General features: G+C 42.2%; 122 protein-coding genes and 2 pseudogenes (1 of these 124 running past the window's edge). 39 read left to right on the top strand and 85 right to left on the bottom strand.

Annotated features, from left to right (window positions below; translation table 11 throughout):
* The coding region (locus RRG12_RS07250; RefSeq protein WP_420758835.1) for a HEAT repeat domain-containing protein at window positions 1-2874 on the bottom strand (2874 nt) is incomplete at its 3' end.
* A gap of 160 nt (window positions 2875-3034) precedes the next feature.
* Between RRG12_RS07250 and RRG12_RS07255 the strand changes: the two genes are divergently transcribed.
* The gene (locus RRG12_RS07255) at window positions 3035-3289 is read left to right on the top strand and encodes a hypothetical protein (protein ID WP_141699840.1); all 255 of its coding nucleotides are present in this window, start codon (window positions 3035-3037) and stop codon (window positions 3287-3289) included.
* 673 nt (window positions 3290-3962) lie between these two features.
* Window positions 3963-4355, top strand: a complete 393-nt coding sequence (locus RRG12_RS07260; RefSeq protein WP_420758836.1) for a hypothetical protein — start codon at window positions 3963-3965, stop codon at window positions 4353-4355.
* A gap of 53 nt (window positions 4356-4408) precedes the next feature.
* Here the strand turns inward: RRG12_RS07260 and RRG12_RS07265 are convergent, their stop codons facing one another.
* Complete coding sequence (locus RRG12_RS07265; RefSeq protein ID WP_420758837.1) at window positions 4409-4996, bottom strand: Uma2 family endonuclease; 588 nt, start codon at window positions 4994-4996, stop codon at window positions 4409-4411.
* Between the two features lie 153 nt (window positions 4997-5149).
* Between RRG12_RS07265 and fni the strand changes: the two genes are divergently transcribed.
* The 3 genes from fni to RRG12_RS07280 all read left to right on the top strand — a co-directional run bounded on the left by fni (window position 5150) and on the right by RRG12_RS07280 (window position 8582).
* Entirely contained in the window at window positions 5150-6199 is a 1050-nt protein-coding gene (fni, locus tag RRG12_RS07270; RefSeq protein WP_420758838.1) for a type 2 isopentenyl-diphosphate Delta-isomerase, read from the top strand.
* A 90-nt stretch (window positions 6200-6289) separates the two neighbouring features.
* The gene (sppA, locus tag RRG12_RS07275; RefSeq protein ID WP_420758839.1) at window positions 6290-8125 is read left to right on the top strand and encodes a signal peptide peptidase SppA; all 1836 of its coding nucleotides are present in this window, start codon (window positions 6290-6292) and stop codon (window positions 8123-8125) included.
* A 217-nt stretch (window positions 8126-8342) separates the two neighbouring features.
* Entirely contained in the window at window positions 8343-8582 is a 240-nt protein-coding gene (locus tag RRG12_RS07280) for a hypothetical protein (RefSeq protein ID WP_420758840.1), read from the top strand.
* Between the two features lie 116 nt (window positions 8583-8698).
* On the opposite strand, the gene RRG12_RS07285 is transcribed toward RRG12_RS07280, so the two are convergent.
* Both RRG12_RS07285 and RRG12_RS07290 read right to left on the bottom strand, forming a co-directional pair.
* Complete coding sequence (locus RRG12_RS07285) at window positions 8699-8893, bottom strand: hypothetical protein (RefSeq protein WP_420758841.1); 195 nt, start codon at window positions 8891-8893, stop codon at window positions 8699-8701.
* 282 nt (window positions 8894-9175) lie between these two features.
* Entirely contained in the window at window positions 9176-10408 is a 1233-nt protein-coding gene (locus tag RRG12_RS07290) for a CHAP domain-containing protein (protein WP_420758842.1), read from the bottom strand.
* Window positions 10409-11006: 598 nt separating this feature from the next.
* On the opposite strand from RRG12_RS07290, the gene RRG12_RS07295 reads away from it, so the two are divergent.
* A complete protein-coding gene (locus tag RRG12_RS07295) occupies window positions 11007-12605 on the top strand; it encodes an Hsp70 family protein (protein WP_420758843.1) in 1599 nt (532 codons plus the stop codon).
* Between the two features lie 320 nt (window positions 12606-12925).
* Here the strand turns inward: RRG12_RS07295 and RRG12_RS07300 are convergent, their stop codons facing one another.
* From RRG12_RS07300 to RRG12_RS07325, 6 genes are all read right to left on the bottom strand, one after another.
* The gene (locus RRG12_RS07300; protein WP_420758844.1) at window positions 12926-13510 is read right to left on the bottom strand and encodes a Uma2 family endonuclease; all 585 of its coding nucleotides are present in this window, start codon (window positions 13508-13510) and stop codon (window positions 12926-12928) included.
* 170 nt (window positions 13511-13680) lie between these two features.
* Window positions 13681-14220, bottom strand: a complete 540-nt coding sequence (locus RRG12_RS07305; protein ID WP_069070693.1) for a L,D-transpeptidase — start codon at window positions 14218-14220, stop codon at window positions 13681-13683.
* Between the two features lie 506 nt (window positions 14221-14726).
* Entirely contained in the window at window positions 14727-15242 is a 516-nt protein-coding gene (locus tag RRG12_RS07310) for a L,D-transpeptidase (RefSeq protein ID WP_069070694.1), read from the bottom strand.
* 113 nt (window positions 15243-15355) lie between these two features.
* Window positions 15356-15988 (bottom strand): bifunctional 4-hydroxy-2-oxoglutarate aldolase/2-dehydro-3-deoxy-phosphogluconate aldolase, encoded by a 633-nt coding sequence (locus tag RRG12_RS07315; RefSeq protein WP_420758845.1) that lies wholly within the window; start codon window positions 15986-15988, stop codon window positions 15356-15358.
* Between the two features lie 690 nt (window positions 15989-16678).
* Window positions 16679-17758 carry a hypothetical protein gene (locus tag RRG12_RS07320; RefSeq protein ID WP_420758846.1) on the bottom strand — a complete coding sequence of 360 codons (1080 nt, stop codon included), beginning with the start codon at window positions 17756-17758 and terminating at the stop codon, window positions 16679-16681.
* A gap of 53 nt (window positions 17759-17811) precedes the next feature.
* On the bottom strand, window positions 17812-18795 hold the full coding sequence (locus RRG12_RS07325; RefSeq protein ID WP_420758847.1) for a hypothetical protein: 984 nt from the start codon (window positions 18793-18795) through the stop codon (window positions 17812-17814).
* A 538-nt stretch (window positions 18796-19333) separates the two neighbouring features.
* Here RRG12_RS07325 and RRG12_RS07330 point away from each other — a divergent pair.
* The 4 genes from RRG12_RS07330 to RRG12_RS07345 all read left to right on the top strand — a co-directional run bounded on the left by RRG12_RS07330 (window position 19334) and on the right by RRG12_RS07345 (window position 24405).
* On the top strand, window positions 19334-20086 hold the full coding sequence (locus tag RRG12_RS07330) for a winged helix-turn-helix domain-containing protein (RefSeq protein WP_069070698.1): 753 nt from the start codon (window positions 19334-19336) through the stop codon (window positions 20084-20086).
* A gap of 53 nt (window positions 20087-20139) precedes the next feature.
* Entirely contained in the window at window positions 20140-21465 is a 1326-nt protein-coding gene (locus tag RRG12_RS07335; protein WP_069070699.1) for a sensor histidine kinase, read from the top strand.
* A 28-nt stretch (window positions 21466-21493) separates the two neighbouring features.
* Window positions 21494-22162: a phosphate signaling complex protein PhoU gene (phoU, locus tag RRG12_RS07340; RefSeq protein WP_069070700.1), complete on the top strand. Its 669-nt coding sequence runs from the start codon at window positions 21494-21496 to the stop codon at window positions 22160-22162.
* 623 nt (window positions 22163-22785) lie between these two features.
* Window positions 22786-24405, top strand: a complete 1620-nt coding sequence (locus RRG12_RS07345) for an iron uptake porin (RefSeq protein WP_069070701.1) — start codon at window positions 22786-22788, stop codon at window positions 24403-24405.
* A gap of 76 nt (window positions 24406-24481) precedes the next feature.
* Here the strand turns inward: RRG12_RS07345 and RRG12_RS07350 are convergent, their stop codons facing one another.
* A complete protein-coding gene (locus tag RRG12_RS07350) occupies window positions 24482-24733 on the bottom strand; it encodes a hypothetical protein (RefSeq protein WP_420758848.1) in 252 nt (83 codons plus the stop codon).
* Window positions 24734-24963: 230 nt separating this feature from the next.
* On the opposite strand from RRG12_RS07350, the gene RRG12_RS07355 reads away from it, so the two are divergent.
* The 3 genes from RRG12_RS07355 to RRG12_RS07365 all read left to right on the top strand — a co-directional run bounded on the left by RRG12_RS07355 (window position 24964) and on the right by RRG12_RS07365 (window position 28193).
* Window positions 24964-25566 carry a DUF3318 domain-containing protein gene (locus tag RRG12_RS07355; RefSeq protein ID WP_420758849.1) on the top strand — a complete coding sequence of 201 codons (603 nt, stop codon included), beginning with the start codon at window positions 24964-24966 and terminating at the stop codon, window positions 25564-25566.
* Window positions 25567-25878: 312 nt separating this feature from the next.
* A complete protein-coding gene (locus RRG12_RS07360) occupies window positions 25879-27423 on the top strand; it encodes a hypothetical protein (protein ID WP_420758850.1) in 1545 nt (514 codons plus the stop codon).
* Between the two features lie 578 nt (window positions 27424-28001).
* The gene (locus RRG12_RS07365; RefSeq protein WP_069070704.1) at window positions 28002-28193 is read left to right on the top strand and encodes a hypothetical protein; all 192 of its coding nucleotides are present in this window, start codon (window positions 28002-28004) and stop codon (window positions 28191-28193) included.
* A 188-nt stretch (window positions 28194-28381) separates the two neighbouring features.
* Here RRG12_RS07365 and RRG12_RS07370 read toward each other — a convergent pair whose 3' ends face one another.
* From RRG12_RS07370 to acpP, 8 genes and pseudogenes are all read right to left on the bottom strand, one after another.
* Window positions 28382-28786, bottom strand: coding sequence for a hypothetical protein (locus RRG12_RS07370; RefSeq protein WP_420758851.1), 405 nt, complete (start codon window positions 28784-28786; stop codon window positions 28382-28384).
* A gap of 365 nt (window positions 28787-29151) precedes the next feature.
* Window positions 29152-29331 (bottom strand): annotated as a pseudogene (locus RRG12_RS07375) (Uma2 family endonuclease); the annotation flags it as partial.
* Between the two features lie 9 nt (window positions 29332-29340).
* Window positions 29341-30645 carry a hypothetical protein gene (locus tag RRG12_RS07380; protein WP_420758852.1) on the bottom strand — a complete coding sequence of 435 codons (1305 nt, stop codon included), beginning with the start codon at window positions 30643-30645 and terminating at the stop codon, window positions 29341-29343.
* Window positions 30646-30749: 104 nt separating this feature from the next.
* A complete protein-coding gene (locus RRG12_RS07385) occupies window positions 30750-31043 on the bottom strand; it encodes a hypothetical protein (RefSeq protein ID WP_420758853.1) in 294 nt (97 codons plus the stop codon).
* A 122-nt stretch (window positions 31044-31165) separates the two neighbouring features.
* A complete protein-coding gene (gene tkt, locus RRG12_RS07390) occupies window positions 31166-33193 on the bottom strand; it encodes a transketolase (RefSeq protein WP_069070707.1) in 2028 nt (675 codons plus the stop codon).
* A 54-nt stretch (window positions 33194-33247) separates the two neighbouring features.
* Window positions 33248-33403, bottom strand: a complete 156-nt coding sequence (locus RRG12_RS07395) for a hypothetical protein (protein ID WP_420758854.1) — start codon at window positions 33401-33403, stop codon at window positions 33248-33250.
* Window positions 33404-33555: 152 nt separating this feature from the next.
* Window positions 33556-34806: a beta-ketoacyl-ACP synthase II gene (gene fabF, locus RRG12_RS07400; protein WP_069070708.1), complete on the bottom strand. Its 1251-nt coding sequence runs from the start codon at window positions 34804-34806 to the stop codon at window positions 33556-33558.
* Between the two features lie 265 nt (window positions 34807-35071).
* Window positions 35072-35326 (bottom strand): acyl carrier protein, encoded by a 255-nt coding sequence (acpP, locus tag RRG12_RS07405; protein WP_069070709.1) that lies wholly within the window; start codon window positions 35324-35326, stop codon window positions 35072-35074.
* Window positions 35327-35744: 418 nt separating this feature from the next.
* On the opposite strand from acpP, the gene RRG12_RS07410 reads away from it, so the two are divergent.
* Entirely contained in the window at window positions 35745-36650 is a 906-nt protein-coding gene (locus RRG12_RS07410) for a CoB--CoM heterodisulfide reductase iron-sulfur subunit B family protein (RefSeq protein ID WP_420758855.1), read from the top strand.
* Window positions 36651-37072: 422 nt separating this feature from the next.
* On the opposite strand, the gene RRG12_RS07415 is transcribed toward RRG12_RS07410, so the two are convergent.
* Together RRG12_RS07415 and RRG12_RS07420 are read right to left on the bottom strand one after the other, a co-directional pair.
* Window positions 37073-37717, bottom strand: coding sequence for a DUF3318 domain-containing protein (locus RRG12_RS07415; protein ID WP_069070711.1), 645 nt, complete (start codon window positions 37715-37717; stop codon window positions 37073-37075).
* A 77-nt stretch (window positions 37718-37794) separates the two neighbouring features.
* On the bottom strand, window positions 37795-38352 hold the full coding sequence (locus RRG12_RS07420; RefSeq protein WP_420758856.1) for a hypothetical protein: 558 nt from the start codon (window positions 38350-38352) through the stop codon (window positions 37795-37797).
* 571 nt (window positions 38353-38923) lie between these two features.
* On the opposite strand from RRG12_RS07420, the gene RRG12_RS07425 reads away from it, so the two are divergent.
* The 4 genes from RRG12_RS07425 (at window position 38924) to RRG12_RS07440 (ending at window position 43144) form a co-directional block, all read left to right on the top strand.
* Window positions 38924-40003: an amino acid ABC transporter substrate-binding protein gene (locus RRG12_RS07425; RefSeq protein WP_420758901.1), complete on the top strand. Its 1080-nt coding sequence runs from the start codon at window positions 38924-38926 to the stop codon at window positions 40001-40003.
* A gap of 65 nt (window positions 40004-40068) precedes the next feature.
* Entirely contained in the window at window positions 40069-40995 is a 927-nt protein-coding gene (locus tag RRG12_RS07430) for an amino acid ABC transporter permease (protein WP_420758857.1), read from the top strand.
* 149 nt (window positions 40996-41144) lie between these two features.
* Window positions 41145-42320, top strand: a complete 1176-nt coding sequence (locus RRG12_RS07435; protein ID WP_420758858.1) for an amino acid ABC transporter permease — start codon at window positions 41145-41147, stop codon at window positions 42318-42320.
* A gap of 83 nt (window positions 42321-42403) precedes the next feature.
* Window positions 42404-43144: an amino acid ABC transporter ATP-binding protein gene (locus tag RRG12_RS07440; RefSeq protein ID WP_420758859.1), complete on the top strand. Its 741-nt coding sequence runs from the start codon at window positions 42404-42406 to the stop codon at window positions 43142-43144.
* Between the two features lie 36 nt (window positions 43145-43180).
* Here the strand turns inward: RRG12_RS07440 and RRG12_RS07445 are convergent, their stop codons facing one another.
* The 4 genes from RRG12_RS07445 to RRG12_RS07460 form a co-directional block, all read right to left on the bottom strand.
* A complete protein-coding gene (locus tag RRG12_RS07445; protein WP_069070715.1) occupies window positions 43181-43612 on the bottom strand; it encodes an HNH endonuclease in 432 nt (143 codons plus the stop codon).
* Window positions 43613-43617: 5 nt separating this feature from the next.
* Complete coding sequence (locus RRG12_RS07450) at window positions 43618-43980, bottom strand: hypothetical protein (protein ID WP_069070716.1); 363 nt, start codon at window positions 43978-43980, stop codon at window positions 43618-43620.
* Window positions 43981-44090: 110 nt separating this feature from the next.
* Window positions 44091-44354, bottom strand: a complete 264-nt coding sequence (locus RRG12_RS07455) for a Txe/YoeB family addiction module toxin (RefSeq protein WP_420758860.1) — start codon at window positions 44352-44354, stop codon at window positions 44091-44093.
* Window positions 44335-44586 carry a hypothetical protein gene (locus tag RRG12_RS07460; RefSeq protein WP_069070718.1) on the bottom strand — a complete coding sequence of 84 codons (252 nt, stop codon included), beginning with the start codon at window positions 44584-44586 and terminating at the stop codon, window positions 44335-44337. The genes RRG12_RS07455 and RRG12_RS07460 overlap by 20 nt, the downstream gene beginning before the upstream one ends.
* A gap of 238 nt (window positions 44587-44824) precedes the next feature.
* Between RRG12_RS07460 and RRG12_RS07465 the strand changes: the two genes are divergently transcribed.
* On the top strand, window positions 44825-46009 hold the full coding sequence (locus tag RRG12_RS07465) for a hypothetical protein (RefSeq protein ID WP_420758861.1): 1185 nt from the start codon (window positions 44825-44827) through the stop codon (window positions 46007-46009).
* Between the two features lie 85 nt (window positions 46010-46094).
* On the opposite strand, the gene RRG12_RS07470 is transcribed toward RRG12_RS07465, so the two are convergent.
* The 6 genes from RRG12_RS07470 to RRG12_RS07495 all read right to left on the bottom strand — a co-directional run bounded on the left by RRG12_RS07470 (window position 46095) and on the right by RRG12_RS07495 (window position 52080).
* Window positions 46095-47210, bottom strand: a complete 1116-nt coding sequence (locus tag RRG12_RS07470) for a hypothetical protein (RefSeq protein ID WP_141699726.1) — start codon at window positions 47208-47210, stop codon at window positions 46095-46097.
* 166 nt (window positions 47211-47376) lie between these two features.
* Window positions 47377-48780, bottom strand: coding sequence for a ferredoxin:protochlorophyllide reductase (ATP-dependent) subunit N (locus tag RRG12_RS07475; protein WP_069070721.1), 1404 nt, complete (start codon window positions 48778-48780; stop codon window positions 47377-47379).
* A 176-nt stretch (window positions 48781-48956) separates the two neighbouring features.
* Window positions 48957-49745, bottom strand: a complete 789-nt coding sequence (locus RRG12_RS07480) for a DUF5331 domain-containing protein (protein ID WP_069070722.1) — start codon at window positions 49743-49745, stop codon at window positions 48957-48959.
* Between the two features lie 32 nt (window positions 49746-49777).
* On the bottom strand, window positions 49778-50644 hold the full coding sequence (bchL, locus tag RRG12_RS07485; RefSeq protein WP_069070723.1) for a ferredoxin:protochlorophyllide reductase (ATP-dependent) iron-sulfur ATP-binding protein: 867 nt from the start codon (window positions 50642-50644) through the stop codon (window positions 49778-49780).
* Window positions 50645-51354: 710 nt separating this feature from the next.
* Entirely contained in the window at window positions 51355-51609 is a 255-nt protein-coding gene (locus tag RRG12_RS07490; protein ID WP_181928692.1) for a TIGR02450 family Trp-rich protein, read from the bottom strand.
* Window positions 51610-51705: 96 nt separating this feature from the next.
* Window positions 51706-52080 (bottom strand): hypothetical protein, encoded by a 375-nt coding sequence (locus tag RRG12_RS07495; protein ID WP_420758862.1) that lies wholly within the window; start codon window positions 52078-52080, stop codon window positions 51706-51708.
* 195 nt (window positions 52081-52275) lie between these two features.
* Between RRG12_RS07495 and RRG12_RS07500 the strand changes: the two genes are divergently transcribed.
* Window positions 52276-53118: a hypothetical protein gene (locus RRG12_RS07500; RefSeq protein WP_420758863.1), complete on the top strand. Its 843-nt coding sequence runs from the start codon at window positions 52276-52278 to the stop codon at window positions 53116-53118.
* Window positions 53119-53146: 28 nt separating this feature from the next.
* Here the strand turns inward: RRG12_RS07500 and RRG12_RS07505 are convergent, their stop codons facing one another.
* A complete protein-coding gene (locus tag RRG12_RS07505) occupies window positions 53147-53398 on the bottom strand; it encodes a hypothetical protein (RefSeq protein ID WP_420758864.1) in 252 nt (83 codons plus the stop codon).
* 604 nt (window positions 53399-54002) lie between these two features.
* Between RRG12_RS07505 and clpB the strand changes: the two genes are divergently transcribed.
* Window positions 54003-56621 (top strand): ATP-dependent chaperone ClpB, encoded by a 2619-nt coding sequence (gene clpB / locus RRG12_RS07510; RefSeq protein WP_069070728.1) that lies wholly within the window; start codon window positions 54003-54005, stop codon window positions 56619-56621.
* 245 nt (window positions 56622-56866) lie between these two features.
* On the opposite strand, the gene RRG12_RS07515 is transcribed toward clpB, so the two are convergent.
* A complete protein-coding gene (locus RRG12_RS07515; RefSeq protein ID WP_069070729.1) occupies window positions 56867-57421 on the bottom strand; it encodes an SRPBCC family protein in 555 nt (184 codons plus the stop codon).
* 421 nt (window positions 57422-57842) lie between these two features.
* Between RRG12_RS07515 and RRG12_RS07520 the strand changes: the two genes are divergently transcribed.
* The 5 genes from RRG12_RS07520 to lpxD all read left to right on the top strand — a co-directional run bounded on the left by RRG12_RS07520 (window position 57843) and on the right by lpxD (window position 62440).
* Window positions 57843-58037 (top strand): hypothetical protein, encoded by a 195-nt coding sequence (locus RRG12_RS07520; RefSeq protein ID WP_420758865.1) that lies wholly within the window; start codon window positions 57843-57845, stop codon window positions 58035-58037.
* 142 nt (window positions 58038-58179) lie between these two features.
* Window positions 58180-58344 carry a rubredoxin gene (rd, locus tag RRG12_RS07525; protein WP_420758866.1) on the top strand — a complete coding sequence of 55 codons (165 nt, stop codon included), beginning with the start codon at window positions 58180-58182 and terminating at the stop codon, window positions 58342-58344.
* Between the two features lie 198 nt (window positions 58345-58542).
* Window positions 58543-59781 (top strand): NAD(P)/FAD-dependent oxidoreductase, encoded by a 1239-nt coding sequence (locus tag RRG12_RS07530; protein WP_420758867.1) that lies wholly within the window; start codon window positions 58543-58545, stop codon window positions 59779-59781.
* 399 nt (window positions 59782-60180) lie between these two features.
* Window positions 60181-61254 (top strand): hypothetical protein, encoded by a 1074-nt coding sequence (locus RRG12_RS07535; RefSeq protein WP_420758868.1) that lies wholly within the window; start codon window positions 60181-60183, stop codon window positions 61252-61254.
* A 133-nt stretch (window positions 61255-61387) separates the two neighbouring features.
* Complete coding sequence (gene lpxD / locus RRG12_RS07540; protein ID WP_420758869.1) at window positions 61388-62440, top strand: UDP-3-O-(3-hydroxymyristoyl)glucosamine N-acyltransferase; 1053 nt, start codon at window positions 61388-61390, stop codon at window positions 62438-62440.
* Between the two features lie 315 nt (window positions 62441-62755).
* Here lpxD and RRG12_RS07545 read toward each other — a convergent pair whose 3' ends face one another.
* A complete protein-coding gene (locus RRG12_RS07545; RefSeq protein ID WP_420758870.1) occupies window positions 62756-63553 on the bottom strand; it encodes a 7-carboxy-7-deazaguanine synthase QueE in 798 nt (265 codons plus the stop codon).
* A 198-nt stretch (window positions 63554-63751) separates the two neighbouring features.
* Between RRG12_RS07545 and RRG12_RS07550 the strand changes: the two genes are divergently transcribed.
* A complete protein-coding gene (locus RRG12_RS07550; protein WP_069070736.1) occupies window positions 63752-64801 on the top strand; it encodes a sugar transferase in 1050 nt (349 codons plus the stop codon).
* Window positions 64802-65171: 370 nt separating this feature from the next.
* Window positions 65172-65582 (top strand): ParA family protein, encoded by a 411-nt coding sequence (locus RRG12_RS07555; protein ID WP_420758871.1) that lies wholly within the window; start codon window positions 65172-65174, stop codon window positions 65580-65582.
* On the opposite strand, the gene RRG12_RS07560 is transcribed toward RRG12_RS07555, so the two are convergent.
* Window positions 65548-66087, bottom strand: a complete 540-nt coding sequence (locus RRG12_RS07560) for an IS630 family transposase (protein WP_420758872.1) — start codon at window positions 66085-66087, stop codon at window positions 65548-65550. The genes RRG12_RS07555 and RRG12_RS07560 overlap by 35 nt on opposite strands.
* Before the next feature lie 23 nt (window positions 66088-66110).
* Window positions 66111-66506 carry a helix-turn-helix domain-containing protein gene (locus RRG12_RS07565; RefSeq protein WP_420758873.1) on the bottom strand — a complete coding sequence of 132 codons (396 nt, stop codon included), beginning with the start codon at window positions 66504-66506 and terminating at the stop codon, window positions 66111-66113.
* Between the two features lie 144 nt (window positions 66507-66650).
* Here RRG12_RS07565 and RRG12_RS07570 point away from each other — a divergent pair, with 144 nt between their 5' ends.
* Window positions 66651-67211: a hypothetical protein gene (locus tag RRG12_RS07570; RefSeq protein WP_420758874.1), complete on the top strand. Its 561-nt coding sequence runs from the start codon at window positions 66651-66653 to the stop codon at window positions 67209-67211.
* 69 nt (window positions 67212-67280) lie between these two features.
* Here the strand turns inward: RRG12_RS07570 and RRG12_RS07575 are convergent, their stop codons facing one another.
* The 6 genes from RRG12_RS07575 to RRG12_RS07600 all read right to left on the bottom strand — a co-directional run bounded on the left by RRG12_RS07575 (window position 67281) and on the right by RRG12_RS07600 (window position 73577).
* Window positions 67281-68738, bottom strand: a complete 1458-nt coding sequence (locus tag RRG12_RS07575) for a YcjF family protein (RefSeq protein ID WP_420758875.1) — start codon at window positions 68736-68738, stop codon at window positions 67281-67283.
* A 42-nt stretch (window positions 68739-68780) separates the two neighbouring features.
* Window positions 68781-69263 carry a group I intron-associated PD-(D/E)XK endonuclease gene (locus RRG12_RS07580; RefSeq protein WP_069070738.1) on the bottom strand — a complete coding sequence of 161 codons (483 nt, stop codon included), beginning with the start codon at window positions 69261-69263 and terminating at the stop codon, window positions 68781-68783.
* A gap of 438 nt (window positions 69264-69701) precedes the next feature.
* Window positions 69702-70655 carry an asparaginase gene (locus RRG12_RS07585; RefSeq protein WP_069070795.1) on the bottom strand — a complete coding sequence of 318 codons (954 nt, stop codon included), beginning with the start codon at window positions 70653-70655 and terminating at the stop codon, window positions 69702-69704.
* Window positions 70656-70743: 88 nt separating this feature from the next.
* Window positions 70744-71244, bottom strand: coding sequence for a CGLD27 family protein (locus RRG12_RS07590; protein ID WP_069070739.1), 501 nt, complete (start codon window positions 71242-71244; stop codon window positions 70744-70746).
* A complete protein-coding gene (rsfS, locus tag RRG12_RS07595) occupies window positions 71241-71699 on the bottom strand; it encodes a ribosome silencing factor (protein ID WP_069070740.1) in 459 nt (152 codons plus the stop codon). Before rsfS ends, RRG12_RS07590 begins: the two co-directional genes overlap by 4 nt.
* Window positions 71700-72302: 603 nt before the next feature.
* Window positions 72303-73577 (bottom strand): glycosyltransferase family 4 protein, encoded by a 1275-nt coding sequence (locus RRG12_RS07600; RefSeq protein ID WP_420758876.1) that lies wholly within the window; start codon window positions 73575-73577, stop codon window positions 72303-72305.
* A 371-nt stretch (window positions 73578-73948) separates the two neighbouring features.
* On the opposite strand from RRG12_RS07600, the gene RRG12_RS07605 reads away from it, so the two are divergent.
* The 5 genes from RRG12_RS07605 to RRG12_RS07625 all read left to right on the top strand — a co-directional run bounded on the left by RRG12_RS07605 (window position 73949) and on the right by RRG12_RS07625 (window position 80173).
* Window positions 73949-75127: a DNA cytosine methyltransferase gene (locus RRG12_RS07605; RefSeq protein WP_420758877.1), complete on the top strand. Its 1179-nt coding sequence runs from the start codon at window positions 73949-73951 to the stop codon at window positions 75125-75127.
* A gap of 170 nt (window positions 75128-75297) precedes the next feature.
* Complete coding sequence (gene deoC / locus RRG12_RS07610) at window positions 75298-75978, top strand: deoxyribose-phosphate aldolase (RefSeq protein WP_069070743.1); 681 nt, start codon at window positions 75298-75300, stop codon at window positions 75976-75978.
* A 104-nt stretch (window positions 75979-76082) separates the two neighbouring features.
* The gene (recO, locus tag RRG12_RS07615) at window positions 76083-77033 is read left to right on the top strand and encodes a DNA repair protein RecO (RefSeq protein ID WP_420758878.1); all 951 of its coding nucleotides are present in this window, start codon (window positions 76083-76085) and stop codon (window positions 77031-77033) included.
* Window positions 77020-78672, top strand: coding sequence for an MFS transporter (locus tag RRG12_RS07620; protein ID WP_420758902.1), 1653 nt, complete (start codon window positions 77020-77022; stop codon window positions 78670-78672). Before recO ends, RRG12_RS07620 begins: the two co-directional genes overlap by 14 nt.
* 352 nt (window positions 78673-79024) lie before the next feature.
* Window positions 79025-80173, top strand: coding sequence for a glycosyltransferase family 4 protein (locus tag RRG12_RS07625; RefSeq protein WP_420758879.1), 1149 nt, complete (start codon window positions 79025-79027; stop codon window positions 80171-80173).
* A gap of 73 nt (window positions 80174-80246) precedes the next feature.
* Here RRG12_RS07625 and RRG12_RS07630 read toward each other — a convergent pair whose 3' ends face one another.
* From RRG12_RS07630 to RRG12_RS07650, 5 genes and pseudogenes are all read right to left on the bottom strand, one after another.
* Entirely contained in the window at window positions 80247-81062 is an 816-nt protein-coding gene (locus RRG12_RS07630; protein WP_420758880.1) for a peptidase, read from the bottom strand.
* 10 nt (window positions 81063-81072) lie between these two features.
* Window positions 81073-81306 carry a preprotein translocase subunit SecG gene (secG, locus tag RRG12_RS07635; protein WP_012410686.1) on the bottom strand — a complete coding sequence of 78 codons (234 nt, stop codon included), beginning with the start codon at window positions 81304-81306 and terminating at the stop codon, window positions 81073-81075.
* A 178-nt stretch (window positions 81307-81484) separates the two neighbouring features.
* A complete protein-coding gene (gene gpmI, locus RRG12_RS07640) occupies window positions 81485-83083 on the bottom strand; it encodes a 2,3-bisphosphoglycerate-independent phosphoglycerate mutase (RefSeq protein WP_069070748.1) in 1599 nt (532 codons plus the stop codon).
* A gap of 221 nt (window positions 83084-83304) precedes the next feature.
* On the bottom strand, window positions 83305-84990 hold the full coding sequence (locus RRG12_RS07645; protein ID WP_420758881.1) for an ABC-F family ATP-binding cassette domain-containing protein: 1686 nt from the start codon (window positions 84988-84990) through the stop codon (window positions 83305-83307).
* A gap of 155 nt (window positions 84991-85145) precedes the next feature.
* Window positions 85146-85877: pseudogene (locus tag RRG12_RS07650) on the bottom strand (Rpn family recombination-promoting nuclease/putative transposase); the annotation flags it as partial.
* Between the two features lie 54 nt (window positions 85878-85931).
* On the opposite strand from RRG12_RS07650, the gene RRG12_RS07655 reads away from it, so the two are divergent.
* Genes RRG12_RS07655 through RRG12_RS07665 form a run of 3 tightly spaced genes read left to right on the top strand, consistent with a single transcriptional unit; the run spans window position 85932 to window position 86879 of the window.
* Window positions 85932-86318 (top strand): helix-turn-helix domain-containing protein, encoded by a 387-nt coding sequence (locus RRG12_RS07655; protein ID WP_420758882.1) that lies wholly within the window; start codon window positions 85932-85934, stop codon window positions 86316-86318.
* Between the two features lie 59 nt (window positions 86319-86377).
* On the top strand, window positions 86378-86623 hold the full coding sequence (locus tag RRG12_RS07660; RefSeq protein ID WP_420758883.1) for a transposase: 246 nt from the start codon (window positions 86378-86380) through the stop codon (window positions 86621-86623).
* The gene (locus tag RRG12_RS07665; RefSeq protein WP_420758903.1) at window positions 86619-86879 is read left to right on the top strand and encodes a transposase; all 261 of its coding nucleotides are present in this window, start codon (window positions 86619-86621) and stop codon (window positions 86877-86879) included. The genes RRG12_RS07660 and RRG12_RS07665 overlap by 5 nt, the downstream gene beginning before the upstream one ends.
* On the opposite strand, the gene RRG12_RS07670 is transcribed toward RRG12_RS07665, so the two are convergent.
* The 5 genes from RRG12_RS07670 to RRG12_RS07690 form a co-directional block, all read right to left on the bottom strand.
* Entirely contained in the window at window positions 86854-86958 is a 105-nt protein-coding gene (locus RRG12_RS07670; RefSeq protein WP_420758884.1) for a DUF2887 domain-containing protein, read from the bottom strand. The genes RRG12_RS07665 and RRG12_RS07670 overlap by 26 nt on opposite strands.
* A 46-nt stretch (window positions 86959-87004) precedes the next feature.
* Window positions 87005-87490 carry a hypothetical protein gene (locus tag RRG12_RS07675; RefSeq protein WP_420758885.1) on the bottom strand — a complete coding sequence of 162 codons (486 nt, stop codon included), beginning with the start codon at window positions 87488-87490 and terminating at the stop codon, window positions 87005-87007.
* 315 nt (window positions 87491-87805) lie between these two features.
* The gene (locus RRG12_RS07680) at window positions 87806-88210 is read right to left on the bottom strand and encodes a hypothetical protein (protein ID WP_420758886.1); all 405 of its coding nucleotides are present in this window, start codon (window positions 88208-88210) and stop codon (window positions 87806-87808) included.
* Window positions 88211-88326: 116 nt separating this feature from the next.
* Window positions 88327-88806, bottom strand: a complete 480-nt coding sequence (locus tag RRG12_RS07685; RefSeq protein WP_420758887.1) for a DUF29 domain-containing protein — start codon at window positions 88804-88806, stop codon at window positions 88327-88329.
* A gap of 95 nt (window positions 88807-88901) precedes the next feature.
* On the bottom strand, window positions 88902-89264 hold the full coding sequence (locus tag RRG12_RS07690; RefSeq protein WP_069070753.1) for a helix-turn-helix domain-containing protein: 363 nt from the start codon (window positions 89262-89264) through the stop codon (window positions 88902-88904).
* A 240-nt stretch (window positions 89265-89504) separates the two neighbouring features.
* Between RRG12_RS07690 and RRG12_RS07695 the strand changes: the two genes are divergently transcribed.
* Complete coding sequence (locus tag RRG12_RS07695) at window positions 89505-89951, top strand: hypothetical protein (RefSeq protein WP_420758888.1); 447 nt, start codon at window positions 89505-89507, stop codon at window positions 89949-89951.
* 88 nt (window positions 89952-90039) lie between these two features.
* On the opposite strand, the gene prfA is transcribed toward RRG12_RS07695, so the two are convergent.
* The 31 genes from prfA to rplC form a co-directional block, all read right to left on the bottom strand.
* Window positions 90040-91137: a peptide chain release factor 1 gene (gene prfA / locus RRG12_RS07700; protein WP_190891266.1), complete on the bottom strand. Its 1098-nt coding sequence runs from the start codon at window positions 91135-91137 to the stop codon at window positions 90040-90042.
* 104 nt (window positions 91138-91241) lie between these two features.
* Window positions 91242-91484, bottom strand: a complete 243-nt coding sequence (rpmE, locus tag RRG12_RS07705; protein WP_069070756.1) for a 50S ribosomal protein L31 — start codon at window positions 91482-91484, stop codon at window positions 91242-91244.
* A gap of 146 nt (window positions 91485-91630) precedes the next feature.
* Window positions 91631-92047, bottom strand: coding sequence for a 30S ribosomal protein S9 (gene rpsI, locus RRG12_RS07710; protein ID WP_012410698.1), 417 nt, complete (start codon window positions 92045-92047; stop codon window positions 91631-91633).
* Window positions 92047-92508, bottom strand: coding sequence for a 50S ribosomal protein L13 (gene rplM / locus RRG12_RS07715; RefSeq protein ID WP_012410699.1), 462 nt, complete (start codon window positions 92506-92508; stop codon window positions 92047-92049). The genes rpsI and rplM overlap by 1 nt, the downstream gene beginning before the upstream one ends.
* Window positions 92509-92573: 65 nt before the next feature.
* Window positions 92574-93422: a tRNA pseudouridine(38-40) synthase TruA gene (gene truA / locus RRG12_RS07720; protein WP_420758904.1), complete on the bottom strand. Its 849-nt coding sequence runs from the start codon at window positions 93420-93422 to the stop codon at window positions 92574-92576.
* Window positions 93423-93510: 88 nt separating this feature from the next.
* Complete coding sequence (gene rplQ, locus RRG12_RS07725) at window positions 93511-93861, bottom strand: 50S ribosomal protein L17 (RefSeq protein ID WP_094349105.1); 351 nt, start codon at window positions 93859-93861, stop codon at window positions 93511-93513.
* Between the two features lie 31 nt (window positions 93862-93892).
* Window positions 93893-94840, bottom strand: a complete 948-nt coding sequence (locus RRG12_RS07730) for a DNA-directed RNA polymerase subunit alpha (RefSeq protein ID WP_069070760.1) — start codon at window positions 94838-94840, stop codon at window positions 93893-93895.
* A 311-nt stretch (window positions 94841-95151) separates the two neighbouring features.
* Entirely contained in the window at window positions 95152-95547 is a 396-nt protein-coding gene (gene rpsK / locus RRG12_RS07735) for a 30S ribosomal protein S11 (protein ID WP_069070761.1), read from the bottom strand.
* 54 nt (window positions 95548-95601) lie between these two features.
* Window positions 95602-95982: a 30S ribosomal protein S13 gene (gene rpsM / locus RRG12_RS07740; RefSeq protein ID WP_069070762.1), complete on the bottom strand. Its 381-nt coding sequence runs from the start codon at window positions 95980-95982 to the stop codon at window positions 95602-95604.
* 115 nt (window positions 95983-96097) lie between these two features.
* Window positions 96098-96211 carry a 50S ribosomal protein L36 gene (rpmJ, locus tag RRG12_RS07745; protein ID WP_015129703.1) on the bottom strand — a complete coding sequence of 38 codons (114 nt, stop codon included), beginning with the start codon at window positions 96209-96211 and terminating at the stop codon, window positions 96098-96100.
* Between the two features lie 117 nt (window positions 96212-96328).
* The gene (gene infA / locus RRG12_RS07750; RefSeq protein ID WP_006276978.1) at window positions 96329-96553 is read right to left on the bottom strand and encodes a translation initiation factor IF-1; all 225 of its coding nucleotides are present in this window, start codon (window positions 96551-96553) and stop codon (window positions 96329-96331) included.
* 213 nt (window positions 96554-96766) lie between these two features.
* Window positions 96767-97321 (bottom strand): adenylate kinase, encoded by a 555-nt coding sequence (locus tag RRG12_RS07755; RefSeq protein WP_069070763.1) that lies wholly within the window; start codon window positions 97319-97321, stop codon window positions 96767-96769.
* A 2-nt stretch (window positions 97322-97323) separates the two neighbouring features.
* Window positions 97324-98634 (bottom strand): preprotein translocase subunit SecY, encoded by a 1311-nt coding sequence (secY, locus tag RRG12_RS07760; protein WP_420758889.1) that lies wholly within the window; start codon window positions 98632-98634, stop codon window positions 97324-97326.
* Between the two features lie 74 nt (window positions 98635-98708).
* Entirely contained in the window at window positions 98709-99152 is a 444-nt protein-coding gene (gene rplO / locus RRG12_RS07765) for a 50S ribosomal protein L15 (RefSeq protein ID WP_069070765.1), read from the bottom strand.
* Between the two features lie 99 nt (window positions 99153-99251).
* Window positions 99252-99779 carry a 30S ribosomal protein S5 gene (gene rpsE / locus RRG12_RS07770; protein WP_069070766.1) on the bottom strand — a complete coding sequence of 176 codons (528 nt, stop codon included), beginning with the start codon at window positions 99777-99779 and terminating at the stop codon, window positions 99252-99254.
* A 129-nt stretch (window positions 99780-99908) separates the two neighbouring features.
* A complete protein-coding gene (gene rplR, locus RRG12_RS07775; RefSeq protein ID WP_069070767.1) occupies window positions 99909-100271 on the bottom strand; it encodes a 50S ribosomal protein L18 in 363 nt (120 codons plus the stop codon).
* 2 nt (window positions 100272-100273) lie between these two features.
* Complete coding sequence (rplF, locus tag RRG12_RS07780) at window positions 100274-100822, bottom strand: 50S ribosomal protein L6 (protein WP_420758890.1); 549 nt, start codon at window positions 100820-100822, stop codon at window positions 100274-100276.
* A gap of 129 nt (window positions 100823-100951) precedes the next feature.
* The gene (gene rpsH / locus RRG12_RS07785; protein WP_069070769.1) at window positions 100952-101353 is read right to left on the bottom strand and encodes a 30S ribosomal protein S8; all 402 of its coding nucleotides are present in this window, start codon (window positions 101351-101353) and stop codon (window positions 100952-100954) included.
* 20 nt (window positions 101354-101373) lie between these two features.
* Window positions 101374-101922 carry a 50S ribosomal protein L5 gene (rplE, locus tag RRG12_RS07790; RefSeq protein WP_069070770.1) on the bottom strand — a complete coding sequence of 183 codons (549 nt, stop codon included), beginning with the start codon at window positions 101920-101922 and terminating at the stop codon, window positions 101374-101376.
* 116 nt (window positions 101923-102038) lie between these two features.
* Complete coding sequence (gene rplX / locus RRG12_RS07795; RefSeq protein ID WP_069070771.1) at window positions 102039-102392, bottom strand: 50S ribosomal protein L24; 354 nt, start codon at window positions 102390-102392, stop codon at window positions 102039-102041.
* Window positions 102392-102760, bottom strand: a complete 369-nt coding sequence (gene rplN / locus RRG12_RS07800; protein WP_069070772.1) for a 50S ribosomal protein L14 — start codon at window positions 102758-102760, stop codon at window positions 102392-102394. Before rplN ends, rplX begins: the two co-directional genes overlap by 1 nt.
* Before the next feature lie 46 nt (window positions 102761-102806).
* Window positions 102807-103055 carry a 30S ribosomal protein S17 gene (gene rpsQ, locus RRG12_RS07805; protein ID WP_069070773.1) on the bottom strand — a complete coding sequence of 83 codons (249 nt, stop codon included), beginning with the start codon at window positions 103053-103055 and terminating at the stop codon, window positions 102807-102809.
* 6 nt (window positions 103056-103061) lie between these two features.
* Window positions 103062-103289, bottom strand: coding sequence for a 50S ribosomal protein L29 (gene rpmC, locus RRG12_RS07810; RefSeq protein WP_069070774.1), 228 nt, complete (start codon window positions 103287-103289; stop codon window positions 103062-103064).
* 3 nt (window positions 103290-103292) lie between these two features.
* On the bottom strand, window positions 103293-103718 hold the full coding sequence (gene rplP, locus RRG12_RS07815; protein WP_069070775.1) for a 50S ribosomal protein L16: 426 nt from the start codon (window positions 103716-103718) through the stop codon (window positions 103293-103295).
* A gap of 87 nt (window positions 103719-103805) precedes the next feature.
* On the bottom strand, window positions 103806-104588 hold the full coding sequence (gene rpsC, locus RRG12_RS07820) for a 30S ribosomal protein S3 (RefSeq protein WP_069070776.1): 783 nt from the start codon (window positions 104586-104588) through the stop codon (window positions 103806-103808).
* A 53-nt stretch (window positions 104589-104641) separates the two neighbouring features.
* Entirely contained in the window at window positions 104642-104998 is a 357-nt protein-coding gene (rplV, locus tag RRG12_RS07825) for a 50S ribosomal protein L22 (protein ID WP_069070777.1), read from the bottom strand.
* Between the two features lie 108 nt (window positions 104999-105106).
* Window positions 105107-105385: a 30S ribosomal protein S19 gene (gene rpsS / locus RRG12_RS07830; RefSeq protein WP_012410721.1), complete on the bottom strand. Its 279-nt coding sequence runs from the start codon at window positions 105383-105385 to the stop codon at window positions 105107-105109.
* A gap of 107 nt (window positions 105386-105492) precedes the next feature.
* Complete coding sequence (gene rplB / locus RRG12_RS07835) at window positions 105493-106356, bottom strand: 50S ribosomal protein L2 (RefSeq protein WP_069070778.1); 864 nt, start codon at window positions 106354-106356, stop codon at window positions 105493-105495.
* A 100-nt stretch (window positions 106357-106456) separates the two neighbouring features.
* Window positions 106457-106771 carry a 50S ribosomal protein L23 gene (locus RRG12_RS07840; protein WP_069070779.1) on the bottom strand — a complete coding sequence of 105 codons (315 nt, stop codon included), beginning with the start codon at window positions 106769-106771 and terminating at the stop codon, window positions 106457-106459.
* Window positions 106764-107402, bottom strand: coding sequence for a 50S ribosomal protein L4 (gene rplD / locus RRG12_RS07845; protein WP_069070797.1), 639 nt, complete (start codon window positions 107400-107402; stop codon window positions 106764-106766). Before rplD ends, RRG12_RS07840 begins: the two co-directional genes overlap by 8 nt.
* 103 nt (window positions 107403-107505) lie before the next feature.
* Entirely contained in the window at window positions 107506-108138 is a 633-nt protein-coding gene (gene rplC / locus RRG12_RS07850; protein ID WP_069070780.1) for a 50S ribosomal protein L3, read from the bottom strand.
* A gap of 950 nt (window positions 108139-109088) precedes the next feature.
* Between rplC and RRG12_RS07855 the strand changes: the two genes are divergently transcribed.
* A complete protein-coding gene (locus tag RRG12_RS07855) occupies window positions 109089-109565 on the top strand; it encodes an NAD(P)H-quinone oxidoreductase subunit N (protein WP_289799259.1) in 477 nt (158 codons plus the stop codon).
* A gap of 109 nt (window positions 109566-109674) precedes the next feature.
* On the opposite strand, the gene RRG12_RS07860 is transcribed toward RRG12_RS07855, so the two are convergent.
* Together RRG12_RS07860 and RRG12_RS07865 are read right to left on the bottom strand one after the other, a co-directional pair.
* Window positions 109675-112941: an efflux RND transporter permease subunit gene (locus RRG12_RS07860; protein WP_420758891.1), complete on the bottom strand. Its 3267-nt coding sequence runs from the start codon at window positions 112939-112941 to the stop codon at window positions 109675-109677.
* 62 nt (window positions 112942-113003) lie between these two features.
* Window positions 113004-114455, bottom strand: partial view of an efflux RND transporter periplasmic adaptor subunit gene (locus RRG12_RS07865; protein ID WP_420758892.1) — the 3' portion only. It continues 78 nt past the right edge of the window; the window shows 1452 of its 1530 coding nt (coding positions 79-1530); its start codon lies off the right edge, out of view; its stop codon occupies window positions 113004-113006.

Below are 114455 nucleotides of genomic sequence, written 5' to 3' on the forward strand. Positions count from 1 at the left end.
GCGTTCTGCCGCTTGCCTTCGGGTAGAATTATCCAGTTGTGGATTGTCGATTAACTCCACCAAAGCATCAATCGCTTTTTCGTTGCCAGAGTCAATTTGCCCTAAGCTTTCTGCTGCTAGCCTTCGGATAGAATCATCCAGTTGTGGTTTGCCGATTAACTCTACCAAAGCATCAATCGCTTTTTGGTTGCCAGAGCCAATTTCTCTTAAGCTAGATCCCGCTAGGATTCGGTTAAAATTATCCAGTTGTGGTTTGCCAATTAACTCTACCAAAGCATCAATCGCTTTTTGGTTGCCAGAGCCAATTTGCTCTAAGCTTTCTGCCACTTTTATTTGGCTAAAATAATTCAGTTGTGATTTGCCAATTAACTCCACCAAAGCATCAATCGCTTTTTGGTTGCCTGGGTCAATTTCCCCTAAGCTTTCTGCCACTTGCCATCGGATATAATCATCCAGTTGTGGTTTGCCGATTAACTCGATTAAGGCAGCGATCGCTTTTTGGTTCCCAGGGTCAATTTGCTCTAAGCTTTCTGACGCTTGCAATTGGGTAGAATCATCCAGTTGTGGTTTGCCGATTAACTCGATTAAGGCAGCGATCGCTTTTTGGTTGCCAGAGCCAATTTGCCCTAAGCTAGATGCCGCTTGCCTTCGGTTAGAATCATCCAGTTGTAGTTTGCTGATTAACTTCACCAAGATATCAATCGCTTTTTGGTTCTCAGAGCCAATTTTCCCTAAGCTATATGCCACTTGCCATTGGGTACGATCATCCAGTAGTGGTTGATCGATTAACTCCACCAAAACATCAATCGCTTTTATGCGATTTGTCTGAGACAGTGCTGTTATTGCTCCCTCTGCGATTGGTTCGAGAAATCTTACCCACTTGTTTTGTTCAACCTTAAACTCGCCAAAGCGCCATTGAACTATTTCCGCCACAATAGCATCTGCGTTGCAAGAATTTTTCCACTCATCAATTCCCGCAGCAGCGAGAAAATAAGCGCGAAACTCGTAAAATCCCCTTGTGACTCTATCAATAGCTCTGTATTCTCCGCACCCATCATCAAATTCCACCAACGCCTGAATAAACTCTTCCTTCTCCTCCCTCCTCACATCCTCACGTCCCAACCACAGCAAAATCACCTCTTTCCACTGCGGGGCAAAAATGCGATAAACACCTAGCGCAGGGTTGTCGGGAACATGATTCAGAAACTCGTGCCAATCATCAACTGCCAACGCTGCAAAATATTCCTCAAATGTGGGATGGTAGAAAGCGTAAACTTTCTCTTTTGGTGATTCCGCAGCCAGTCCAACTTTATTTAGCCATCCCAACTTTAACGCTAACCAAAATAAAGAATTTTGCTGTTTTGCATCACCTAATACCTCACGCACAAATTTATGTCGTAGCCGAAACCGTGACGTTTCTTCATCAATTGCCCGTTTTGCCAAACGTCCCAAGGCTGCGTTTAATTCCTCTTGCTGCTGTTCGGTGGTAGGGAAGCGCTTTTCCCACTTGTAAAACTCTTCCACAAAATGCTGATAAAGTTCAGCTTTAGTTTCCGGTAAACCTTTATCGGAACTTTGCCAAGTGCTACACAACAGCGCCAACCGCAAAGGATTTTTAACTAAATCTTGGATGCGCTGACGTTCAGGTTTATCTAATTCCTGCCATAATTTTTCCCCTTTGTCTGCATCTTTGTTGTGAAACCAACGCCCAACAAACTCTTGCACTTGTTGCGGATATTCAAAATTGAGTAACTGATACTTCTCAAAATTTTCTAAAGCGTTAGCGTTTGCTTCCCAAACATTCACCCGACAAGTCAGCACAACCCGCGCATTTTTCACCCATCCCGTCAACTGCTGGGAAATCTCAGTTAATGGTTGGAGTGAAGACATTTCATCTGCTGCATCCAACAACAACCACACACGATTATTTTTGAATAAATCTGCGAAAGCGTTTTCCTGTTCTTCTTTTACACGCACCACTGCTAAAGCATTCTTCAGCCAATCTTGCAGTAGATAATTTTCTACACTCTTTCCTTGCAAGTCTGCCAAAGAAATCCAAATTGGTAAACCCAGATTGTTGTTTAATATCCAAAAAGCTATAGTTTGCAACTGAGTAGTTTTTCCCGCACCCGGTTCCCCAATTAAAGCGATGCGGTGTCCTTGAGTTTTACCAACACCATCACCGATAATTTGCTCTAAAAAAGCCTCATGTTCAAATCGCTGCTTCTCTTCATAACTAGGTTCATAAAGCCGCGAACCTTGTTCTGCGGAAATATCCTCGCTGCACTTCTTCGGTTTGTTACGCTCTACCAATGCTAAAGGGACATGAATTGCCTCTAGCTCAAATTTCATCTCATCATCAGCAAACAGCAACTCATTTGTGGTAAGACGCTTGTGCTTTTCCAGCATAGCGCCGCAGATGTCTTGCCAGTAAGACTCGTCTGATTTCTGGGAATTCGCTTGTAAAGCTTTAGATTTTTCTGGTCTACTAACTTCCCATGCTTGGTCAAATTGCTTCAGGTTCTTTTCCTTATCTTTTGACCACAGTTTCAGGGTGAAGTGCCAACTATCAACACCCTTAGTTTGGGTGCGGTTATCTTCCAGAATCTTCAAAAAGTCTTTCAGCAGAACCAGCGCTTCTCGAATTTGCGGTTTGGTAAACTTGCCTAGATGTTTATCTTTTTCTGTGAGATATTCCAAAGCTACCAGAGTTGTCTCGATTATCAGCTTCGGGTTGGCACTGTCTTCTGCTTCCCACTTGAACTTAATATCAAACTTACTGTTTTCAAATTCCCAATTGGCGAAATCAACTAAAGCCTCTAAAAGGCGCTTCACCCGTGCTTTTACCTCAGAACCGTAAGTCTTTCTTGGCATGACAGTCAAAGACAAATCCCAAAAAGTTTGGGGCTACCCCTAATTGAATTTACCACCCCAAACCCATGTATTCCTGATTTGAACGAGATTTTATCCGCCTTGATTGCGTTCACCACCCCAAAGAGATGCTGTATTCAACAACTCATTCAGGCGGTACGAAATGAAAAACAAGGGTCAAAGTGCAAGCCAAAGAGCGATGTCTACGACGGGCTACGCCTACGCTTTCTTGCTAATTCTGCAAACAATATTAATTGGTGTAAATGCCGAAAACCGCATTCAGCAAGGAGACTCACCAATCGAGGTTTTAATCTGGATGATTAATCAATGTATTCCAGTCCTAAAAGAAGCCAGCAGTTTGCAAGAAAAACAGAAAAAGAGCTTGTTACCTAAACATCGCCGTTCTGAGGATCAATAATATCACAAGCCCCTCTTTGCTTGCAGAGATGGGCTGTGGCTATATTGGTTGATTTATATAGGAATCCAGTTTAATTGCGTGAAAAAATCTAATAACAATTTAATTAATGATTGCAACACATCCTTGGTTTAAGACGCGATGAATTGTGGGATGAAGAAGACGCGATGAATCGCGTCTCTACAAGATGTATGGTCTATTTGTTACGTTTCTCGATTGCGTGCAATCCGGTTCGGATAGGGTTTTTTGATAAAAATTATAATAGATGACAAAAACGCCTTGTAGAGACGGCGATTTATCGCGTCTCTCTTGCTCGTTCAGAACACAACCCCATTCGTTCAGAACACAACCCCATTCGTTCAGAACACAACCCCATTCGTTCAGAACACAACCCCATTCGTTCAGAACACAACCCCATTTGTCCAGAACACAACCCCATTCGTTCACAACACCACCCCATTCGTCCAGAACACAACCCTATTCGTTCACAACACAAGCCCATTCGTTCAGAACACAACCCTATTCGTTCACAACACAAGTTTTTTGTCGTGTAATTACTGAACCAGCAATCCAATCTTATTACAAAAAACACCTTATTTTGCAAGTTTTACTGAACCACTATACTGTCCCATTGAGACACTCTAGAAAGATAAAGTTTAGTAAAAAGTCTGCATTGATGCCACGACAAAAAAGAAGCTCTACCGTGCTAGAAAAAACCGAACAGAGAGTAATCGGATTTAAATCGATTGATTCCAGCCTCGACTTTGGTGATTCGATCAGCTTAAACCATTTAACCGAGTTAACCGGGCAACTCCGCAACCAGATTGACCAGTATAATATGATGCTAACTGCCATTGACACAGCAAAGGAACAAATAGAAACCCTTGAAAAGACCATTCGCGAAACTTCAGAACGCTTAGTCAGTGGTGTAGTGTTAAAGTATGGCAAAGACAGCCGGGAATATGAAATGACAGGCGGAGTACGCAAGAGCGATCGCATTCGTAAAGCCACAATTACCCGGTTAAAATCCACCGCAGACTCAAAAGTGGCTTCTACACAGACGGCGTAATGAGCAAAAAATAGGCATCATTCACGGTGAATGATGCCCATGTTATCGGAGTTTTATTCCTCAATCAACTCAAAATCAACCCGTTCATAAATATCACGCAAGGTAATTTGAAATTCAATAGAATCTAAGACTAAAACTGCCTCTTCACCTTCATATTCCTTAAAAATCCATTGACCTTCTGCTTGCTTTGTAAATTGTTCCACAGCAAAACTATACTGGTCAATCATGATATATTCCTGAAAACCAGAAATTGAACGATAATATTTAAACTTATCTGTTTTGTCATAATTTTTAGTTGAATTTGATAATACTTCAACAATTAATAAGGGATTAGTGATAATTGTTTTACCTGTTCCCTCATAGATAGGCTTACCTTTGATGACCATAACATCAGGATAAGTATAAATGCGATGACGAGGTATTGATAATTTTACATCGCCTATGTAAATATCATAATCTTGCCCTTGCACTGTCAGAGGAAACTTGCGACAAAAATTAAGTGCAATTTTGTTGTGGTTAGTTGTTCCCCCAGTCATGGGTATAATTTCTCCATCTCTGTATTCATTTTTATATTCAGCCTTCTCTTCTAATTCCAAATATTCTTCTGGGGTGTAGTAGCGCTTTTCTGTTTGTAAAACCATATTAATTAACTCATAAAATGGGGAAATGGTTCTGTTATCAATAGCGTAACGTACCCGAAAGATAGCGAAAATAAATATTTTTGTTATACAAATACGGTTGCAGACAATGTAACAATAGCGATCGCAAGCCAATACTTTTAGCCATACCCACCAGTGAACGCCCCTACCAACATCTCTGCACAAACTCAGAATCGCAAAGCGGATCACATTCGGATCTGCTTAGAGGAAGATGTTCAGTCTCATCAAATCACCAATGGACTGGAACGTTATCGTTTCACCCATTCTTGCTTACCCGAACTAAACCACAACGATATTGATGTCAGCACAACTTTCCTGGGGAAACACCTTGGCGCACCCTTATTAATTTCTTCCATGACTGGCGGAACAGAACAAGCCGCAATGATTAACCAACGTTTGGCCCAAGTCGCGCAACACTACAAAATTGCAATGGGTGTTGGTTCCCAGCGAGTAGCGGTAGAAAAACCCCAAGTAGCTGATACTTTTGCTGTCCGCAAGTATGCGCCCGATGTTCTGTTATTTGCCAACTTAGGCGCTGTGCAACTTAACTACAAGTATGGCTTAGATGAATGTTTGCGCGTAGTTGATATCCTAGAGGCTGATGCCCTGATTTTACATATCAACCCTCTACAAGAGTGCATTCAACCCAAAGGTGATACTAATTTTCGGGGCTTGATTGACAAAATATCTGATTTATGCAGTAAACTACCAGTGCCAGTGATTGCGAAGGAAGTAGGTAACGGCATTTCAGCAGCGATTGCACAGAAACTAATTGCCGCTGGAGTAGCAGCCATTGATGTGGCGGGTGCGGGAGGTACTTCTTGGGCAAAAGTAGAAAGTGAAAGGGCAGAAAATCCTTTGCAACGTCGCTTAGGGATGACATTTGCCGATTGGGGTTTACCGACAGCAGAGTGCATTACAACTATTAGAGCGCTCGCACCAGATGTCCCCTTAATTGCTTCAGGAGGTTTGCGTCATGGATTGGATGTTGCAGTTGCGATCGCCTTGGGAGCAGATATAGCTGGTTTAGCAATGCCTTTTTTGCAAGCAGCAGCAACATCAGAGACAGCAGTTGCGGAACTTGCTGAAGTATTAATCGCCGAAATCACCACAGTCTTATTCTGCACTGGCAACACCACCTTGTATCAGTTAAAGCACTCTGGAAGTTTACAGCGCATAGAATAAATTAAGTAGGTCATTAGTCATTAGTCATTTGTCCTTTGTGAATGACCAATGCCCAATGCCCCATGCCCAATGCCCCATGCCCAATGACTAATGACTAACTTTATTAAACAAACTTTTGCTAGTTTAGTTGGCACTTTACTAGGACTAATTATTTTCAGTGGTTTGGGAACTACTGGACTGTTTCTCCTGATATTGGCTGCTACCTCCTCTAAAGATACTGGGCCAAATGTGAAAGATAAGTCAGTGCTGGTTTTTGACTTGTCAATGAAAATTACTGATGGCGAACCTAGTTCAGACCAACTGTTTCAAAACACAATATCAGGTGTGGATGAAGAAAGAATAACACTCCGCAAAGTTGTGGAAACTTTGGAAAAGGCTCGACGCGATCCGCGAATTATCGGGATCTACCTGGATGCGACAAGCGCAAGCCAAGCTAGTGATGTCGGCTACGCTTCCCTGAAAGAAATTCGGAAAGCACTGGAAGAGTTTCGCGCTGCTGGAAAAAAAATTGTCGCCTATGGCAGTGATTGGAGTGAAAAAGGATATTACGTTAGTTCAGTGGCAGATTCCATTGTACTTAATCCTCTAGGAATGATGGAAGTCAACGGTTTGAGTTCACAACCAGTATTCTTAGCGGGAGCATTGCAGAAATATGGCATTGGTATTCAAGTCGTGCGAGTGGGGAAATTTAAGGGAGCAGTTGAACCGTTTCTCTTGACAAAGTTAAGTCCAGAAAACCGCGAACAAACTCAGAAATTGTTAGATGATGTTTGGGGAGAGTGGCGCACTGCTGTAGGCGCAAGTCGGAAAATTGAACCTCAACAGTTGCAAGCGATCGCAGATAATCAGGCGCTACTAGAAGCCACACAAGCCAAAACCAGCCGTTTAATTGATCAAGTACAATACCCCGATGAAGTGGTAACTGACCTCAAAAAGTTGACAGATAGCGATAAAGAAGACAAAACATTTCGTCAAATTAGCCTGAATAGCTACGCCCAAGTTTCCGGAAAATCTTTGGGTGTAGAACGTAGCTCAAAAAATCAAATTGCTATTGTTTATGCTGAAGGCGAGATTGTCGATGGTAAAGGAGAAACTGGGCAAGTAGGAGGCGATCGCTTTGCCAAAATCTTCAACAGACTGCGACAAGATCAGGATGTGAAGGCGGTTGTATTACGAATTAATAGTCCTGGTGGTAGCGCTACCGCATCTGAAGTCATGCAGCGAGAAGTGAAATTAACTCGTGAGGCAAAACCAGTTGTAGTCTCAATGGGTGATATTGCCGCCTCTGGTGGTTATTGGATTGCTAGCGACTCAAATCGCATTTTTGCCGAACCAAATACCATCACAGGCTCAATAGGTGTGTTTGGAGTGCTATTTAATGGGCAAAAACTGGCTAATGATAATGGCATTACCTGGGATTCGGTGAAAACCGCACGCTATGCTGATAGTCAAACAGTTTCGCGTCCGAAATCGCCTCAAGAGTTGGCACTTTATCAGCGCAGTGTTAACCGCATTTATAATATGTTTCTGAATAAAGTTTCTCAAGGTCGCAAACTCCCAGAACAAAAAGTGGCAGAAATTGCCCAAGGAAGGGTTTGGTCAGGTGTGGCGGCCAAAGAAATTGGTTTGGTGGATGAAATTGGTGGTTTGAATACTGCGATCGCTTATGCTGCCAAGCAGGCGAAACTAGGAGAAGACTGGGAAGTGCAAGAATATCCCCGCACTAGCAGCTTCGGAGAACGCTTTTTCGGGCGTGTAACAGAAGAAGCGCAGACTGCTTTAGGAATTGAGGCGGCGCAACCCAAATCAGCCAATCCTCTCACCACTGAATTCCAGAAATTGCAACAAGAAGTAGAGATTCTGCAAAGGATGAACGATCCACAGGGAATTTACGCCCGCTTACCTTTCAACTTGAAGATTGAGTAGATGCTTTTTTGAGCATCATGAGGCAAGAACTCAGGGTTTGTAGTAAGCACTTTAGTGCTTAGAAAATTAAGGACTCAAGTGCTTACTACTAACTGGCTTACCCACTATCGCAAGGCGAATAGCTTGGACTCGCCAGCCATAAACCAGCTGACATTTGCTGCATGGATGTGTAAAGTAGTTGAGAGAAACTACTATCTTCCTTCTGACACATCTATCTATGGCTAGAAAAACACAACGTCTTTTGCTGCTAATTATTTCCTGTAGTATGACTGGTGTAATTTTAGGAGGTACTGCTGGTTGGGCAGAAAGTAATCTCTGCTTGGGAGACAGTAAAGTTACCAGTGAATGCCTAACCCAAGATCCAACTCAAAAAACTATCCAAGGAATGAGTACCGGATTGGTAGCTGGGGCTGGGGCCGCTTTCGGTGCAGTATGGCAGTTACGGCATAAAGATTGAGCATGAACTACCACTAACCCGAAATTTCGGGTTAGATTGGGTTTCTGTACTAATTAGCCAGTGCCTCCACTTTTACTTTCGCCGAGTATAAAGTCATGTGGGCCAATAATCCTGATTTATGTGGCTTTGGAAGAATACCGATCTATTAATGCACGAGCAAATTTCTGGTGTTGTTCAGCTAGATATTGAGGAGAGATAAACTGAGCATTGTCCATGAAGCGGTACACCCAGCGGCAAAACTCCTCCAGCGATCGCTTAGGAAGTTTAACAATATAATCTATGTAAGTAGATTTGCTATGTGTCTTATTCATAAGTCTGGGTTAATCGCCTGGATTGGTGAACGAAATAATCAGCTTTTTGGTCACTTACGTTGTTTTATTGACATTTTGCAACGCAGTCACAGCGCGTTGAGTAGTGACTCAATAATAAGCAGAGCGTCAATGGCCTTAGTTCTGGATATAATCCTTATCTAATAAGACTTTCAAGCTTATCCCGGTTTTCGGTTCACCTGCTACTCAAGCCCTATAGAATTGGTATAAACCTATGAGAATAGAAAAGTGATCGCTCTCTATCTCAGCCCTAATCTTTAAGCATTAAGCTCTAGGTACTCTAATATATCTGTCAGGGTTATCCGCACGATACTCAAAAATTCGATGTAGTGTACCTTCTCCTCCGCCATCATAATTTGTTCTATAGTGAGACTCTGAAACTACAACTTTTTTAACACCAGAGCTATCAATATAAACACGCTCAACCACAGCCACATGATTCATACCATTCCTTGTCCATTGTGCAATATCACCAAATTGCACATCATTACTATCTACAATGGTCGCTCCATTGGAAAGCTGATTATGCCACTGATTAGCATTACCAGACATTGAATTAAGCGCAGCAGCATTACCACCCAGTTCTTTTAAACGACCATGAGCGTACCAAGTACAATTTCCTTCTGTCCCTGTGTTATCAGGATTTTGCAGCCCTATAGGTGCGTAATTGTTCTTCCAAAATATATTACCTGTTGTGTAGAACTCAGGGCGAGTTTTAAAGTAGTCCAATCCTACTGGCTGCGTCAGTAAAGCAGTAGTATTATCTACACCGTTCGTTCCTTGGATCTGCCACTCCTGACCCACTGGGTTCCCAATATTTGCACCAGCCTTAACAGAAGAACCATTGATCAACCAAGTTCCTATCTGCCCATTGCTATTGCGCCAAAGAATATCTGACTTACCATCTCCATCAAAATCGGAGTTAGACATTTCAATTGATAAACTCTTGCCATCTATAACAATAGTTGAATGATCATTCTCAGTCTTCAACAGAAACAGATTATCCGCATTCAAAGACTCATTATGCACTATCTTTTGGAACAGTTCACCCTCATCCCCTAATGCATCAAAAGTATTAATTTTGGAGTCGAGCCAATGACCGAACTCTTCATGAAAAACAGCAGTAATTGCTTCAGTATTACTGGCGTTATTTAATAAGAAGTCTTCAGAAAAATAAATAGTATTTGTTTCTTGAGCAAAACTAGCATTTGCACCATTCAACTGTATTCCTGTCAGCACATCAATTTCAACAAGATTCCTGAAACCGCTTTGCTTGACATCTTGAACTACCTTTTGAAATGCTTGTCGATCCCAGTTATTATCAAAAACCAGATTCATGTTGTAATCAAGGTCAGGACTAGCAATAAATTGGCTGAACTGTTCATGAGCTAAGTCTACAGCCTCTAACAAATATCCTGGTAAAGCTGATCCAGTTCCTGCTTTTGAACTAGACACTAAGGACATCAGAGATAATCCCGCATCCTCAGATGGAATCATTACATTTGAATAATTATGTACCCCTATTTCCGGAGTGGAAGATGCAACTTTTTCAAGATTCATTTTGATTTATCGAGAATTACAGCAAAATTCAAATACATCTCAGTTATATCCGCGACATTTTGGAAAAGACAATTGGCTAATAATTTTTTTACGAAGAAAATATAATATTTTAATACCTATGTAAAAACACTGTATCTGCTCGTTAAAATATGTTTTATACCGCTTTATTTAAGCAACCAATTGAGATATTAGAGAAGTCGCTGTTGCATAACGGGCAACAGCCATACTACATATACCCCTTATGAGAATATTGAAGGTTTGATTTCTTTTATTTTTCCTTCGTTATCTAGAATGACTTGAATTCCTGGATTTTTTGGATCTATAGGTAGGGCTAAATCAAAGGTAATAACTGCTTCTACATCGTTGTATTTGGTTCTAACTGTGCTAACACTTAGCTGCAACAGACTGAATCGATATCTGGGTTGGGATGCAAAGAAGTATGCCTATGGGCGCATTTGCTTTCTTGGTAGCTTATAGAGAATAATCACAGATAAAGCAGCTTTGGCATCTTCATGCGAGAGAATAAATATAAAATATGGCGATCGCAATCGATTTTGGTACTAGCAACACAGTCATTGCTCGTTGGAACCCTGTCACCCAGCAGCCAGAAACCCTGACTCTACCAGGCTTATCAATTAAACAAAGTCTCAATCCGCCACTGATTCCCAGCTTGGTTTATGTTGAAGACGCAACCCAAAATAAAGTCTTAGTTGGGCAACAAGTACGCGATCGCGGTCTTGATCTCAAAGGCGAAACGCGATTTTTCCGCAGCTTCAAACGCGGTATTGGTGCAAATATTCAAGGTTTCTTACCCGAACTAGATGGGCAAATTGTCACTTTTGAACAAGTCGGGCAATGGTTTCTCACCAAAGTAATTGAGGAACTAGCACCCCTGCAAGGTGGCTTAGATTCTCTGGTGTTAACCGTACCCGTAGACAGTTTTGAAGCCTATCGCTATTGGTTGGGAAACGTTTGTCAATCCCTTCCCGTCGAACAGGTGCGAATGCTAGATGAACCCACAGCCGCCGCCTTGGGTTATGGCTTGGCAGATCAAGAAATTCTCTTGGTAATTGACTTTGGTGGCGGTACTTTGGATTTGTCCCTTGTGCGGTTAGATCAAGGCGTGCAAGCAACCACCAAGCCGTTGGGATTTATCCTCAAGTGGGGTAATAAGTCCCTGGCTGAAGATTCAAAACAAAAAGTTAAAACCGCCCGTGTCCTGGCGAAAGCTGGGCAAAATCTGGGCGGTACTGATATTGATAATTGGTTAGTAGATTACTTTGCCAAAACTCAAGAGTTGGCGGTAAGTCCCTTGACAACACGATTGGCAGAACGGGTAAAAATTCAGCTATCAACTCAAAATCAAGCGAGTGAAGTTTATTTTGATGATGAGACATTTGAAAGCTATGAACTAGAATTAAACCGCGATACTTTTGAAGATATTCTCAAAGAACACGCATTTTTTGAGTTACTAGATGAGTCGATGACGACACTGTTGCAACAAGCAAAACGCCAAGGGATAGAACTTCCAGATATTAATGCAGTTTTGTTAGTTGGTGGAACTGTGCAATTGCCGGCAGTGCAGACATGGATTAAACAGTATTTTGAGCCAGAAAAAATCCGTTGCGAACGTCCCTTTGAAGCGATCGCTCAAGGTGCATTACAGTTAGCCCAAGGGATACAAATCAAAGACTTTCTCTACCATAGTTATGGTATCCGCTACTGGGATCGCCGCAACCAGCGTCACAAATGGCATTCTTTAATTAAAGCTGGACAGGCATACCCAATGAGTCAGCCAGTGGAATTAGTCTTAGGCGCTTCTGTAGAAAATCAACCCAGCATTGAGTTAATTATGGGAGAATTGGGAGCAGATACAGGTAACACCGAAGTTTATTTTGATGGCGATCGCTTAATTACTCGTCGTCTAGATGGTAATGAAACCAGTGTCAAACCCCTCAACGATCAAGAAGGCGCGAGGACAATTGCCCAACTAACACCAGCCGGATATCCTGGAAGCGATCGCATCAAAATCCTCTTTCAAGTTGATGAACAACGCTTTTTGCGAATCACCGTTGAAGACTTGTTAACAAATGACACACTTTTGGAGAATCAACTTGTGGCACAGTTGAGCTAAAGGTTATTTTTGAAGGAGGCAGGAGGCAGGAGGTTTTTTCACTTATAGGATTCAAACCCCTCCTGAAAAAGAGCCACAAAACTAGAATTTTTGGAGTTCTTGTCTTAAACCCTTGCTCCATTAGGTTGCGGGCTGTTACAGATAGCGCAGCGGTAGCTCAGGAGAGGAGCGTCGGGCAGTTTTCCTCTACTCTTGACTGCCCGACGCTCGCGGACTCGCTAACGCTGCGCTATCTGTCTCCAACATCCTCGATAAAGTAAAAATCAAATTTTTGTAGGTATGTTATGCCGTAACTCCTTCTAATTCCAGTCGAGTTATTTCTAGCCACCCATCTTTAACCATCCAAAAACTTGATTGACGGTTAGTGCAAGTTCAATTTCTGGTAATACAGGCAAAAAGTCTTCTCCTTGAAGTAGCACTGGCTGCTGCCGTGGTAGAAATACCAAGATACTGAAATCATCAGGGTCAAGAAACCATCCAAGGCGGGTGCCATACTTTAGACAGTAGAGAATGTTCCCAATTACTTTGTTAGGTTTTTGTTCTGGCGATAGAATCTCAATCGTCCAGTCTGGCGGAAGTTCAAAATTATCAGGTACTTCATCATCAACGGTGAAACGTATGCGTTCCCACTGAAAGACAGCTACATCAGGTACAATTGAGCGATACCTACGGCGGGCTACGCCTACGCCAAAAGTACACCGTAATTCAGGAAACGCATAGGCAATCTTCCGATTCTCCACGACTTCATTAACAACAGCACATAGTTTACCTTGTAAGCGGCTGTGTCTCCCTTTCGGCGTTGGCTTTTGGATAATCTCACCATTAATATATTCACTCGCAGGTTTTGATTCTGGGAGCTTCAGAAACTCCTCCAGGGTAAGTAGTTGAGTAGTTGAGTAGCTCATAGCTCCTAAATCCCTCGAAGATGTGTTTTTAGTCTAGCAGTGATGTAGAGTGCGTCACACTTGGCAATTCTTACCTGGATATATGGACAGGTAAGAATTGCCACAATGATTAATTCATCTTCACGATAATTCGTTATTAAAACTCTTAATTACGAATTACGAATTACGAATTATTTCCGCACCACTACTAAAGTTCCATTCCTAGCCCAGTTGTAAAGATTGCGAGCTTGCTGAACAGGTAAATTTACACAACCGTGGCTAACTGGAGTCCCAAAACGATTATGCCAGTAAGCGCCGTGGATGGCGTAGCCTCTGTAGAAATACATTGTGTAAGGAACGTCAGGAATATTATAGCCCCTGCCTCGCATTCGGTGAGTGCGATACTTAGAATTAATCCGAAATTTACCTATGGGTGTGGGAGTCGATCGCTTACCTCCAGAAATGCGGTATGAATAAACAAGTTTATTACCTTCCCATGCACGTAAGCGTTGCTCTGACAAGTCAATTTCAATCCAGCGAGGTTGGGATGTTTGCCTGATATTAGATGCAGTGATGCTGTTTTCATTCACTGGCGCAGCTGTTGCTGTAGTCAAGTTGGGTGTACCTGCTAAAGGTGATGACCAAGAAAATAGAGTTGCCACCATCAGCGCCACGCCTGTACAAAAATTCCCTGAGGAACGAATCTTACCACTGCGAATCCAAGATTGCATTATGCCTCACCTTCTAAACTACGCAAAAATTATGAAGTGAAGTAATTGTCTGGAAAACTACAAATTTCCAGAGTTATTACTCCTTTCTGTGGAGGATTTACGCAATTCATCCGCTAATGCTTCTTAAGACAATTCCTAAGCTAATCTGCGTCCAATTTGGTCATTAGTCATTTGTCACTTGTCCTTTGTCATTTGTCCTTGATAAATGATGAGTCCTAACTAATGACCAATGACCAATGACTAATAACCAATGACCAATGACCAATACCTAAATGCAAACTTTCCCCAAATTCATATTTGCATTTGTAATTTCACACAAGAATTGTCAGGATTTACGCTTATCTTTTGGGTAAATTCTTGAATACCCTCTTCTATATTTTATTTCAACTTCAGTAATTCCGACTCCGAAGATTCCCAGCATAAAATCTTGCTGGGAATCACTTAAATTATCTTGATTTGTTGTTATTTCTAGTTTTGCTTAAATTGCCTTCTGGCTGCTTCACTTACTATTTATGGATAACTACTGGTGTCCCTACTGATGCCCACTCAAATAGCCATTTAGCATGTTTAGGTGCAAGATTTACACACCCGTGGCTTACTGGAGTTCCAAATCTCTTATGCCAATAAGCTCCGTGAATACCGTAATTACCTTGATAAAACATCGCATGAGGAACGTTGGCAACATCGTAACCCCTTCCCCGCATCCGCGTAGTTTTGAACTTGGATTGAATATTAAAAGTACCAACAAGAGTAGGAGTGGATTTTTTACCAGAGGAAATAGCACTTCCATAAACAACTTTGTCACCTTGCCAAGCTATTAATCGTTGCTTTGAAAGATTAATTTGAATCCAGCGCCGATCCGATTGTTGCAATGTCTGGATTTTTTGTGCAATCACTTGATTTTTGGAATTCGCCCAAACTTCACTAGTTCCAGTAGTAGTAAAAACACTTAAGGACAATGCTGTACCAGTGAGGAGTATTTGTAAGCGACGCACCCAGTCAGAATAAATCAGTTTTTTCATTTTAGATACACTCACACTCAAATCATGAAGTCTTGAGAAACTTATCAGCTTTCACTTTTATTTCCCTATCTATTACTTTAATAGACGTTAAGTTTTGATGATTTGATTCTAAGTTAACTTAACTGTCGCATTAGTTTTTTTGCTCCAGATGCGATCGCTTCCCAATTTCTCTCTGTGACAAGCTTTTGAGGAAATAATTCACCGCTCAAACCTACAGCGATCGCTCCGGCTTGTAAAAATTCTTTAGCATTTTCGAGTGTGACGCCGCCAGTAGGAATTAAGGGAATCTGACTCAGCGGCCCTTGCAAACTTTTGATATACTCAGCCCCTCCTAATGCTTGCACGGGAAACACTTTTACACAACTAGCACCCTGACTCCAGGCGGTAACAATCTCTGTAGGAGTCATAGCTCCTGGTATAATAGGCACATTTTTTTCTACTGCTGCTTGAATCATTGCTGGATCAACGTGGGGTGTGAAGAGGAATTGCGCCCCAGATGCGATCGCTTCTTGTAGCTGCTGCACATTGAATAGCGTACCAGTGCCAATGATACAGGCTGGTAATTCCGAACGTAATTGACTGATCAATTCCCCAGCGCGATCGCTATTCCAGGTAATCTCAATTAGCTGCATTCCCCCAGATGCTACAGCCATTGCCATTTGCCGTCCCAATTCGATTTTAGGGGCGCGGATGACTGCGATCGCTCGGTGTTTTTGCAATTGTGATAACCAAACTTGATTAGGCATTTTTACTGGAGACTATGAACTAGGGACTAGGAACTGGGAACTAGAGAATAATTTTCACTCTAGTAAATACCTAATTTTCAATCCTAGTACCCAATCCCCAACCCCCTTAAAACTTTCTCAGCTATCGAGTCAACCCCTGAATTTTGATAAAACAGCCAAAACTCAGTTTTGATAAGCACTTCATGCTTTTTATCATTTATGGGGGGCGATCAAAGCGTTTAAACCCAAATATACTGAGCTTATTGCCATTATTGTCAATAAGTTTTGTTTGCTCGCTAGAACTGCGATTTAGCGATCGCATATAACTTGCAATGTTAAAAAACTTTACACTGCAAAAATTTTAGGTGTTTGTATTAAACGAAAATCGGCGGGAATTCCATCCCTTTGAAGAGTGGGAGGGATAGAACCACTTTTTTAGTTAAACATAAATTTTATGTGATATATTTCTGTAATCAACAATACCCGTGGTGTAGATAATACTGTAGTAAATTTTAAAATTTAGTATTATGTCTAGTCAAGAACAAAATTCCAATAAAGCATTCAAGCAAACACAAGCTAGCGCAACAAAGAAGAAGAAATTACAACCTCCCCCAGACATCAAAAAACCAAAGAAAACCGAATAGAAAGCTTTATAGTTTCTTGTAGAGACTTAAATTAAGTCTCTACAAGAAACATCAAAAATAAATCAGCTTATTTATTTTTTGCTTGAGTCTTTGCCTGTTCCAAAGCTATTTCTTTGATTGCCTGATATGAATTAACATTTGAAGTACCTTCAATAGCTTTAACTGCCAAATCCTGAACTTGTTTGAGAGCCGATTCAAGTTGTTTAGAAAGATTTTGAATCCGCGTCTCTTGATTAGTAATAGTTTGTTCTAGAGATTGTAGTCTTTGTTCATAAAAACGCTTTTGCCCTTCCACTTCTTTAGAACATAAATCAGATTTTACTTTAGCTTGGTAGTGGGCGATGCCTTTGCCTTCTTCTGTAGCTTTTTTTATAGCTGCTTCTTTATCTTTCGGAAAAGCCTCTACCTTGGCTTTTAACTCTTCAAATTGTTTTTCTCTCTCAGAAATTGCTTTCTCCCTTTCAGCCCACTGTTTTTCCGTTTCTTGTAATAATTCTTCCAGTTGCTTATATAGTGCTTTCTGCCCTTGTTCGTATTCGTCACTTTCTCGTTGCCGCTGGAGTTCTAAATTATACTTATACTCTGACGCATCACGTTGTCGAGTTTTATGCAAGTTTTCATTCCGTTCTTTTATCGCCCGTTGCTGTTCCTCTTGTTCTTTTCCCCAAGTATTCCTTTGCTCTAATATTTCTTGAAATAATACTTCAGAACGCTGGCTATATTCTTCCTGATAAGCTTTAGTATTATCTTCATAGGCTTGGATGAGAGTATCCAAGATATCATCAGAAACTTCTAAATTGTGCAACTGTGTTAGTTGTTGGATTTCTTCTTCTAAAGTTCGTCTGATTTCTTCCAATTTAGAGGCTTTTGTGGTTAGCTGTTCTGATAATTCATTAGCAGCACTGCCAAAACCTAATTGAATCTTCGCCAAGCTTTCAATTGTATTGTTCATCTTTTGTTGGACACTAGAAAGCTGATTCATAGGTGTTTTTTGCTCTAATTTAGGCTGTTCTTTAGTTCCAGATTGGTTTTCTTTGGCAACTTGATCGAGTTCTGATTTCAGCGCTGCTTTCTCTTTAGCTAACTCCTCATACGCCTGAAGAATTTCTACTTTAGTATTCTTATCAGTCGGTTTTTTTACCACCACAACAAACCTCCTCTTCAGGAATTAAAAATGGTTAAGATGCTACAGACTCAAAACTATTTAAGATTAGAACTACCAAAAGCCCTCATAGCTAAGTCTTGTGCTTGTTTTAGTGCAGTTTGCAATTGAGCAGAAATGCCTTCTATTTGCTCAGACTGTTTCTTAATTGTTTCTTCCAGAGATTGAATTTTCTGTTCATAACTCTGTTTGTTAGATTCCCATTCCTTCTCAAATAAATCAGCCTCAATTTTAGCTTTTTGGCTTGTTTCTTTAATTGCTTCTTCTCTAGCTTTCTTAACGGCTTCTTCTAGTTCATTAGGAAATGTACTTACCTTTTGTTCATAGTCTGCAAAGAGTGGTTGCCGTTCAGCAAATATCTTTTCTCGTTCTGCCCAATCTTTATCTTTCTTTTGAGAATTTTCTTGTATTTCTCTTTGTTGTTGGCGCTTTATTGCTTCGTAGCTGTCTGTATTTAGTTTACGAGTAGTTTCTAACTTATACTGAGATTCTTCTTGTTCTTGCTGACGATCTTTGGCTAATAAATTGTTATATTCTTGGAGCTTTTCCTCATACTCTGACTGCTCTTTTTGCCATTCTTTCCGCCTGATTGTAATTTCTTTTTCTAGTGCTTCTCTTTTGCTGATAGTATCTTGTTCAAGGATTTTTAATTTTTCTTGGTGTTCTTGGCTTAAAACGTCTAGAGTATCTGCTACAACTCTGATTTGTTGAAGCTCTTGTAGGCGTTGAGTTTCAATTTCTATAGCTCGGTTCAATTCATCTAACTTGGAATTTTCCTGAGCTAGTTTTTCAGATAATGCATTGAGAATACTGCCAAATTCCAATTGTAAATCAGCCAAACCTTTGACAATACTATCAACGGTATATGCAGAAGCCGCTTGCAGTATTTCTTGACTTTTTGCCTTTTCTGCTTCCTCTTGTTTGGTTGCTATTTTAGATTCCAGCTTTTTTCTTTGGATAATAATTTGTTGAAATGCTTGCATTAGTTGTTGTTTGCTGTCCTTGACTCCAACTGTAGTCATCTTCCAACTCCCTTCAATAGGCAAATGATTTATTGGGTAGCAAGCCATACCAAGGACTACCCTATGCAGACATCAGGGTAGCTTTTAAATCAACATTTTTAACGCGGTGGAAATACTGAAATGATCAACAGAGGACACTTAGGTGGTATACGAATTTTCCACATATATGTCCTTATGTTTTTTAGGTATATTTTTCCTTCAATTTATAGTACTTTTGTACTAAAATAAATATACCTAACTTAATCTGCTCTTGTCAAGACAACCATTCGTGCAATTCCGTCAGAAAATGCTTTCCCTATTTTTAGGACAGAATCGAGGCTATTTAGGAATTTGAAAATGCAAAGTCCCTAATTAAAAAACTATTACAAGCTTGCAGCCACACTGTTTGATACTTTATGAGTCCGTTGTGGTGTATGTTACTCTTTGTAAAGAAAATCTAAAAGAATTAACCCTAGTAGAAGCGCGGTTACAGTTAGGCGAGATAATAGACTCATCATCCTAATTGATACAAGCACAGTCCCAGACTTTTGTGATATCAATGTATACCACTGAATCGACCAAATATTCTGCTAGAACGGACATTGGGCAAACCAGCCGTATTCTAGTAGTAGAAGATGAAGAATTAATCCAGGAAATGCTAGCTGTAGCTCTGGAAGAAGAAGGTTATGGGGTGATAACTGCTCCCGATGGGCGGTCAGCTATAGAGTATCTCAAAAGTTTTGAAACCAATTCTGGGGAACCTCCCTTTGATCTGGTCATTCTTGATTTGATGCTGCCGCAAATCAATGGGCTAGATATTTGCCGTTTGCTGCGTCATCAAGGCAACCCAGTACCTATTTTAATGCTCAGTGCTAAGGGTAGTGAAACTGACCGAGTTCTGGGATTAGAGGTGGGAGCAGACGACTACCTGACTAAACCATTTAGTATGCGCGAGTTAGTGGCTCGTTGTCGGGCTTTACTCCGCCGCCAACGTTTAAGTAATTTACCACAACTACCAGTATTAAAATTCAAGGATGTCACTTTGAATCCCCAAGAATGCCGGGTGCTGGTTCGTGGTCAAGAGGTAAGTCTTTCCCCCAAAGAGTTCCGCCTGCTAGAACTGTTTATGAGTTACGCCCGACGGGTATGGTCACGGGAACAATTGCTCGATCAGGTTTGGGGCCCAGATTTCGTCGGCGATAGTAAAACTGTAGACGTTCATATTCGCTGGTTGCGCGAAAAATTAGAGCAAGATCCCAGTCATCCCGAATATATTGTGACTGTAAGAGGTTTTGGCTATAGGTTTGGATAATTAGTTTGGATAGTTGTTAGTTTTTAATAGTCACCAAAAAACTAACAACTCAAATGCTTTTATTGGGATTTTTTCTGGGTTTAGCGGTAGGCATTGGGTTTTGGATTTGGCAACAAGTTCAACTTAACCGCTACCTGGGGCGCTTAATCCGACCGTTAACCCCCCATTCTTATAAGATGGGACTGCTGCTGATTCCTGGGTTGCGGCAGGAAATAGCAATGGTGAAGCAGCAGCGGCAAGATTTGCAGCAGTCGTTGCAAACTTACCAAGACCTGCTAGATTTTGCGCCAGTGGGATATTTGCAGGTGGATGAGGAAAATCAACTGCTGTGGTGCAATCAACAGGCGCAGGAAATTTTGTATTTGCAAAGGTGGCAACCAGAACAGGTGCGCTTGTTACTAGAGTTGGTAAGGTCTTATGAACTTGACCATTTAATTGAGCAAACTCGTGATTGGCAAAAACCACAGACGGGAGAATGGATATTTCACCCATCTTGTGATGATGCGGCAGAGATGGCAGCAAGAAAATCTTTGGCTTTGCGGGCATCTAGCTTGCCTTTACCCAATGGACAAGTGGGAGTATTTTTAGAAAATCGTCAACCCCTATTGGATATAAATCAAGTACGCGATCGCTCTTTTTCTGATTTAGCACACGAACTCAGAACGCCACTGACTTCGATTCGCTTGGTTGCGGAAACTTTACAAACCCGCTTGGAACCACCTTTAAATCGTTGGGTTAACCGCTTGATGCAGGAAGTTGATCGGCTAATTAACTTAGTGCAAAGCTGGCTAGACCTCACTCAAATGGAAGCAAACCCAACGATGCAATTACAAACCAAAGTTGTAGAATTGCGATCGCTCATTGCATCTGTTTGGGAAACACTAGAACCCTTGGCAGGGCGCCAACATCTGTCTTTTTCTTATTCTGGCCCAGAAAATCTTTGGATTAAGGCAGATCAAGCCCGTATTTACCAAGTTTTTCTCAACTTGCTAGACAACAGCATTAAGTACAGTCTTCCTGGTACAAGCATTCACGTCGAAGCGAAAATCCAATCAACGAATAATAATGAGGGCGATGCTGCTTCCCCAATCTTGGAAATAAATCTTATTGATTCTGGAGTTGGGTTTTCTGAGGCCGATTTACCCCACGTTTTTGAGCGATTTTATCGAGGAGATAAAGCGCGAACCCATTCCCCACAAGATAGTAACTCCATAGGAGCGATCGTTGGAAATGGATTAGGATTAGCGATCGTTGAGCAAATTCTAATTGCCCACGGTGGTTCAATCAAAGCGATGAACCATCCCGAAACTGGCGGTGCATGGATGCAACTCCAATTTCCTGAAGTTATGGCAAACTCCTTAAGCCAAGACTATAGTTAATAATATCTTCACCTTTGAGACAACAAGTGTGAAAGCCGTCGATTATAGTCCCAATCCTCAAAGACCACAACTCGCACGCGCCATTAGGCGCTTAGAACGGGATGTATTACGTATGGGTGCTTTGGTAGAACAATCATTTCGCCTCAGCCACCAAGCGTTATTTGCTCGTAACTTAACAGCAGCTGAAGAACTTCCTCGATTAGATAAAAAGATTGATCGCTTTTATCGTCAAATTGAATCAGACTGTACGGCGATTATGACGCTACAAGCGCCTACAGCCCCAGATTTGCGCTGCTTAAGTGCCTTTATGCAGTTGGTGCGAGACTTAGAGCGCATTGGCGATTATGCTGAGGATTTAGCTGAGATTGCGATTAAAATTTTTCCTTATGAGCCTCATACGTCAATGCCCGACATTGAGGTTATGTCCCTTCACGCGCAGGCCATGCTAGCAACTAGCTTGAAGGCTTTGGGAGATTTAGATGAAGCAAGCGGACGCCGTTTAAAGCACCTAGATGATACTGTAGACGATGCTTACGATCGCGTTTATCAGACTTTAGCTCAACAACGAGATGTGCCTGGTGTGGTCGAGCCAATTGTACTATTAGCACTGGCAATTCGTTGTTTGGAACGCATGGCAGATCATGCCACTAATATCGGTCAGAGGGTAGCATATATTGTCACCGGTCAACGCTCTTAATTGATGTGCTGCTCAGATCCCCGACTTGTTAAATCAGTCAGGGATCTAAATCCAGCCAAAATAAGCGCATCGCAAACTGCTGTATTTTCTAATTATTTGCGCCTATTTACTTAGTCTTCAGAAAATACCAATTGAAAAAGAATTCAGGATTCAGCAATCTTTGAGTCAAGGATTCAGACCTGCCATTCTCTTGTTGACCACTCAATCTTAGATTTATTGTGGGACTTAGACCCGTTTATTCAAATGCTGGTGGACTCGCTACCAGTACGCTATCCAACAGTCGCACAGAATTCAGAATTGAATTCTGTCTTGTTAAAAATAAGTTAACTATATATTTTACTAAAAGCTTACCTATTCTTAAACTTGCACAATTAAGGTAACGGATAAACAAATAAAAAATTCCGTGTCTATCTGTTTTCGGTCACAAACGCCGCATTATTTTGCGCTTACCAAATAAATTAATTAAAAAACATAGTTCGGCAATATGCTAATTAACTTACTTGTAATAATCACAGGATAAAGGTATAATCATCACTGTGATTGTGTGTAAAATCCCCGAAAATAAAGTGTTATAAGCATTTTATAATCACTGGGTTTGTGTAGGTGTGAGTGAAAGGAAAAATATGACAAAACGATTCTGGAATCTTTTCAAGGTTAGTCCGGTTATTGTAGCTGCCACATTTTTCGCAGCGAATAGTGCCTTAGCAGCTGAAGTCAACGAGCAGTTAACAAATGTTGCCCAGTTATCTGAAGCTCAAGAGTCTAACAACATGAGCCAGGTAACATCAGTTTCGCAATTTTCGGATGTACAGCCCACAGATTGGGCATTCCAAGCTTTACAATCCTTAGTTGAGCGTTACGGCTGTATTGCAGGTTATCCCAACAGTACCTATCGTGGTAACCGTGCTTTGACCCGTTATGAATTTGCCGCAGGTTTGAATGCCTGTTTAGACCGGGTTAACGAGCTGATTGCTACAGCTACCGCCGATTTGGTCAGCAAACAAGACCTCGCTACCTTACAGCGTTTACAAGAAGAATTTTCTGCTGAACTAGCAACCCTGCGCGGTCGTGTGGATGCTTTAGAAGCACGCACTTCTGAGTTGGAAGCTAATCAATTCTCCACTACCACCAAGTTAGTTGGGGAAGCAATCTTTAATGTAACTCAGGCTTTTGGTGACACAGCGGCCGATCAAGACGCTGACTCTGGCAATAACCCTGATTTAGAAAGCAACACCACTTTCGCTAACCGTGTTCGTTTGAACTTGTACAGCAGTTTTACTGGTACAGACCAACTGCAAATCCGGTTGAATTCTGGGAATATCGTCAATAATAGTGGACAAACTGGTACTTTCATGACCCGCTTGGGTTTTGAAGAAGATACTGGCAACAGTGTTGAAATCGATAAAGTTAACTACGCTTTTAACTTTGGTGAAGCAATACGTGTAAAAGTTGATGCTACTGGCGCGGAGTTATACGAAAACGTTAATAACTTCAACCCTGACTTTGCTAGTTCTGGTAGGGGCGCTATCTCTCGCTATGGACGTTTCAGCCCCATCTATCGCCAAGGTGCTGGTGGTAGTGGTTTGACTGTTACATTCAATCCTAAAGGTGCTATTAGCTTGAGTGGTGCTTATTTAGCCGCCAATGCTAACGATCCTGCTATTAATAACGGGTTGTTCAATGGTGATAGCACCATCTTCGGTCAATTAACTTTCCAACCAAACAAAGCTTTCAATATTGGTCTGACCTACGCTCGCAGTTATCAAGATGGTGGTATAGATGATGCTCCAGACCTGTTTGGTGATACTGGCAGTATCCTAGCTAATAATGCATTTGATGCTCGGACTGAATCCAACCATTACGGTGTACAAGCTAACTTTAAACCTAGTTCTAAGTTCACTATTGGCGGTTGGGCAGGCTTCAGCGATATAGAAGCTAAAAATGGTGTTCAAGCAGGACAGAGTACAGATGTGTTCTACTGGGCTGCTACCCTTGGTGTTAAAGACCTTGGTAGAGAAGGTAGCTTGCTTGGTTTGATTTTTGGCCAATCACCCAAAGTGACTGAGAGTAATTTTGGGGTTGAAGATGCGAGCACTTCTTATCATGCAGAAGCTCTTTATCGCTTGCCTTTAACCGATAATATTGCCGTTACCCCTGGCTTGTTGGTGATCTTCAACCCTGATCACAACGATGCTAATGATACCATCTATGTAGGTACTCTGCGTACTACTTTCTCCTTCTAAAATCGGGGAATCGGAAATAACGCTCAAAATTAGATAAACAAAACCCCACCTCAAGGTGGGGTTTTGTTTGGATTTTTCAATCTATGGGAACCGTCGTAATATCTTTTGGGGGGCGATCGCTACTCCAAGCCCACCACACAGAACCACAGTGACAGTAATAAAACTCTTGCCATTTGCGACGACGGTTTTCTGTAAGTACAGGCGATCGCCGGTTTAGCCAAACTTTTTCAGCTTCCAGGCTACTGGAGCGGCAGTTAGGACAGCAAAACTCATAAGCGTGTGTTGCTTTATTCGTCCATTCAGGCGGGATAGGAACAAAAGCGTCCATGTCGTTAAAATTGTAGTCTCAATGATGATCCAAAACTTTGAGGTTTTGAATTTGGCGGCAAACGAATACGATAAAATCCCGCCACACTATCAAACTGCTTAATCAATATTTTTAGGTTGATCTAAATCTATTCAAGACTGCGAAAGCATCTCACAAATCAAAGGCTAACACGAAAAGTTTATTTTTTACACACCTAGTTACTATGCACATTATGACTAATAATTAAATTTATGGAGCCAAATGTTGAAATTCGCCGTTTGTTAGATGTGATGCCTGCTTCTGGTCGGATGACGACAAAACTTGTTAGTAAGCCGGAGCAGGCAAAAGTGATTGATGCCTCTTTTCCCCAACCCTGGAATCAAGCGCGACCAATATATATTAATTTCGATTTGTGGCGTCGCTTGACAAAGCCACAACGAGATTTGCTGTTGTTGCAGATGGTTAGCTGGTTGACGGGGGTGAAGTGGTTTAAACCCGATATTTATCAAGGTGTGGTGCTGGCCGGTCTGTTAGGCGGATTATTGGAAGCAGCGCAATCAGATGTGGTGGGTGTAGCCGTAGCTGGGGGATTAAGTGCGATCGCAGCTTTGCGGATCTGGCGCACGAATAAATCTCCAGAATCAGAGTTAAATGCCGATGCAGCAGCAATTAAAATAGCACAGCGGCGCGGTTATTCAGAAGCAGAAGCAGCGCAGCACCTATTATCTGCCATTGAAGCGGTAGCCAAAATTGAAGGGCGTTCCAGCTTAAATTTTACTGAGTTGATTCGTTGCCAAAACTTACGAGCGATCGCAGGTTTATCACCAGTAGGTATGCCAGAAAGTTATAAGTAGAAATGAGGGAAAATTCAGAAGTCAGAATACATCCGTCTGAATAGTCAAAGAATTAACAAAACATTTGATGAAGGAATAAGTTTTCCCTCAGAAGATGTTTGAAAAGTCCTCTTGTCAGTAACAAAATATTTTATATCTTCCTAAATTATCCGATGAATTGGGAGGCTTTGATTCGATTCCAGTTCCCACTCTTTTTAGAGGGAATCAATAAGTGCCAGGAATCAAAACGAACTACTTTTCAAACAAGCTCTCAGATTGTGATAGCACTCTTAGCAGCATTTTTGATCAAATAAAATTTCATTATAACTAACAATGCTAAACGAAAAAATTATCAAGTACACTTCAAAAATACCTTTTCATTCTCCTTGGTTTATTATCATTATTTTTTCTTTTCTTGGTTTAATAGGTATTCTCAACCATTCAATGTGGCGAGATGAACTAAATCCCTGGCTTATTGTCAGAGATAGTGGATCTTTTAGGAATTTAATTGCAAATATTCATTATGAAGGTCATCCTGTTCTATGGTATTTTTCTCTTGCAATTCTGAGAAAAATAATCGATAATCCTATTATTATGCAAATTTTTCATTTAGCAATTACTGTTATTTCGGTTACTATTTTTTGCCTATATAGCCCTTTTAAATATCAACAAAAGTTTCTGTTTTCATTTGGGTTCTTTCCTTTTTACGAATATCTTTTAATTTCTCGAAACTATGCTTTTAGTATGTTGTTTGTTTTCGCATTCTGTACAGTTTTTTCATCTAGAAAAATAACTTATGCTTATTTGGCAATCTTATTGGGTTTACTAGCAAATAGTAGTGCTTATGGTTTACTTGTATCATTTTCTTTATTATTGACTTTGCTAGCTGAATTTTGTTTTGATAATGAACATCGGCAGCAATATTTTAGTCAAAGCAAAAAATATGATTTATTTTTAAGTATTTTAATTGTTATCTTTTCTTTTATTTTATCCATTTATATTATTACTCCTCCAACAGATAGTTATCTTCATGGTGGGTTAAATAATGGTTGGCTAATACAATTAGATATCCGTCATCTTTTGAGAAGTATAGGTAGAATATTTGGTAGTTATTTATTAATTATTCCTGCACACAAAAACTGGCTAGATTTAATTGTTTGTGCAATAATTGCCCTATTCATTGTAATTTTAACCTTAATTAAATTATCTGAAAAGCCAGTTGCTTTCTTTTTCTATTTCATAGGTAGTTGTATAATATTTGCCTTTACATACTTGAGATTTATAGGAATGCCAAGGCATTTTGGACATTTATATTTAATTTTAATAGCGGCTTTATGGCTGGGAAGTTATTATCAAAAGTCTACAGTTTTACTCAGTAAAGCTTCTGTTCGCCCCGATTCAATTGCATTTGTTCAAAAATGGCATCATATAGCTTTGATGCTAATTCTTTATACCCAGTTTTTGGGAGGCATTTTTAGTTTTTCGAGAGATTTAGTTGTACCCTTTTCTGCTAGTCGGGAAACAGCCCAATATATTCAAAAAGCTGGGTTGGATAATGAGTTTATTGTTGCCAGTCGAGATGCAAACATGGCTCCTTTGTCGGGTTATCTCAATCGAAAATTTTACTATCCTGAGCTTCAAAAGATGGGGAGCTTTACTCTATTTAAAAAAGGTCGCCAAGATGTCGAACAGTCTGAGATATTAAGCCAAATTAATTATCTACTCAAAAATCAAGATGATCAAAAGAAAATTGTGCTGATTTTAAATAAAAAACTGGATGTTAACCGCAATGATTTGAAAATTGTTCCGATCAAAGATTTTCAGAGAGGATGGGTAGATAGTGAACGATATTATCTTTATTGGGTAGATGAGGCATAAGGATAATACACCACTGAATTTAGTAGTTCAATATGGGATAGACTTTTTTGTACTGGATGAATCAGCATTTACACCTGAATATATCACCATAAATCCTTGGTTTATCCAGTGGTAATCGATAGCAAAAGATATTTCATTAAAGCTAGGACTTACGCAAAACTACACGCGATAGGGGCAATTCATTAATTGCCCCTACCTTTAAAATCAGGGTTTCGGCTATTGCTTGCGTAAGTCCTAAAAACTACAGCAAGGAACTAATCCTGCTATATTTAGCCATTTTACAGCGTTGTTCTGTCTTAGAAACTAAGGGCTTAATTGTTATACAAGCAAAATGTGTCGCCAAAACACCCCAAAAATAACGCTTTTACATCCTTTAGCTAGCTTGCCAGCGCTGATAACTAGCTGCTATGCATGAGGCTAATCTACACTGGAATAAGAGAATGTGTGTTTAACTAACTTAGATGTCCGAGAGTGAGGAGTTTAGTCATACCTTCTCGGTGTTGGGTTATAAAGTGCTTACCTCGTGTGGTAAAACTTAACTTAAATTCTGTCAGTTACTAACGGAGTTGATAGGAATAATGGGTAACTTGATTATTTTCGCCTTGGTAGTGGTTTACGGAGGCGGCGTTTGGAAGTTTTGGAATGGGTTTGGGCGAACAAATTTTAATCCAACTTTGACCAATCGCATTGGTTTATCTTTGTTATGGCCAGCTTTGTTTATTACAAATCAATCCTATCGTCGAAACTTTAGAAAGGCACTGAAGGGCTAGAATTTACTATTAAGTCTAAGGTCATCTGAATCTTGACGGTGGTATATATCTCAAATAAATCTAACTCACCAACCTCCCTTCCCTACTAGGGAAGGGAGGCTGGGTTTGCTCCTTTTAGGAAGGAGAGGAATTAGGGAGGGATAATTTCGTTAACCGTTGGAAAATATTTCGGCTGATGAATTTACTAATTATTTGCCATTGGTTAATAGATGGATTGCTGCACCTACGGCTGCACCATCAACAGCATTTCCAAGGGTATCTTTGCCATCGCCAGTAATTACACCAGTTACTGCGCTAGCGCCTGCACCGACTCCGACATCTTGAACAACATTCCGGTTACGGCGATTGCGAGTGTTTCTCAGACCATTTGCACCATTGACAGCTGCACCAGTGACACCACCTTTAACAGCATTGTTTAATACACTACCATTTCCCCTAACTGCTCCGGTGACTACATTGGTAACAGCCCCAATACCTGCATCTCTTAGTACTTGGTCATCAGCAGCAGCCGGTTTCGCGGGAACTAGGGTGACACCAGCTAAACTTGCAGCCATGAGGCTGGGTAGAAGTGTGCGTTTTAGGATGTTATTCATTGTGTTACCTTCTCAAAACATCAAACAATTGGATAAAAACCAAAGTTACTGGAGTCAGAGAAAATCATATTTTTTCACTTGGACAACAGCAACTATTTATTGTTTGAGGACATATATATCATTGCATTTGCAAAGTCATAACTGCATCCACTGAAAGCATGAATATAGATTAAGTCCTGAGAAGGCCTTGCTGATTTATTAGACGATACTAGAGATTACACATTGACAAAATAAACTAAAAATGCACTATAGATTTTTAGATATGAAAGTTTTATTTTTTCAGTAGTAGCAAGCGATTTCTGATGATCAATCGCGTACTGTTTACCGTATCTATCTAAAGATAGTTGCCAAAATAACTAAACTCACTATTCAAAGTTAATATTTAATTCTCTTAGTTTAGCAGCCAAACGTTGCGATCGCGCTTCTGTTTGCTGCGATCGCTCCTATCCTGTTTGTAGCAAATCACCCTGATTATTCCACCAGCGCAACCAAGGTAATTCTAGATTCTGATATTGATCTTGCCAAATTCCTAATTCCACACCCATCGCTTCAGTTTATTTTTTAACCCAAGGAACAGCTTCGATATTTTCCTGATAAAATTCCTTATTTGCTATACGGTTGAAGTAGTCGCCTTTGTACTCAAAAAGATTTAACAGAATGAGTTCTAGATACCATAATCCAAGTTTATAAGTATCTATCTGTTCTGGAAAGGGTCGATTAAGATATTTTTGACGCTTTTTTGGATTAGGATGAACGATTGCATTACGTATCTCTGTTAAAGCCTGTGCGCCATCAACCCAATTTAATTCTTTTGAGGCTTTGAGCAATTCAGTTAAGCTGTCAGGTATTTTTAGCGGGACACCACACTGTGAAAGGAGACGTCTTAGTTGTTCAGCTGCTGGAAGTTTTTTAAATTCTTGTTGACTGATGATAGCTTTTTCTTCCACTAGAAGAGTCCAAGCAAGGATTTCAAAAGCAGCTTGCATCAAAACAATGGAACCTTGTACAGATCCGGCTTGAGCAATACTTTCCAAATACCAATGGATTGCAAACCTTATTGGCTGATTCCAAGTAGTACTTTGCCAGCGATTAAGGAAACCTGGAAAAAGTTTACCGAGACTGCAAGAATCTTGTGAATCTGCAAACCACGAATGCACACTTCGCCAGGGTGATATTGTATAAGAAGTACAGTTTTCCCACACCTTTTTCCCACTGTTGTCATAACTGACTAATAGAATGGGAGAAGTCCTAAAGCCTCTAGAAAAAGAGAGAAACCAATGCAAAGCTTCTAATATATCATCAGCTTCCTCTGTTGTAAAAGGCTTTTTATCGGAACGTTCAAGTTTCCCCACATGAGTTATGGCGTAGCCTCCTTTTGATTCAAGAGACTTTATAATATCTCCGAGGTTTTGCAGGCTGTCAATCGAAGCACTCCAACTCTCAGCTTTTAATATAAGCCTACCCCACCAAATTTGCCTTGGTGTTGATATAGCCATCCCGTGAAATTTATGAAAGTTGGTTAGGTGAAAGAGTATATGTGATAAATTATTTTCCGACCTTAATATTGCTGGTTTATTTAGAGTACCTGAAATATCCCCACTTTGATGCTCAAAGTCGATAGGAATACTAGAAATCCAAACTTCAGCAGAACTTTGGATTTCTGAAAAGTTTAGATTACCTTTACCAAGTTCAAGTTTAAGAAGGGACTCATTATTAGATTTTGAAAACAGGAACTTAACATCGGGAGATGGCAGCCATTCAAAGGAAACAGTACCATTTCCTTCATATACAGTTCCTTCTTGAGTAATTTTTAAGGAACCTTGATAAAGTTGGATAGGTTGATTAGGTTCTCCAGTCACTTCTTGTCCCGAACGATTAGCATCCCGTAGTTTCCTCGCAACAGTTGCATTTCTCCTCAAAATGTAACTAACAATATTTGTATCTAATAAATAAGTCACTTTGTCTATTTTCGCTTTACTGCATCATCGTACATTTTGATTTGCTCTGGGGACAAATCATTTAACGTACCAGAAAGTGCTTCTAAGACAAGAATCTTATCAATTCTGCGTGTCAGTTCATGCTCGGTTATAGCTCTCATTTCCTCTGGTGATAACTGTCCAAAGAGTTCTACTAACATTTCTATTATTTCCTGTTGGTTTAACTTAGTTTGATATAAGCTATTACCTTTAATGAGCTTTTCAACTATTGGTGATATGCGGTTACTCAGTTCTTGATGATAATTAGTAATTTCTGGCATAATTTCCTCCATTCATCCAATAATTATCTTAATTATAAACAATCTCCCTCAGCGCCCTTCTGTGTAAAAAAAAGGCGGGCAAGATGCCCACCCCACAATATTTTGAGAATATTCTGTTGCTATTAACCCAACAATTGTTTAGCCTTAGCTAACACATTATCAACGCTAAAACCAAACTTCTCTAAACAAACACCACCTGGAGCCGAAGCGCCAAAGCGATCAATACTAACGCAATCGCCTTCAGTACCGACATATTTGTGCCAACCGAAACTGCTACCAGCTTCCACAGACAAACGCTTGGTGACAGCTTTCGGCAGAACCGACTCTTTATAAGCCGCATCCTGTGCTTCAAACAGTTCCCATGAAGGTAGCGAGACAACACGGACTTTCTTGCCTTCAGCCTTGAGTTTTTCGGCTGCGCCGACGGCGAGGCTCAATTCTGAACCAGTGGCAATCAGGATGAGATCAGGTGTACCTTCGCTATCCACCACGGTGTATCCACCCTTGGCTACGCCCTCAATGGATGTACCTGCCAAGTTGGGAACATTTTGACGGGTGAACGCCAACAGAGACGGAGCATTTTCCTTCGCTTTCTCGATCGCTATTTTATAAGCACCAGAGGTTTCGTTACCATCTGCGGGACGGAACACGGTTAAATTAGGAATAGCTCGCAAGGAAGCGAGAGTTTCAATGGGTTGGTGTGTAGGGCCATCTTCACCTTGCCCAATGGAATCGTGAGTCATCACCCAAATCACGCCAGCTTGAGAAAGGGCGGATAAGCGGATGGCAGCACGCATATAATCTGTGAAGATTAAGAAGGTTGCACCGTAGGGAATTAATCCTGAAGTGTGCAGAGCTATACCATTACAGATTGCGCCCATAGCATGTTCCCGCACACCAAAGTGGATGTTGGGGTTTTGGTATTCTCCCTTTTGGAAGTCGCCTTTACCCTTAATTTCAGTCAAGTTGGAGTGGGTTAAGTCAGCTGAACCACCAATCAATTCAGGTAAAACTGCCGCTAATTTGTTGAGGCAAGTTTCTGAGTGTTTGCGGGTGGGTAGTCCTTTGTCTTCGGGGGTGTAGGTGGGTAGTACCTTGTCCCAACCATCGGGTAGTTTGCCGCTAATGTAGCGTTCAAATTCAGCCGCTTCTTGGGCATACTTAGCTTTGTAGTCGGCAAATGTTTTGTTCCATTCTTCTTCGTAACCTGCGCCACGTTCAACAGCTTTACGTGTGTGGTTGAGGGCTTCTTCTGGAATTACGAAAGGCTCGTATTCCCAACCCAAATTTTTCCGAGTTAATGCTATTTCGTCTCCACCCAAAGCAGCACCGTGAACGCCAGCAGTGTTTGCCTTATTGGGGGAACCATAACCGATGGTGGTTGTCACCTTAATCATTGATGGTTTATCGGTGACAGCTTTAGCTTCTTCAATTGCTTTGGCGATCGCTGCTAAATCTGTATTACCATCTTGGACATGTAGGACGTGCCAACCGTAAGCTTCAAAGCGCTTGGAAACATCTTCGGTGAATGCCACATCTGTAGAACCGTCGATGGAAATGTGGTTATCGTCGTACAGAGCGATGAGTTTGCCTAATCCCAAGTGTCCTGCAAAAGAAGCAGCTTCACCGGAAATCCCTTCCATGTTGCAACCGTCACCTAAAATTACGTAGGTGTAATGGTCAACAATCTTGGTATCGGGTTTGTTAAATTTAGCGGCAAGGTGTGCCTCAGCGATCGCTAAACCAACTCCATTGGCAATTCCTTGACCCAAGGGGCCAGTTGTGACTTCCACACCTGGGGTCATGAAGTTTTCGGGGTGTCCGGGGGTTTTGGATTCCCACTGCCGGAATTGTTTAATATCTTCGATGGTGACGCTATCGTAGCCTGCCAGGTACAGTAGGGCGTACTGCAACATTGAGCCATGACCGGCAGACAAGACAAAGCGATCGCGGTTAAACCATTTAGGATTTTTGGGATTAAACTTCAAAAAGCGATCCCAAAGGACAAAAGCCATCGGAGCCGCGCCCATTGGCAGTCCTGGGTGTCCCGATTTGGCCTTTTCTACGGCATCAACAGCCAAGAAGCGGATCGAGTTAATACAAAGTTCTTCGAGGGACAATTCTTTGAGGGATTGGGTTGCAACAGTCATAATCTCTTGTTTTTAACGACGGGTTAGCACTCTTCGTAGCTTCTCTTGCTGGGGTTATTTTAGATTCCCCACAGTATCCTCATCATCCCACTCCCGCTTGTCGATGGACAAGCGGGATCTCCTGAGTTTCTGGTGATAAATCAAGCTGATAATTGGGTCATGCTGAACGCTTAAATTATATCGGAATGTTATTTCTGATACTTTGGGCATTGGGCATGGGGCATTGGGCATTGGGCATGGGGCATTGGGAATTGGGCAAACGAGCAGAGTCGGATTAAACTACTGAATTCAGAATTCAGAATTCAGAATTCTGCCTTCTGCCTTCTGCCTCCTGCCTCCTGCTTTCTGCCTCCTGACTTCTTTTAAACGTATTTCTTAAAGGCCAGTGTGACATTATGACCGCCAAACCCAAAAGAATTGGATATTGCCACCTCGACTTTTTGAGCGCGGCTAAAGTTAGGCACGTAATCTAAGTCACACTCAGGATCAGGATTTTCCAGATTAATTGTCGGTGGAATTTGGTCATTAGCGATCGCCAGTACTGTTGCCACTGCTTCAATACCTCCAGAACCGCCCAATAAATGACCTGTCATCGATTTGGTGGAGCTAATTGCTACCTTATAGGCATATTCTCCCAAGGCTTTTTTGATTGCTGAGGTTTCAGTTGAATCATTAGCTGGGGTGCTAGTGCCGTGGGCATTAATGTAGCTGATTTGTTCGGGAGCTATTCCAGCATCTTTGAGCGCTAGTTCGATGGCTCTAGCAGCTCCGAATCCACCAGGTACGGGGGAGGTGATATGGTAAGCATCACAGGTCATCCCATAGCCGACCATTTCGGCATAAATGTGAGCGCCGCGACTGAGGGCGTGTTCCAGTTCTTCTAGAATTAAAATTCCTGAACCTTCACCCAAAACAAATCCGTTGCGATCGCGGTCAAAGGGACGGCAAGCTTTAGTTGGGTCATCATTGCTAAAAGAGAGTGCCTTGCAGGCGGCAAACCCAGCTACCGACAATGGTGTGACAGCTGCCTCCGTACCCCCGCAAATCATCGCCTGGGCATATCCCCCTTGAATGAGACGAAAAGCATCTCCAATGGCGTTAGAGCCAGCGGCGCAGGCAGTTACAGGACAGGAGTTTGGCCCTTTAGCACCCGTGTGAATTGCCGTTAATCCTGCCGCCATATTGGCGATCATCATCGGGATCATGAATGGACTACAGCGATCGGGGCCACGGTTGAGGTAGATAGTTTGCTGGTCTTCTAATACCTTAATGCCACCAACGCCAGAACCGATCATGACACCGACCTGTTCTGCATTCAGGTCATTGATCACTAACTCCGCGTTAGCTAGAGCCTGTTTTGCTGCCGCAACCCCAAATTGGGAAAATCGATCCATCCGCTTGGCCTCTTTGCGCTCCAAGTAATCATGTGGATCGAAGTTTTTCACCTCACCAGCAATCCGGCAATCATGGCGAGACGCATCAAAAAATGTGATGTAGTCAATGCCATTGCGTCCACTTAATAATCCATCCCAATATTCTGTTGCTGTGTTACCTATAGGTGTAATCGCGCCAACACCAGTTACAACAACGCGTTTACGTGTATGATCTGTCATGATTCAGTTAAAAATGGCGAAAAAGCTGCATGGCAAAAAATTCGGGGTTAGTGAGTAAGTAGCGTCAGCCAGCGTGGTGTTGGGGGCTTCCACCCCACTTGTTTCTCCTGTTCGGAGACGCTACGCGAATAGTTGAGGAAACCCCAATACCGCAGGGCTGCACCATGAGCGACTGGCGTTAGCTACGTTAGGAGCGTCACCTCCGGGTGGCTAGGTGCGGGGAAATAATCATTCCCAATCCCAATCCCCAATCCCCCATCTCCAATTAAGCTGATGCGGTAACTTTGTTATTGATGTAATCTACTGCGTCTTGAACCGATGTAATCTGTTCGGCAGCTTCGTCGGGAATTTCGATATCAAATTCTTCTTCTAAGGCCATCACCAATTCAACGGTATCCAGGGAATCTGCTCCCAGGTCTTCCATAAACTTGGATTGTGGTGTGACTTTATCAGGGGGGTCAACACTGAGTTGTTCGACGACGATTTTCTTGACCTTTTCAAAAAGTTCCGCTTGGCTCATAAATAAAAGTCCTTAACCACTTGCTACGATCTGCTCGTTAGAGGAGACATTGTTTTTAGCATATACATCTTATCGTCAAGCGCGATCACCCGGATACTGCCAAGGATTTTTCTGTTAGAAAACCTTTCTTCTTAAAATTTGAATTGGCAAGTTTTTTGGCAACACTTAGGCAGTGGGTGGTGCTACGCCATTGCCGACACCGTGTAAATGCTTTTGTTTTCCAATTATTGCTAATTTTTTTTACAACGTCTCTACCAGTATTTACAGCCTTGCTAGAAATAAAAATATGTAGATGCTGCGGCTTTGAACCTAGAGGGTTAAAGGGTCGCTAAACATCCAACATTAGAAATTCGGTGCTAACAAGGAATGATAAAACAGTTATTGTTTAGAGCGATCGCTCTAACCCAAACATACTTCTATGCTACCTCAGACACTCAAATACGCTTACTTCCCCGGTTGTGTTGCCCAAGGGGCCTGTCGGGAACTTTACCAGTCAACTCAAGCCCTTACCCAAGCACTAGGTATTGAACTGGTTGAACTTAAAAAAGCTGCTTGCTGCGGTTCTGGCACATTTAAAGAAGATTCCCAACTGCTAGAAGATACAGTCAATGCCAGAAATATTGCTTTAGCAGAAGAATTAAATCTGCCCTTACTTACCCATTGCAGTACTTGTCAAGGTGTTATCGGTCATGTCAACGAACACTTGAAAGAATGTCAGACTTCTAACCCTGTCTACATTGAACAGGTTAATGGCTTGTTGCATAAAGAAGGTTGTTCGCCTTATCGCGGTAGTACTGACGTTAAACATCTTCTCTACGCTTTGGTGACAGATTACGGTTTAGAGGAAATTACCAAACGTGTCACCCGAAAGTTAACTGGATTAAAATGTGCGGCTTTTTATGGCTGTTATCTCCTCCGCGCCCAAAAATCTATCCCTTATGACGATCCGTTCCAACCGGAAGCGATGGAGAATATGTTTCGGGCTGTGGGTGCAACACCAATTTATTACCGAGGTCGGACACAATGTTGTGGTTGGCCGCTTTCTAGTTATGCCACTACCCAATCTTTTAAGATGGCGGGGATGCATATTCAGGACGCTTTAGCATCTGGTGCTGATTGTATAGTTACACCTTGCCCTCTGTGCCACTTAAATTTAGATTCGCGTCAGCCAGAGGTAGAAAAGGTAATTGAACAAAAGCTAGGTTTACCAGTGTTGCATTTACCGCAGTTGATTGCTTTGGCACTTGGGGTTAGTCCCAAAGAATTGGGTTTAGAACGCCACATTGTTTCCACAAAGCCAGTGTTGGAAAAATTAGGATTTTAGGGGAAACAATGTTCACGACTATCAATAATTAAGCGAACACCTGCTTATACCGTTTCTTTGTGAAGCTGCATATAATTCACCCCCCGGCTATCGCCGTCCCCCCGATGCCTTGGGGAGACTACAGGGGGGTATTATGATGTGTATCTTCATAGAGAAATAGAAACTAGAAAACAGGGCATCGAACCCTGTTTTCTAGTAATGGATGATAAATTTCACTTGTTGAAGATACCTCAAGTCCCGTAATTTAGGTATTTTGTAGGGTGGACAATAACCACCCAACCCAATACTGCACGCTTTGTGCATTTTTAACTCTGAATAGGGTTTGGGAAAAGGTTAAAGGTTAAAGGTTAAAGGTTTTTTCTTTCCCCTTTCCTTTTCCCAAAAACCCGACAAGTATTGCCACCCAACCCAATTTCTGGTTTCTAGAGTGCACCTTCATCTGTAGTTTTTGATTTAGCTTTTGCCTTATTGGCACTGCGTTTGAGGGCAGAAAGTCTTGCTTCGTATCTCGATCGTTGGCGCTTACTAGGAGTATTGTCAATCAGGGTTTTTAAGGCGCTACCGAGACTCTTGTAAGCATTGGGGAGGCTATAACCAAAACGAGTTGCCAAAGCGATCGCTTTCTCATCAGCATTGAGCAATTCTTTTAGTTGCTTTTCCCCATTATTCTTTTGGTACAGTCGCCAGCCTGACACGCCACAAAGCGACAAAGCTAACACCAGCAGCAATCCATCTTGTACCCACAATTCGCCTACAGCACCACCTAAACCTATAGCTAGTGCTGCCATTTCCCAACCATCTTTGGGAATTGTGTCATTTTGAACGCGAGCAACTTCATGCCAGAACAGCAGATTACGCTGATCCATTGCGAGGGCATCCCATTTCACCAAGTCAATTTGGATTTCTACCTGGTCTTTACCAATTTCTTCGCAACGAACCAGGGGTGGATTGACCTCAGTTGTGCCTTCAACCGTGACCCAGCTCTGTAATTCTGGCGGTAATAAGCCTTTCAACCGCCGGAGTTCACTCATTTCCGCTTTGGCAGAGGAGGTTGCATAGGATGTCATAATATCCAGCCCCAGAAAATTTCAGTATATAGTGAGGGTATCACTTTGGAGTATAGCTATTTAAGTGATGATCCGTCTCACTCGCTGGGAAAACTTCCTCGCTTTTTTCGCGCTTCCATTGCTTTTTCCAGCAAATCTAACAATCCTGGAGCTTCTTCTTGGATACTGAGTAACAGTCTTTCACCAAGTTCTATATTCCCCGGATCAAGACCTGTCACCATCACTTCTTTCAGGCGAGGTATTGCTATACCATCCACAATCTGAATTAACCCACTCAGACAACGGTGAAATTGTTTTTCTGTCAAAATCGAGTCTTCTAGAGGGAACTCAATAATGGCACGGATTTCGCCATCGGATGGGTCATACTCCCATTGCAACATTTTGGTTTCCCAGGAAATGGCAAGCATTGTCTGTAGGATCACTCCCTTGTGAGGATGGTCTTGAATTCCTGTCAGAACTTGAGGGGCAAATACGCGAAAAAATTTTCCCTCTTCATCCAGCTGGACAACTATTAGGAAATCTTCTAGGTTATCAGCCTCCACACCTGTTATAATTCGGTCTTCTTCATCATCAAAACGGTAGTCCCAACCAAGGTTGTCTAAATAGTTGGCAATCTGTTCGAGGTTAGCTCCCATAAAAGCCTCATAAGGAACGTGGAGCAGTTGTTACCAGACCTAGTTTAACCTGCTAAGGGTAGTTGTTTGGGTTGGTGTGGATACTTCTAATCACATAGAAATATGCAATTAGGGCATGGGGCATGGGGAATGGGGCATGGAGAATGGGGCACTGGGCATGAAAATAGAAAAAACAGATAATCATTCTACGCTGTGAATGATGTTTCATTAAGGATTATTTCTCATTATTAAAAAAGTGATAATGACTTGTTTTTAAATCTTACGTGGCGAAGAATATAGCACTAACTCACTTAAATTTTAATATTTCCTTATGATTTTAATGAATATACTGCTAGAACAAGCATGGTAGCAGGAATTTAAATCAAAATTGAAAGCAGAAGTCAATTTTAAATAATTTCTATATAGCATCTGAGGCTTTTGAAAATATAAGTAAAAACGGTTTTTACCTTTTTAAAAGCGAATAAAAATAGCACATAGGCTGATAAAGTTTTATATTACAAGCAACAAATTGTTTTCACTGAATGATTGTAGTGAGCAATACATTATTTTTGGTCTAGTAATTATGAAGTTTATGCGTAAATCAGCTTTAATTCTAGCGATCGCACCTCTAGTTTTTGCGATCGCTGCTTGTAGTGGAGATTCAGGACAAACAGCAAGTACACCGGGCACTCCAGGCAGTAGTCCAGCAGCACCAGTAACTCGAAATCGTTGGGATAGCATTAAAAGCCGTGGTCAGTTAACTTGCGGTGTCAGTGGTGAAGTGCCAGGGTTTAGCTTTGTGGGAACTGATGGTAAATACAGTGGCATTGATGTAGATATTTGTCGTGCGATCGCCGCAGCTTTATTTGACAAACCAGATGCAGTAGAATTTCGTAACCTGAATTCCAAAGAGCGGTTTACAGCTTTGCAAACTGGCGAAGTAGACGTTCTCAGCCGCAACACTACCTGGACACTTAGCCGCGATACCTCTGTAGGTCTAGAATTTGCACCTGTGGTCTTTTACGACGGACAAGCCATAATGGTTCGCCAAAATAGCAACATTAAGTCCCTGGCAGACCTGAAGGATAAAGCAATCTGCGTTCAAACTGGTACAACCACCGAACAAAATTTAGCAGACCAAATGCGAAAAAGGGGCATTCCTTACAAACCCGTTGTTTTTGAAGACGTTAATGTTACCTTTGCTACCTATGCTCAAGGGCGTTGCGATGGCATTACAGCTGATCGTTCGGCATTGGTTTCTCGGCGCACAACTCTACCCAAACCAGAAGATAACGTAATTCTCGATGAAGTGATTTCTTCAGAACCTCTTGCACCAGCAGTTGCCAAAGGGGATGCTCGGTGGGGTGATGTTGTTAAATGGGTGGTTTATTCCCTAGTAAAAGCTGAAGAGTTGGGCATTAATTCTCAGAATGTGGGTCAGTTTGCTGCTAGTAATGACCCAGATATTAAACGCTTTTTGGGAACCGAGGGCAACCTTGGTGAAGGACTGGGCTTAACAAACGACTTTGCAGCCAGAATAATTAAACACGTTGGTAACTACGCCGAGATTTACGATCGCAACCTCGGCCCCAAAACAAAACTTAATCTAGTTCGCGGTCAAAATCAACTCTGGAGCAAAGGCGGACTACTTTATTCTCCGCCATTCCGGTAGAAGAGATTAGGGAGATGAGGAGAATAACTCATGCCAAATGACCAATGACAAATGACCAATGACAAATGACAAACTCAAAACCGTCTATATGGCGTGATGTCCGATTTTGGAGGATTGCCTTGCAATTAGCTGCCGTATTTTTAGCAGCAATTGTAGTAGTAATCCTGTGGGGCAATCTTCAGCGCAATTTGCAGCAATTAGGTATTCAGTTTGGATTTGATTTTCTTAAGCAACAAGCATCTTTTGATATTGGCGAGACGCTGATTAACTATAAACCCACTGACACCTACAGTCATGCTTTGTGGGTGGGGTTAATTAACTCCTTACGTGTGGCGGTTGCAGGGATTTTTCTTACAACAATTGTAGGGATAGGTGCTGGGATTGCCCGACTTTCTGACAACTGGCTAGTGCGGAATATCACGATGGTTTACGTGGAGATTTTCCGTAATACGCCCTTACTGCTGCAATTGCTGTTTTGGTACTTTGCTGTTTTTCTTAGTTTTCCCAAAACAGAAAATAAGATATCCCTTTGGGGTTTTATTGGTGTTAGTCAAAATGGCTTAGAACTCCCTTGGTTTACCTTATCACCAGAGTTTTCAGCTTTGCTGTTGGGATTAACTTTTTACACAGGTGCGTTTATTGCTGAGATTGTCCGAGGTGGGATTCAATCAGTACCGAAGGGACAATGGGAAGCAGCGCGATCGCTAGGATTAAAACCAGGGTTAGCAATGCGGTTAGTGATTTTTCCCCAAGCTTTGCGGGTAATCATTCCACCTTTAACGAGTCAGTATCTTAATTTGACCAAAAATACCAGTTTAGCGATCGCGATCGGCTACCCCGATATTTATTTTGTCGCCTCCACCACCTTTAACCTAACGGGGAAAGCCGTAGAAGTGATATTACTGATTATGCTCACCTATCTCACCCTAAGTTTAACCATCTCTGTAGTGATGAATTTATTCAATCGCAGTGTACAAATTAAAGAGAGATAAGACAATTTTAGATTTTAGATTTTAGATTTTGTTTCCAGTAACATCTCGTAGAGAAAGATTTAGTGGTAATTGCTTTTTGCTTTCAATCTGTCGCAATATTTTTTTTTAATTGGTCTAGCAGAGGTATGCAGGGAGAATAAATAATTAAGATGACAAGTAATCCAAAATCCAAAATCCAAAATCCAAAATTGTTGTGGTTGCATAAAAACCTGTTTAGTACTTGGTACAACAGCTTGTTAACTGTTACCTGTTTGGTGTTGCTATTTTGGGCAGTGCGAGGAATTCTCACTTGGGCAACTACTCAAGCACAATGGGCAGTAATTCAGATTAATTTACCTTTATTTTTAGTTGGTAGATTTCCGCAAACGCTATATTGGCGAATTTGGATTGTGGTAGCGATCGCTTCGATTTTAGCCGCCCTAACTGTAGGTGTATTCTTTGGCAAGCAACAATTAACAAAACGTGGAATTGCTTTGTTTGCTTTTATCATCGGCATTTTATTAGTTGTTTTACCACAAGACTTTATATCCCGCCTTTGGTTATTGTTAATTGCAGTTTTACTATTTGTAGGTTTTTGGCTTGGAGGAAAGTTTATTAAGATAGTAACTCCTTGGCTATCCCTATTATGGTTATTATCTTTCCCCATAATTCTTTGGCTAATTGGCGGTGGATTTGGATTGCAGCCAGTATCTACAAATTTGTGGAATGGTTTGCTACTTACCCTCCTGATGGCAGCAGTTAGTATTGTGCTTTCCTTTCCCATTGGGGTTTTACTGGCTTTAGGGCGCACAAGCAATTTACCTGTAGTGCGTTGGTTTTCTATCCTGTACATTGAAATTATTAGAGGATTACCACTGATTGGTATTTTGTTCTTAGCTCAGGTAATGCTTCCCTTGTTTCTATCAGCAGATGTGCGTCTAGATCGAGTATTGCGAGCAATTGCTGGATTGGTTTTATTTAGTGCTGCATACATGGCAGAAAATGTGCGTGGTGGACTCCAATCAGTTCCTCGCGGGCAAATTGAAGCTGCAAAAGCGCTAGGGTTAAATACAGCCTTAGTAATTTTGTTAATCGTCTTACCTCAAGCCTTACGTACCGTTATTCCTGCGATCGTTGGTCAGTTTATTGGCTTATTTAAAGACACTTCACTATTATCTTTGGTGGGATTAGTAGAACTAACAGGTATTGCCCGTTCCATATTGGCACAACCACAATTTCTTGGACGTTATGCAGAAGTTTATCTATTTATTGGATTTATTTACTGGGTATTTTGTTATTCCATGTCGTTAGCTTCTCGGCGCTTAGAGAGACAGTTGAGTAATTAGTTATTGGTCATTAGTCATTAGTCATTGATTATTGGTTATTGGTTGTTATAAAAATAATATTCATTATTAGGGCTTTGAATAATATGTCAGATATACAAAAAATAATTGTTGCTGAAGATGTTCATAAGTGGTATGGAAAATTCCACGTTCTTCAGGGTGTGAGCTTGACAGTCAATCGTGGAGAAGTCGTAGTGTTGATGGGGCCATCTGGTTCAGGAAAATCTACCTTCATCCGCACATTTAACGCTTTAGAAGAATATCAACAGGGAAAAATTGAAATCGACGGCATTACCCTCAGCCATGACTTGCGAAATATTGAAACGATTCGCAAAGAAGTGGGAATGGTGTTTCAGCAATTTAATTTATTTCCTCATTTGACAGTGCTGCAAAATATCTCTTTAGCACCAATTTGGGTACGGCGATCGCCAAAGGCAAAAGCTGAAGAATTGGCAATGCAACTATTAGAAAGAGTGGGAATTTTAGAACAGGCGCAGAAGTATCCCGGACAGCTATCTGGTGGACAACAGCAACGGGTTGCGATCGCACGTGCTTTAGCCATGCAACCCAAAATTATGCTGTTTGACGAACCCACCTCAGCCTTAGATCCAGAAATGGTACGCGAAGTTTTGGATGTAATGCGAGGTCTAGCTCGTGATGGGATGACAATGGTAGTAGTCACCCACGAAGTTGGATTTGCTCGTGAAGTCGCCGACCGAGTTATTTTAATGGATAGCGGTTCCCTCGTTGAGTCAGCCACCCCAGACACCTTTTTCAGCAACCCCAAAGAAGAAAGAACACGCAAATTTTTGTCGCAAATTCTCTAAAACCTTTGCGCTACTTTGCACCTCTCTGCGGTTTCTTCAATCTTCTGGAGGATGCCAACCCGCAAGTACCCAATAACTGCGAACTTCCAGTGCATCTGCATCATCACTCAAATGTAGAACTGCAACAGTTGCTCTACCAGTCGGCGTTTTGCCAACAATACGTAAACCATCTTCACTCCAGCCAAAATGCTCAAACCAGACTTGAGTACGAGGGTTAAATAGCCTTACTGTTTCGTTCGTTTCTGGATCAACCCCTGTAGTTTTATCACTTTTGTAGCGATTACATAGGGGACAAGCTAGCCACAAGTTGGATTCATCATTGCTACCACCTTTAGATATGGGAATAATGTGTTCAATTTCCAAACGTGCCATCACTAAACGCTGAGGACTCAAACAATAGCCACAGCGATTTCGAGCATCGGTACGAACACGACGTTCTATTTCTACAGGAATGTAAAATCGGGCCATTGCTGTTAATTAAGGGCTGGTTTCAAGCCACGTTCAACAGCCACTTTTAAGGCTCTTGCTTTACTTATTAAGCCACGTCGGTAGACTTGCATTAGTTCATCTAGTAGACGAACTTCTGCATCATTAAGCTGTCCCTCTCGGTAACGCGCTTGCAAGTCACTGAAAACCTCTTGCTGCTGAGTTTCCATCTGCATATCGCACATAGCCAAAACCTGCTCATCCGGTAATGACTCCACAGGTAGTTCGGTAATGGCGCGGTCAATCCATTCTAGTAATACATCTTCAAGCCGTCGATGTGTGAAAGCAGCGATTTCCTTTGCTTTTTGTGCCAGTGTTTCAGGGAGTTGAAGAGTGACAATTTCAGCCATTTTCTATCTGCTTGCCTTTTACTTCTGATTGTATCTGCGATCGCTCTGCATCTTCTCGTTAAAAAAGAGTGATCGCTTGAACTAAAACAATATCCCAGCCTTAATAATCTTTATTGCTCATAATGATATTTGCAAGTCAAAATAATCAATAAATCTTCTTGCACTTTATAAACTAATCTATGTTCATCTGTGATCCGCCTTGACCAGTAACCTTGTAGTTCATATTTTAATGGTTCTGGCTTCCCTATCCCCGCAAAAGGCTCTTTTTGTATATCTCTAATCAGTGCTAATATTTTTTTGAAAATTTTCTTGTCTTCTGTTGCCCACTGACCTAATTGTTCAAAAGCTTCTGGTTCAAAGGTAATTTTTTTCATATTCATCTAAATCTACATAAATTAGATTTCCTTTTTCTACATTTTCCAAAGCTTTGAGCAGATGTTTTTTGTTATTCTCTGATTTCAAAAGATAAGTAGTTTCATCCTCTTCAGTTGATGGTTCAACTAGCACAATAACTTCTACGATTGTTCCTTCTGGTAGTTCGGTTGCTGAGAGTTCAATCTTGCCATCTTTGCCTACAATAGCTTTTTGTTTAATTCCACTAAGCATAATTCATATTTCCTCCTATCTTTACTACCTTATTGTAACTATGTTTGACTGAGATGATATTTGAGCGATCGCTTTTCTTTGTTGGCGTGGATGGTTCGTTAAAAAGAGCGATCGTTATTAGACAGAATAGAACTCAAATTGGGAATACTAAGTGAAGCGCAGATATTTGCTGTGCAGAATCGAAGTGACTAGCTAGCAGACATCACGCTGTTGAAATTTTAGCAAATGAGAGAAAATTATGGAAACGGTTACAGCAACATTTTCAATTCCTGACTGGATTAATGAAGGCTTAAAAACTAAAGCCTACGAACGTGTTGGAGGTGTTATTCGTGATTTTCGGACAAAGCAGATAGTTGCTATGTTACGTGAAACAGTACCTTATTTAACTCAACCATTAACAATACTGTCTCAATTTGGTTCAGCAGCAAGTATTCTTAATTTGGGTGTTTCAGTAATAGGATTTGTCGTTGTAATTAAACGCTTAGGGGAAATTGAACAGCGCCTTAAAATTGTACAAGAAGACGTCAATAAACTCAATCTTAAATTTAACCTTTCCGTTTATGCTAACTTTCGTGCAGCCCTTGATTTAGCGCGTGATGCTTTTACAATGAATAAGCTTGAAAATCGTATCAATATGGCAAATTTAGCCATCAACCGATTTTTAGAAGCTCAACATATTTATGCTGGTTCTTTTGAGACTGTATTAGAAGAAAACATTGAAGTTGCTGATGAGTATCTAAAATCATTATTTTTAACTTATGTAGCTAGGGCACGTTGCTATTTAGAATTAGAAGAAATTGATACTGCACTACATTGTTTACAAGAAGGTGCAGAGTTTCTATCTCAAAGTGTAAAAAAGTTTATTTTATCAACATTCCAATATCTTAATCAAGAAGAAAAAGAGCAATTTTATAAAAATCATACAATATTAGTTCCTCCTACACATCTCGCTGTAAATAACGTGATTAGTGGTGTTATTGGAGGATGGACTACTTTAAGACCAAAAGTAGAACCATTTTTTCTTGAAGCATCTCTATTAGCAATAGAGCCAATAATACCAATACCAGGAGTATTATTAGCATTAACTACACAAATAGCACCAATAACAGCAGCGCCAGTAGCTTTATTCTCTGTAGCAGTATTACTAAAAACATTACTAGATCAAAAATCTAAACAGGAGGTAGAACCAAAATTAACTCAAAAATTAGAAAAAATTGAAGCGCAGATAGAAGCATATTATTGTTTTGAGGCATATCAGGCAGAAATTCAGGCAATGTCTAAGTTAAATATCAATTTCAAAGATTGGCTTACACTAACTCCATTATCTGATATGCAAACTGAAAAATTAGAAGTTTTATATATTATTCCATCTACACCTTTACAAGTTGAAGTATGCAATTATTCAATTTTTGATTATGAATAATATATAATATTTAGTTTTAGTTTAAAAAATTAAAATTTAAACTTGGATAAAGGTTTGTACAAGTAATTTTATAATGTTAAAATTTTCAATTTATTAATTCACTATCATCATCAAGGTCTTTATGAATATATACGCCATTGGTATGAAGAAATCTGAGTAATGCAAAACGTATTATTCTTTCTAAACCAATGTAAGTTGGTATTCTCTTGAGAACCTTTTTTAAATCTTTGTCATCCACATTAGGTTCAGGTATACCAACTTCATTTATACTTTGATACATTTGTTCTATATATGGTTTAAAAATTTGCCCTGTATGAAGATACTTACTTCTTATGTCATGAGCTGCTTTTATATTTATTTCAATACATTCCTCTTTAAGTTTCATACTTTCATCAGTACTTTCTGTTTTACTAAAAAATTTCTTATTAAGTAAACTTTTGAGAGTTAAACTAAACTTTTTCCTTACTTTATATGATCCACTTTTTAAGTGTTTAATATCACTTTCTTGAGCTACGCACGCTAATCTAATAAATATTTGTTTAGTTTCTTCATCATATAATTCATTATCAGTATATTCATAAAAATTTGACAGTATTTCTCCACAAGTAATTAAATCAAGATATGCTTTTTCTATATCCTGATCCATGATTTGAAGTGAATTCAAATAAAACTTGCCAGCGGCCAAGAAGTATCTATGTAGTTTTTCATATTGAGCATTGCGAGTTAAGATAAACTTGATTATTGCTTCACATTTATCAAATGTAAGTGGAATTTCAAGGTCTTTTCTGGGGAAATGATTATTAATACCAAAATAGTAGTTATAAATTGAAAATATTGGTTCATAATTTGGCATCCAAAAAATTCCATAGCTTTCTAATATTCCATGATTATCAAACCTTTTTCCATAATAAACAGCGAGAGCAATAGATATACTGTCACCAATATATGAATTATCAGGAATTACTATTTGTTGATCTGGTTCAGGTAGAAAATTAAAAGTGCAAACATAGTAATATATACTTATTTGACTTTCATTATATTCATTCTCTCTCTGTGTATTTTTTAAAGCTTGATTTCTCATACTTGGATGTGCTGGTGCAATAAGTAATTCATCATTTTCATAGTCACCATTGAATCTAGCTGGTGATGAAATTAAACATTTGTGAATATTAGGATGTGATCTTAACTTTGAATTATTCATAATTAAAATTGTGAGTTTAAAACGTGAAAAAAAAGAGTAATCTTAATCTCAGTCTACAAATCTAGCACAACTTTCACCTCTCCTCTGCGGTTCGTAAAAAAAAGGACGAACCCGAAAAGTTCGCCCGTAACATAGTATTATGCTGTTGCTAAATCTAAACCCAAATCTAAATCTTCGCTTCTTCTCTCACCAACTTATCCCAACCCAAATCTTTCAAATTATTATTCCGACGTAGCGGACGAGTCACCAACTCTAACATGTCACGCGCATTCGTAAAGCCGTGAATTTGAGCAAAAGTGAACTCCACAGACCACTTTGTATTAATACCGCGTGCTTCCAACGGATTAGCGTGCGCCATACCAGTAATTACCAAGTCTGGTTTCAACTCATAAATCCGTTGAAGTTGATTGTAATTATCTGGCTTCTCTACAATCCTTGGCAGAGGTGAATTCATTTCCTGGCAAGTTTTCTCCAGCAATGCCAACTCAGCAGCTTGATAGCGCTTATCCATGTAGGGAATGCCAATTTCGTGAACTGTCATCCCGCAACGGATTAAGAATCTGGCTTGGGAAACTTCCAGCAAGTTATCACCCATGAAGAATACAGACTTACCGCGAATCAGTTTCACGTAATCTTCCAACCCTGCCCAAATTTGTGCTTCCCGTTCATCCAAACCCTTGGGAGTAATACCGAACACCGAGCAGATTTTCTCAATCCAAGCGCGGGTACCATCGGGGCCAATGGGGAAGGGTGCGCCAATGAGTTTACACTTGCGGCGGCGCATTAAGGTGGTAGCTGTGCGGCTGAGGAAGGGGTTGACACCTGCGACATAATACCCTTCTTCCAATACTGGCAATTCTGTGAAGCGCTTCGCGGGTAGCCAGCCGGAAACTTTGATGCCTTGTTTCTTCAGTTCCAAGGTTAACTGAGTAACCACGGGGTCGGGAAGGGAGCCAAAGAGAACCAGTGGTGGATGATCTACATACTCAGATTCATCTTGGGCGACATCTTCTTTCTTTTTACCAAAGTTGAGCAATTTTGCGATCGCATTTCGTTCACTTTTTTCTGTTTCCGCCACCGGAGACTTATCAGGACAACGGTTAGCCATTGCTGCTAATACGGTGTCTTCCCCTTGGGTGAAGGCGTAATCTAGACCATTTGCACGTGCTACAACGATGGGAATCCCGATTTCGGATTCTAGCTTTGGTGCCAAACCTTCCAAATCTGTTTTGATAATTTCGGTGGTGCAAGTGCCAATCCAGACAATTACACTAGGATTGCGATCGCGTTTAATCTGCAAGCACAACCGCTTTAACTCTTCATAATCACTCAGTTGTGCCGAAATATCACCCTCTTCCAACTCTGCCATTGCATAGCGGGGTTCAGCAAAAATCATCACCCCCATCGCATTTTGCAGGAAGTAACCACAAGTTTTTGTCCCAATCACCAAAAAGAAGCTATCTTCAATTTTTTGGTATAACCACGCCACGCAGCTAATTGGACAAAAGGTATGGTAATTCCCGGTTTCACATTCAAAGCTTAAAGCTTCTGGTTGTTGAGCGACAGTCATTTTGGTTTTTTCTCCCCTTGATATTTAATGGCAGTTCAACCAATTTCAGATTTTAGATTGATAATTTTGGATTGAAGGCTGGGACAACAAAAGTATCCGCTGTCTAACGACAATTTCCCTAATTCCTCATCCAAAACCCCAAATCTAAACCTTAAAATTGCGAAGAACGGCAATAATTAAGCGTTGGGGAAGAGGCGGGCAATTTCTGATTCATCAAAAACGCCTGCTGGCAGTTCTTCCCCCAAAAAATCGTTACTTTCTTCAGCCTTTTGCAAAGCTGTTTCATCACCCCAGACATCTGATAACACGTCTTTAAACGCATTCTCATCTAGTGAACTATCTTCAAGTTCCTCGTCTTCATCCAGCTTTACTTCTATCGCAGCTGTTGAATCGAAGGCAATTTCCCCAAACTCATCTGCTTCTAAACTAGAGGTTTGCAGAGACTCATCTTTTGAGTTGTGTCCGTTGGTCAAGGAAATATCGCCAAAGCCATCCTCGGTTTCCTCCAACTCGCTGATCCCAAAGCTTTCATCCTCAGAATCCACCATTGTGAACTCTTGAACTACCGCCACCGCCGCAAAGCCATTTGTATGAGAATGTGTCAATGTTTCATCTTCAGGCTTTTCGTCAATGACATCTGCTGCTGCTTCCACGAATCTCTCGACATCTGGGTTGACGACGAAGCGATTACCGAGAGCTAAATCTGGGTCAAAATGCAAATCCAGCACGTCAATTAGGGTATCGGCGTCAGGATTAAGTTTGGCAAAGGGTAACATTAACTGCGCTAGCTTCGGTTCTAGGGCGTTAAGAACTCCCAGGATGAGGTAAGAAGGTGGTCGCTTCCCGCCATCAGGGGTGTACACTGATTCCACTTGCATGTGCAGGGTAATCCAGTCTCGATTATTCTGGAAAAATTGCAACCACTTTTGCTTTATTGAATCTGTAAAGCTATGAAAGAATGCCATGTTATTGTCCCCCATCCTGAGAACTTGGTGATTTATACAATCATCAAGTCTAGTTCCTCTTCTGAATTAGGAACCTGGGGTTTACCCGGATTTAGATAAAAATCGGACAACAAAGCGAACAACTCCCGATCTGGTGTGTCATTCGGTACAACACCTTCAGGACGCGCTAGAATTTGGTCGGCGATGTTGAGATAGTAGTCGCAAACGTAGTCTAGGGAAGGATCTTGCTCTGCCATCTCAAATAAAGTCTTTCCTTTCACACGGGAAACACGGATATCTTCAATCAAAGGCAAAACTTCCAAAACTGGCATGGGCACAGCTTCTATATATTTTTCAATCAAGTCGCGCTTGGAGGTGCGATTGCCAATTAACCCAGCTAAACGCAGTGGGTGAGTTCGCGCTTTTTCGCGGACTGAAGCAGCAATCCGATTAGCCGCAAATAAAGCATCAAACCCGTTGTCTGTAACAATCAGGCAGTAATCTGCATAGTTGAGTGGTGCTGCAAAACCACCGCAAACTACGTCACCCAGAACGTCAAAAAGAATTACATCGTACTCATCAAAGGCGTTGAGTTCTTTAAGTAATTTTACGGTTTCACCGACCACATAGCCGCCACATCCAGCACCCGCAGGTGGGCCACCAGCTTCTACGCAATCAACACCACCGTAGCCTTTATAAATCACATCTTCCGGCCAGACATCCTCGTAGTGATAATCCTTTTCTTGGAGGGTGTCGATAATTGTCGGAATCAAAAACCCAGTCAGGGTAAAGGTACTGTCATGTTTGGGGTCGCAACCAATTTGCAGCACTTTCTTGCCACGTTTAGCTAGGGCGACGGATATATTACAGCTAGTTGTGGATTTGCCGATACCACCTTTTCCGTAGACTGCTAGTTTCACTGTTGTTTCCCTCTTATAGCTTCTTGTCAAACTTGTGGCTCAAACATTTGCCTTCACCTTTCCTGAGATGGCGATGCGTGAGGTCTGTGAATGTCATTATTGGGCAAATTACATAGAAAAGAAAGTGGCTCCTAATCTGTAAAACGGTCTAATATGATGAATTAAAAATTAATTGTATCTATTTAGGTTTTTATCAACCTAAAAGACTTTAATAGCTCTAAAAATAGCTAAAAAAAACTTTTTATTACTTATTTTTATAAAAATAGTTACAAAATACAAAAAGCTAGAATAGGCTTTTTTGAATGCTTTTCATAGAATTAGCTGATGTTTGTACAACGTGTTTTCAGCGCATTGGGGCGCAGGGTTAAGGGTAAAGCGAGGTATATGCAGCCCTATGCTGAAAATACTATTGGAATTTGCGTTAGCGTAGCTCGCCGTACCACTTCCCTGCGGGACGCTACGCGAACGTGGAAGCAAGCTACGCGTAGCGTCTGTCTGCGACACGCTGCGCGAACGTAGAGAAGGTATCGCAGATAAGTTGGCAGTTTTTAGTCGATAGTCACAACCATTTAATTGCTGCTTGAGAGTAAGTTAGTGTGATTTTGTAAAAAATTATTAATTTACCAGATATTGTCTAAGATTATTCAAATATTTCGGCTGCCACCAGACGGAGGCAGCCCACTTATGGACAAGACTAGGAGCGAGGCAAATCAGGACACCTCATTTTCAACTCCGTGGATTTCCTGTAATGTTTGCCAGCCAGCTTGCCACTGGGAGTTATCTTGTAATAATTTGGCATTTATCCAGAAACGGACTTTAGGATCACAAGCAGAAACCATTTCGGCGTAAACCCACTTAGCCTGATTTTTACGATTTACTACTTGGAAGTGCCGCCAGCCATCAACTTTTTGCTGTGCTGTCCACTTAGAACCAACTAGGTAAGGAAATTTTTGTTTTTTAGTCATTTCTTATTAGTCATTCGTCATTTGTCATTCGTTATTGGGAAAACACTTTCTTTATCCCTAGTCCCCAATCCCCAATCCCCAATCCCCAATCCCCAACTAAGATGTCACTAAATCACCGTTACGGGTAAACTTCTGGCAATGCAACTCACTATCTTGCTGGACACATAGCGAAAACCATCTTATATGGCTCCAGCAGGTGTTGATGTTGTTGGTAATTTTGCGCTTTTTCTTGGAAAGGCGTTGTCTTACAACTTCATTAGGGCACAGAATTTCTAACGTACCCGTACCATCTTCGTAATTGACGATGCGAAATAGACAGTCTTGCAACATAGCACGGCTGCTGCTGTCGAAGAAGCGCTTAAACCGCTGTAGCTTTTCCCCTTCAGTCATTTGGCTGATGGGTTTTATTTTAAATAACTCTTCATCCTCAAAGTCAAAGTCATCGTCTTCAAAGTCGTAGGGGTCAATCATTTTCAGCATCCACTAGGCGACCTGGAATTATGGTAACTCTGTGTGGGGACAGGGAAGGTTTATGCAGATGACTGTGCAACAACTGTTAGATATATCTCAGTGAGATTCTGTAAAGTACACCTGTTGTTGTTTATATAGCCTTTATACTGTAATTAAAGGTCTACTGACCACCTCTTTAGATGCCAATCAGCAGCTATGGCGTTTAATTTACCAAAAATTCCCAACTGGGTAAAAATAGTTATCAGTTTTCTAGCGTCTTTATCGCTTGCAGCTTTTAGTGGTGTTATTGGCAACCAAGCAGATAAAGTGTTTTCAGAAAAGCTATTGCCTTTAATTAACGAGCCAATACCTGTCAAACTATGGGTTTTGGCTTTAGTTCTATTAATTACTCTGTTGCCGCTTTTATTGAGTGCAATGCATTATCATAAAGCGCATCAAATCGCAATCAAGCTTAACGAACTGGATGAATCTCTACTATTACTTCTACCTAAGCTAGATGTAAATCCAAATATTCATGAATCACTCAAGCGGCTCTTAGAGCAATTTATCGAAAAAACACTCAACATCATGCCACTTCTAGATGGGTGTGGTATCGCAATTTATGCACCAGATCCTAGTGATCCAGATTTTTTAACTACTTGGTGTCAATCACAATCACCAAATGAGTATGGAAATAAAGTACGTTTCTATATTGGTAAAGACTCTAATCCAAATCGGGGATGTGCGGGTTGTACTTTCATTGACAAAAAACGACGGGTTGTACACTTATCACGCATAAATAATATGTGGCACGCGGATGATCCGCAATACGTTTTTAGCAAAGATAGAACTGGCCGTATTTTAGATTATGAAACATTGATTACTATACCAATAATCGGAGGTACGGATAGTTTAGGAGTTTTGTGTCTCTACAGCAGAGATGTGACAACTTTTGATTCTAAAGCCACCCAAGAGTTGCTATTTGTAATTGCTAATCGCCTAGCTGGAGTTATGCTAGTAGCGCGTAATTACCAAGTACAACATTCAATTACTAATTAAAACTCTAATTTCAGCACATAGATAGATACTATCTGAGTTTAATTAAGTCCTGATCTTTGTTTTGCCGCCAAGGAGATGCCAAAAAACGCCATAGCTTTGGTATGAGCTTATCTTTACTAGCTAATTCGAGGGTAACTGAACCATAATCTGTACCATATTTACGTTCAGCTTCCTGAAATTGGCTTAGGCTTTTCTTGCCGCGCATATAATCTTTGGATTCTCTCATTAACAGAGATTGACGTTCTTCGGCTGTTAAATCTCTTATATGAATATCTTTCACCTTTTTCACCACTATTAAATAACGATAGATAATTTTACTGGTTTATATTTAGTTTTTATGCATTTTCTGACAAGAATCTTTTCATGACAGATCGTAGTATTATATATTCATTTTACTCAATTTATCAATAAAACTAGCTGCGACTCCCTAGAAACTCATTATATTCATTGTGCTATAGGAATCCGCTTTGATTTCTGAACTGATTTGCGTAGGCAGGCAATAGGCAATAGGCAATAGGCAACAGGAAAGAAGGCTTCTTGGTTGTACTGAGTTTTTTCAGAAATCAAATATGAGTCCTATAGCGCTCTGTTAACAGAAATTTACTGAATATCAGCAATAAGTTAATTTAAATTAAATTTCTGATGATTATGATGCTAGGATGCTCAGGGCGATCGCTTTAGTCTGTCTTTAGCCTGGGAAATTTGTTTGTAGACGAACCAAAAGACGGTAGCAAAACCAGCAAGGGCGGTAATACTACTACTCTACAAAGACGTGAAGACCGATCCAGCTAAGAGCTTACCTTTTTTTACAATGTCTTTATGGGAGACTATTTGTCTCTCTGTGCCTTGTGCACCTAGAGTGGTTTCTCTAAAAGCCTGCCTATATGCAACCTACTAATCCTAATCAATTTACAGAAAAAGCCTGGGAAGCGATCGCCCATACCCCGGATATTGTTAAACAATATCAACAACAGCAGATAGAAAGTGAACACCTGATGAAAGCGCTGCTAGAACAAGATGGTCTAGCAACAGGGATTCTCACTAAGGCGGGTGTTAACCTCCAAAAACTGCGCGATCGCACTGAACAATTTTTTAAACGTCAGCCGAAAGTATCTGGTAGCAGCAGTTCTGTCTACTTGGGACGCAGCTTGGATACGCTTTTAGACCGAGCGGATGGGTATCGCAAAGAGTTTCAAGACGAATATATTTCAATTGAACACTTATTGCTGGCTTACGCTAAAGATGACCGCTTTGGCAAAGCTTTATTTCAAGAATTCGGTTTAGACGAAGGCAAGCTCAAAAATATTATTAAACAAATTCGTGGGAGCCAAAAAGTGACCGACCAAAATCCAGAAGGCAAATACGAAGCACTGGAAAAATACGGGCGTGACCTCACCGAAGCTGCACGTAAAGGTCAACTCGATCCAGTGATTGGACGGGATGATGAGATTCGTCGCACTGTCCAAATTCTCTCTCGCCGGACTAAAAATAACCCTGTGCTAATTGGTGAACCGGGTGTTGGTAAAACTGCGATCGCAGAAGGATTAGCACAGCGGATTATTGCAGGTGATGTACCCCAATCCCTCAAAGACCGCAAGCTGATTTCTTTGGATATGGGTGCTTTGATTGCGGGGGCAAAATTCCGGGGTGAATTTGAAGAACGCCTGAAAGCAGTATTAAAAGAAGTTACTGAATCTGGCGGCAATATTGTTTTATTTATTGATGAAATTCACACCGTTGTCGGCGCTGGTGCAACCCAAGGCGCAATGGATGCGGGTAACTTATTAAAACCAATGTTGGCGCGGGGCGAATTGCGGTGTATTGGGGCGACAACTCTGGATGAATACCGCAAACATATCGAAAAAGATGCCGCACTAGAAAGACGCTTCCAGCAAGTTTATGTCGATCAGCCCAGTGTAGAAGATAGTATTTCGATTTTGCGCGGATTGAGAGAACGTTATGAAAACCACCACGGGGTGAAGATTTCTGATAGTGCTTTAGTTGCCGCCGCCGTATTGTCGAGTCGTTATATTAGCGATCGCTTCCTCCCTGATAAAGCCATTGATTTGGTAGACGAAGCCGCCGCTAGACTGAAAATGGAGATAACCTCCAAACCAGAAGAACTCGACGAAATCGATCGCAAGATTCTGCAATTGGAAATGGAGAAGCTATCGCTGCAAAAAGAAAGCGATGCAGCCTCTCGTGAACGCCTAGAAAGACTCGAAAAAGAAATTGCTGATTTCAAAGAAGAACAGAGAACGCTGAATACTCAATGGCAGTCTGAAAAAGATATTATTGACAAAATTCAGTCTGTTAAAAAAGAGATTGAACGAGTTAATTTAGAGATTCAGCAAGCAGAACGCGACTATGATCTAAACCGCGCGGCGGAGTTGAAATACGGCAATTTAACCAGTTTGCATCGTCAATTGGAAACAGTAGAATCTGAATTGGCAAGCACTCAAAAAAGTGGTAAATCACTATTGCGGGAAGAAGTCACTGAAGCTGATATTGCCGAAATTATTTCTAAATGGACAGGAATTCCCATCAGCAAGTTGGTGGAATCTGAGAAAGATAAACTGCTGCATTTAGAAGATGAACTGCACCACCGCGTAATTGGACAAGAAGAAGCAGTCACAGCTGTAGCGGATGCAATTCAGCGATCGCGCGCTGGACTGGCTGATCCTAATCGTCCCATTGCTAGCTTTATTTTCCTTGGGCCGACAGGTGTGGGTAAAACCGAGTTGGCGAAAGCGCTAGCGGCGTTTATGTTCGATAGCGAAGATGCACTGGTGCGAATTGATATGTCGGAGTACATGGAGAAACACGCCGTCTCCCGCTTAATCGGTGCGCCTCCAGGATATGTGGGTTATGAAGAAGGCGGACAACTTACAGAAGCGATTCGCCGCCGTCCTTACTCTGTGATTCTCTTCGACGAAATCGAGAAAGCACACCCCGATGTCTTCAATATCTTCTTGCAAATTCTCGATGATGGTCGCGTCACTGATGCCCAAGGTCATAAGGTGGACTTTAAGAACGCTATTATCATCATGACCAGTAACATCGGTTCGCAGTACATTCTTGATGTCGCTGGGGATAACGCCCACTACGACGAAATGCGCCGTCGAGTAATGGAAGCAATGCGAAATAGTTTCCGTCCAGAATTTCTGAACCGGATTGACGAAATTATCATCTTCCACGGTTTAGACAAGAAGGAATTGCGGCAAATTGTACTATTGCAAGTGGAAAGATTGCGCCAAAGATTGAGCGATCGCAAAATATCCCTCAAACTCTCGGATACTGCACTTGACTTTTTAGCAGAAGTAGGATATGACCCCGTGTATGGGGCGCGTCCACTGAAGCGGGCGATTCAGCGAGAGTTGGAAACTCAAATTGCTAAATCCATCTTGCGCGGTGAATTCAACGACGGCGACACCATCTTTGTAGATGTCCAAAATGAGCGTCTTTCTTTTAGTCGCTTACCTGTCGAGGTATTTACTAGCTAATTGAAGCAATTTTCAGGTATTTACCCATTAGCAAGACGCTTTCTCCACGAGAGAAAGCGTCTTTGTAGTGAACTATTCTAGAAAAATGAACTTAGCTTCTGCAAAAAACTCCTCTTCCGGTGAACTTGAGGTACGATCCAAAATGCTTTTGCGATGCTGAAAGCCCCCAGAACTCTCAATATTCAGATCAAGCCGATTCATCCGTGAGGTTAATCTAAAATCTAAAATCTAAAATCCAAAATTGATTAACCCTTACAAATAACTTGTCGCATTTTACGCATATTTGCAGGCAATTCTAAATTCATTGCTTGTTGAATGAAAATTGATGGAATTGGAATCAGAGGGGTAGCTTGGACAGTGTAAGCAAGTATCGTGCCATTACCACAATCTTTGAGTTCTAAATTGGCGTTAAAGTCCTCAAAAGTCCCTTTTTCCATGCGAAATTGAATTTGTTGCCCCAGCACTTCTACAACGTTGAGGTAAATTTCCACTTGAGCTGTGAAAAAGAAGAAGGCTTTTTGTGCTGCTTGATACAGACGTTTGACTTCACCTTTATGTAATACCTCGCTCTGGGTGATATCGGGAAAATATTGTACCCACCGGGGATAATCAGTTAATTGCTGCCAAACATGCGATCGCACCATCGGCAAATACATCCAGGCAGTCACCGCACCACCACATGTCTTGTGCGATCGCGTTTCTACAAAAATTTCACCCTGTACCAGCAACTTTTGCTTGTCTTGATTCCAAGCCATATCTGAACCTGCAATAATTGAGTCTGATATATAAGACGCAGACATAATGATTTAAGTTACTCCTCAACTCATCCACCTAAATGGAGTTGAAATTACAAGCCATAAAACTTGATTTAAATCCAACCCATTAAATTTAGTTCCAGTCTAATCCTTATTTTTTCCGGAAACAGTGATTTTTTGCTAATTATTTCAGTCACTTTACTGTAAAAACTGTATTCTTTCTCACAATTAACACAATTAGTACTTAAGTGAGTTTTATCAAAGTAATACTTGTAAATGAAAAACTGCATTATTAACAGCTAGAATTGCACAAAGACGAACTAATATCAAGTACCTTACCCCAACTTTTGGATAGCATATCTCGATTTTTACGTATTATTTCTGATGAAACTGCAACTTCATCGTAACTTCATATCTTAATTATCAATATTAAATGTAATCTCTGTTGAGTTGAGAGGAAAAGTAAGTGAGTCAATCTTCTTTAAATCGTAGATTAATCCAGATTTTTGGTATCCTTCTTGGCGTTAGCGTCGCCGTCTGGGTACTGAGAGGCTTTGGTATTCTCACCTTTATTCCAGGTGGAATAATTTGGCTATTACTACTTGGGGCGATCGCGATCGGGATTATCAGTTACGTCCAAAGGACATGGTGGCGTTTTTAGTCATTTGTCATTGGTCATTGGTCATTGGTCATTTGTCATTTGTCATTGGCCTTTGATAAAGAGTTATTGGGTATATACCGCGCCACTCCTGGGCGAAAAAAACTATTGAAGCAATGTCAACAATTTACTAGGGGAAAGGAACATGGCAAAGTATCTATGTACTGTTTGCGGCTATGAATATGACCCAGAAGTAGGCGATCCAGATAGCGAGATAGCACCGAGAACAATGTTTGAAGATATACCAGATGATTGGTCATGCCCCGTTTGCGGTGCCACAAAAGAGGAATTTGAATTAGTTGAAGAGTGAAGATGAAGAAGAATTCAGAAGTCAGAATGGGCTAAACGCCCCGCTATCGCTAACAGGAGTCAGAATAAAGACGCGACTCGAAAATACTCGCTACCGCCAGTCATACAAAATTCATTCTGAATTCTGACTCCTGACTCCTGAATTCTGTTCGATAACAGCTAGCCTATTAAAGTACGTGCTATTGAGAAATTTTAGAACTTGCTACCGTTACAAATTGTAGTTATTGGGGGTGGGGCAGCGGGATTTTTTGGCGCGATCGCTTGTGCTAAAGCTAATCCTGAAGCCGAAGTTACTTTACTCGAAGCCAGTCGTCAACCTCTAGCGAAAGTGCTAATTTCTGGCGGTGGACGCTGCAACGTCACTCACGCTTGCTTTGATCCGGAGGAATTAGTGCAAAATTACCCCAGAGGTGCAAAAGCTTTGCGGGGTGCTTTGACTCGGTTTGGGCCTCAAGACACAGTTAGCTGGTTTGCTGCTAGTGGAGTCTATCTCAAAACGGAAGCTGATGGCCGGATGTTTCCTGTCACTAACACTTCAGAAACCATTGTGGAATGTCTAATTAAAGCGGTGGCGAAATCTGGGGTAAAACTCCGTATCGGTACACATGTAACTTCAGTGAAACGAACCTCAGCAGATGGGGGGTTTGATATTCTTTTGAAGTCGGGAGAGACGATTAAATGCGATCGCTTACTTTTGGCAACCGGCAGTAGCCTTGCGGGTTATAAAATTGTCCGAGAATTAGGTCATCAAATTGAACCGCCAGTACCCTCGTTATTTACCTTCAACATTGTCGATCAAAAGCTGCGGGATTTAGCTGGAGTTAGCGTTAACCCTGCCCAATTGCGGTTATCTGCCGGCGGAAAATCCAAATTACAACAAACTGGGCCATTGCTAATTACCCACTGGGGTTTGAGTGGCCCCGCTGTTTTGAAACTTTCTGCTTGGGGTGCAAGAGTCCTGCACGAAAGCCGCTATCAAGCCACATTATTGATTAATTGGCTACCTGATTTGCAACAAGAACAAGTGCGAGAAAAAGTTTTAGCAGTTAAGGATGAATGGGGAAAGAAAGCGATCGCATTGCATCGCGGCGTTGAGTTACCCCATCGTCTCTGGCAATATATCATTGCCCGTGTAGGCATTACTACAGAAGACCGTTGGGCAGAAATATCTAGTAAAACCTTAAATCAACTGGTGCAAGAACTTACTCAGGGACAATACTTAATCAACGGCAAAGGAGCCTTCAAAGAAGAATTTGTTACCTGTGGCGGCGTCAACCTCAAAGAAGTCAACTTCAAAACAATGGAAAGTAGATTAGTTCCTGGTGTTTATTTTGCCGGAGAAATCTTAGATATTGATGGCGTCACCGGCGGGTTTAACTTCCAAAGTGCTTGGACAACCGGTTATTTAGCAGGAATAGCAATGGCGACTAGCGACTAGTACCGCAAGGCGGAATTAAAAATTAAAAATTAAAAATTAAAAATGAAGACAGCGTAAGGGTTTTGTTGATTGGGAATGGGTGGTTTATTTCCGCCGTGCTGTACTAGTAGTCTGTCAATAAATAATTGATGGATAAATTCCTTGTAGAGACGGCGATTTATCGCGTCTCTCTAACCTCTCTAACCTGAGCGCCGACTTTCAGCGCTCAGACTTTTATGCGTGTTAACCTCAATCCATTTACAAAATATCTACGAAGAAGCGATCGCTACTTAACTATATTTACTTATAAAAATTCATACTAATCCTTTCGCATTTCCCACCTTGCCACTCCACATTCACACCAGCCACCCTAGAGAAGGCAAATTTTTCCGGGTGTATTACTTTTTTCATGAAAAATATATGATCACTGATAAAAATACTGCGTCTGAAATTACGTTACACGCTAGCCAGTATATGCTGCATGGTTTTCCAGTACTTGGTGTTCCTGATGAGGAGCGTGCTGTTAAATACTTCAGTCTCAATCCATTTCTGCCAAATGCCCAGAATCGTTGTCCAATTGAATGTGCCTATTGTGTCTGTCATCAAGACCGTGACTGGCATCATCATCCACAAAACTTTCAGGATGTCTCATCTCCGCTTGACCTGCTTGATATTTTGCTAGACTGCATTTTTGCTACAGAGGAAGGACAAAAGGGTTTTCCGATTTCACTATGCGACTACTCTGATCCCTTTATTCCAGCCCATCGAGAACGTGTACTCTCAATTCTGGATGCACTGATTGACCGCAAAGCCGCCAACATAGTCTACATCACCACCAAAGTCCATCCTGGTCAATCTTTTCTAGAGCGCCTCAAAACAACTCTAGAGCGACCTAATTCACTTCGAGTCACTGTGTTTGTCAGTCTACCACCCTTGAAACCAGGCTATGAGCAAGCCTCAATTCAGAGTCGGGTACAGTTACTACAAGATTTAGTAAAACTTGGCATTCCATGTTGTTGGTATCTGCGTCCACTGGTTGAAGAGTGGTTTGATGAAGCTTTAATGTGGCAATTAGCACGCACACTGTTACCTCATGTTTCCCGTCACGTTATTTTGTCTGGGCTTGTCATGTCTGAGGAGATTGAAGCGAGTCTGTTAAAACAGGAGTTAATAGTTCCAGAATGGGATCGTACACAACCGGGACGTAAGCAATACTTGTCATTGGAATTCGAGTCAAAACTGCGCTCAATTCTCAGCACAGTTGCTAGTGAACAAAGTATTTCTCTCGGCCCAGTGATGGGACATCGGCTATGCGGTACTAATGGCAATCATGCCTATGGCTGCTTGATTTGCGCCAAACAAAACCGTTATTGCCAGCTTTTTCAACTTCATCACTATGGTGAAACGATCGCAGCCGAAGATAATCAACGCCTCAAAACACTACTGATAGGCTCATCTTTACAACGAGAGCCATCAAAAGAAGAATGTCGGTAAAGTATTCCAACCTGAAGCGAAGTTAGGAAAAATCTGATTAGCTTACTGCTACGCGTCTACAAAATTATTGTATTGGAACATAAAGAGGGAAAATTATTTTGCCATCGTAGATCAATTTTGAACACACCCAACAATGAAATTCAGCGAAATCCTCCGTCAATTTGGTGACGCGGCCACCAATAATAGCCTGACTAGCAACCCAGACCAAGACCCAGAAATTACAGGGGTAGCAGCCATTGATGAAGCTAGCATCGGTACTCTCTGTTACGTAGAAGGTGCAAAATTTAAATCTTTTGTCGGTAATACCAATGCTAGTGCTTTAATTTTGCCCCAGGATGAAAAATTACAGGCGCTTGCACAAGAGAGAGGTATTGTTTGGCTAGCAACCCCAGATCCGCGATTATTGTTTGCCAAAGTGATCGCACTTTTTTACCAACCATATCGCCCTACCCCAGAAATTCATCCCACGGCTGTGATTCACTCCACCGCAAAAGTTGGTAGTGATGTTTATATTGGCCCCCATGCTGTGATTCAACAAGGGGTAGAAATTGGTAATGGCGCAATCATTCATCCCAATGTAGTGATTTATCCAGATGTCAAAATAGGCGATCGCACCACCTTACACGCCAACTGTACCATCCACGAACGCACCCGCATCGGTGCAGATTGCGTCATTCACAGTGGTGCTGTCATTGGTGCAGAAGGCTTTGGTTTTGTTCCTACCCGGACTGGTTGGTTCAAAATGGAACAATCAGGCTGTACAGTCTTAGAAGATGGTGTAGAAGTTGGCTGTAACACTGGCATTGACCGCCCAGCAGTGGGAGAAACACGAGTAGGTCGCAATACAGTGATTGATAACTTAGTGCAAATAGGTCATGGTTGCCAAATCGGTTCTGGTTGTGCGATCGCAGGTCAAGTTGGCATGGCGGGAGGCGTTAAACTCGGAAATCGCGTTATTTTGGCTGGACAAACAGGAATAGTCAATCAAGTGAAGATGGGAGATGGGTCGATGACATCTGCTCAAACTGGAATTCACAACGATGTTGCACCAGGAGAAATTGTCTGTGGAACTCCAGCCCTTCCTTACAAACTATATCTCAAGGTATCTGCTGTTTATGGTCGCCTGCCAGATATGTATCAATCGCTAAAACAGTTGCAACGTAAATTCAAAAATAGCAATGATTAAGCTACTGCTGTAATGGATTTAAACCCCTGACTTTTTAAGGAACTTTGGGGGTTTAAGTCCTAGCCTTTGAAGGGCAGTGCGAATTGAAGCCTAAGCTAAATCCCCGGACGCTCTCTACGAGACGCTAAAAGCGAACGCAGACTCGCTAACGCTTCTCCACGAGACGCTACGCGAACGCTAACACAAAACGTAATTGCGTTAGCGAAGCGGGGCGTTAGCAAGAGTGCGAATTGCGAATTGCGAATTGCAAAGCCGCCCTAACCATTTCATAAAATCTTACTTTTTTCTTGATTACATCTTCATCAAACTCAAATTTTACAGTTGGTTCAGCATTTTATGCGTCTGGGGTATTACACGCACGTGTCTGACAAAGCCCTTCATCAAAGCTTGCCACGTCAAAACTTGATCGCTCGAAGGCGCAAGCATAGGTATTGGGGAAAATTGTTCAGATACTGCCAAAGGCGTAACAGGTTGTAAAAATACTGAGATATCTGGACTAACCTCTGCCACCAAGGAAGCTGAACGTTCTAACTCGGCGGGATCTGTGTTTTGAGACACAATTATCTTGACAAAAACATTTAAATATGAGTCATAACATAACTGGAGAAATTTACTATGTTCTTGCCAATGACTTTCGCCGCTAACACTGGGCAATTTGAAATCCATACCTACAGAGTCTAAGTAGGGGAGAATCATTGCTAGTTGTTCTGGGCGATGTCCGCCAGTTTCTAAGTATATAGGTAGACCAGTTATGGCTCGCACTTGGGGTAGAAACTGCGTTAGAAATGAGGCATGAAGAAGTGGTTCGCCTCCAGTTAAGCTAATGCTATCGTGTAGACAAGGTAGATTTTGCTGTTCCACCCATTCGATTAAGATTGGTAATGGGACAGGGTTAGAGTGGATTTCAAAGTCGCGCAATCCAGGCGATCGCTCTATCCGACAAGTTGCAGGTGCATTCCAAGTGTGGGCACTATCACAAAAGTGACAGCGCAAATCACACAAAGCAAAACGAATAAATATCTGACGCGTCCCTACATTCAGTCCTTCCCCTTGAATGGCAGAAAAGACCTCAACCAGGCGTGCGGTAGGTGTAACCGTATTTTTAGCAATCATTTGATGAGAGCAACGCGATCGCGCTGCGTCGGCACAACAGCAAGGATGTTTTTTGGCTTCTTGTTCTATTGTGAATCGTCGCTAGCGATCTCCAATCTCAGCCCCGGTAAATAGCAATTAGTCCTTACTACTACTGATTCCAATATTAGGTTAGGTAATTTTGTAGGACAAAATAATGTTTGGCAGATTACATTATACATGGCAACGAAAGTGCAAAGCTTCATGACTAGCCAACCGACAGAGGTCGATTTTCCAGTTAATTCCCTAAACGACACGGCTATAGTGCAGGTGCCCGCACGGTTGAGCGTGCTGGAGGCTTTAGGGTTTAAGCAAACCTGCCAAGGCTTAATCCAGCCCAATTCACATCCCAAGCAAATCATTATTGATTTTCACCAAACTACTTTTATGGATAGCAGTGGTTTAGGGGCCCTGGTCAGTAATTTTAAATACGCCCAGACCAAAGGGATTACATTAACACTGCGGAATGTAACACCTCAGGTAATGGCAGTCTTAAAACTCACCGGATTGGATCAAGTTTTTCCCCTAGAGCTTGTGGGTGATGGGTCGTTAATCAAACAAGAAGACTTAGTAGATAATCGGAAGACAACTTCCCGTAAAGTAGAGCAGTTACCCACTACTCATCCTTCTGTGGCATCTTGGATGAAACGGTTATTAGACATTGTGGGATCTGTGGTCGGTTTATTAATTACAGGAGTTTTGTTTATTCCGATTGCGATCGCTATTCAAATTAATGATCCCGGCCCAATTTTCTTTAGTCAAACCCGCTGTGGCTGGATGGGTAAGCGGTTTCAGATTTGGAAATTCCGCTCCATGTGTGTGGATGCGGAAGCGAAGAAATCCCAAGTCAAAAACCAAGTGCAAGGTGCTTTTTTCAAGAATGATAATGATCCCAGAATTACCAAAGTAGGGCGTTTTTTACGGCGAACTAGTCTTGATGAACTGCCACAATTTTGGAACGTCCTCAAAGGACAAATGAGTTTAGTCGGTACTCGACCACCTACACCTGATGAAGTCGAACGCTACGAAGTACCAGAGTGGCAACGTTTAGATGTTAAACCTGGTATGACTGGCGAATGGCAGGTAAATGGACGTTCTACAGTCCGTAGTTTTGAAGATGTAATTCGTCTGGATTTGCAGTATCAAAAAAATTGGAGTTTGGTGTACGATTTAAAGCTAATTTTCAAAACTATAGCTATTCTGTTTAATAGAAACAGTGGTGCTGTTTAGCTAATTACCCTTATTCACAATTTTTTTCTAACTCTCAATTCTCACAATAATTGTTAGATACACCCAAGCCTAAACATAGGCTTGGGTAAATTTTAGGTTTACTATAGCAAATAAAACGCAGAAATTGTTCTATACTTAACAAGTAAAAATTAAAAAGTCAATATCCGCATAAATGGGCAAAAGATTTCGTTGAGATAAAGAATGTTTAAAACGGCTGGTTTCAAAACATAAATCTAGGAAATCTGAGCCAGGGAAAAGGAGAAAATACAAAGGTGTTTATTTATCAAAAAATTATTATTAGTCAAATAAAAATACACACTTTCCAATTCAAATGTTAATCTAATATTTGAAAGTTTTATTTATGATATATATGCCAGCTATCATTAGTATTTTTAATAACAAAGGTGGAGTAGGTAAGACAACTTATATGTTCCATATAGCCCACCTTCTTGAGCAGTACAAAAAAACCGTATTGATGGTTGATTGTGATAGCCAATGCAATTTAACAGCTTATGCGCTGCCTGAAAACAGTATAGAACGAGCATGGAGCGAGCGTGGAAACAGCATTTGGCGTGCAATTGAGCCAGTTTATAGATCAATTGGAGATATTCGGCAACGTGGCCCATCTCAAATAAATCCAAACAAATATCCAAATCTTTACATAGTTCCTGGCGATTTATTACTAAGTAACTATGAAGACCTTTTGGGTGATACATGGAACAGTGGAAAAGGTGGTATAGCGGTTATCAGTCTTCTGAAGTACAGTAGCAACAGTGAGTAAACCAACCGAGTAAATTCTCTATCGTCACTTCTGCGAATGCCGTATCTAATGCCTGGAGTAAATCAGTGTATGTCCTTGCACCGATACGACGGAGAATGTTCTTAATCTTAGACCAACAATTCTCAATCGGTGAAAAATCGGGAGAGTAGGGGGGGAGATAAATGAGGCTCGCGCCAGCAGCGATGATCAAAGCTTCAAGTTCATCACTTTTATGGATCGAGCAGTTATCCATTAGAACGACTGCACCAGTCCAAAGCTGAGGTACGAGCTTTTGAGAGATGAAGGCATCAAAGGTCAAGGCATCGATAGAACCTAAACCACTCCACTGGGTCAGCAGTCCTTTTAAGCTAATGGCACCAATTACCGAGACATTTTTCCCTTTACGGTTGGGCTTTTGAGCATAAGCTCGTAGCCCTGGTAAGGCGCGGGCACATTTGCGGATGAAGGACAGATTCACCCCCGATTCATCTAAGAAAATCAGATTTTCCACCGGTATCCCCCTCAAGAGTTTCCAGTACTCAAATCGGGCTAGTTGGACTTCATCAGTGTATTTTTTCGTGGGGTGGAGACTTTTTTTTTGAGGTTGAGGTGAAGTTGAAAGCGAACCATCCGATTCACCGTGGCTACCCCAATTAAGACCTCTGTTTTCTCGTAAAGTCGTTCCCGCAATTCGCTTAAGGTCGCATCCGGCTGTGCTGTGACGAGTTGGCGCAGGATTTCGATCTGTTCGGCATTCAACTTTGTTGGTGTCTGCTCAGTCCGTACCTTGGGGCCTATCGTACCCAATTCTCGATGGCGTTTAAGTAAATTTTGCACAAAACTTAAAGTGACACCAAAGTTTTTAGCCAGTTTTCGTTGGGAAATGTTACCGCAGGCATAAGCATCAACAATTTTCTGACGCAAGTCGAGAGAGTAGGCTTTCATCGCCACCAATTATCTGTAGAATTGCTGTCTCCTAGTGTACTGAACTAGACTAATAACCGCTATAGTGAATCTAGTTTAAGAGTTCAGTCAGCTATTTATCGTTATATTAATTGGGCTGCGAACCGTGTTCAGGCAGATGTCATCATGGTTGATCTTGGCCCTAACCTGGGTGCTCTCAACCGTGCTGTACTAGGGGCTAGTGATTATTTCATAATTCCTATCTCTCCTGATCTATTCTCAATTAGAGGTACAGAAAATTTAGGTTTTAAACTCGAAGCATGGCGTCAAGGTTGGGAACAATGCAATGATGCATGGAAAGATCAAAGTTTAGCTCTACCACACGGACGCCCAACATTTTTAGGCTATGTCATGCAACAACACAATATCCGCGAAGATTCTGAAGAAAAAATGACAAAAGGCTGGCAGATATTTGGAAATCGCATTGAGTCCGCAATTCAAGAAAATATTGTCAACAGATTAGCAAAGTTGGATCAAGTTCACTACTGGCCTGATAAAACTTTTAATTTAGGAAAAATTCCTAATCTTCACAGTCTAATTCCTTATTCATTAGAAGCAAAAAAACCAGTTTTTGATTGTACAAGTGCAGATGGTCTGCGTGGGGCACACATTAGCAGAGCTAGCGACTCAGTTGATTATTTTGAGCCAATAGCACAAAGACTTTTGACTGTGATCAATAGTATCTAAAAATACTTTTAAACTGGTTTTCAGCTTAAAGCAAAGGCGCCAAGAAAAACTCTGCGCCTTTGCATTAGATTATCCCACAGCCTTCTGAACACCAACTACTTCAACCTGCTGCACCTCTGGCAATAAACGCTTCATGCCTTGCTTAACAAACCCCTGCAAAAAACCAATCTGCTGATTTTGCTGAAATACCTTTTGCAATGTTTGCCGTAAATTCTCCAAATTCAAACCAGTCCCAGAATCTATTGCTATTTCCTGGTGTTGGAAATACTCAACTAGACTTAACCCTGCGACTCTAGTCAAATAAGCTGCACTGACTCCCTGAACTACGCCACCAGCAACAAAGGTAACGGCATTACTTTTCAGAACAGTACTAATAGCCTTTGTAGAAAGTTCAACTAAACCCAGTTTCAGCATTAAACTTCCCATTGCTCCAGCTACGGTTTGTGCTTGTTCAAGGGAAAATTTCTGCTGATAGATATTACCCAAATCCATTACCATTTGAGCATTAATTGCCGCAGTCGCCAGAATATCAAGGGCTGGGACTGGGTTAGCAAAGGCAGCAGCAGCAGCTATCCATTGATATTGTTCAATAATTGGAGTGGCGCGATCGCGTCTGGTTCCATTCAGCCAGTTTTTCGCCTCAGCTTTCAACAACCCAGCTTTTCTCATGGTTGTCACCCAAACCAGGCGTTGTCCTTGCTGTACCAAAGCTTCACCCAACTGCTGCGTCAACTGCTGGATATCTGCTGCTGGTTGTTCCATCCACTCTTGCACAGAACCATCAGCCTCATGCTTTCGGACTTTGATGGCTATAGGAGAGGCCGCAGTTGCAACTACATTTCCCTGCATCCGTTGTTTCAATTGACTAAAGATGCTGGCGCTTTCATCAGTTAAATACTGATCTTGTTTGTTGAAAACCAGGATTGTGGATTGATTTGCTGCCTTTAGCTGCTGTAAGGTTTGAAATTCTGAGTCTGTCAAATCACCGTTTGTCAGGAACAGAACAAAATCAGATTTTGCTACTTCTGCCAAAATAGCCGCATCTGAATTTTCACCGACTTCTCTAAATAAAGGTGCTGTTTCTTCTAAAGACACCAAATTTTGTGTCTCTAGATTTTGCTTTAGCACTTTAATTAAAGTGCTTTTACCTACGGATTTCCCGCCAGTCACAGCCACTTTAATTTTTTGTCTATCTAATTCCAGCAACAATTGGGCAACTTGTTCTCTGAGTGTTTGTAATGCCGGATGGTTTTCTGATTCTTGTGCTAATTGGTTAATTACAGTCTCAGTCTTAGCGATCGCACTTTCCACAGTCGCCCGATCCACAACCATACCATTTAGCTGCTCTAAACTGTCTTTCGGGCGATTTTGTTGGAATAACCACAAACCGCCGCCTACAGCTAAAGCACTCAACAAACCAAACTCACTCACCTGCACTATAGAATCGTGCCAACTGTCCAACATCCACAGGGAAAAGGACAGTCCCAATCCTCCCACTAAAATTGGTCGCTGCAACTTCACAACCATGATTCTCCGCGCCTTTTTGATGGCTATTTCTTCCAGAATAGATCAAAAACCTGCTTTTTCAAGTTCAACAGCCGAACAGCCACAACTTTCTTGACTTAGAGATTTTGCTGAAATTAGCTCCCAAGCATTCCTATATTGTGCAGAACGCGGTTTACGCTGTCTTTTCTCAGCTTCAACAAGGTGTATTTCGCTACCGTAGCCAATAAATATGTCTATTGGGAAGATATAAAACAGGTCAAGATTTTCTATATAAACTAAAGCAAAATTAAAGTCTGCTAGAGTATACGCTTCTCGAAGCATTTGTCGCCGATTGGTTTTAGTGCGGCGATTATCTACAACATAATTGCCAGAAGGTTTATCAAACCAAGCATATTTGACTTGAATTTTAACTAGAGTTCCCTCAACATCAAATACTAAATCATAAGGTAGTCTATCACCAACAGGTTTCAAAACTCCCCAACCACGCTTTAAGGCATGAATAACAGCAGCTTGTTCAGCTATGTCTCCTCTAAGCTTTGTGTCCATCTGCAAAATAAAAATAATTAAATAAAATAAAACCCCGGAATCTTTTCAAATTCCAGGGTTTTATTTTAATTTGGTGGCGGGAAGTGGATTTGAACCACTGACCTTCGGGTTATGCTTACCAACTACAACTTTCGTTGCCCAGATATACTGGTTTGTGGTCTGGACTGTCCCTTCACCCTCGCCGTTAGCGTTAGGGTGTCTGCCTTCCAGTCTCTACACCTTCTCCATTTCTGGAGCTTGGTTCGGGATTACCGCGCTATTGGCTTCCCCGAGTTTGACAGATAAACGCACATAAGTTTCTTTATGTGCCGCCCATAGCAAACTTAACTAATAAGCGTCTAGTTAACTTTGCCCGTTGAGCCCGACGAGCTACCAGGCTGCTCTATCCCGCGTTGCTCTCGACTTATTTATAATAACCTATAGTCAAGAGTTTGGCAACTACAAAAATGATAATTCTCCAATTACTTCTAAACGCTTGTATTTTCCTAAGGTGACAAACTTCTCTGAGAGGCTTTGTGCGGCGCTGGGACTAATCCAACCCATTTGTTGGAGTAAGTGAATAGCAACGGCGTGTTTTGCCCGCTTTGCCCCATCCATAACTTTAATTGCCAATCCCATGCCTTCACCGAGTCTACCAATGCACTGCACTCCTTCGGCTCCAGCTTTACTGACTAGTTCCCCTGGAGTTAAGCGCATCAGTTCCGTATCAAATTCTCCATCTCCTGCTACCAAAGCGGGGTGATGAGTCATCGCACGGACAATACGCTCCATATCCAAGTTAGTACTAGAAGCTAACAGGGCATACAAAGAGGCCATGTGACCTAGTTGCATCAGATAAGTTGGTGCGCCGCAGTCATCATGAGCGCTGATAAACTCTTCCGCTGGCATTCGCAGCAATTCTGCTACTTTGCCCAAAATCAACTGCTGTATTGGGTGCTTGCGATCCAAATAGTTATTCAAGGGCCAACGGCGTTGCTGACAAACAGCTAACATCCCTGCGTGTTTTCCAGAGCAATTGTATTCTAAAGGACTCCGCTTACCTTCAGGAATTGGGCACTGGAGTATAGTCGGGTCAAGATCAGCCCGCCAAAGAATATTAAATACCTGTCGGACTTGATCTATTCTGCCTTTATGGGAACTTGTAATAATTGCTAAGTCGCGATCGCTGAGTTGATAGCGTTCCAGTGTACCTGTGGTGGTGACTGCGAGTGCCTGAAATGGTTTGAGGGCTGAACGGATAAATGCAGCAGTTTCAGAATTTCCCGCAACGGTTAAAACCCGTCCTCGTTCGTCGCAGACAACAGCTTGGACTATATGCCTGGATTCAATAATACCTTCCCGCAGCAACCGGACTTCCAGTGCTGTGGCTTGAGTTCGTTTTCCCATTGTCATGGGTTTATATTTATTACCTTTTTTAATTAATTTAGTCATTGGTCATTGGTCATTAGTCCTTAGCTAATGACTAATGACCAATGACTTTTTAAAACAAATGCCAAACTATAGTACCAATAACGTACATTCCCGCCAAGCCAGCAAAGGTAAATTGTAACCGCCGCAGAATGGGTTTGATTTCGTATGCAACAATTAAGCGATCGCGGTTGAGGACTTCCTGTGGTTTTATCCAAGTTTGGCCGTCGTACCAGCCGGACTCTTCATAAAAGACTGTGGGACTACAAAGGCGATCGCACACGTAGAACCAGCCTAAGTACAACCTTACCAGTATAAGCACTAACCCGACACTCGCTCCTGCTGCACCACAGAGAATAAAATGTGCAATATACTTGTGAGGTGCAAAACTTGCCGCAGCTATAGGCCCTGCGAAAAGCCAAGATAAACCCCAAATCCAAACAAGTTTCGTGATATACTCGCGCCAATCTAGAGTAGTATCACGAAACAGCCAGGAAGTTTTTAACTCTTCGTATTCATTAAGCGGTTGTTGGTCTGTAGGAACTGGGCAATTAGAAACCGAAGACCTAATCATGTTGGTTTATCCTCACCCTCATCAGATTCTGGAAGGGAAATACGCTCTGCATGAATCCAGAACGCTTCTAAATTATAAAACTCCCGTTCCTTGGGCATCATGATGTGAACGATCACATCACCATAGTCTTGTAGTACCCAACTCCCCTCAACTTTTCCTTCCGTCCTTAAGGGACGGCGTTGCAACTCAGTTTCGACTTTTCCTTCAATTGCTTGAGCGATCGCCCTGACCTGTACTTTAGAATAGCCAGTCATCATCACAAAGTAATCAGCCAGGTAAGACACCTCTGCTACTTTCAGCAATAAAATCTCACCTGCTTTGCGGTCTGATGCCGCAACAGCGATTGTTGCAGCTAATTTTTCACTCGCCTCTTCGGTTTGGCCGTGGCTTATTACCGCACTCTTTGTCAGTGGGACAGATTGCAATGGGAAATTTCCTTGGAAATAATCAGTCATTAAACCTCAGGTGCTTTCTTCCTTTTGAAACAATTGTTTACATTTACTTACAAATAACAAACAATTGATCTGACCAAATGTGTCAATAGGTTTTTTTGAATACTAACAAAAAAACAGGTGTCTATGGGGCTAGTTTGATAATTGGCTGTTTAGATGCAGTTGCGGATGGTTATTATGCAGCGAGAAATCAACCAATAGCTTTCCAGAACTAATTTCCAGCGAAAATAATCGCAGATTAATCAAACAGCATAATCTGTCATGGAAAGCTAGTAATTCGCAGATAAGGCCACATCTAGCTTTTAGACTATCTGCTAAAAATTACGACACAACACAGCATACTCATAACTGGTCTACCAAAAGAGCAATTTCCATACGCGCATTTTCAGGTAATTTTAGATACTTAATTGTCTTTTGTCCACGGATTGAATGAAGCGAAGCCGTGGAATTCTCGGTTCAACAATGTACTTGGAAACCTGCTTTTCTATTGCTGTATATTTCCTAATAAAATTTAGCTACCCTCAAAATCTTCTATATCTAGATTTGAGGGCTTGACACTGCCCGATTCTAGCCTTGTAGTAGTTAAATGTAACTTTGCTGCGGAGATTAAACTTCTTGTTTCGTAACTATGCCTGTAGACTGAATTGCTCGACGATCTGCTGTCAATGAGTAACACAAGGACTCATACTGATTTAAAGCTTGCTCAAAAGCATATTGCTCAACGGCATATTGACGACTTTTGTAACCCAGAGTTTTGACTTTTTCGGGGTTTTGGTACAAATCTAAAATTGCCATAGCTAAGGCTTGAGGATCTTCTGGAGGAACGATAATCCCACCACCACTTTGCCTTATGGCTCTTGCTGCCGTACCATTATCGGGGACAGAGGCAACTAAAGCTCCTCCACTGGCAAGTAGCACTTGAATTTTTGACGGCATATTGAAGGATACAACATTTTTCTTTTGCACCACCAAGCCAACATCGGCAGCTGACAACATTTGTGGCAAATCTTTGCGGGGTTGAAATGGTAGTAGCAAAACATTATCTGCGCCGCAGTCTAGACATTCCTGTTGCAATCGTTGTAAACCTTTTGCCTCTCCAACGATGACAAAAACAATATCTGGGATATGACGCAATACAGAAGCCGCTTTGACAACGCTTTCTAAGCCTTGGGTTAGGGCGATATTACCAGAATAAAGTACTACAAATTTGCCATTTAGATTATGTGCTGCCCGGAAAGGGTTATCTTCTTTAGGCAAAGGGCGGATAAAATTTACATCAACCCAGTTGGGAATTTGTACAATTTTGTCAGCTTCTACGCCCTTACCTCGCAAATTGTCCACAAACCCATCGGCGATGACGCTAATTTTACTGGCAGTGCGGTAGGCAAATTTTTCCAATAATGTAAACAACCGGATAAGTAATTTATTTTTCAGTAGACCGACGTGGACAGCTGCTTCTGGTAATATATCTTGTAGATTTAAAATCACAGGACAAGCACGTAACCATCCTAAAAGAGCAACTGGTACACAGCTTGGCAAGGATGGCGATGTTGAGAGGATTACATCTGGACGCCAACCAATGAGGGCGGGCACAAAACTAGTGACAACAAAGCTAGCATCTAATAACACCCGATCTAATAGGTTGGGTTGTGGACGAATCCAAACGTAACTGCGTTGAATTTGAACGCCATTTTTGTATTCGTTGAGATACCACTTGCCCCGATATTCCTGGTAAATTTGACGCTCAGGGTAGTTAGGCATAGCAGTGACTACGCGCACTTCATGCCCACGTTTCACTAGTCCCTCTGCTAATTCAGTCATTAGTGGGGCTATACCAATTGGCTCTGGATAGTAGTTGTAGGAGTAAATTAAAATCCGCATAAAAATTAGTCCGAAGTACCCCGGTTTTTTATTTAATGACAAATACTTGTCTTAAACATCATTTGGAGCTTGAAAACTCCTATATCTAATTGTGACTTCAGACTGCTTTTCTGTCAGGGATTTTCCTTAAAGATTGAGTAAACTTTGATATTAGCTACTTAGTGAAATTGTGAATTTTTTTTACTATTTCAGCAATCTTCCAATTGTTCGTTTTTGATTGGTACTTACGTAGAAACCCTAAGTATATTTGGTTTTGTTAACCCTAAGACTAAATTGGGATAGTTAGTCTCAATTCTCTCTAGAGGTAAAGACATAACCAATTTTAGTAATATCTGATATTAATAAGACTGTTTTATAATACTAGTCATTCAATGAGCGATCGCCCTTGTATTTTTTCTTTTTTTGCTGGCTCAGGTTTCCTAGATTTAGGTTTTGAAACCAGCGGTTTTGATATTGTTTATGTCAATGAAATCTTCGCCCCATTTATGGCTGCCTATCGCCATTCACGAGAAGTTCTGAAAATGCGATCGCCTGAATATGGATATCATCACGGTGAAGCAGCAGATGTAACAAAACTTATTGCTGGAAAAGAAGCACAACGCCTTCAAGAATTAGTCAAAGATTGCCGCAAATCTCATAAGACAATTGGTTTCATAGGTGGGCCTCCCTGTCCTGATTTTTCTATTGGTGGGAAAAATAGAGGACGTTTAGGAGATAATGGCAAGCTTTCCGCTTCATATATTGAATTAATTTGCCAAAATATTCCCGACTTCTTTTTATTTGAGAACGTTAAAGGTTTATGGAAGACGACAAAACACCGTTTATTTTTTGAATCGCTCAAGCAACAATTACAAGAAGCTGGCTATATATTGACAGAACGGTTAATTAATGCCATCGAATATGGTGTACCCCAGGATAGAGAAAGAATTATACTCATTGGTTTCAAAAATAATTTTCTTAAGAATATAGGAATAAAATTCAGTAGTGAAAAGTTAATATCTGATGGATATTTTCCTTGGAATAATTACATCATATATCCTCAAGAAAAAGTTTTTGCTTACCCCTGGTGTAAGTGTGAGGCATTCAAAGAAAATTCTTTAATACCTTGTCCTGATGGTATACCTGAAGAACTGACAGTTGAATACTGGTTTAGAAAAAATAACGTTTTGAAGCACCCCAATGCTAAGAACTATTTTCAACCAAGGGCAGGTATCACAAAATTTGCTGCTGTTGATGAAGGAGATAATTCCAGGAAGTCTTTTAAGCGTCTGCATAGATGGCGTTACTCTCCAACAGCTTGTTATGGAAATAATGAAGTACATTTACATCCTTATAAAATTCGGCGAATTTCTGTAGCAGAAGCTTTATCTATTCAATCTTTGCCTGCAAATTTTGTCTTTCCAGAGAATATGTCGCTAACGAATATGTTTAAAACTATTGGTAATGGCGTGCCATATTTGGCATCGAAGGCGTTAGCTAAAACTATTATTAACTTCTTAGAAACTGGTGTGAAAAATACTGTTGATATTACTAACCTTACTACCACATAACGTCAACTTAAATACTTACAGGAATTCCGGCATATCTATAAAACCAAAATTTAAGACAAGTCAGTAGCTTGTTTTCAAGATAAACTCGTAATAAATGTGGTTTAATATATATATAAGAAATGTTTTAATTTTTTATAAAGTTTAATAATCAATCACCGGCAGAAGACACGATGGCAGCAGACTATCCAAACATTGATATTGCGCCATTTATAGATCACTCCCTGTTAACGTCAACAGCTACTCCAGAGCAGGTTGAGCAATGGTGTGAAGAAGCATACAGATTCAATTTTGCGGCGGTTTGTCTGTTCCCCGCTCATGTCAAGCAAGCAGTTGAACTTCTCCACGGTAAGAACCCGAAAGTCTGTACCGTGATTGGCTTTCCTTCTGGTGCGACAACTTCAGCAGTGAAACTATATGAAGCTCAAGAAGCGGTGGATAGTGGGGCGACTGAGTTGGATGTGGTAATGAACTTGGGCTGGTTGAAAGCTGGCAAAACTGAAGAAGTCCACCGGGAAATTGCCGAAATTTGCGAAGAGACTGGGCAAACGGTCAAGGTAATTTTGGAAACTAACCTGTTGACAGATGCGGAGAAAAAAATAGCTGCTGAAATAGCTATGGAGGCGGGAGCAGCATTCTTAAAAACCAGTACAGGTTGGAATGGTGGTGCAACAGTGGCAGATGTAAGACTTTTGCAGGAATTGGCAAAAGAAAGGGTGGGAATTAAAGCTTCAGGTGGTATCCGCACTATCAATCAAGCCCTAGACTTAATCGTAGCGGGTGCTACTAGATTAGGCACATCTCGAGGTATCGATTTGATCCGCCAGCGCGATAACCTGGGAAAAGGTGAATAGTCATTTGTCCTTTGTCATTTGTCATTTGTCATTTGTCCTAAGCTAATGACCCTTGACCAATGACTAATGACTAATAACTACTGATGACTAGTGACTAATGACTAATGAGTAGAACCTACAAAGCAACTGGTATTAATCTTAAAACCCAGGCATTGGGAGAATCGGATAAAATAGTCACGATTTTGACACGTGAGTTCGGTCTGATTCGAGCAGTGGCTCCAGGGTCACGTAAGCACAACTCCAGCCTGGGCGGTAGGAGTGGGATGTTCGTTGTGAATGAACTATTGATTGCAAAAGGGCGATCGCTTGATAGGATTACTCAAGCACAGACGTTAAAAACTTATCCTGGTTTAGCTAAAGATTTGGGAAAACTGGCTGCCAGTCAATATTTAGCAGAAATAGTTCTGTGTGAAGCTTTGAGCGAACAACCCCAAGAAGAACTTTATGATTTGTTTAATGAACATCTTCATCGCTTAGAGGCTGTGTCTGGTGCAAATCCATCTGGTGTTTTGGCTCATCTAGCTCATGGTGTGTTTCACCTTTTAGCCCTAGCAGGACTGACGCCACAAGTGCAAATTTGTTGCCTATCTCAACGCCCCATTAAGCCAAATTTTACAGAACCCAACTGGCAGGTAGGATTTAGTATACCTGCGGGTGGAACGGTTTCTTTAGAAGCTAGGGAACGTTTGCGAAGAGAGGGACAGAGGGAGATGAGGGCAGAGGGGCAGAGGAGCAGGGGAGCAGAGGAGCAGGGGGAGATTAATGACCAATTCCCTGTGCCCCATGCCCCATTCCCAATGCCCCATGCCCAAACAGTTGTTGTGCATCGGCAAGAAATACCTGTGATTTCTTGTTGTCTGGGTGCTATGGAACTGGCTTTGCTTCAACATCTGTCACAACCAGAGATAATACAAATTGATGGTGCTAGAGATCATGACTGGTTATCTGTTGAGCAGATTTTGCGCCAGTATGCTCAGTATCAATTAGGTCGCCCTATTCGCTCTGCTACTTTGATCGACTCTTATTTTGCTGCCAACCATGATGCAACCGTCTGATTTGGATAAAAAAATCCTACCTTTGTCACCAAGCCTCGCCAAAAAACAGAATAGGTTATCAGATCCTACAGTCAGGAATCACTTGAGTGCCGTTCCCAAGTGTACACCTAGTCAAATAAATGGCCAAGAAATGTCTCCAAAAGACGTTTCTAAAAACGACCAAGGTTGGACAGCGGAGATCCCAAAAACTGATGTTCCAAGTCAATCAGAAACACAATCTGAAAACAAATTAATCACTGCTGAAGCAGATAGCAATGGCAATCGCAATGGGCAGAATTTGCCAGTAGCGACTATCTCAGAAAAAGAACCACCGAAATTAGATGGATCTGGTTCAGGTGGAGAAGCTGTTGTAGGAAACATAAAACAGCAAGGATTTTTGCCTGTATTAAGAAACCCTAATTTCTTGGCACTTTGGGGCGGTCAAGTTTTCTCTCAATTAGCAGATAAAGTTTATTTGGTGCTGATGATTGCCTTGATTAATACTCAGTTTCAAGCAAGCAATCAGAGTATTAGTGGCTGGGTATCAGTCTTGATGATGTCTTTTACTATTCCAGCCGTTTTGTTTGGTTCCGTTGCTGGAGTGTTTGTCGATCGCTGGTCAAAAAAAGCTGTGCTGGTAGCAACGAATATTTGGCGCGGCATTCTGGTTTTGTCAATTCCCTTTTTGTTGTGGTTGACTCATGACTGGAAACCCATAGGATTGCTACCCGTGGGTTTTGTAATCATCTTGGGTGTGACTTTTTTAGTTTCCACACTGACGCAGTTTTTTGCCCCGGCAGAACAGGCGGCAATTCCCTTAATAGTAGAAGAACAGCATTTACTCTCGGCTAATTCGCTTTACACAACAACGATGATGGCATCGGTGATTATTGGGTTTGCCGTTGGAGAACCGTTGTTAGCGATCGCAGATGGACTTTGGCTGCAAATTGGTGGTAGTGGTAGTTTGGGCAAAGAACTTTTAGTCGGTGGCAGTTATGCGATCGCAGGACTAATTTTGTTCCTTCTGGCAACTAAGGAAAAACACCACCACCCCGATACAGAATTCCCTCATGTATTCTCTGACTTGCGGGACGGTTTTGCCTATCTCAAAGCAAATCATCGCGTCCGCAATGCTTTGCTTCAACTGATTATCTTGTTTTCTGTTTTTGCAGCATTAACTGTTCTGGCCGTTCGGATGGCAGAAATAATTCCTAACATGAAAGCCTCACAGTTTGGTTTTTTACTAGCTGCTGGAGGTGTTGGCATAGCTGGTGGAGCAACAATTCTCGGTCAATTTGGTCAACGCTTCTCTTACACCCAACTAAGTCTGTACGGTTGTATGGGCATGGCAGCATCCCTGATTGGTCTATCAATATTTACAACTCAACTGTGGCTCGTCTTGTTACTGGTAGCGTTACTGGGCATCTTTGGGGCACTAGTGGGAATTCCCATGCAAACTGCCATCCAAACAGAAACACCTCCAGAAATGCGTGGTAAAGTTTTTGGCTTGCAGAACAATGTAATTAATATTGCCCTTTCCTTACCTTTGGCATTAGCTGGTGTTGCAGAAACCTTTCTGGGATTACAGGTAGTTTTTTTGGGATTAGCTGCGATCGTCTTTTTAGGAGGTATATTAACCTGGTATAACTCACACAAGTAGTTATCAGCTAACAAGAGTTATTATTCATTACCTTGATGTAATTAATAATTTACTTAAAGCTTTTGTGTTCATGGTAAACTATGTCCAGTGAAAATTTATCGCATACTTGCCGGATATGAATCTGACATTAGTCAGAATAAGTTGTTTAAATATCAGAGATTAACAACTTATAATTACAATAAATAAAGCCACAAATCCATTGGTTTAATCAGCTTAAAATAAGCTTTTTAAACTAGAGTATTGTGGGAATTTTTAATAAATAAAAACCAGCAAGTATAGTTAGATAAAAGAAAAATCACAAAAATCATACAAGTAATAGATTAAACCCGCTTTTCTTACAGCTAAATAAAGAATGCGTATAGCCTGGATTGGAAAAAAATCACCCTTTTGCGGCAATGTCACCTACAGTCGAGAAATTACAAATGCCTTGCTAGATAGGGGACATCAAGTTAGCTTTCTTCACTTCGCCCAGGAAGAGTCTGAACCTGACAATTGGCCCAATCTTCGAGAGGTTTCCCTGCCTTTCATTTACAAGTCACAGGTTTATACAATTCCCACTTTTAAAGCGACTAAACTTTTAACCGATTCACTGCGGGAAATCAAGCCAGATGTAGTCCATGCTTCCTTGACGTTATCTCCTCTCGACTTTGTTCTACCAGAAATCTGTGAGGAACTGAGATTGCCCCTAATTGCCACTTTTCACACACCGTTTGCTGGGAAGGGGGCAAAACTGGTATCGGGAACACAACTTTTGGCTTATCAGCTCTACGCGCCTTTTTTAGTTAACTACGATCGCGTGATAGTATTTTCTCAAATTCAGCGGGAATTATTGGCACGGATGGGCGTCCGGGAAGAAAATATTGCTGTAATTCCCAACGGTGTTGATACCGCTAAGTATTCTCCAGGAATTTCTCAAGTCAAAGCAGAATTTAAAGCCGAACGTTTGTTTGTCTATCAGGGTCGGATAGCGCCAGAGAAAAATGTCGAAGCCCTCCTCCGCGCTTGGAAACAGTCGGCAATGGCGCCTGGTAGCAAGTTACTAATTGTTGGCGACGGGCCTTTGAAGTCTTCCTTAGAGCCGTTTTATGGTTCAGAATACGGCATTATCTGGCTGGGATTTGTTGCCGATGAAGACCGACGCATCGAAATTTTGCGGGGTGCAGATGTATTTGTTTTGCCTTCATTGGTTGAGGGTTTGTCTCTATCTCTGTTAGAAGGAATGTCATGTGGGTTGGCTTGTTTAGCAACAGACGTGGGTGCAGATGGCGAAGTATTGGAAAAGGGCGCAGGTGTAGTTATTAGTACCAAAACAGCGCGATCGCAATTAAGAACGCTCTTGCCAGTGTTGCAAGACCATCCTGAGTTAACAACCCTACTGGGGCAAAAAGCCAGACAGCGTATATTAGACCGCTATACCCTTAGTAAAAATATTACTCTGCTGGAAGAACTTTATAAAGAAGTTTTAGCACAGCGACCTCTACCTCTAAGTCGTAGAGCTTAGGGGTGGTTCGTTTAAAAAATTGACTTTGACAAAGGATTTTAGCCTTAACTAAACTGTGTAGTTTACCTATCGATCAATTAATCTTGGAATTATCCACTAAAGACCATCCTAAACTGGTTGGCTGTTCATAAACCCGCTTTAGAGTATTTACATCTCTGAAAGAAATAGGTGGCGGGTTACGAACTTGAGAAAAATATAGCGCATCAGTTTGTAGCGGACTATGACCCCAAATTCCCAAAGCGTGTCCGAATTCGTGGCGGGCTGCTGCTTGGATATACTCACCTGTTTGACTGGGACTTAATAAGATGGTGAAGCGGTGGGATAAAATTTTGTTGCTGGTGTATAACTCGTAAGTAGTTTGTGCCGATCGCGCACGAGGTATATTACTACTAGGGGAAATTTGTAGAGGTGGCGCTTTTCGCACAATCGTAATATCAGCAATTTCTGGCTGTTCGACTATTGTTAAAGGTAAATAATTACTCCATTCTTGTACACCCTGCAAGACACCATTAACCCATGCTTGAGACTGTTTTTCGCTGATGGCTTTTGGTGGTTCTACGTAAACTCTAATAGGAAATCGCGACCAGACTAAATAACCAACTTGGGTTGTTGTGACTTGGGAAAAGTAGTCACCACTATTAGTACTATCTTGCCACTGTGCGAGTGTGGGCGGTAAGGGATGGGATTTTGGGGGAAATGATGAAGATAGAGAGATTATTAAGTTTGAATATACATATTTTGGTATTATTGTAAACCCGTCACTTGACTGGAGATTAATAAAAACGATTAACAGCCCTGTGCCAATAAATAAGGCAAGAGCTGTCATTAACCGTCGTGAAATTAAATTTATTAGGCTCTTAAGTATTGGGTGTTGGGTTATTTTCCCCATTTACCTATCCTTATTTAGGCAGCCAACCAGCACTTAAAACTACTGTTAAACCAAGAAAAATTACTGTCAAAGCCCAAGTAATTCGGTTTAAAGTGTTTTCTGCACTTTTAGTGCTGCTAAATAGCTGGGCTTGCCCGCCAATTGCACCAATGCCATCACCTTTGGGGCTATGCAGTAAAACCAAGATAATCAAACCAGTGGCGGAAAATGCCCAAATGCCTTGCACTATATTAGTAGCTGTCATGGTAGGAATCTCTTTTATAAAAAGTTTCAAAAAACAGAAGTCAGAATTCAGAATTCAGAAAATAGGAGTCAGGAGTCAGGAGTCAGGAGTCAGAATTCAGAATTCAAAAGTTAGGAGTTCACTAAAAACTCCTAACTCAGCACGGGCTGAACGCCCCGCTATCGCTAACAGCACTATTTTACAGTCCTACTTGCACGGGGGTACGAGTGCGTTGCAGCTCATATTCTGCTGTTTTCAGCAGCGATCGCCCGGTCATTTCTGGTGGCTGAGGCAGCTGTAAAATCTCTAGAATTGTGGGGGCGATGTCGGATAGCTTGCCATCGCTTCGCAGTTCGACATTTGTACCATATCCAGGGATTTTAACTTTCTCGCCTTCCACTAAGATAAAGGGGACTGGATTAGTGGTATGAGCTGTCCAGGGATTACCCCCATCATCTAGCATATACTCAGCGTTGCCATGATCGGCAGTAATAATTGTTGTCCCGCCGGCTTTGATAACGCTCTCTAACAAGCGTCCTAAACAGCGATCAACTGTTTCAATTGCTGTGATGGTAGCGTCGATTTGGCCAGTATGCCCTACCATGTCTGGGTTGGCATAGTTAATCACAACTAGAGAATACGTACCCTTTTGAATCGCAGCGATCGCAACATCTGTAACTGCTACTGCTGACATCGCTGGGGCGTGATCATAAGTCGCTACCATTGGACTGCTTACCAGTTCCCGATCTTCTCCAGCAAAAGGTTCCTCCAGACCCCCATTAAAGAAATAGGTGACGTGGGCGTATTTTTCGGTTTCGGCGGTGCGGAACTGATTCAAACTGTGATTGGCTATGACTTCTCCCAGAATGTTACTGAGATTCTGCGGCTCAAAGGCTACAGCCACGGGTAAGTCTGAATCATACTGTGTAAAGGTCACAAAAGACAGTGGTGTGATTTGCTGTCTTTCAAAACCGTTAAATGTGGGACTGACCAAAGCTTGAGTCAGTTGTCTAGAGCGATCGGGGCGGAAGTTGAAAAATATCACCCCATCCCCTGGTTCTATTGCGCCGGGAGCAATTCGGATTGGGTTGACAAATTCATCTTTTACCCCTTCGGCGTAAGATGCTTGCAAGATTTCTACAGCCGTGCGATTATCAACCACACCATCTTGAGTCATCACGTCGTAGGCACGTTTGACGCGATCCCAGCGGTGATCGCGATCCATCGCGTAGTAGCGACCGCTGAGGGTGACTATGCGCCCAATTCCTGTGCGGTTTATATAATCTTGCAATAGTGTGATTGCTCTTACACCGTCAGTTGGGGCGGTGTCACGACCATCGGTAATGGCGTGAATACAAACTTCTGGAATTCGCTGGTCTTTGGCTAAGTCAAGTAGTCCGAATAGATGGGTGATATGTGAATGTACCCCTCCCTCAGAACAAAGGCCTACTAAATGCAGCTTGCCATTCCGAGAGCGAACTTCCTGGCAAATTTTGACGAGTGCTGGGTTTAAGGCAATAGAACCGTCTTCAACCGCATCAGAGATGCGTACCAGTTCTTGCGGTACTACTCGCCCAGCGCCAATGTTCAAATGACCAACTTCCGAGTTGCCCATTTGACCTTCTGGCAACCCTACGGCTTTTCCTGATGTGCGGATGAGGGTATGCGGGTAAGCTGTCCATAAACTGTCCACTATGGGAGTTTTAGCAGCAACAATAGCGTTTCCTCGCTTTTCCTCGCAGTAGCCCCATCCGTCTAAAATGACTAGCACCACAGGAGCAACAGGTGCTTTGGTCATAGTAAAATTGCCCTTTACTTTTTGTAATACCCGAATGATACCACTGCTAATCCACGCCGCAAGTGAATTTTTGCTTATTAATTTATTTTATGAAAGACTTGCAGTTTTTTGAATGATTTTTCAAACTTTAGCAATTTTTATCTAATGTAGGTGGTCGCTAATAAAAAGTGATTACTTAGTAGTAGCATTTTAGCACTACTACTAAGTCTGTACTCTATCTATTATTTCTTTTTACTGGAAGCTTTTGCAGCTTTTTTAGCAGCTTTTTCAGCAGCGATCGCAGCTAACTTTGCTTGTTCTTTTTCCTCGGCAATTTTCTGGAGATAGTAATGATAGTCTCCTAAGTAAACCCGGAATTCACCATCACGAATTTCGACGATTTTGTTAGCTACTTGAGAAATAAAGTAGCGATCGTGGGAAACTACGATTGCCGTACCGTCATAATTTTTGAGCGCTTCTTCCAGCATTTCCTTTGCTGGAATATCTAGGTGGTTTGTCGGCTCATCTAAAATTAGTAAGTTCGCGGGACGTAAGAGCATTTTTGCCAACGCCAAACGAGCTTTTTCTCCTCCACTTAATGCCCCAACTGCCTTAAATACAGTATCACCAGTAAATAAGAAGCGTCCCAAAAGCGTGCGGACTTCTTGGTTATCCCAGTCTGGAACTTCATCATGGATAGTTTCCATGACAGTTTTCTTCAAGTCCAAGGCTTCAGCTTGATTTTGCTCAAAGTAACCAGGGATAACGTTGTGATCCCCTAATTGAACGCTACCTTCTGTGGGTGGTTCCATACCCATAATTACGCGCAGAAGGGTAGATTTTCCAGCACCATTGGGGCCAAGAAAAGCAATGCGATCGCCTCTTTCAATTAGCAGATTTGCTGACAAAAACAAGATTTTATCACCATAAAGATGAGTTAAATCTTTAATTTCTACTACCTCGCGTCCACTGCGGGGTGCAGGGGGAAAACGGAAGTGGAGAGTTCTTACCCCAGCAATGGGCGCTTCAATGCGCTCGATTTTGTCGAGTTGCTTTTCCCGGCTTTTTGCCTGGGTACTGCGGGTAGCACTGGCGCGAAATCTATCAACAAAGGTTTGCTGTTTCTCTAATTCTTTTTGCTGACGTTCGTAAGCACTCAGTTGTGCTGATTGACTTTCGGCTTTTTGTTCCAAATATGCCGAGTAGTTACCAAGGTAGGTACTGGAAACGCCACGTTCTGTTTCCACAATTTGGGTGCAGAGGCGGTCAAGGAACTCTCGGTCATGGGAGACTATTACCATCGGCGTAATCAGCCCTCTGAGGTAATTTTCTAACCACTCAATGGTTTCTAAATCTAGGTGGTTAGTCGGTTCATCCAGCAGCAACAAGTCGGGTTTTTGCAGCAAAATTTTACCTAAACTCATCCGCATTTGCCAACCACCACTGAAGGCACTGACGAGGCGATCGCCATCTTCTAGCCCAAACCCCATTTCTGGTAAAATTTTCCCGATGCGTGCATCTAAGTTGTAGCCATCCAATGCTTCAAATTTGCGCTGCAAGCGATCCAACTTGTCGATCAGTCGATCCAGTTCCTCTGGGCTAGCCGTTTCCATCTCTTGTGGTATGTGCGCCAGAGATAACTGTACTTCGTTGGCTTCTTTGAAGACAGTCCAAAATTCTTCTCTAACGGTGCGAGTGGGGTCTACTTCAAACTCTTGGTTAAGGTAGGCTATATGTAAGCTATTAGGACGAATGATTTCGCCGGCGGTGGGTTCCATTTCCCCAGAGATGATTTTAAGTTGGGTTGATTTTCCGGCACCGTTGACACCGACTAAGCCAATGCGATCGCCTGGTTTAACTTCCCAGTTGATATCTTTGAGAACTTCGCCTGTGGGATAAATTTTACTTATATGTTCTAGTCGCAGCATTAAGTTTCTCTCAGTTAGGGAGTGGGTGGTTGAGGACGAAGTACTAACACCGCCTCTAATATTAACAAAAATTAACTATAAATTCGTCGTGATCAAGTTTGGAAGCCGCAAACCAAATTTGGCTTGAGCCACGGATAAAATTTACCACATCTATCTTAAGGCTGGCTTTGTGTTACTTGTCTGACTTCTTCGACACTCAAATCTAACGCCTCTGCTACTTGTTCTACAGTCAACCCTGCTGACAACATTGCTGGTACTGCTTTTAGTTTCCCTTGAACCTTACCTTGTTCAACACCTTCCTGAAAGGCTTCCTGATAAAATCTGGTTTGCTTTAACTCGCTTAAGCTAAACATTTGCTCGATCTCCTCCCTACTCATTGTGGGAAACTTGTAAGCCAAAATAGTCTCTATAAATTGTAATAATTGCTGCTGTTTTGGTGGTGAGTTTATTTCCGACTTAGTTCTGTCTATCAACTCCCTTGCTTGGACAATTGCGATATCGTCGGTTGCAATTACTAATTTAGCAGTTGCAATGCCAATTGGAAGCGATGTACCTTCACCTAATTCATCCAAATAAATGCGTCTGACGCGCCCACTTGTAAAAAACTCACGGTAATGTTTAATATCTCCTGTATCTACATTCCTATTTGGGTATAAAACCACAGCACCCCAGTCATTTGATGGTTGATTCTGACGGAGGTATAAACATATTTCTGCAATTAGCCGTGAATAAATTTCCCCATCGGTTTGAAATTGCACTTCAACAAAGTAAATTGGGTTCTCGCTTCCTGGTGTAGGCAGAAATACGCCATCGATTCTGAAGGCTGTTTGTTTGATTTCAACTGATGAAAATTGATAAAGGCTAGCTGATTCTGGAGGATTACCAATACAGCACTTGCGTCTGTTATGAGGTACAATAAATTAAAATATAAATACCTCTAAATGAAGTCATACTCTGTCGATCTTCGAGAAAAAATAGTTGCAGCACATCTTCAAAAAAACATTTCAATCAGAAAAGTAGCTAACATATTTTCCGTCTCAAAAAGTTTAGTTCAAAAGCTTGTAAAGCAACAAAAACTTGAAGGTAATTTACAATCCAAGCCGCGAGGAAAGCCACAATTTAGTCATCTAACAAATGCTGACATAGAGTTGAGAGAATTAGTTGAATCACATCCAGATGCAACATTGATAGAGTTGTGTGAATTATTTGCAGACAAGACTGGCAATTGGGTAGGTCAAAGTGCAATGTGTCGTGCGTTACAGAAATTAGGATTAAATCGTAAAAAAAAACAAAGCGGAGTACCCAAGCGGGGACAGAAAGAGTCCTGAATTTAAGATTAGATTATTGGGAAAAGGTCAAACATATAGAGCCAGAAAATTTAGTATTTTTGGATGAGACTGGTGTCCTACTTGGGTTAACGAGGACTCATGCCCGTTCAGAAATGGGAACAAGAGCTTACTCTCTTAACCCCTTCTATAGAGGCTCAAAAGTTACAGTAATTGGAGCAATTAGTATTAAAAAAGTAGTTGCATTAATGACAATGAATGGTTCAATGGATGGCATTGCATTTGAATTATTTATTGAGAAGTTTTTAGTGCCAAATTTATGGTCAGGAGCAGTGGACGTAAATTGATAATTTATCCGCACATAAACTAGATTCAATTGTGCCAATGATTGAAGCTGTAGGTGCGAAAGTTATTTGTTTATCTTCATACTCCCCCGATTTTAATCCAATTGAATTATGGTGGTCACAACTTAAATCTTTTTTACGCAATTTTGCTCCAACTACAACAGAAATGGTTGATAAACTAATCTCAGTTGCACTCGACTTAATAAATCCTCAACATTTAAGAAACTGGTTTGCTAGTTGCTGCTACTGTACCTCATAACAGCCGTAGGTGCTGTAAGTTCAAAGAAGATATCAGGGAATTCTTGAAACAGCCGATAAAAGATGATGTCTGTTTTCACAATTTTATATCATTTGAAAATTTTTATTTGCTGTTCATTTATTACTTTATTCTTCAGAACCATCTCGCACTTTGAGCAATTGCTCTTTTGCTATCCCTAATATACGTGAAAGGGGCGCTAACAAACTATCATCAAATGCTTCTCCAGCATAAATATTATTCAGTTCGGTAGGGGATAATTTAAAGGTGTCGCAGAATTTAGCAAACTCCTGGTTACTCAAATCAAGCTCTTTTTGCCTATCTTGAAGTAAAACTGCGATCGCTCTAGTTCCATACTTGGGACGTTCACTAGTTTTTATATATTTTTCCATTAAATAATTGACTTTTCTGGTATCGCCGCCGATTTTTTTAATTAAATCAGTACAAGCCATTTTTAGCGCTTTTTTTAAAACTTCTTCTTCATTTAAAACTTTAATAATTTCACTAGCATATTCTGGTTTAAAAAATCCCACCAAATTCCCTTGATGATAAACTGGTATATAAGGATTGTTGGTTTCAAGTTGCCAATCTAAAGGCTCATTGCGTAGCGACATAGCTGCACCCCTAAATATTTTCAGATTGCACCATTTTAAAACCATTTATTCCTTAACTGCCAGTAAAATACCCTAGCACTGGCGATTAGAAATCGCAGCTATACAGACAAAACCCACCTCCGTGGGTTTCAACTTGCTGGAGTCCACGCAGACGGGCTTAGTTTGTATAGTCATTACGTATTTCTTCCAGAACCTCTAACTCAGCCAAAATTAGCGATCGCCAGATGAATCAATGCGATTCTACTACTCACACACCTAGTTTTGTGATTCATATTTTTCATAAATTATTACAGCAGCTTCCAGGTATCGATCTAGTCAATGACGATCGGATATATCAGGTAATACTAATTCGACTGCCCTAGTGGTTTCTATTACTCCACCACAATCTTCTCCATCTTTAAAAGCTGCGATAGAACCCCATAGTCGAGCTATCGCAGTTTGAATTTCTTCCCTTTCGGGCAAATACCATATTTCTCGACTAATTTCATTACACTGTAAAGGAGTTAAAAAATTTGGCTCGGACAAAGCTTGCTGAATATATTTATTAACCTGGGAGAGTTTGTCCGATTTAATTTCGGATGAATATATTTGTATGCATTCTATTGCCCATTGGATTGCCAAACTATAGTGATATTTTTGTAATTTCAGTGCAATTGGATAAGCCCAAAGTATTTGTTTTTGCGCTATAGTTTGTTTTACATTTTCTATTACTTCTTTCATATATGTAACTATATCTAAGTAACTTGGAGTAAAACTTATAAGGATATAATTTTTTTACTATCGTTCTACTTAAGGTATATCCAAATAACAAATGAGCGTCATAAAAATGGTAGTAATTATCCTTCCCAGTCTTGACGAGTATCGCACAGAAAATTCTCTGCGTAGGCGTAGCCCGTCGTAGACATCGCATCATCAAATAAATAAGGGCAATGCTCTGGAAAAGTTCGTAATGGTAAGTTAGTTTCTCGTAGCGCCAAATCGACTCCTGCTTCAAAGCCATCTAACAAGGCTTCTTCGATTCGAGACTTTAAGCTAGGGTTCTGCCGCAGATGCCTATGAATGGCGCGACGCTGTTCTCGAATTGTTAAAAACCAACTACGACAGCGTTGTTCGGGTTGATATTCCCACTTTAAGAGATGACCAAGTAATACGCTCAGACAACTCACGAGTTCCCGATACTCTTGTCTCCCCAAAGCTTGAATTTCCTCTTGCAGGTGTTGCCAGTCTAGTTCCATAACTAGCCTCTGCTCTAACGCTTTAGCCTGCTGCTGTGTCCAGCCATAGAAGTCTTGGTCATACAAAAAAGGTTTGTCCATAGAGTTGAATCTTGACAGCAAGAAACCACAAGCTAGTTTGATCCGATTTTGCGCTAAATCGCCCTTAAAAAACTTAATTACGAATTACGAATTATTTAACTGGCCTTCGCTTCATCCCCAGACGCTTCAGCCACAGCCGCCAATCTATCTGCCGCAGCTTGCACAATTTGAGCTACTTGGCTAAGAGGCATGTGCTGGATTTGTCTCAGAATCAGACTCAAATCTGAAGTTTCTGGAATTGGCTTACCATCAATGCAGCTAATTAACTCTTCCATTGTGTAGCCTGCTTTCGATGCGATTTGAGCCAAATTTTCTGTATCTGGAACCTTCACACCTTTTTCCCACATCTGAACAGCAGTAGCAGATACTCCCAAAAGCTTACCAAATGCTCGCTGACTCATTGAACCGCGAGCTAGTTTAATGATTTCAATCAGTTTTTGTTTGCTTTCGATCTTCACTGCTTATATAGCTAGCCAACTTTATTTACAAGTTTACTTTCAATAATACAAGTTTACTTTTATATTGACAGCCTTGTGTTTTAGTACTAAACTATATCTCTGGTTGTAAATCGGCAACTACAGGCATCAAGCTAGTAGAATAACCCATCTATCTTTAATCAACCCAAAAAACTTAGTTTGCTACAGCACTTCAGCTAGTAGTTAGACTTTGCTGCGAAGAAATAATATCGAAGGTGCATCATGTTTCGCAAGCCACGCAAAATTAACCAATATCGCCGCAAAGGTAAAAATCTTATAGCCACTAATAAAATTAAACCAGAACAGTGGAACATTTCTGACGCAGAAACCAAAGAAGCTTTAAAAGTTAAAGGCTACGATGTTAAGCAAATCAAAAAAATCCACCTTCTGAAACATCAAGTGTGTATTTCCTACTGGGATGCAAAAGGCAATATATGCAGCAGCTTTTTTAGCTACCGGATTTTTGCACGTTGGCAAGAAGAAGTGGAAAAGCTAATTTATACCTGTGAAACCCTGAAGGAATGGGCGAAGCTAAATTACGTTATGAAGTACGAATTTGCTTATTACCATTATCCCAGTGAAATAGAAGATGCACTCCATGCGATATTAGAAAACCACCTGTCCGTGTTAAAAGCAACAGTGCAACAAGTGGTTTTACAGGATATTTAACAGCAAAAATTATTACCATTTGTAGAGACGCGATTCATGGCGTCTTTATCCAACCAAAGATGTGTTGCAATCATTAATTGAATTGGTATTAGTTAGCGGCAGAAGTCGCTAACTCCGCGAGACGTTCTTGCTGGTCTAGAGATATACAAGACTGGATAAGCGTCTCTAAATCACCATCCAAAACCGGGGTAAGGGAATAATTCTGACCTAACCGATGATCGGTAGCGCGGTTATCTTTATAATTATAGGTGCGAATTTTTTCCGATCGCGATCCAGTACCAACCTGCGATCGCCGCATGGAAGTAACAGCTGCTTGTTGTTCGCTTAACTTGATGTCATACAACTTCGCCCGCAGAATTTGCATCGCCCGTTCTTTGTTTTGCAACTGGCTGCGTTCTTCTGTACAGAAAATGCGTATTCCCGTTGGTTTGTGCATCAAGTCAACGGCTGTTTCCACCTTGTTGACGTTTTGTCCACCAGCACCACCAGAACGAGCTGTGGTCATTTCAATATCTTTCGGGTCAATGTGAATTTCCACATCATCCACCTCTGGCATAATCGCCACGGTAGCTGTGGAAGTATGAACCCGTCCCCCAGATTCAGTTGCCGGCACGCGCTGCACACGATGCACTCCAGCTTCAAACTTTAGCTGGCTGTAAACATCATTACCTTTAATTTCGAGAATGACTTCTTTCCAGCCACCCATTTCTCCGCGAGATTCGCTCACTAGAGAAACTTTCCAACCTTGAGTCTGAGCATAGCGGGTGTACATCTGCATCAAATCGCCAGCCCAAATGCTTGCCTCATCACCACCAGTACCAGCGCGAATTTCCAACATGATATTCTTTTCATCATTGGGGTCGCGTGGTAGCAGTAAGACTTTTAAGCGAGACTCTAAATGTTCTATTTTTTCTTCAAGTTCTTTTACTTCCAGTGATGCCATTTCTTGCAACTCTGGGTCACTTGCAGATTCTTTGTAAACTTGACGCGCTCCGGTCAAGTCTTCTTGGGCTGTTTTCCAAATTTCATAAGTATTAACTACCTCTTCCAAAGAAGAACGAGACTTAGCAATTTCTTGATATTCATCAGGATTGCTAGCGGTATCAGGGTCGCCAAGACGACGTGTTAATTCATTAAAAGTTTGTTCAACGGATTTTAGTTTGTCCAGTAAGTATGATTCAGCCATGACGAGTGCGATCGCTCCTTAAAAAAATAACAAATTGGCTCGAGCATATAAATGAAAATCGACCCAGCTGATGCAGGGCCGTCGTTAACAGCAGAGCCAACTCGCTACTTTTTGTCTTGTTCGTCGCCAGATGTTTGAGTGCTGCTCATACCGTACTTGCGGAGGAAGCGCTCTACTCGACCCTCAGTGTCAATAATCTTCTGAGTGCCGGTGTAAAATGGGTGATTTCCAGACCAAACATCTACATGCAATTCTGGCTTGGTAGAGCCAATGGTCATAACAACTTGACCGTTGCAGTAAACTTTAGCATCTGGATACCACTTGGGGTGAATATCAGCTTTAGCCATTGTTCTTTTTGTGATGAATCTATATAAATTATAACTTTCAGCGTTCAATTGCAGCTAGAAAAAGGGAGAAGGGAACAGGTTAGAGGTAACAGAAAACTATCACCTGTACCCTGTAACCTATCACCTTCTTCACCAATGCCCAATTTCTAACGCTTAGAGTACTGAGGTGCTTTCCGGGCTTTATGTAAACCATATTTCTTCCGCTCTTTTGCCCTTGGATCGCGAGTCAAGTAACCTTCGGTTTTCAAAGGTGGGCGATTGTCTGGGTCGAGTTGGCACAAAGCACGGGCAACTCCCAAGCGAACAGAATCAGCCTGTCCGGTCAAGCCGCCGCCTTCTGCTTTTACCAAAATGTCATATTCGTTTTCTAATCCCAGAGTTTCCAGGGGTGCTTTAATGACTCCCAGGTAGTTGGGGTTAAATTGGAAATACAAGTTTCCATCTTTACCGTTCACAGTCAGTTGACCTGTGCCTGGAACCAAGCGTACCCGTGCGACTGCGTTCTTACGACGGCCAGTACCCCAGTATACGGCGCGACCGCTATTAGCATCTGCGACTACCATTAATTTTCTTCTCCAGGAATTGTACTAACTTTTAGTTCTTTAGGTTTTTGAGCATCATGAGGATGCGTAGGGCCAGCGTAAACTTTTAGCTTAGTGAACAACTGCTTACCGAGGCTATTTTTAGGTAGCATACCTTTAACAGCTTGTTCTAAAATCCGCTCTGGTATGCGGTCTTGCAATTTAGCGAAAGTTTCCGTTTTCATCCCACCGGGACGACCAGAATGGCGACGATAAAGCTTTTGAGTGCGCTTTTTGCCTGTGACTGCTACTTTTTCGGCATTGATGACGATTACGAAGTCACCTGTATCTAGATGAGGTGTATATTCGGGTTTCTTTTTGCCTCTCAATACCTGAGCGATTTCGCTGGCGAGGCGACCGAGGCGTTTATCGGTGGCATCTACTATGTACCATTCACGCTCAAGGGTTGCTTGAGAAGGAAGGTATGTTTTAACTGTTGTCATTTGTCATTTGTCCTTTGTCATTTTTAATTTGTCATTAGTCATTTGTCTTTTGTCATTTGTAGTTACTAAGAACCAATGACTAATGACTCTTGACTAGTGACGAACTTTGGCAAGGTGTCGTACCAAATCTCTTTCGGAAAGGGAAAATCGGGATAGCCGACTCGCAACAAGCACAAGCCTTGAGGCGGTGCGGCATATTTCACTTCTTCCCGGCGTTCTTCTTTCCAGAGTTCGGTGAAGCTAGAAAGTGTTCGTTGTCCAGAACCTACTTCTACCAGCATCCCTACCAACAGCCGTACCATGCCATACAAAAATCCATCTGCCTGTATTTCAATATGGATAAATGGCCCACTGCGACGACACTCTACTGCTTGCACCTCTACCCAGGAATGCGATCGCTTTGAGCCTGCACGGTGAAAAGCAGCTAAGTGATGCTTTCCCAAGAGAGGTTTCAAGGCAGCTTGGATTAAAGATTCATCCAGGGGTGCATAATAATAATGCCAACTGAAGGGTCTTACAAACAAGTTAAGCCGATCTTCAGTATATATTGTGTAGCGATACCGCCGATAGGCTGCACTAAAGCGAGCGTGCCAACGGTTATCGACACTAGCTGAAGCCCTGATTAATATATCTGGCGGCAGGTAGCTGTTGAGGATTGTTGCCCACTTGTGAGGCGGAATAAAACCTGTTGCTTCAAAATGGGCTACTTGAGCAGCAGCGTGAACTCCAGAATCGGTTCGCCCAGCACCGTGTAATGTTACATGATGCCCAAGAATAGTAGCGATCGCAATTTCGATCTCTTCTTGGACTGTCCGGTGTTGTTTTTGCCTTTGCCAGCCATGAAAATGAGTGCCCAGGTATTGGATTACCAAGGCTACTCGATGAGTTTGTGTAGGCTGGTGGCTTTCTAACATACAGATTTTGTCCTTTGTCATTTGTCCTTTGTCAGTTGTCCTTTGTTATTCACTAATGACCAATGACTAATGACCAATGACCAATGACTTAAACCAATTCAATTATTGCCATTTTTGCATTATCACCCCGACGCGGTACGGTACGCAGGATGCGGGTATAACCGCCCTGGCGATCGCCGTATCGAGTTGGAGCTTGCTCAAATAGAGCGTGAACCAGTTGTTTGTCGAAGATATAGCCAAGGGCTTCCCGACGTGCTGATAAGGAGCCATTTTTGGCTAGGGTAATCATTTTTTCCACTTCACTTCTGAGAACTTTCGCTCTAATTAAAGTGGTGGTGATCTTACCATGACGGATCAGCTCGGTGGCGAGCGATCGCAGTAAAGCACGGCGTTGATCGGCTGGTTTACTGAGTTTTTTGACGCGACAACGGTGACGCATAATTATGCACTATGAATTATGAAGGTTTTTCTTAAGGGTGTTTAGAGCCTCTTTCCATTGGCAGGGTGATGCCCAAGCGTCGCTGCAAAGCTTCCACGACTTCTTCTGCTGACTTCTGCCCAAAGTTCTTAATTTCTAAGAGGTCTTCTTGGGTGTAATCCAACAAATCTGCCACAGAGTTAACTTGTGCCCGTTTGAGACAGTTATATGCCCGCACAGAAAGTTGCAACTCTTCGATGGGTATCTGAGCAGTTGGGTCGTCTGGAATTTCCGAACCTGTATCTGTTGGTTCTAGGGAGATGTCTTTCAACGGGTTGAATAAATCTACCAAGATCGCAGCGGCGGAAGATAGTGCTTCTTGAGGGGAAATACTGCCATTTGTCCAAACTTCCAACAGTAGTCGGTCTTTTGGAATCAAGCCTTCCCCACGAGATTCTTCAACACTGTAGTTGACTTTTCGCACCGGCATAAATATTGAGTCGATTTGCAGAAAATCCAACGATGTGGCTTCTTCACGTCCTCGCTCTACAGTGCGATAGCCTTTGCCTTTCTCGATCCTAAATTCCATTTCCAGTTTTCCACCCTCAGCAATGGTGGCTACATACTGGGTCGGATCGATGATTTCTACTTCACTGGGCAAATCAAAATGAGCCGCAGTGATTGTTGCTGGGCCGTTAACGAGTAATCTACCAATCTGAGGCTGTGAGGAATAGTTTTTCAGGATAACTTCCTTCATTTTCATGAGGATTTCCAGTACATCTTCCCGCACGCCCGGAACTGTGGCAAACTCGTGTGAAACGCCTGCAATCCTCACTGCTGTAACTGCCGTACCCTCTAGATTGGATAGTAAAACCCGCCGCAGTGCGTTGCCAACAGTTGTTCCTTGACCACGCTCTAGAGGTTCCAGAACAAATTTACTGTAATGGTTCCGACTTTCGTCAGTATTCGACTCTACACATTCAATTTGAAACTGCGCCACGGATGAGCCTCCCTTTTTCTAAGGTGCTGCTAGCAGACAAGTCAATTGCCTCCCGAATTGAATTTATGTCCTGTAGATTATAGGTATATCAAAACTACTACTATGAAATTACGGTATAGTTTGACGCCCCTATTGAGCTTGCAGGCGCTGATAATATTTTGGGTATCCTGAAGCCTAACAGCTTTCCCTGTGGGAAAATCTGACACGCTTTTGGTCGCCCAAGTTTTCACTTGATGACAGTTTGCACGTTAGACGCCCAAGCTGTCATTGCTGGCTGTAACTTTTCGTCCTCACTGCCCAAGTCTTAGTGTTTAAACTCGACGGCGCTTGGGTGGACGACAACCATTGTGAGGAATGGGGGTAATATCCCGAATGAGTGTAATTTCCAGTCCTGCTCCTTGAAGCGCCCGGATAGCGGTTTCTCTACCTGCTCCAGGCCCACTGACCATTACCTCAATTTGGCGCATTCCTTGATCAATGGCTCTACGGGCTGCACTTTCAGCAGCAGTTTGTGCTGCAAAGGGAGTTCCCTTTTTTGCTCCCTTAAAACCGCTAGAACCAGCGCTAGCCCAGGAGATGACATCTCCGTTTTGATCGGTAATGGTGACAATGCTATTGTTGAAAGTAGACTGGATGTAAGCCATTCCACTGGGTACATTCCGTTTCTGCTTCTTGCTCCCGGTTTTTTTAGTTGGTTGTCTCGCCATACTTGTTTAGTTGATTTAAGGTAAAACTTGCTCGGATTAGCAAGCGTTGCAAAATTATTTCCCTGGAGCCTTCTTCTTCCCAGCCACTGTCTGCCTTCTGCCTCGACGGGTTCTGGCATTGGTGCGAGTTCTTTGACCTCTGACTGGTAAGCCCATGCGATGACGACGGCCTCTGTAAGTACCAATGTCAACTAAGCGCTTGATGTTCAAAGACTCCAAGCGCCGCAAGTCGCCTTCAACTTGATAGTTGCTTTCTATTTCCCCTCGCAGGGCTGTTACATCAGCATCACTTAAGTCCTTAACGCGGGTGTCTGGGTTCACACCAGTAGCCGCTATAATTTCTTGAGAGCGTGATAACCCAATTCCGTAAATGTAAGTCAGACCGATCTCGACGCGCTTATCGCGTGGAAGGTCTACTCCGGCAATACGTGCCACAATGAACTCTCCCTATTGTTTTCGCAATTACTGTTGGTTAGAAAAACGTGATTAATCGCGTCTTTTCGTTTTAATGATGATATGCGTCCTGCAACTGGCTCTGTTGGTAAGAGCGTTATCCTTGACGTTGCTTGTGCTTGGGGTTCACACAGATCACCATCACGCGACCACGACGTTTGATCACGTTACACTTTTCACAAATTTTCTTGACTGAGGCTCTAACTTTCATGCCTTTTATTTTTTGACTCCAAATATAAAATTATAGCATTTCTAGGGAAATTAATCCAGTTAAATGACTAATAAACAGTCAAAAAAATGGTTTTATGGTAAAATTCTCTACATATACTTACTTCTTACGCAAGCGATAAGTGATTCTGCCTTTGGTCAAGTCGTAGGGGGTTAACTCTACCTTGACGCGATCGCCGGGCAAAATCTTGATATAATTTCGGCGAATCTTGCCGGAAATGTGTGCTAGCACGTTAAAGCCATTGTCCAAGTCAACGCGAAACATCGCATTGGGCAAGGACTCTGTAACCGTGCCTTCCATTTCAATCAAATCTTGCTTAGACAATTTGTTTTTTCCTCAACTCAACAATTTGGTGTTCAGTTGCAGCGCTTCATCTGCAAATAAACACACTTTAAGAAATATATCAACAGTTTATTAATATATCTTAGCTAAAATTGATCTTTTTTTTGTTAGGGGGAGTGGGGACTGGTGAGTGGGAAATAGTGAGTGATAAGTGGTGAATTCCCTACTCCCCACTCCCTACTCCCTACTCCCCTTTCAAGAAGCGATTACCTTTTGTAGTTCACCAGTGACATCTTCTTGGGACTGATTGCCATTGACTGTTAGGAGTTTTTTGCGATCGCCATAATAATCAATTAAAGGTGCAGTTTCCGCACGGTATACTTCTAAACGACGACGAATCACCTCTTCGGTATCATCTTTTCGTCCTCTAGCTAGCAAACGTGCTATGACAATTTCATCTGGTGCATCTAAATTGACTACCCTTTCGCCACCTTGATGTATTGTTTCCAGTAACTTCTCCAAAAAAGCTGCTTGAGTAACTTTCCGGGGAAAACCATCAAGAATCCAACCATTTTTGGCATCTGGTTGATCGAGGCGCTCCTGTACCAAGTCTTGCACTAGCTGATCGGGTACTAACTCACCGCTATCAACATAGCTTTTAGCTTTGATTCCTAAAGGAGTTTGCTCTTTCATGGCTTGTCTTAATATTTCACCCGTAGAAATATGGGGAATATTCAAGTGTTCAGCCAATGTTTGAGCTTGTGTTCCTTTACCCGCTCCAGGTGGCCCCAAGAAGATTAATCGCGTCACTATTATTTCACCATTCCTTCATAGCGCTGAGAGATGACATAAGTTTGGACTTGTTTGGCTGTCTCAATTGCCACACCAACTAAAATTAACAAAGAGGTAGCACCTATCCCCTGGAAAGTTTTCACATTCAAAGCACTTTCCACTGCGGTGGGGATAATAGCAACAAAGCCCAAAAAGATTGCACCCAAAAAAGTGAGTCGGTTAGAAACGCGTTCAATATACTCACTAGTTGCCTTACCGGGACGAATTCCAGGAATACTAGAACCCATTTTCTTCAAGTTTTGCGCCACGTCTACTGGGTTGAGAATCAACGAAGAATAGAAGTAGCTGAAGAAAACGATGGAAACCATGTACACCAAGGCATAGACCCAGGAACTAGAACCGCCTGGACTCAAATAAGTGTTAACTATATTCGCCAATTCGGCATTTTTAGTAAAATTGGCGATCAGCAATGGCAAGCTGAGGATGGCAGCAGCAAAAATAATTGGCATTACGCCGCCTTGATTTAGCCGCAAGGGCAGATAGCTACGCTGTTCTGCCAAAACTCTCCGACCTACTTGGCGACGAGCCGAAATAATTGGGATGCGGCGCATTCCTTCTTGCACAACCACAATACCAACAATTGTTGCTAGGAAAACTAAGATCAGCACGATCACGCGACCCACGGTTTCCCGACCACCTACTTGTACCAAGTCGATGGTATCGCCCAAAGCTTTTGGTAATGACGCGACAATATTGACAAAAATCAACAATGATGCACCATTTCCAATACCCCGTTCTGTAATTAATTCTGATGCCCACATGACGAACATCGAACCAGCAGTCAGAGCGATCGCAGTTTCAGCTACGAATATGGGCCCTGGGTTTAAAGCGAATTGCTGAAGGAATAATGCCGAAAAAGCTGTACTTTGCAGAATCGCCCAACCTACAGTGACGTAGCGGGTAATTTGCGATATTTTTCGCCGACCGGCTTCCCCTTCATTTTTCTGTAAATTTTCTAAAGTTGGAATCGCAGCGGTGAGTAATTGGATGATAATAGACGCATTAATGAAGGGCAAAATTCCTAAAGCAAAGACTCCCAAAGTCGAAAGTCCTCGCCCGGAAAATATATCCAATAAGCCGAATATGGAATTACTGCCCGATATAGCTTCGGCAAATCTCGGTCTATCAATGCCTGGGACGGGTAAGAAAATACCCAGGCGAACCAAAATTAAAATACCGACAGTGACAAGCAGCCTACCTCTGAGGCCAGCTGCCTGCGCCATCTGCATAAAAGTTTCTTGAGCCGTTGGGGCTTTATCTCGACTGATCATAGAGTGCTACCTTTATAGTGAACCAAGCACTGGCAGCGAGTTGGCTTGCATTTAAGTGCGCTGTTCCGGCTCACTCATAAGACTTCACAACTACCACCAGCTGCCTCAATTTTGCTACGAGCTGAAACTGTAAAAGCTGCCGCTTGCACTTTGAGCGGAATACTCAATTCCCCGTTACCTAAAACTTTTAATGGCCCTTTGACAGCAGTCAGGATACCTGCGGCTTTCAATGAGGTCAAAGTTACTTCCGTATTAGCGGGAAGGGAGGCTAGCTTCTCTACATTAATCGTAGTGTAAATCTTCTGATTAACGATTGGAAAGCCCTTCAGCTTAGGTAAGCGGCGGTACAATGGCTGTTGACCACCTTCAAAACCCGGTCGAGTCCCACTACCAGAACGAGATTTTTGACCCCGCATACCTAGACCGGCACTAGCACCTTGTCCGGCAGAAATACCTCTAGCTACACGCTTCTTGCGTTTCTTTGAGCCTTTTTGTGGCTTAACATCATGGAGTCTCATAAGCTAAAAATGTCATTTGTCATTTGTCATTCGTCATTTGTCATTGTCGTTTGTCATTTGTTCAGAACAAAGAACTACTGACTAAGGACAAATGACTAGTTAGATGTAGAGATTTTGAATAGGAATACCGCGATCTTCGGCGACTTCAGAAAGGGTACGCAGTGTAGATAAGGCATTAACTGCGGCTCTAGCATTATTGAGCGGATTGTTGGAGCCTAGTTGCTTGGCTAAAACGTTACGAACTCCTGCTAATTCCAACACAGTTCGCACAGCACCACCGGCAATTACCCCAGTACCAGGTGCGGCTGGACGCATAATCACTTTTGCACCGCCACCAACACCATCAATAGGATGAGGGATGGAGTTTGATTTAGTGATTGGGATATCAATGAGGTGTTTTTTGCCGTCGGCTACGCCTTTTTTGACGGCGCCAATTACATCTGAGGCTTTGCCTACTCCAACTCCAACTTGACCGCGTTCGTTGCCAACGACAACGATCGCTCGGAAGCTGAGTTTTTTACCACCTTTGACCACTTTACTTACGCGGCGGATTTGGATAACCCGCTCTTGCCAAGTGGTTTCTTCTTTTTTGGCACGCTTTGTTTTACTTTTACGCTCTGTTGCCATAATTTATGCTCTGGTGAACGTCATTTGTCAGTTGTCAGTTGTCATTTGTCCTTTGTCCTTTGTCATTTGTCCTTTGTTTATTCACTAATGACCAATGACTAATGACTAATGACTCAATGACTAATGACTTTAGAAATCTAAACCAGCTTCGCGTGCTGCATCAGCTAGTGCTTTGACACGACCATGATATAAGTTACCACCGCGATCAAAGACTACTTTGGTAATGCCTTTTTCTAGCGATCGCACTGCAATCAACTTACCAACTTGCGCCGATGCGTCGCGATTTGCACATGACGCTAAACTAGATTTCAAATCTGGTTCTACGGTCGATGCGGACACGATTGTTTGATGCTGAGTATCATCAATTAACTGGGCATAAATATGCTCATTTGAACGAAACACCGCTAAACGCGGACGTTCTGGGGAGCCAATAACTTTGCCACGAACGCGTCGATGACGACGATTTTTTGATTCTCTACGAGTAAGTTTCATTTCTACTTCTTACCACCCTTACCAGTCTTACCAGCTTTCCGTCTGACCACTTCACCGGCATAGCGAATGCCTTTACCTTTATAAGGTTCTGGTGGACGAACAGCACGAATTTTGGCGGCTGTGTTACCGACGATTTCTTTGTCATAGCCACTGACAATGACGTTAGTGGTACCTTCTACAGCAAACTGAATTCCTTCTGGTGGTTCAATTTGCACCTGATGGCTGTAACCCATATTTAGAACTAGGTTACGCCCCTGAAGTTGTGCCCTGTAACCAACACCTTGAATTTCCAAACGGCGCTGAAAACCCTGGGAAACTCCCTCAACCATGTTGGCAACTAAAGTGCGGCTCAAGCCGTGCAGTTGCTTCGATGTACGAGTTTCATCCCGACGATTTACGTGTAATATTTCCCCCTCTTGCGAGAGTGAGACATTATCTCTGAGAGTGCGAGAAAGTTCTCCTTTCGGACCTTTCACCACAATTTTTGTACCATCGATCGCCACTTCAACTTTGGCGGGAATAGTAATTGGACGTTTACCAATACGAGACATGACTTTTTGTCCTTTGTTATTTGTCCTTTGTCTTTTGTCCTTTGTTATTTGTCCTTTGTCCTTTGTCTTTCACTAATAACAAATGACCAATGACTAATGACAAAATGACTAATGACCAATGACCAATGACTACCAAACGTAACAAAGCACTTCGCCACCCAAGTTCTGACGCCGCGCTTCGCGGTCAGTCATAATACCACTGGATGTAGAAATAATGGCAATGCCAATGCCGCCTAGTACCCTTGGTAATTCTTTTTTATTGGAGTAAACACGCAAGCCAGGCTTACTGACCCGCTTTAAGGCGGTGATCAGAGGCTGACGGTTTTTACCCTTGTATTTCAGGGAAATCACCAGATTGTGTTTTACCCCTTCTTCTGCTTCTTCGATTTCAGCAATAAAGCCTTCCTCCCGTAGCACTTTGGCAATGCTCCGGGTCATTTTTGTCGCTGGCACTTGTGTAGTTTGATGCCGCGCCAGGTTGGCATTGCGGATGCGCGTCAGCATATCTGCAATTGTGTCGTTAGCCGCCATCGTTCCCTCTATAGATGAACTTATTGATCGCGAAAGGGCATTCCTAATTCTTTAAGTAAGGCGCGTCCCTCTTCGTCGTTTTTTGCTGTGGTGATGATGGAAATATCCATCCCACGCACTTGATCGATGCTGTCGTATTCGACTTCTGGAAAAATTAGCTGTTCTCGTACACCCAAAGTGTAGTTACCGCGTCCGTCAAAGCTTTTAGGGCTAACGCCGCGAAAATCTCGAATTCTGGGTAGTGACAGGCTAACTAGCCGGTCGAAAAAGGCATACATCCGTTCGGCTCTGAGGGTAACCATGATCCCCACAGGCATCCCCTGACGAATCTTAAAGCCAGCGATCGCCTTTTTCGCCCTTGTCACTACTGGTTTTTGACCAGTTACTAAGGCAATTTCGTTGATGGATGCCTCTAGTGACTTCGCATTTTGAGCTGCTTCACCCAAACCTCGGTTAATCGTAACCTTTACCAACTTCGGTACTTCATGAACGTTGGTATATTGAAACTGATTGATCAGTTTGGGGACGATTGTCTCTTGATATAAGGTTTTGAGTCTTGTTGTCGCCATAGTTTTTTGTCCTGATATCCCTGGGCTTGGTCAGGGAACAAAGTTATGAGTTATGAGTTATGAGTTATGAGTTATGAGTTAAATTTAATTCTTAACTCTTAATTCGTAACTTCTAACTATTTATCCAGAATTTCGCCAGTTTTCTTGAGTTTTCTGACCTTTTTGCCTTCTGAGGTAAAGGTGTAACCAACACGACTGGCAACGTTTTGCTTGGTGGAATAAAGCATAACGTTAGAGCTATGAATCGGGAATTCTTGGGTAATAATTCGCCCTGATTCCCCTTCTTGCTGGGGTTTGACGTGCTTGGTCTTGATGTTGACACCTTTGACGATGACTTTACTCAGTTGGGGAAGTGCCTGAGTAATTTCGCCAACTTTTCCTTTGTCTTTACCAGCAATCACTTGTACAGTGTCGCCAGTTTTGACGTGCATTTTGTGGAATACTTTGGGCGTACCCTGTTTGGTTGCCATTAAAGCACCTCCGGAGCCAGAGAAACAATTTTAGTAAAGTTTTTATCGCGCAGTTCCCGTGCAACTGGGCCAAAAACCCGTGTGCCTCTGGGATTACCGTCTTTGTTGATGATCACAGCGGCGTTATCATCAAAGCGAATGCTCATGCCGCTGTCACGAGATACAGCTTTACGAGTTCTGACAATTACTGCTTCCACAACATCAGACTTTTTGACAGCCATGTTGGGTGTAGCATCTTTGACAACTGCGATAATTTTATCGCCAATAAAACCATAACGACGATTGCCTCCGCCTAAGATGCGGATGCACATTAGTTTGCGGGCGCCGCTATTATCTGCGACATTCAGGTAAGTCTGGGGTTGAATCACAATTATTCTCCCTTGTAATGTTGTTAGAAACTAACAACGATGAGGTTTAAGCAGGCTTGACGTTCAGGACTTCTGTGATTTTCCAGCGCTTGGTTTTACTCAGGGGTCTAGTTTCCTGAATGCGAACGCGATCGCCTACTTTACACTGATTTTCTTCGTCGTGAACTTTATATCGTTGGGTGTTAACCACAATCTTGCCGTACTTGGGGTGAGGAGCGCGGTTTTCTATGGCAACTACCACAGTTTTTTGCATTTTATCGCTCACTACCAAGCCAACTCGTTCTTTAACTGCCATAATCTCCTACTTTTCTTCTTTAGCCGATTGACTTGCTGCCCGTTTGCGTTCTGTTTCTAGCGTCAGCAATTGGGCTAGGCGGTGGCGCATTTGTCGGAACTGGTGGGGCTTTTCTAATTGTCTGGTGGCTTTTTGCAAGCGCAACTGAAATAGTTGTCTTTTGATCGCGACAATTTCATCAGAGAGCTTCTCGTCACTTAATTCTCTAGCTTCTGAAATTTTGGGAAGAGGCATAAGCTACTCCTGCTCCTGTGGTTGAGAGCGCACAATAAACTTAGTTTTGATGGGCAGTTTAAATGAAGCCAAACGCATAGCTTCACGGGCGATTTCTTCAGAAACCCCGCCGATTTCAAACAAAATTCGTCCTGGCTTGACTACAGCTACCCAAAACTCTGGATTACCTTTACCAGAACCCATCCGGGTTTCAGCAGGACGCATGGTTACAGGTTTATCAGGGAAAATCCGAATCCAGATTTGTCCACCCCGACGAATATAACGAGTCATTGCCCGACGGGAAGCCTCGATTTGACGCGAGGTAATCCAAGCAGGTTCTTGAGCTTGGAGTGCAAAATCACCGAAGTTGAGGGTACTACCACGGCTGGCTAGTCCTTCCATCCGTCCCCGCTGTTGTTTGCGGAATTTAGTTCTTCTAGGGCTTAACATGGTTTGTTACTTGTCATTTGTCATTTGTCATTTGTCATTTGCCATCTGCCATTTACTAATGACTAATGACTAATAACTAATGACGATTTATCCTTCATTTGAGCGGTCTTCAAATTGCTGGCGACGACGTTGTTGTTGACGGCGACGGGGTTCACGTTCGCGATCGCGTGGGTCACGTTCGCGATCGCGGCTTGCTGGTGGTAGCGGTTCTGGTTCCTGTCCAGGAATAATTTCTCCCTTAAACACCCATACTTTGATACCCAAAATGCCGTAAACAGTTTTTGCTGTGCAATAAGAGTAGTCAATGTCAGCCCGTAAGGTATGTAAAGGTACTCTACCTTCACGAGTCCACTCTGTCCGGGCAATTTCTGCACCGTTGAGGCGACCGCTAACTTGGATTTTAATACCTTGGACACCAGCACGTTGGGCACGTTGAATCGATTGCCGCACTACCCGCCGAAAGGAAACCCGACGTTCCAATTGTTGAGCAATGTATTCAGCAATTAGGTAGGCATCAGCATCAACTCGTTGAACTTCAACTACATTGATCCGAATTTGACGATTACTACCCAACAATCCTTGGAGTCCGGTACGTAAGGATTCAATACCTTGTCCACCACGACCTACTACTACCCCAGGTCTAGCTGTGCGTACTTCCAAGTCGATTTGGTCGGCTTTCCGCTCAATCCGTACTTCGGAAATTCCGGCGTTGTTTTGAGCCTGTCTACCCAGCTTTTGTTCTATATATTGACGCAGTTTGTAATCTTCTTGTAGAAGTTCTGGATAACGATCAGGAACAGCAAACCAACGGGATTGATGTTCATGTGTAATACCCAGACGAAAACCAACTGGATGAATCTTCTGTCCCACGAATGCTTCCTCTAAAATTTCTTACTTTACGCAATTTATTCGTGTAAACGTGCTTATTTTTCTGGGGCGGCTGCAACGGCCACAGTAATATGACACGTCGGCTTGCGAATTTGGTAAGCTCGACCTTGCGCTCTTGGCTGGAACCGCTTCAACGGCGGCCCTTGATCGGCATAAGCCTGAGTAATTACTAGTTGAGTCCGATCTAACCCAGCGTTGTGTTCGGCATTGGCAGCAGCGCTTCTGAGAACCTTCAATATGGGTTCAGTGGCGCGATAGGGCATGAATTCCAGGATGATTAACGCTTCTCGGTAAGATCGCCCGCGGATTTGATCGAGTACCCGACGCACTTTATAGGCCGAGATGCGGATAAAACGAGCGATCGCTTTTACTTCAGTAGTATTAGTAGCCATAATTTTCTCCAATTTTATCTTTCGTCCTTTGTCCTTTGTCCTTTGTCCTTTGTCGAAAGCTAATAACTAATGACCAATGACTAATGACAAATGACCAATGACTAATAACTACCTACCCGCTTTTTTGTCGCTTTTTCCATGACCCCTGTAGGTGCGTGTTGGGGCAAATTCACCCAATTTGTGTCCTACCATCTGTTCATTTACAAAAACTGGAACGTGTTGGCGTCCGTTGTGAACAGCGATAGTATGACCTACCATTAGAGGCAAAATTGTCGAAGCTCGTGACCAAGTTTTAATAACTTCTTTTCTGTTGTTGTCGTTGAGCTTTTCAATTTTCTTTAAGAGATGATCCGCAACGAAAGGACCTTTTTTTAGAGAACGACCCATAGTTCAATTTTGGATTTAGGATTTAGGAATTAGGAGTGAGGAGTTAGGAGCGAGGAGTTAATAAGTTAGATTCAACTCATAACTCATAACTCATAACTTCTAACTCTTTAAGATTCACGACCACCGCGACCGCGTTTAGAAGACTTACGACGACGACGTACAATCAACTTGCTGCTAAGTTTCTTGCGATTGCGTGTCTTCGCACCCAATGTGGGTTTACCCCAAGGTGTAACAGGCCCCGATCTACCGATAGGCGCTCTACCTTCACCACCTCCATGTGGGTGATCCACTGGGTTCATGACGCTACCTCTAACCTTAGGACGGCGACCTTTCCAGCGATTTCGTCCGGCTTTACCTGCACTCAGGTTTCTCGCGTCGGTGTTGCCTACTTGCCCAATGGTGGCGTAGCACTCGCGTCGAATCAAGCGGACTTCTCCTGAAGGCAACTTGAGAGTTACATAATTACCTTCTTTTGCCACGACTTGGGCGCTAGCACCAGCAGCACGGACAATTTGACCACCTTTACCAGGAGTGAATTCTACGTTGTGAACACTAGTACCTAAAGGAATCTTCGAGAGCGGTAAAGCATTACCATCTTCAAAGGGAGCCTCTGGCCCAGAAATAATTATTGTTCCAACTTTCAACCCGTTGGGATGGAGAATGTACCGTTTTTCGCCGTCTTGGTAATACAAAAGGGCAATTCTGGCATTGCGGTTAGGATCGTATTCAATTGCTGCGACTTTGGCAGGAATATTATGTTTATCCCTTTTAAAATCGATGATCCGGTAAAGTTGTTTGTGTCCGCCACCCCGGCGACGACTAGTAATCCGTCCGTGATTATTCCGACCTTTGGCGCGATGCTTCGAGGTTGTTAGGGATTTTTCTGGCTCGGTTTTGGTAATTTCCGCAAAGTCAGAGATTGTAACTTGGCGAGTGCTGGGGGTATAAGGGCGATAAGAACGGGTACCCATATTTATTAAGTGCTGAGTGCTAAGTGCTGAGTTTGAAATTTTGAGTGCTGAGTTTTGAGCATAGTAACTCCTAACTCCTAACTCCTAACTCCTAACTTTTTTAGACTTCTGGGAATAGAACTTGTCTAATCTTGTCTTCATCCCCAGGTGCGACGGTGACGATCGCTCGCTTATATTGGGGCTTATAACCAATAAATTTACCAACGCGCCGCTTTTTACGCGGTGGTAGGGTGGTGTTGACTTTTACAACCTTGACCTGAAATAAATCTTCGATCGCAGCCTTGATTTCTGGCTTTGATGCCTTTGGAATTACTTCAAAGGTGTACTTATTTTGCTCCATCAAGATGGTCGCTTTCTCTGTAACGATTGGGCGACGCACTAAGTCGGCAAGGTCGCGGGGGTCAAAGCTAGGCACTGTAGACCTCCTGAATTTTTTCTAGGGCTGATGCCGTAACTACAATTTTGTCAGCGTGCAGTAAATCAAAAACGTTTAGCTGGTCGGCTGCAATTAGTTTTAAATTTTCAATGTTGCGGGCTGATAAATAAACGTTATCTGTATCCGCAATTTCAGACAAAATTAACAGTGCCTTGCTTTCTGGTACTACTCCCCAACGGGCAAGAGCTGCTACTAATTCTTTAGTCTTGGGGCGAGATAGCTCGGTGCTAAATTCTTCTACTACTATCAAATCGTCAATGCGGCTGACAAATGCTGTCCGCAGTGCCAAACGTCGCTCTTTGCGGTTCAATTTGAGGTTGAAGTCTCTGGGTTTTGGCCCAAAGATCACACCACCACCACGCCACAATGGTGAACGAATAGAACCTGCACGAGCGCGACCAGTACCTTTTTGTCGCCAAGGTTTGCGTCCGCCACCTCTGACTTCAGCACGAGTTTTCGTACTGGCATTTCCTTGACGAGCATTGGTCAATTGCCGTACTAAGGCGCGGTGCACAATATGAGAGGCTGTTTCTTCTTTGGCAACGCGCAACTCGAAGGTCGTCTCGCCGACCTGTTCTCCTTGCCAATTTTTAACTACGCTTTCAACCATCTTTGTTATTTGTCCTTTGTCATTTGTCATTTGTCATTTGTCTTTTGCCATTTGTCCTTAGCCAATGACTAATCACTAATGACTTTTGACTAATGACTTTTGACTATCCCACTACTTTTGCAGGCACAACACTTACTAGAGCACCTGGTTTACCAGGAATAGCTCCCTTAATTAGCAATAAGTTGCGTTCTGCGTCAACTCTTACTATGGTCAGTTTGCGGATTGTAATACGTTTACCACCTAAACGCCCTGCCATCCGCTTACCTGGATAGACACGACCTGGTGTTGTACCAGCACCAATAGAACCTGGCGCTCTGTGGTTTTTAGAACCGTGTGACATAGGCCCACGAGCAAAGTTGTTGCGCTTCTGGTTTCCCGCAAAGCCGCGACCAATGCTTGTGCCGACTACATCGACAATTTGACCTGCGCTAAAAATATCTGCTTTAATCTCCTGACCTAAAGCATAATCACTAGAGCTATCGGTGTGATATTCATTTAAGTGACGCAATGCTGGGGCAGATGATTTAGCCAAATGTCCCAGTAGTGGTCTGTTTAGTGCCTTGGGTTTGACTTCGCCATAACCAACTTGAATGGCAAAGTAACCGTCGGTTTGTTTCGTTTTAACTTGTGTAACAGTGCATGGCCCTGCTTGAATGACAGTCACAGGAATAGCTACTCCTGCTTCGTCAAATATTTGGGTCATGCCCAGCTTGGTGCCGAGAATACCTACAGACACAATAACTGGTTCTCCTTTCTACTTGCTGACCTTGGAATTGGACTCTAGAGGACACGCTTTGTACGCATCAGTTTAGGCTGGGTTAGCCTGCGAAATTTGGAATGGCTTTAATAAGCCGCTCCAAATGCTTTCGGACACAACAAACCGTGTCCGTACTGCTTGGTGAATCTGTTTAGCTTCACTCACTAGATCACCAGAACAGCCACAATTCCCTTCATATTGGGAAGGGGTAACTTCTGGAATCAATGCAAGGCGCTACAGCTTTAAGCTGTGTGCAGCAATGCTTTCGTCCAAGCAATTGCTCTGGCACTTTCTGGAGGCAGCGCTGTCGGCGGGTTTTCCGATTTTTACACGCCCCAAGGGCGGCTTCCCGGAGATTGGCTACTGCCGTGTTGCAGTTGGACTTAAGCGGTTTTTACCGCCCAGTATCCGTTAACTGAGACTGACGTAATGCCATGAAACCAACATTGCTGCTCAGTCTTTACTTCCCTAAACACCTTAAACTATTGTTTAAGATTTTGCCTACTTTTTCAGAGGCACAGGAGTAAACTTACTTTGGAGCTTACATAAGCTCCAATGTTGACCTGAAAGCTTTTCTAGTTTACCAGTCTATGATCAATCTGAGTCAGATTATCCAATTTGGATTTATTCGTTAGTTTTTTATGCTAACACTACCCCAGAATGACAGTTGAGAAGTTCACTACTTTGCGTTTTTGGTCACAATCTAATAATATAAATTATTTATTTATGTTTGTCCAGTAATTTATAGAGTTATTTTTAGGGAGTGGGGAAGAAGTAAGGGAGCAGGGAATAGGGTACAGGGTACAGATTATCACCTATCACCTGTCACCTCTCCCCTAATCCCAATGCCCAATGCCCAAAAAAATGCTTTTAATCTATCGGTTCAGGGTAAATAATAGAGATATCTAAGTGGGATAAGACGAAAATCTATGGCACTAATTACCACTGGCAACGGTTTAATCCGCGATCTGGAAAAATTTGGCGCTCTTGGAGTGTATGTACCTCTGGAAGGGGGTTATGAAGGTCGATATCAGCGCCGACTACGGGCTGCCGGCTATACCACCCTTCACATTACCGCTAAGGGACTGGGTGACGTAGCTGCGTATCTCACAAGAATTCATGGAGTCAGACCTCCTCATCTTGGTAAAAAAAGTACTGGTAGCGGTGCAGCAGTAGGTCAGGTACACTATCTACCCCCAATTCTCAATTCTCATCTAGAACAGTTACCACCAAAGTCAAAGGGGCTGGTCTTGTGGATTATTGAAGGGCATATTCTTTCTAATGAGGAAGTTGAGTATTTAACGAATTTACCTCAGCTAGAACCACGAGTAAAAGTAATTATTGAGAGAGGTGGCGATCGCGCTTTCCGTTGGACTTCTCTAGAAAAAACTCTGTTAGCTAGCTAACACTTACAAAAGTGAGGAAGGTATGAATTTTAACTCATAACTTCCTCACTCTTGAGATATTGGCAATTATTGATCAAACCAGAAGCTCTATGTGCAACTTAAATGCTCATTAGTTTGTAAGTTTTTTGGTAAATCCCTGCAACCGGATTAACACTGGCTTCGCCCAATTTCCACCCAGCAAATCGTGCAACAGGGTATAAAAACAGGGGATGATAAACAGCGTCAGCACTGTTGCCAAAGATAAGCCCGAAAACACTACCACGCCTAATGGTTGCAGAAATTCTGAACCTTCCCCAATTCCTAACGCTAGGGGAAACATACCTAAAACTGTGGTAATGGTTGTCATTAATATTGGTCGTAGGCGTTGAGGTGCAGCTTTCAAAATCGCAGTTTTCCGGTCAACTTTTTCCCGTTCGAGAATTTGATTGGCCAATTCCACCATGATGATGGCGTTATTAACTACAATACCCACCAGTAAAACCGCGCCGACAATCACTGTCGCGCCAATGGCAGTTTTGGTGATGTAAAGTCCAAAAATCCCCCCAGCCAATGCCAACGGAATTGTAAACATAATTACTAGTGGGTCAATGAGGGAATTGTATTGCACCGCCATCACCACAAAGACTAAAAAGGCAGCTAATCCACCTAATAGTTGTAGTGAGCTTTGGAGTTGCTGATTAGATTCTGCTGCTGAACTGGGTAAGCGGCTGACACCTTCAGGTAAATCTAGACTATCTAGTACCGTACTGACCTGTTCTAGGGCCTCACTAAGGCTAGCTCCCTGTGTTAAGTTGCCAGCAATTAAGAAAACCTGACGCTGGTTAATTCGCTGAACTTCTCCTGGAGCTTGAGCTTCAGCAATTTTGGCAACATCACTCAAGCGAATTTGGCGATTGTTATCGACAAACAAGGGCAACCTCTGCAACTGAGAAGCTGCTTGCAACGATTTTTCATTCAACTTTACGCGAACATCGACTAAACGGTTGCCGCGTTGCAACTGAGTTGGTACGCTACCTTCAAGAGCAGTCTGAATTGTTTCTCCAATTTGTGTGGTAGTTAAACCCAAAGCTGAAACTCTCTCCCAATCAGGAAGAATCTGAATTTCTGGTTGGCGATCGTCTGCATCGGGACGAAATCTCGCTAGTGTAGCTTGTTCTTCCAAGGCTGCTAGTACCTGACGACCAGCTTCTTCTAAATTATTTACGTCATTTCCCTGAAGCATCACGTCAACATCAGCACCACGGATCGGAGAGTTGCTGAGAATCAAACCCCGTACTTGACCAGGGGAAAGGCGCAGGCGAATTCCTGCTAAATTTAGCTTGTTCAACTCTTGGGTAACTCGTTCTACATAAGCTTGGACATTAGTACCCGCCTTCAAGGTAATATTGCTGGAAGCTCGTAGGGCATTAGCATTGGTAGCGTTTCCAAAGAGGGAGCCACCAATTGTAGAGAAAACATATTCTGTTTCTGGCTGCTTGCGGATAATCTCATCCACCGCAACCATTACTTTTTGGTTGGTTTCTAAAGGTGTACCGGGAGGAAATTGGGCGTTTAAGTTGGCTTGTCCGGTGTTGATGCGGGGAAGAATTTCTTGGGGAATTTGCGGAGCCATCCACAAACTGCCGCCGCCAAAAAGGATAATAGCGATCGCTACCGTAGCCACCCGCCAGCGTAATATCCCTGCTAAAAAACTGCCGTATCCCCTCGTAGAAGCATCAAAGCGGCTATTAAACTTTCGTAAAAACCAAAATTCGCTCAGACGGCTAGAAAACTTCCATGCCAATATCCGGGAAGCAAGCATTGGTACAACGGTTACGGCAATCAAAATTGAAGCTGCAACTGAAAAGGTGATGGTGAGAATTAACTCATTAAATAGTAGTGCGATAAAACCGCCGATCAGCAAAAACGGTAATACAGCTACCAAGTTTGTACTAGTAGAAGCAATTAAAGCTGATTCTACTTCTTGGCTACTTTTTTCTGCTTGATAAATTAGTTGCTGCGAATTCAAGCGGGTTCTATTATCCTTACCGGGAGTCATCCCAGCCCCTTCGGCAATGTTCTCTAACATGACGATGGAGTTGTCTACCACAATACCCACACCCAGCGCTAGACCACCCAAACTAAAAACGTTGATAGATAAGCCAAATAGCCCCATCAAGATGATGGCAGCTAGGGTTGCTAAGGGGATGGCTAGGACGATGATGAAAGTTTGTCGTAGAGAACCAAGAAATAGGAGAACTGCGATCGCAGCTAGTCCAGTACCAATCAACCCAGAACTGGTAACATTCGAGATAGAGTTGCGAATAAACCGCGACTCATCCAAGGTGGGTGTAAGAACTGTCCCTTCGGGAATTACCCCAGATTGCCGGAGTTCTTCTAAGCGTTGTTTCACACCCTCGACAACGTTAATGGTGTTAGCATCGGGCTGCTTTTGGATGCTGACTTTTACAGCTTCTTCCCCGTTGAGTAGAACGTACACCCGTTGTTGTTCTGAGCCATCAATGACTTCAGCAAAGTCGCGCAAATAGACGCGGCGGTTGGGGACTGGGGATTGGGTACTGGCGACTGGGGACTGGGTACTGGTGACTGGGGAAGAAGGAGCAGAAGAGACTTCAAAAGAAAGATTGCTAATTTCATTGGCATTTTGGAACCGCCCAACGGTACGGGTTAAGGGTTCAGAATTCTGCCCTAAAATCCGACCACCAGAAATATCTATGTTGCGATCTCTGAGTTCATCTAAGACATCGGTTAAACCTACACCCAAAGCTTGCAACCGATCCAAATCAATATTGACCCTAACTTCTTCTTGAACTCCTCCCGATATATCTACCCCTGCAACTCCAGATACAACACTCAGTTCGCGGGCTAGTTCTTCTTCGGCAAAAACGCGCAAATCAACGCCTTCTAGAGAGGGCGAAGTTAATGCCAATTCGTAAACTGGCAATTGGGAAGGATCGACTTTAAATAAGCGTGGTTCTTCGATGGCGTCTGGTAATGTGCTTCTAGCTCTGTTAAAAGCAGCTGTCGCATCGTTTAAAGCTTGGTCAATATTGCCACCTGGTTGAAAGAACAGATCCAAATTTATCTGTCCCTCACGAGTTTGGGAAAAAATCTGTACCACACCCTCGGTAGCCGCAAAGGCTTCTTCTAGGGGTCTGGTAACTTCATCAACTGCTACCTCTGGGGAAACTCCAGGTGCTTGTATTCGCACACCAATTCGAGGATAGGTAATTGATGGTAGTAAATCTACGGGTAACTTGGCGATAAAAAAGAACCCTAAGACTATCACTGCCAACGTCAGCATGAGTGTGCCGATGTGTTGGCGGATTGATATAGCACTGATACTAAATCCGCCGCCGTTTTTTACTTGCTGCATTACTGTCGCTGCGCTCCAATTAAAAAGGCAAAATGGAAAATCCCAAAAGACATTTTGAATTTTTAATTCCCTTTAGGGGATGACTCTGCTGTTTCGGAAAGAATTGATAAACGTACAGCTGCTCCATCTTTTAGGGGTTGACCACTGCGAACAACATAGCGCTCCCCGACTTGTAAGCCAGATAGAATTTCCACTCTGCCATCAACCCTTTTTCCTAAAGTGACAGCACGAGCTACTACTTTTGCCTTACCTTCTGTATCTTTCACAACAAATAGCGTCCCAGATGGGTTTTCTTGTTCTCCACCGGCTATTTTTGCTGCTCCTGCTCCTTTTGCTGCCCCGGCTTGTTTTTGAATAGCTGTTTGTGGCACTACTACCCGTTGTTGAGTCTGAGTTTCAAAATTGACTCGCGCCAATAATCCGCTACCAATCTTCCCTTGACTATTGGGAATGACTACTTCTACGGGTATCAAGCGAGCCGTGGCATCGGCAGCAGGGGAAATACGCGTAACTCTGCCAGTTAATGTTTCGCTGGGGAAGGCATCTAAACGGACTTGTACAGATTGCCCAACCTGAATTTGTGACAGTTCTAATTCGGAAACTTGCACGACAACTTTGACACGGTTAAAGTCGCCAATTTTCAAGACTTCGCTACCTGCTTGCAAAAGGTTGCCTGGTTCTGTCACCTTTTCTGTGACTACGCCAGTGATGGGTGATGTGAGTCGAGCATAAGACCTCCGCTCTTTGGTTTGGGCAACCAATGCCTGTTGGGCAAGTACTCTACCTTGGGCGGCAGCGACGGCTTGCTGTTCTGTACGGACTTGCTCTTGGGCTGCCCGTAGTGCCTGGGCGGCTGTTTGCGCCTGGGTACGTGCTTGTTCGGCAGATTGTTGGGCGATCGCTCCGGCTTTGAATAGATCCTGTTGTCGTCTTGAGTCTGCCTGAGCTTGTACCACTTCTAGCCGCGCCCGTTCAACGTCTGCACGGGCATTACTTACTTGATTGGTTGCCCTAGCTACTTCGGATTTCAGGGCTGCTAGTTCTGCTTCTGCTTGCTTTAATTCGGTCAAAAGGATGGCATCATCTAACTGCCCGACGTTTTGCCCTTGTTTTACCGTATCGCCCACATCAAGGTTCAAAGCCAACAATCGGGCTTCTACTTGCGATCGCACTGATATAATCCGAAAAGGTGTTGTATTACCTGTGTACTCTGGTTGTGTTTGCAGCGAGTCCGTTCGAGCGATCGCCGCATCTACAGGTGTTCCACCACCGCGTTCTCCACCACCAGGTTGCTGAGATTGTGCTCCTGCTGATTCCTTGGGCAGTGATCCGCAACTCGCCGTCAACAGTCCTATACCCACCAAACAGGGAATCAATAAACTTCTTACAGAATTGGAAGAAAGGGAATAATTTCTTTCTTTCCCTTTTTCACTTATTGCACAAGTGCTGTTTGCAAGAAGTCTACTCTTTAAATCTGCGGTAGCCACTTCAGTTTTCACAACTGAATCTAACTG

This window comes from Nostoc sp. CALU 546 (assembly GCF_048836525.1).

What these genes read in the sequence shown, in the direction of transcription:
- recO (WP_420758878.1), top strand. Translation starts at nt 76,083, where the DNA reads ATGAGTAGAACCTACAAAGCAACTGGTATTAATCTTAAAACCCAGGCA.
- RRG12_RS07605 (WP_420758877.1), top strand. Translation starts at nt 73,949, where the DNA reads ATGAGCGATCGCCCTTGTATTTTTTCTTTTTTTGCTGGCTCAGGTTTC.
- RRG12_RS07370 (WP_420758851.1), bottom strand. Translation starts at nt 28,786, where the DNA reads ATGAATAACATCCTAAAACGCACACTTCTACCCAGCCTCATGGCTGCA.
- prfA (WP_190891266.1), bottom strand. Translation starts at nt 91,137, where the DNA reads ATGGCTGAATCATACTTACTGGACAAACTAAAATCCGTTGAACAAACT.
- RRG12_RS07420 (WP_420758856.1), bottom strand. Translation starts at nt 38,352, where the DNA reads ATGGGAGCTAACCTCGAACAGATTGCCAACTATTTAGACAACCTTGGT.
- RRG12_RS07550 (WP_069070736.1), top strand. Translation starts at nt 63,752, where the DNA reads ATGGCAACGAAAGTGCAAAGCTTCATGACTAGCCAACCGACAGAGGTC.
- RRG12_RS07575 (WP_420758875.1), bottom strand. Translation starts at nt 68,738, where the DNA reads ATGGTTGTGAAGTTGCAGCGACCAATTTTAGTGGGAGGATTGGGACTG.
- RRG12_RS07265 (WP_420758837.1), bottom strand. Translation starts at nt 4,996, where the DNA reads ATGGTTTTACAAACAGAAAAGCGCTACTACACCCCAGAAGAATATTTG.
- RRG12_RS07570 (WP_420758874.1), top strand. Translation starts at nt 66,651, where the DNA reads ATGGTTGATCTTGGCCCTAACCTGGGTGCTCTCAACCGTGCTGTACTA.
- RRG12_RS07360 (WP_420758850.1), top strand. Translation starts at nt 25,879, where the DNA reads ATGCTAAACGAAAAAATTATCAAGTACACTTCAAAAATACCTTTTCAT.
- sppA (WP_420758839.1), top strand. Translation starts at nt 6,290, where the DNA reads ATGACTAACTTTATTAAACAAACTTTTGCTAGTTTAGTTGGCACTTTA.
- RRG12_RS07325 (WP_420758847.1), bottom strand. Translation starts at nt 18,795, where the DNA reads ATGACTACAGTTGGAGTCAAGGACAGCAAACAACAACTAATGCAAGCA.
- secY (WP_420758889.1), bottom strand. Translation starts at nt 98,634, where the DNA reads ATGATCAGTCGAGATAAAGCCCCAACGGCTCAAGAAACTTTTATGCAG.
- RRG12_RS07300 (WP_420758844.1), bottom strand. Translation starts at nt 13,510, where the DNA reads ATGAGCTACTCAACTACTCAACTACTTACCCTGGAGGAGTTTCTGAAG.
- rd (WP_420758866.1), top strand. Translation starts at nt 58,180, where the DNA reads ATGGCAAAGTATCTATGTACTGTTTGCGGCTATGAATATGACCCAGAA.
- rplX (WP_069070771.1), bottom strand. Translation starts at nt 102,392, where the DNA reads ATGGCAACCAAACAGGGTACGCCCAAAGTATTCCACAAAATGCACGTC.
- deoC (WP_069070743.1), top strand. Translation starts at nt 75,298, where the DNA reads ATGGCAGCAGACTATCCAAACATTGATATTGCGCCATTTATAGATCAC.
- RRG12_RS07680 (WP_420758886.1), bottom strand. Translation starts at nt 88,210, where the DNA reads ATGAAAGAAGTAATAGAAAATGTAAAACAAACTATAGCGCAAAAACAA.
- rpsE (WP_069070766.1), bottom strand. Translation starts at nt 99,779, where the DNA reads ATGGCAACAGAGCGTAAAAGTAAAACAAAGCGTGCCAAAAAAGAAGAA.
- RRG12_RS07675 (WP_420758885.1), bottom strand. Translation starts at nt 87,490, where the DNA reads ATGTCGCTACGCAATGAGCCTTTAGATTGGCAACTTGAAACCAACAAT.
- RRG12_RS07860 (WP_420758891.1), bottom strand. Translation starts at nt 112,941, where the DNA reads ATGCAGCAAGTAAAAAACGGCGGCGGATTTAGTATCAGTGCTATATCA.
- gpmI (WP_069070748.1), bottom strand. Translation starts at nt 83,083, where the DNA reads ATGACCAAAGCACCTGTTGCTCCTGTGGTGCTAGTCATTTTAGACGGA.
- RRG12_RS07410 (WP_420758855.1), top strand. Translation starts at nt 35,745, where the DNA reads ATGCTACCTCAGACACTCAAATACGCTTACTTCCCCGGTTGTGTTGCC.
- RRG12_RS07315 (WP_420758845.1), bottom strand. Translation starts at nt 15,988, where the DNA reads ATGCCTAATCAAGTTTGGTTATCACAATTGCAAAAACACCGAGCGATC.
- rpsH (WP_069070769.1), bottom strand. Translation starts at nt 101,353, where the DNA reads ATGGCGGCTAACGACACAATTGCAGATATGCTGACGCGCATCCGCAAT.
- RRG12_RS07545 (WP_420758870.1), bottom strand. Translation starts at nt 63,553, where the DNA reads ATGATTGCTAAAAATACGGTTACACCTACCGCACGCCTGGTTGAGGTC.
- RRG12_RS07655 (WP_420758882.1), top strand. Translation starts at nt 85,932, where the DNA reads ATGAAGTCATACTCTGTCGATCTTCGAGAAAAAATAGTTGCAGCACAT.
- RRG12_RS07490 (WP_181928692.1), bottom strand. Translation starts at nt 51,609, where the DNA reads ATGACTAAAAAACAAAAATTTCCTTACCTAGTTGGTTCTAAGTGGACA.
- RRG12_RS07285 (WP_420758841.1), bottom strand. Translation starts at nt 8,893, where the DNA reads ATGAATAAGACACATAGCAAATCTACTTACATAGATTATATTGTTAAA.
- RRG12_RS07445 (WP_069070715.1), bottom strand. Translation starts at nt 43,612, where the DNA reads ATGGCCCGATTTTACATTCCTGTAGAAATAGAACGTCGTGTTCGTACC.
- rplF (WP_420758890.1), bottom strand. Translation starts at nt 100,822, where the DNA reads ATGTCTCGTATTGGTAAACGTCCAATTACTATTCCCGCCAAAGTTGAA.
- RRG12_RS07590 (WP_069070739.1), bottom strand. Translation starts at nt 71,244, where the DNA reads ATGATTAGGTCTTCGGTTTCTAATTGCCCAGTTCCTACAGACCAACAA.
- RRG12_RS07495 (WP_420758862.1), bottom strand. Translation starts at nt 52,080, where the DNA reads ATGATTGACCCCTACGACTTTGAAGACGATGACTTTGACTTTGAGGAT.
- RRG12_RS07435 (WP_420758858.1), top strand. Translation starts at nt 41,145, where the DNA reads ATGACAAGTAATCCAAAATCCAAAATCCAAAATCCAAAATTGTTGTGG.
- rpsK (WP_069070761.1), bottom strand. Translation starts at nt 95,547, where the DNA reads ATGGCGAGACAACCAACTAAAAAAACCGGGAGCAAGAAGCAGAAACGG.
- tkt (WP_069070707.1), bottom strand. Translation starts at nt 33,193, where the DNA reads ATGACTGTTGCAACCCAATCCCTCAAAGAATTGTCCCTCGAAGAACTT.
- RRG12_RS07310 (WP_069070694.1), bottom strand. Translation starts at nt 15,242, where the DNA reads ATGAAAAAACTGATTTATTCTGACTGGGTGCGTCGCTTACAAATACTC.
- rpmJ (WP_015129703.1), bottom strand. Translation starts at nt 96,211, where the DNA reads ATGAAAGTTAGAGCCTCAGTCAAGAAAATTTGTGAAAAGTGTAACGTG.
- rplR (WP_069070767.1), bottom strand. Translation starts at nt 100,271, where the DNA reads ATGAAACTTACTCGTAGAGAATCAAAAAATCGTCGTCATCGACGCGTT.
- rpsS (WP_012410721.1), bottom strand. Translation starts at nt 105,385, where the DNA reads ATGGGTCGTTCTCTAAAAAAAGGTCCTTTCGTTGCGGATCATCTCTTA.
- RRG12_RS07685 (WP_420758887.1), bottom strand. Translation starts at nt 88,806, where the DNA reads ATGGACAAACCTTTTTTGTATGACCAAGACTTCTATGGCTGGACACAG.
- rpmE (WP_069070756.1), bottom strand. Translation starts at nt 91,484, where the DNA reads ATGGCTAAAGCTGATATTCACCCCAAGTGGTATCCAGATGCTAAAGTT.
- rpsI (WP_012410698.1), bottom strand. Translation starts at nt 92,047, where the DNA reads ATGGTAGTCGCAGATGCTAATAGCGGTCGCGCCGTATACTGGGGTACT.
- RRG12_RS07855 (WP_289799259.1), top strand. Translation starts at nt 109,089, where the DNA reads ATGGCACTAATTACCACTGGCAACGGTTTAATCCGCGATCTGGAAAAA.
- RRG12_RS07600 (WP_420758876.1), bottom strand. Translation starts at nt 73,577, where the DNA reads ATGCGGATTTTAATTTACTCCTACAACTACTATCCAGAGCCAATTGGT.
- RRG12_RS07295 (WP_420758843.1), top strand. Translation starts at nt 11,007, where the DNA reads ATGGCGATCGCAATCGATTTTGGTACTAGCAACACAGTCATTGCTCGT.
- rplB (WP_069070778.1), bottom strand. Translation starts at nt 106,356, where the DNA reads ATGGGTACCCGTTCTTATCGCCCTTATACCCCCAGCACTCGCCAAGTT.
- RRG12_RS07620 (WP_420758902.1), top strand. Translation starts at nt 77,020, where the DNA reads ATGCAACCGTCTGATTTGGATAAAAAAATCCTACCTTTGTCACCAAGC.
- RRG12_RS07535 (WP_420758868.1), top strand. Translation starts at nt 60,181, where the DNA reads ATGATCACTGATAAAAATACTGCGTCTGAAATTACGTTACACGCTAGC.
- RRG12_RS07385 (WP_420758853.1), bottom strand. Translation starts at nt 31,043, where the DNA reads ATGCCAGAAATTACTAATTATCATCAAGAACTGAGTAACCGCATATCA.
- RRG12_RS07350 (WP_420758848.1), bottom strand. Translation starts at nt 24,733, where the DNA reads ATGGACGCTTTTGTTCCTATCCCGCCTGAATGGACGAATAAAGCAACA.
- RRG12_RS07630 (WP_420758880.1), bottom strand. Translation starts at nt 81,062, where the DNA reads ATGGGGAAAATAACCCAACACCCAATACTTAAGAGCCTAATAAATTTA.
- rplQ (WP_094349105.1), bottom strand. Translation starts at nt 93,861, where the DNA reads ATGCGTCACCGTTGTCGCGTCAAAAAACTCAGTAAACCAGCCGATCAA.
- rplP (WP_069070775.1), bottom strand. Translation starts at nt 103,718, where the DNA reads ATGTTAAGCCCTAGAAGAACTAAATTCCGCAAACAACAGCGGGGACGG.
- rplM (WP_012410699.1), bottom strand. Translation starts at nt 92,508, where the DNA reads ATGACAACAGTTAAAACATACCTTCCTTCTCAAGCAACCCTTGAGCGT.
- RRG12_RS07330 (WP_069070698.1), top strand. Translation starts at nt 19,334, where the DNA reads ATGTATACCACTGAATCGACCAAATATTCTGCTAGAACGGACATTGGG.
- truA (WP_420758904.1), bottom strand. Translation starts at nt 93,422, where the DNA reads ATGTTAGAAAGCCACCAGCCTACACAAACTCATCGAGTAGCCTTGGTA.
- lpxD (WP_420758869.1), top strand. Translation starts at nt 61,388, where the DNA reads ATGAAATTCAGCGAAATCCTCCGTCAATTTGGTGACGCGGCCACCAAT.
- RRG12_RS07585 (WP_069070795.1), bottom strand. Translation starts at nt 70,655, where the DNA reads ATGACAATGGGAAAACGAACTCAAGCCACAGCACTGGAAGTCCGGTTG.
- clpB (WP_069070728.1), top strand. Translation starts at nt 54,003, where the DNA reads ATGCAACCTACTAATCCTAATCAATTTACAGAAAAAGCCTGGGAAGCG.
- RRG12_RS07305 (WP_069070693.1), bottom strand. Translation starts at nt 14,220, where the DNA reads ATGCAATCTTGGATTCGCAGTGGTAAGATTCGTTCCTCAGGGAATTTT.
- RRG12_RS07425 (WP_420758901.1), top strand. Translation starts at nt 38,924, where the DNA reads ATGCGTAAATCAGCTTTAATTCTAGCGATCGCACCTCTAGTTTTTGCG.
- RRG12_RS07365 (WP_069070704.1), top strand. Translation starts at nt 28,002, where the DNA reads ATGGGTAACTTGATTATTTTCGCCTTGGTAGTGGTTTACGGAGGCGGC.
- RRG12_RS07475 (WP_069070721.1), bottom strand. Translation starts at nt 48,780, where the DNA reads ATGACTGTCGCTCAACAACCAGAAGCTTTAAGCTTTGAATGTGAAACC.
- RRG12_RS07515 (WP_069070729.1), bottom strand. Translation starts at nt 57,421, where the DNA reads ATGTCTGCGTCTTATATATCAGACTCAATTATTGCAGGTTCAGATATG.
- RRG12_RS07455 (WP_420758860.1), bottom strand. Translation starts at nt 44,354, where the DNA reads ATGAAAAAAATTACCTTTGAACCAGAAGCTTTTGAACAATTAGGTCAG.
- RRG12_RS07470 (WP_141699726.1), bottom strand. Translation starts at nt 47,210, where the DNA reads ATGAATAATTCAAAGTTAAGATCACATCCTAATATTCACAAATGTTTA.
- acpP (WP_069070709.1), bottom strand. Translation starts at nt 35,326, where the DNA reads ATGAGCCAAGCGGAACTTTTTGAAAAGGTCAAGAAAATCGTCGTCGAA.
- fabF (WP_069070708.1), bottom strand. Translation starts at nt 34,806, where the DNA reads ATGACAGATCATACACGTAAACGCGTTGTTGTAACTGGTGTTGGCGCG.
- RRG12_RS07500 (WP_420758863.1), top strand. Translation starts at nt 52,276, where the DNA reads ATGGCGTTTAATTTACCAAAAATTCCCAACTGGGTAAAAATAGTTATC.
- RRG12_RS07695 (WP_420758888.1), top strand. Translation starts at nt 89,505, where the DNA reads ATGTTTCGCAAGCCACGCAAAATTAACCAATATCGCCGCAAAGGTAAA.
- rplV (WP_069070777.1), bottom strand. Translation starts at nt 104,998, where the DNA reads ATGGCTACTAATACTACTGAAGTAAAAGCGATCGCTCGTTTTATCCGC.
- rsfS (WP_069070740.1), bottom strand. Translation starts at nt 71,699, where the DNA reads ATGACTGATTATTTCCAAGGAAATTTCCCATTGCAATCTGTCCCACTG.
- RRG12_RS07440 (WP_420758859.1), top strand. Translation starts at nt 42,404, where the DNA reads ATGTCAGATATACAAAAAATAATTGTTGCTGAAGATGTTCATAAGTGG.
- RRG12_RS07290 (WP_420758842.1), bottom strand. Translation starts at nt 10,408, where the DNA reads ATGATTCCATCTGAGGATGCGGGATTATCTCTGATGTCCTTAGTGTCT.
- RRG12_RS07255 (WP_141699840.1), top strand. Translation starts at nt 3,035, where the DNA reads ATGAAAAACAAGGGTCAAAGTGCAAGCCAAAGAGCGATGTCTACGACG.
- RRG12_RS07280 (WP_420758840.1), top strand. Translation starts at nt 8,343, where the DNA reads ATGGCTAGAAAAACACAACGTCTTTTGCTGCTAATTATTTCCTGTAGT.
- RRG12_RS07430 (WP_420758857.1), top strand. Translation starts at nt 40,069, where the DNA reads ATGACAAACTCAAAACCGTCTATATGGCGTGATGTCCGATTTTGGAGG.
- RRG12_RS07580 (WP_069070738.1), bottom strand. Translation starts at nt 69,263, where the DNA reads ATGGACACAAAGCTTAGAGGAGACATAGCTGAACAAGCTGCTGTTATT.
- RRG12_RS07335 (WP_069070699.1), top strand. Translation starts at nt 20,140, where the DNA reads ATGCTTTTATTGGGATTTTTTCTGGGTTTAGCGGTAGGCATTGGGTTT.
- rplD (WP_069070797.1), bottom strand. Translation starts at nt 107,402, where the DNA reads ATGGTTGAAAGCGTAGTTAAAAATTGGCAAGGAGAACAGGTCGGCGAG.
- rpsQ (WP_069070773.1), bottom strand. Translation starts at nt 103,055, where the DNA reads ATGGCAGTTAAAGAACGAGTTGGCTTGGTAGTGAGCGATAAAATGCAA.
- RRG12_RS07345 (WP_069070701.1), top strand. Translation starts at nt 22,786, where the DNA reads ATGACAAAACGATTCTGGAATCTTTTCAAGGTTAGTCCGGTTATTGTA.
- RRG12_RS07465 (WP_420758861.1), top strand. Translation starts at nt 44,825, where the DNA reads ATGGAAACGGTTACAGCAACATTTTCAATTCCTGACTGGATTAATGAA.
- RRG12_RS07625 (WP_420758879.1), top strand. Translation starts at nt 79,025, where the DNA reads ATGCGTATAGCCTGGATTGGAAAAAAATCACCCTTTTGCGGCAATGTC.
- RRG12_RS07415 (WP_069070711.1), bottom strand. Translation starts at nt 37,717, where the DNA reads ATGACATCCTATGCAACCTCCTCTGCCAAAGCGGAAATGAGTGAACTC.
- RRG12_RS07555 (WP_420758871.1), top strand. Translation starts at nt 65,172, where the DNA reads ATGCCAGCTATCATTAGTATTTTTAATAACAAAGGTGGAGTAGGTAAG.
- RRG12_RS07480 (WP_069070722.1), bottom strand. Translation starts at nt 49,745, where the DNA reads ATGGCATTCTTTCATAGCTTTACAGATTCAATAAAGCAAAAGTGGTTG.
- RRG12_RS07565 (WP_420758873.1), bottom strand. Translation starts at nt 66,506, where the DNA reads ATGAAAGCCTACTCTCTCGACTTGCGTCAGAAAATTGTTGATGCTTAT.
- rplE (WP_069070770.1), bottom strand. Translation starts at nt 101,922, where the DNA reads ATGGCGACAACAAGACTCAAAACCTTATATCAAGAGACAATCGTCCCC.
- RRG12_RS07395 (WP_420758854.1), bottom strand. Translation starts at nt 33,403, where the DNA reads ATGCCCAAAGTATCAGAAATAACATTCCGATATAATTTAAGCGTTCAG.
- RRG12_RS07260 (WP_420758836.1), top strand. Translation starts at nt 3,963, where the DNA reads ATGCCACGACAAAAAAGAAGCTCTACCGTGCTAGAAAAAACCGAACAG.
- rplO (WP_069070765.1), bottom strand. Translation starts at nt 99,152, where the DNA reads ATGAGACTCCATGATGTTAAGCCACAAAAAGGCTCAAAGAAACGCAAG.
- rpmC (WP_069070774.1), bottom strand. Translation starts at nt 103,289, where the DNA reads ATGCCTCTTCCCAAAATTTCAGAAGCTAGAGAATTAAGTGACGAGAAG.
- RRG12_RS07450 (WP_069070716.1), bottom strand. Translation starts at nt 43,980, where the DNA reads ATGGCTGAAATTGTCACTCTTCAACTCCCTGAAACACTGGCACAAAAA.
- secG (WP_012410686.1), bottom strand. Translation starts at nt 81,306, where the DNA reads ATGACAGCTACTAATATAGTGCAAGGCATTTGGGCATTTTCCGCCACT.
- RRG12_RS07355 (WP_420758849.1), top strand. Translation starts at nt 24,964, where the DNA reads ATGGAGCCAAATGTTGAAATTCGCCGTTTGTTAGATGTGATGCCTGCT.
- RRG12_RS07460 (WP_069070718.1), bottom strand. Translation starts at nt 44,586, where the DNA reads ATGCTTAGTGGAATTAAACAAAAAGCTATTGTAGGCAAAGATGGCAAG.
- RRG12_RS07645 (WP_420758881.1), bottom strand. Translation starts at nt 84,990, where the DNA reads ATGCTGCGACTAGAACATATAAGTAAAATTTATCCCACAGGCGAAGTT.